Consider the following 114,282-nt stretch of genomic DNA (forward strand, 5'->3'; position numbering starts at 1 on the left):
GGTGGTGGTGCATGAGTGGTGGGGGCTGAACGACTACGCCAAGCGCCGCGCCCGCGACCTCGCGGCCCTCGGCTACAGCGCCCTGGCCATCGACATGTATGGCGAAGGCAGGAACACCACCCACCCGGCCGACGCCAAGAGTTTCATGCAGGCGGCGACGGCCGACGCCGATGCTGCCCGCAAGCGCTTCCTCGCCGGCCTCGACTTGCTCAAGCAGCAGCCGCGGACCGACAAGAAGAAGCTGGCGGCCATCGGCTACTGCTTCGGCGGCAAGGTGGTGCTGGACATGGCCCGCCAGGGCGTGCCCCTGGCCGGCGTGGTCAGCTTCCATGGCCCCCTCGCCACCACCACCCCGGCCACCCCCGGCTCGGTGAAGGCCAGGATCCTGGTCGAGCACGGCGCAGCGGACAGCATGGTCGACGCCAAGCAGGTCGATGACTTCAAGGCAGAAATGTACAAGGCCGACATCGACTACCGCTTTGTCAGCCTGCCCGGCGCCAAGCACGGCTTCAGCAATCCCGACGCCGACGCCTACCAGGCCCAGGGCCTTGATCTCGGCTACCAGAAGGCCGCCGACGAGCGCTCCTGGGACGACATGCAGGAGTTCTTCAAGGAGCTGTTCGGTCAGCGCTGAGCGGTGCGTTCGGCAGACAGGGCGCGCCATCCAGCCGCGGCTGGCACGCCAGGAATTCCAGCGCCGAGGCTTGCCACGAGTGGCGCTGCGCCTCGGCGGCGCACTGCTCCCGGTCCAGCGTCAGGGCTTGCAGACAGGCTTGGCGCAGGTCCTCATCCATCACTCCGCTGACCCCCTGGCGCAGCACGTCCAGCGGCCCGCAGACTGGAAACGCCGCCACCGGTGTGCCGCAGGCCAGCGCCTCGAGCATCACCAGACCGAGCGTGTCGGTGCGCGAAGGGAACACCAGCACGCTGGCGCGCCGATAGGCCTCGGCCAGCCCGGCGGCATCCAGGTAGCCGAAGAAGCGCACCTGCGGATAGCGCCGCTCCAGCTCCGCGCGCAACGGTCCGTCACCCACCACCTGCATCTCGCCCGGCAGATCGAGGTCGAGGAACGCCTCGAGGTTCTTCTCCGGCGCGATCCGCCCGGCATACAGAAACACCGGCGGCGCCGCCTCCCGGGCCTCGAGACGCGGCTGGAACTGCTGCAGATCCACGCCCTTGCGCCACAGTGCCAGACGGGGGAAGTCGCGCTGGGCGAACTCGTCGAGCAGCCGCCCGGTACTGACCAGCACCTGCTGGCTGGGCCGGTGGAAGGCGCGCAGCCAGGCGTAGCCCCAGGCCAGCGGAATCCACGGCCAGCGCTCGCTCACATACTCGGGAAAGCGCGTGTGGATCGCCGTGGAAAACGCCAGCCCCTCGCGCTTGAGCCAGCGCCGCGCGGCCCAGCCGAGCGGGCCCTCGGTGGCCAGGTGCACGGCATCCGGGGCGAGCGTGCGAATCTTCCCGGCCACGTTCCAGACATCCCAGGCCAGCGGGATCGCCGCATAGCCCGGACAGGGCAGTGCGCGGAAGTCCTGCGGCGACAGCACGCACACCTCGTGGCCGAGCGCCTGCAGCTCCGCGCTCAACGCCCGCAGGCTGGTGACCACGCCGTTGACCTGCGGCGCCCAGGCATCGCTGACGATCAGCAGTTTCATATCAGTGGCTCCGCCAGGGACTCGAGCGCGTCATCTTCCACCGACAGCCCCGCGTCGGCATCCGCGGCCAGGCGGTACAGCTCGATGTGGCCGTCGGCGTGCTCGATCAGCGCCGAGCAGGACTCCACCCAGTCGCCGCAGTTGAGGTACTCGATGGCGCCGACGGCGCGGATCTCGGCATGGTGGATGTGGCCGCAGACCACGCCGTGGAAGCCGCGCTTGGTGCACTCGCGGGCCAGCGCCTCCTCGAACTCGCTGATGTAGCTGACCGCGCCCTTGACCTTGTGCTTGAGCCAGGCCGACAGCGACCAGTAGCCGTAGCCCCAGCGCTGGCGCCAGTGGTTGAGCCAGCGATTGAGGGTCAGGGTGAACTCGTAGGCCGAGTCGCCGAGGAAGGCCAGCCACCTGTGGTAGCGGGTGATCACGTCGAACTGGTCGCCGTGCAGCACCAGCAGGCGGCGGCCGTCGGCGGTGAAATGCTCGGCCTCGTCGACCAGGCGGATGTTGCCCAGCACCAGATCGGCGTAGCGGCGCAGGCATTCGTCGTGGTTGCCGGTGACGTAGATCACCTCGGTGCCGCGCCGGCTCATGTTGATCAGCCGGCGGATCACGTTGGTGTGGCTCTGCGGCCAGTACACGCCGCTGCGCAGCTTCCAGCCGTCGATGATGTCGCCGACCAGGTACACCCGTTCGGGCCGATAGCGCTTGAGAAAGGCATCCAGGCGCTCGGCCTGGCAGTCGCGGGTCCCCAGGTGCACGTCGGAGATCCACAGGGTTCGCACGTACTGCTTGCGCTTGGGCATGAGCGGCTGGGCTATGGTCATCGACGGCCTCCGGCGGGTTTCCCCGATGGTGCGACGGCGCCGTGTAAGCGGGATGACAGCGCGGCGGCAGGCAGATGACAGGCGCCGCCGCCGTGTGCTGATCGTCCTGTCCGGACGGATCAGCACACGGCCGGGGCGTCGGGGCTGCCGAGCCTCAGCCCCGCTTGGCGGCGGCGGCGCTCCAGCCGCCACCGAGGGCCTTGTACAGCGCCACCTCGCTGCTCAGCTGGCGCAGGCGGTCGCTGTGCAGCTGCTGCTGGGCGGCGAACAGCTCGCGCTGGGCGTCGAGCACGGCCAGGTAGTTGTCCACCCCCTCGTCGTAGCGCTGGCGGGCCAACTGGTAGTACTCGCGGTTGTTGTCGACCAGATCGCGCTGCGCCTGCAGTTGCTCGCCGTAGGTGCCGCGCGCGGCCAGACCGTCGGCGACCTCGCGGAAGGCACCCTGGATGCTCCGCTCGTACTGCGCAACATTGATGTCCTTCTGCACCTTCGCGTAGTCGAGGTTGGCCTTGAGCCGGCCGGCGGTGAAAATCGGCACGTTGATCCGCGGCACGAAGCTCCAGATCCCCGAGCCGCCGTCGAACAGGCCGTCCAGCTCGCTGCTGGCGGTGCCCGCCGCGGCGGTCAGGCGAATGCTCGGGAAGAACGCCGCGCGTGCCGCGCCGATATCGGCGTTGGCGGCGCGCAGGCGATGCTCGGCGGCGCGGATGTCCGGGCGCTGCTGCAGCAGATCCGCCGGCAGGCCGGCGGGCAGCTCGGCCAGCAGCGCAGCGTCGAGCCCGCCGTCCTGCGGCAGGTCGCCCGGCACGGCGCTGCCGAGCAGCAGCTGCAGGGCGTTGACGTCCTGCGCCACCTGGCGGGTATACAGCGCCTGCTGCACCCGCGCCTGCTGCACCAGGCTGCGCGCCTGGCGCACGTCGAGCGCCGAGGCGGTACCGACCTCCTGGCTGGTTTCGATCAGGCGCAGGCTCTTGGTGTAGCTGTCCAGGGTCGAGCGAGTCAGCGCCAGCTGGGCCTGGTCGGTGCGCCAGGTCAGGTAGGCAGTGGCCACGTCGCCGACCAGGGCGATCTGCACGCTGCGCTGTGCCTCTGCGGTGGCCAGGTACTGCTCCAGGGCCGAACGTTCGAGGCTGCGCAGGCGGCCGAACAGATCCAGCTCGTAGGCGATTCCCAGCGACACGTCGTACTGGCTCTGGATGCCCGCCTCGCCGCTCGGCGACAGGTCGTCGGGCAGTCGCTGGCGGGTACCGCCGGCACCGGCGTCGACCGTGGGGAACAGCTCGGCGCGCTGGATGCGATGCAGGGCGCGATAGGCCTCGACGTTCAGCGCCGCCTGGCGCAGGTCGCGGTTGTTGTCCAGCGCCACGCCGATCAAGCGCTGCAGCGCCGGGTCGCGGAAGAACGCCTGCCAGCCCAGTGCGGCGGCGCCCACCTCGCCCGCCCCCGCCGGCGGGTAGGCCTTGCCCTGCGGCCAGTCGGCCTGGACCGGCGCGGCCGGGCGTTCATAATCGGGGATCAGGCTGCAGCCGCCGAGCGCCACCGCCACCGCCAGGGTCAGATACTTCAATTTCATGCCGACTCTCCTTCCGCCTGGGGCGCTTTCTTCTTGTTGCGCTCGAACAGCGCGACCACCACCACATAGAACAGCGGCACGAAGAACACCGCGAGTACAGTGGCGGTGATCATCCCGCCGACCACGCCGGTGGCGATCGAGTGCTGGCTGCCGGAGCCGGCGCCGGAGGCGATGGCCATCGGCAGCACGCCGAAGGTGAAGGCCAGCGAGGTCATGATGATCGGCCGCAGGCGCAGCTTGGCGGCCTCGACGGCGGCCCTGGCCAGCGGCATGCCTTCCTTCTCGTACAGCTCCTTGGCGAACTCGACGATCAGGATGGCGTTCTTCGCCGACAGGCCGACGGTGGTCATCAGGCCGATCTGGAAGTACACGTCGGCGGTGAGGTCGCGCCACAGGGTGGCGAGCACCGCACCGAGGATGCCCAGCGGCACCACCAGCATCACCGACGCCGGCACCGACCAGCTCTCGTAGAGGGCGGCCAGGCAGAGGAACACGATCAGCACGGTCAGCGCGTAGAGCATGGGCGCCTGGTCGCCGGTCTGGATCTCCTCGTAGGACAGGCCGGTATAGCTCAGGCCGATGCCCGGCGGCAGCTGCTGCATGATCTCGACGATGGCGAGCATGGCGTCGCCGGTGCTGTAGCCGGGTGCCGGCTCGCCGAGGATTTCCACCGAGGAGATGCCGCCATAGCGCTCCAGCTTGGGCGAACCGTGGACCCATTCGCCGGTGGCGAAGGCCGAGAACGGCACCATCTCGCCGAGGGCGTTGCGCACGTACCACTTGTCGAAGTCTTCCGGCGAGATGCGCGAATCGTCCTCGCCCTGCAGGTAGACGCGCTTGACCCGGCCGCGGTCGATGAAGTCGTTGACATACATCGAACCCCAGGCGGCCGACATGGTGTCGTTGATCGAGGCGATGCTGACCTGCAGGGCGCGGGCCTTCTCGTCGTCGATCTTGACCTGGAACTGAGGTTCGTCGTCCTTGCCGTTGGGGCGCACCGCGCGCAGCTTCGGATGCTGGTTGGCCAGTTGCAGGAACTGGTTGCGCGCCTCCATCAACGCCGCGTGCCCCTGGCCGGAGTTGTCCTGCAGGTACAGGTCGAAGCCCATGGCGTTACCCATCTCGAGGATCGCCGGCGGCACGAAGGCCATCACGGTGGCGTCCTTGATCTGCGCGAAGCGGGCGTTGGCGCGCTGGGCCAGGCTGAACACGTCCTGGCCTTCCTCGCTGCGAGCGCTCCAGTCCTTGAGCATGACCAGGCCCAGACCCGAGTTCTGCCCGCGGCCGGCGAAGTTGAAGCCGTTGACGGTCAGCGACGAGTTCACCAGCTCGCCCTCTTCTTCCAGCAGGTAATCCCGGACCTCCTTGAGCACCGCTTCGGTACGCTCGGCCGAAGAGTTCACCGGCATGCGCACTTCCACCATCATCAGGCCCTGGTCCTCGTTGGGCAGGAAGGCCTTGGGGATCTGGGTGAACAGGTAGCCGGTGCCGGCGGTGATCAGCACGAAGGCCAGCAGGTAGCGGCCGCGCTGCTTGAGCATGCCGCCGACGCCGCGCTCGAAGCGTGTCGCGCCGCGGTCGAAGCTGCGGTTGAACCAGCCGAAGAAGCCCTTCTTCTCATGGTGGGCATCGCCCTTGGGCGCCTTGAGGAGGGTGGCGCACAGCGCCGGGGTGAAGATCAGCGCGACCAGCACCGACAGCCCCATGCAGACCACGATGGTCACGGCGAACTGCTTGTAGATGATGCCGGCCGAGCCGCCGAAGAAGGCCATCGGCACGAACACCGCCGACAGCACCATGCCGATGCCGATCAGCGCCCCGGAGATCTGCCCCATGGACTTGCGCGTGGCCTCCAGCGGCGACAGACCTTCCTCGTGCATCAGGCGCTCGACGTTCTCCACCACCACGATGGCGTCGTCCACCAGCAGGCCGATGGCCAGCACCATGGCGTACATGGTCAGCACGTTGATGCTGATGCCGAACCAGGGCAGCACGGCGAAGGCGCCGAGCAGCACCACGGGCACCGCCAGGGTGGGAATCAGCGTGGCGCGTAAGCTCTGCAGGAACAGGAACATCACCAGGAAGACCAGCACCACGGCTTCCAGGATGGTGCTGATCACCGAGCTGATCGAGGCTTCCACCACCGGGGTGGTGTCATAGGGATAGAGCACCTCGATGCCTTCCGGCAGGTAGGCCTTCTGCTTCTCCATGACGGCTTTCACCGCCTCCACGGTTTCCAGCAGGTTGCCACCGCTGGCCAGACGCAGGGCGAGACCGGCCGAGGGCCGGCCGTTGTGCTTGCTGGAAATGGCGAAGTTGTCGGCGCCCAGCTCGACCCTGGCCACATCCTTGACGCGGACCTGCGCACCGTCGGCCTTGACCTTGACGAGGATTTCCTCGAATTCCGCCGCACTGGTCATGCGGGTCTTGCCGAGCACGGTGGCGTTGAGCTGCACGCCCGAACGGGTCGGCAGACCACCGAGCTGGCCGGAGGACACCTGCACGTTCTGCTGGCGGATGGCGTCGGCCACGTCGGCCGGGGTCAGCTGGTAGCTGTTGAGCTTGGCAGGATCGAGCCAGATGCGCATGGCGTTGGGCGAGCCGAACAGCAGGTAGTCGCCCACACCGTCGATGCGCGAGATCGGATCCTGCAACTGCGAGGAGATCAGGTTGCCGAGGTCGAAGTTGCTCAGCTTGCCGGTGGTGTCCACCAGGCCGATGATCAGGAAGAAGTTCTTCTGGTACTTGACCACGCGCAGGCCCTGGCGCTGCACTTCCTGGGGCAGCCGGGGCGTGGCCAGCTGCAGCTTGTTCTGCACCTGCACCTGGGCGATGTCCGGATTGGTGCCCTGCTCGAAGGTCACGATGATGCTCATGCTGCCGTCGGAACTGCTTTCGGCGGACATGTAGCGGAAACCGTCGAGGCCGCTGAGCTGCTGCTCGATGACCTGCACCACGGTGTCCTGCACCGTCTGCGCCGAGGCGCCCGGGTAGCTGACCTGGATCGCCACCGCCGGAGCGGCGATGTTGGGGTACTGGCTGATCGGCATTTTCAGCAGCGACAGCGTGCCGGCAAGCATGGCGACTATCGCCAGCACCCAGGCGAAGATCGGCCGGTCTATGAAGAAACGTGACATCGGGGGCGAGCTCCTCAGTTGGCCGCTTGGTCGGTCGGCTTGCCGAATTCGGCGGCCAGTTCGACGTTGCTGGCCGCGACCGGCTTGACCGTGATGCCGCTGCGCACCCGCTGGATGCCCTCGGTCACCACCCGCTCGCCGCTCTGGATGCCCTTGCCGATCAGCCAGGCGTTGCCCACGGTGCGCAGGGTTTCGACCTCGCGCAGTTCGACGCTGGCGTCGGCCTTGACCACCCAGACACCGGGCTGGCCGCGACTGTCGCGGACCACCGCCTGCTGCGGCACCAGCAGGGCATCCTGCTGGGTGCCTTCCTTGAGCAGCGCGTGGACGAACATGCCGGGCAGCAGCTTGCGCTCCGGATTGGGGAACTCGGCGCGCAGGGTCACCGAGCCGGTGGTCTCATCGACGCTGACCTCGGAGAACTTCAGGGTGCCGGGCAGCGGATAGGCGCTGCCGTCGTCCAGGGTCAGGCTGACCTCGGCCTGGTGCTCGCCGCTGCGCTGCAGCCGTCCGGACTCCAGCGCGCGGCGCAGGCCGAGCAGCTTGGTGATCGGCTGGTTGACGTCGACATAGATCGGATCGAGCTGGGTCACGGTGGCCAGCTCCTGGGCCTGGCTGTTGGTCACCAGCGCGCCCTCGGTGACCGCCGAGCGGCCGATGCGCCCGGAGATCGGCGCCAGCACCTTGGTGTACTGCACGTCGATGCGCGCCACCTGCACCTCGGCCTGCGCCTGCTTCCAGGCGGCCTGGGCGTCGTCGTACTGCTGCCGGCTGACCGCGTTGGTCTTGAGCAGGCGCTCGTAGCGACTGGCCAGGTTCTCGGCGGTGGTCAGGTTGGCTTCGGCGCGCGACAGGCGCGCCTCGTAGGTGCGCGGGTCGATCTGGTACAGCGGCTGGCCCTTCTTCACCTGGCTGCCCTCGGTGAACAGGCGCTGCTGCAGGATGCCGCTGACCTGTGGGCGCACCTCGGCGACCCGGTAGGCACTGGTGCGCCCCGGCAGGTCGGTGGTCAGGGTCAGTGGTCGAGCCTGCACGGTGAAGACACCGACTTCCGGCGCCGGCGGTGCGCTGGCCGCCTGTTCCTGTTCGCCGCAACCGACCAGCAGCACCAGAGCTGCCAGGGGGAATATCCGCATCGCACGCAAGGGCCGTTTGTGCTTCACCGGCTCGTCTCCTTTGAATCGCATGGAAGTTGAGGCTTTCGCCCGCATGTATCGTAATGCGATTCAGTGTACCATTATGTGGTTTTGACGAGACAAGCACGAATGTAACGAAATCCGTGCAGCGGCCGGGCGCAAGGAGGTGCTGGTCTGGGCCGCGGCTGGCCACTACAGTAGCCACCGGCCTGACATGGGGCGTGCGGCGGCCGACCGCCGATACGAAGAGAAGTCAATGAGTCAACACGAAGAAATCAGCGAAAGCGGCAAGCACTCGGGCATCCAGGTGATCGCCCGGGCCGCTGCCATCATGCGCGCCCTGGGCAGCAATCCGCAGGGGCTGAGCCTGGCGGCCATCGCCCAGCTCGTCGATCTGCCGCGCTCGACGGTGCAGCGCATCATCAACGCCCTCGAGGAGGAGTTTCTGGTCACCGCCCTCGGCCCCAGCGGCGGCTTCCGCCTGGGCCCGGCGCTCGGCCAGCTGATCAGCCAGACGCAGACCGACATCATTTCCCTGGTCAGGCCGCACCTCAGCGCACTCAGCGAGCAGCTTCAGGAGTCGGTGTGCCTGTCTTCGCTGGTCGGCGACAAGACCTATGTGGTCGATCGCATCGTCGCCGAGCGCGAGCTGCGCGTGGTGTTCCCCATCGGCATCAACGCCCCGGCCGCTGCCACGGCCAGTGGCAAGGCGCTGCTGGCCGAGTTGAGCGAGGACGCGATCAGCGCCTTGTTGCCCGATCCCTTGCCGGTGTTCACGCCCATGACCCTGGCTCGCGAGGCCTTGCTGGAGCAGCTGGCGGAGATCAAGGCCTGCGAGGTGGCGGTCGACCTCGGCGAGTACATCGAGGGCCTGTGCTCGTTTGCCGTGCTGCTGGACACCTATCTGGGCCATTACGCCATTGCCGTGGTGGCACCCAGTTCGCGGGCAATGCCCAGGCGCGAAGCGTTCCAGCAGGCGCTGCTGGCCTGCAAACAGAATATCGAGCGGGCGATCGGGCGCGCCCCGCGAAACTCCTGAGGACGCCCCCGTGGCCAGAAAGACCCCCGAAGAGGCCGCACGGACGCGCCAGCGCATTCTCGACGCGGCCGTCGAAGTGTTCGCCCGGGATGGCCTCGCCAACGCCACGCTCGCCCAGATCTCCGAGCAGGCCGGCGTCAGCCGCGGCGCCATCTACTGGCACTTCAAGGGCAAGCAGGATCTGCTGCAGAGCATTCTCGACGAGCAGGCGCACCCCCTCGAAGACGCCGTGCCAGCCGGCATCGGCTTCCAGGCCGGCTGGCAGCGCCTGCACGAGGACCTTGGCGAAAGCATCAGCGGCGATGCGCCGCGCAAGCTGTCCGAGATCATCCTGCACAAGAGCGAACGCACGGCGGCCAGCGAGCCTATCCCCCTGCGCCTGGAGCAGCTCCGGGAGGGTTTCATGCGCCGTCTGCAGCGCCTGCTGGCCGACGCCGTCGCCAGCGGCGAGCTGGCCGCCGAGCTGGATATTCCGGCCATCGGCGAGGTTTTCCAGGGCTGCATCGGCGGCCTGCTGTTCGAGTGCCTGCAGCACCCCGGCGCGGCTGCCCGCAAGATAGCCGCGACGCTGGACACCCTGCTGTACCTGCTGCAAAACCCGCCGGGTCACCTGCGGCTGGCCAGCCGCGGGCCATAGCGGCGTAACCGGCACGCTCAGGGCGTGCTGCGTTCGACCCGCAGTGGCCCCGCCGGCAGGCAGGGCGCACCATTCAGCTGCGGCTGGCGGGCGAGGAACTCCAGTGCCGAGGCTTGCCACGACTGGCGCCGCGCCTCGGCGGCGCAGGCGCGGCGATCCAGTCGCAAGGCCTGCAGGCAGGCGCGCTGCAGGTCTTCGTCCATGACGCCGCTGACGCCCTGGCGCAGCACGTCCTGCGGCCCGCTGACCGGGAAGGCCGCCACCGGGGTGCCGCAGGCCAGCGCCTCGAGCATCACCAGGCCGAGCGTGTCGGTGCGCGAGGGGAACACCAGCACGCTGGCCGCGCGATAGGCCGCCGCCAGCGTCTCGCCACGCAGATAGCCGAGGAAGCGCACCCGCGGATAACGCCGCTGCAACTCGGCGCGCAACGGGCCATCGCCGACCACCCGTTTCTCGCCCGGCAGCTCGAGATCGAGGAAGGCCTCCAGGGTCTTTTCCGGCGCCAGGCGGCCGACATACAGGAACACCGGCGCCCCCTCCCCCAGCGGCTCCAGCCGCGGTTGGAACTGGCGGACATCGACGCCCTTGCGCCACAGCGCCAGACGGGCGAAGCCCTGCCCGGCGAACTCGGTCTGCATGCGCACGGTGCTGACCAGCACGGCATCGCTCGGCCGGTGGAAGGCGCGCATCCAGGCATAGCCCAGGCTCAGCGGGATCACCGGCCAGCGGGCATGGACGAACTCGGGAAAGCGGGTGTGCATGGCGGTGGAGAACGCCAGGCCGCGACGCTGCAGCCAGTAGCGCGCGGCCCAGCCGAGCGGGCCTTCGGTGGCCAGGTGCACGGCATCCGGGGCGAATTCGCGGATCTTCTCGGCGACCCGCCAGAGATCCCAGGCCAGCGCGATCTCCGGGTAGCCCGGACAGGGCAGCGAACGGAAGTCCAGCGGCGACAGCACCCCCACCTCGCAACCCAGCGCCTCCAGTTCCGCCACCAGCGCGCGCAGGCAGGTGACCACGCCGCTGACCCGCGGCTCCCAGGTGTCGCTGACGATCAGCAGACGCATGGGCAAGCCTCGACAGCCCGCTCAGCGCCGGTACGAGGTGCGCATGGCGACGGGCAAGACTGGGCACAGTCCATCAGCTACCTCCGGCTGGCGCGGCTGGGTCATTGCTGGCGTCGGGAGCCGCTGCGACTGGCGCCTGGCCCCGTTAACGCAGCATAGCCACAGTCGGCAAGCCGCGCCGCTCGTCGGCGCAGTTCGTCATTCGCCGCGCGGGCGGTCGCTGTGGCCGAGGTCGCGCTGCGGATCGATCTGGTCGCGCACGCGCTGCTTGAGCACCTTGGCCTCGGGGAAGCCACCGTCAGCCTTGCGCTCCCAGATCTCCACGCCGTCGCAGGCGATGCGGAACACCCCGCCGGTGCCGGGCTCCAGGCTCACCCGAGCGAGGTCGTCGCTGAAGGTGGACAGCAGTTCCTGGGCCAGCCAGGCGGCGCGCAGCAGCCATTGGCACTGGGTGCAGTAGGTGATGACGATTTCGGGTTTGGGCGTGGACATGCCGACGACATCCTGAACATGGAAACGGGCGAGACAGCATCATAGCTGTCCCGCCCGCGGCGCAGGTCAGCGATTGCGCAGCAGCCAGGCCGGCCAGAGGGCCAGGGCGAACAGCACAGTCAGCAGCCAGAAGCTCTGCTGGAAAGCCATGGCATTGGCGGCCGCATCGGCACCTTCGGCCGCGTGACGCCACTCGAGGAAGAAGGTCAGCAGGTTGATGCCCAGCGCCCCGCCGAGCTGACGCATGAAGCTGATGGTGCCGGTGGCCGGCGCCAGCTCCTCGGGGGGCAGGTCCTGCACCGCGCCGGTACTCACCCCCGGCATGAGGCCGCCGATACCAAGGCGCCCCAGCGAAGCCCAGGCACAGACCGCCCAGAAGCCCGCGCCGCTGCCCATCAATGCCTGACCGGCGGTGGACAGGGTGAGCAGCCCCAGGCCGCCGACCAGCAGCCAGCGTGCCGCCAGCTTGTCGCTCAACCAGCCGCCGACGAACACGGCGACACCCAGCACCAGGCCAGTGGGCAGCAGCAACAGGCCGGCGTCGCTGGCGCTGTAGCCATCCACCGTCTGCACGTACAGCGGCACCAGGTAGGTGATACCGAACAGGCTGACCCCCAGCACCATCGACACCCAGCTGGTGTGGCGGAAGCTGGCGTTGCGCCACAGGCGCAGCGGCAGCAGCGGCGCCGAGTGGTGGGTGCAGCGCCAGAGGAAGGCGACCAGGCCGAGCAGGCCGACCGCTCCGCTCAACAGGGTGGCGCTGTCCAGCCAGCCAAAACGCTGCGCCTCGGCCAGGGCGGCGAGGATGCCGAACAGCGCCAGATTGAGCAGAACGAAGCCGGGCACGTCGAGCCGCGGCGGGGTCAGCGAACGCAGGGTGGGCAGCAGCAGCGCACCGCCAATCAGGCTGATGACGCAGACCGGCGCCGGCAGCCAGAACACCGCGTGCCAGCCGAAATGGTCGACCAGGAAGCCCGCCAGGGTCGGCCCCAGGGCCGGCGCCATCATCGCGCCCAGGCCGAACAGGCCCAGGGCCAGCCCCCGCCCCTCGCCCGGATAGGTGCGGAAGATCAGCACCATGGACAGCGGCTGGGCGATGCCGGCGCACAGCCCCTGGACGATGCGGATGGCGATCAGCGCCCAGATCGAGGTGACGAAGGGCGCCACCAGAGAGGTGACCAGGAACAGGCCGAAGCTGGTCAGCAGGGTCGCCCGCGAGCCGAAGCGCGCCTGCGCCCAGGACGACAGCAGCAGGCCGGAGGTCATCGCGGAGAGCACGCCGGTGACCAGCCACTGGGCCAGCGGCCGGCCGATGGCGAAGTCCCGCATGATCGCCGGCAGGGCCACGTTGATGCTGGTCGACGACAGCACCATGGTCATGGTGGAAATGATCAGCAGCGCCAGCAACCAGCGCGGGTAATGCCGGCCGAAGCGCGCCGCCAGGACGTCGAGGTCGTGGCCCATGTCAGCGCCGCTCCAGGTTGGCCTGCATCTGACCCAGCACGCGCTGGCACACCTCCAGCTCCTGCTGATCGATGCTGCCGAGGACCTCGCGGCGCAGCTCGCCGGCGATGGCCTCGATCTGCGCGATCAGCGCCCCGGTACCCGGCAGCAGCTCGATGCGCTTGGCGCGGCGGTCCTCGGCCACCGGGACCCGGCGCACCAGTTGCTGGGTCTCCAGGCCGTCGAGCAGGCGCGCCAGGGTCGGGCATTCGACACCGATCATCTGCGCCAGCTCGCTCTGCGTCGGCGGCTCGGGTTGGCGCGCCAGATGCAGCAACACCAGCCAGCGCGCCTGCGACAGGCCGAGATGACTGAGGCGGCGGTCCAGCTCGGCGCGCCAGGTGCGCGCGAGCAGGGCGATGTCGGCGCCGAAGCGATGATCGGAATGGGCCATGGTCGCGCTCCTGATACTCAATGGGCTAATTATTAGCCTGCTAAGCATCTATCGGCAACCCTTCCCTGCCGAGCACGACGGCGGGCGGGCGACAGCGCCCGCCAGTCAGGGGAATGGCGAACTCAGGCGCCCAGCTCGGACTCCAGCGCCGCGCGCACGCAGTGCAGCACGCCGAGCGCCACGCGACCGTCGAACGCCTCGGCAATCGCCGCCACCGGCGGCAGCTCGGCGTCGCCGTCGAGGAAGGCGTCGTGGATCTCGCCGAGCAGCTCCTCGGGCAGATCCAGCGCCTGCTCGAGGCTGATCTGCTGGCGGCCGATCGCCTCGGCCAGCAGGCTGTAGACGTTCTTCTCGCTGCAATCGAGCTGGCGGGCGATCTGCTGCGGGGTCATCCCGGAACGGGCAAGGCTGACCAGCTCGTGGCGCAGGTCGGCGACCACCACCGGCACGGCTGGCGCGGCCGGACTGTCGGTGAGCACGTCGAGGAAGGCCTGGCCGTAGCGCTCCAGCTTGCGTGCGCCGACGCCACTGACCCGGGCCATGTCGGACAGCGACTGCGGCTGGCTGCGCAGCATTTCCAGCAGGGTGGCGTCGGGGAAGATGACGTAGGGCGGCACGCTGTGCTCCTCGGCCAGCTTGCGGCGCAGGGTGCGCAGCGCCTCCCACAGCGGCCGCTCGTCACCGCGCACCAGCTGGCTGGCCTGGCTCGGCCCGCCGCTGCTGCGCTGGGCGCGCTGCGGCTTGAGATCGCGGCGCAGCTCGAGGCTGACCTCGCCGCGCAGCAGCGGCCGGCAGCTGTCGGTCAGACGCAGGCCGCCGAAGCCGTCGAGGTCGACGTCGGCTAGGCCGCGCGCCACCAGCTGGCGGAACAGGGTGCGCCAGTCGGCCTCGGCCAGCTCCTTGCCCTTGCCGAACACCGCCAGGTGCTGCTGGCCGAGCGCACGGATCTTGTCGGTGTCGCGGCCGAGCAGCAGGTCGACCAGGTGGCCGACGCCGTAGCGCTGGCCGCTGCGGTAGATCGCCGACAGCGCCAGGCGCGCCGGCTCGGTGGCGTCCCAGGTTTCCACGCCGTCGACGCAGTTGTCGCAGTGTCCACACGGTTGTGGCATGTCCTCGTCGAAGTAGGCCAGCAGCGCCTGGCGGCGGCAGCGCGACTCCTCGCACAGCGCGAGCATGGCGTCGAGCTTGTGGCGCTCGACGCGCTTGTGCTGCTCGTCGCCCTCGGAGTTCTGCAGCATCTGGCGCAGGAACAGCACGTCCTGCAGGCCGTAGGCCATCCACACTTCCGAGGGCAGGCCGTCGCGACCGGCGCGGCCGGTTTCCTGGTAGTAGGCTTCCAGCGACTTGGGCAGGTCGAGGTGGGCGACGAAGCGCACGTTGGGCTTGTCGATGCCCATGCCGAAGGCGATGGTCGCCACCATGATCAGCCCTTCTTCATTGATGAAGCGCTTCTGGTTGTGCGCGCGCAGCTCGTTGGACAGCCCGGCGTGGTACGGCAGCGCCGGGTAGCCCTGCGCGCTGAGGAAGGCGGCGACCTCCTCCACCTTCTTGCGCGACATGCAGTAGACGATGCCGGCATCGCCCTTGCGGCCTTCGAGGAAGGCCTGCAGCTGCTTGCGCGGCTGATCCTTGGGCACAATGCGGTAGAAGATGTTCGGCCGGTCGAAGCTGGAGAGGAAGCGCTCGGCGTTTTCCAGGTGCAGGCGCTGGACGATCTCCTCGCGGGTGCGCTTGTCCGCGGTGGCGGTCAGGGCAATGCGCGGAACCTGCGGGAACAGCTCGGCGAGCTGGCCGAGCTGCAGGTATTCGGGGCGGAAGTCGTGGCCCCACTGCGACACGCAGTGCGCCTCGTCGATGGCGAACAGGGCGATCGGCAGGCTCTGCAGGAAGGCCAGCATGCGCGGCTGCACCAGGCGCTCGGGAGCCAGGTAGAGCAGCTTGATCTCGCCGCGACGCAGGCGCTCGGCGATCTCGCGCTGCTCCTCGGCCGTCTGGGTCGAGTTCAGCGCCACCGCCGCCACGCCCAGCTCGTCGAGGGTGGCGACCTGGTCGTCCATCAGCGCGATCAGCGGCGACACCACCACCGCCACGCCATCGCGCAGCAGCGCCGGCACCTGGAAGCACAGCGACTTGCCGCCGCCGGTGGGCATCAGCACCAGGGCGTCGCCGCCCTCGCTCACGCGCTGGATGATCCGCGCCTGATTGCCGCGGAAAGCGTCGTAACCGAACACGTCTTTGAGTGTGCGCAGGGCGGAATCGAGCATGTGGCCTCCGAATGAAGCCGCGCATTATACGCCAGCGGCGCGCCGCAACCGTGCGCCACTCGCCTAGCGGCAGGTCGCCCGCTCGTCTACAATCCGGAACGCATACGTCCTGAGGTAGTATCCCGATGTCCTTCGCCGAGCAACTCTCCCGCCTGCAAGCCTTTCTCGATGCCGACGATCTGCATGAGGAAGCGCTGGACTACGTGGCTGCCCATGGCTACCTGACCGCCCTGTCCATCTGCCCCGAGCAGGTGCCCGAGCGCGAGTGGATCGACGCCCTGTTCGCCGAACCGCCGCATTATCGCAGCGACGACGAGAAGGCCGACATCGAGGACGCGCTGATCAAGCTCAAGGCCCATATCGGCCGCCAGCTGGCCAGCGACGAGGACATGGAGCTGCCCTGCGACCTCGACCTCGGCGACGAGCCGGACGAGTCCGACCTGCGCGGCTGGTGCATCGGCTTCATGGAAGGCGTGTTCCTGCGCGAAGGTGTGTGGTTCGAGGACGCCGAGGACGAAGTCAGCGAACTGCTGCTGCCGATCATGGTCGGCTCCGGCCTGTTCGACGAACAGCCCGAATTCGACGACATCGCCCGCGATCGCGACCTGGTGGACAGCATGATCGACCAGATTCCCGAACTGCTGACCGCGCTGTTCCTGCTCTGCCAGGCGCCGGAAGAGAAACCTGCGCTGCTCAAGCCGCGCCAGCACTGAGCCGCGCCGCATGGCGCCACGCGAATATCCCGAAACCCGTCATGCCTGGTTGCGCTGGTTGCTGCTGGGCATTGGCTGGATCAGCGTGGCGCTCGGCGTCATCGGCATCTTTCTCCCGGTCCTGCCGACCACTCCCTTCCTGCTGCTGGCCGCCGCCTGCTTCGTGCGCAGCTCGCGCCGCGTCTACGTCTGGCTGGTCACCCACCCACGCCTCGGCCCGTGGATCCGCGACTACCTCGACGGCCAGGGCATTCCGCTCAAGGCCAAGGTCTACGCCATCGGCCTGATGTGGGCGAGCATCCTGCTGTCCTGCTACCTCGTCCCGCTGCTGCCGGCGCGACTGTTCATGCTGACCAGTGCCGTACTGGTCAGCTTTTACATCCTGCGCCAGAAAACCTTGGGACGCCCCTGATCCCGGCAGTCGCAGGCCGCGACAATTACACCTATCCTGAAACCAGACATTGCAGGACATGGGCAGTCGATGGAGCCGCAAGGGATGAGCCCGAAAGTCTCGGGGGGCAAATGCGTCGTCGCGATCCTGTGTCTGCTGGCCGCCCTGTTGCTCGGCGTGCGCGCACAGGCGTGGTGGGACTTCGCTCTGATCATTCGCCTGGCCGAACAGCAGCATGGCGCCCTCGGCGCCGGCAAGACCCGCCTGGCGGAATGGTCTGACCTGATCAGCCAAAGCACCCGCCTGCAGGAGCTGGAGCAATTGCAGGCGGTCAACGGCTTCTTCAACCGCACCCTGCTGTTCATCGACGATGCACGCACCTGGCAGCAGACCGACTACTGGGCAACCCCGGTAGAGGCGCTGATCAAGGGTGCCGGCGACTGCGAGGACTATGCCATCGCCAAGTACCTGACCCTGCGCCGCCTCGGCATCCCCAGCGAGAAGCTGCGCATCACCTACGTCAAGGCACTGGAGCTGAACCAGGCGCACATGGTGCTGACCTGGTACGCCACGCCGAGCAGCGATCCGCTGGTGCTGGACAACCTGATTCCCGATATCCGCCCCGCCTCGCAACGCCGCGACCTGCTGCCGGTGTACGCCTTCAATGCCGAAGGCCTCTGGCTGCCCGGCCCCGGCGGCGGCAGACGCACGGGGGACAGTAAGAAACTGTCGCGTTGGCAGGATCTGCTGAACAAGATGCGCGCCGAAGGATTTGCCCTGAACGAAAGCTAGGAGGCTCCATGTCCCTGTTGAAGCAACTGTTCATCGCCATCTGCCTGTTCCTGCTGGTGGCCTTCACCGGCAGCTTCGTCACCAGCCTGGAAAGCTCGCGCGAGCAGATGATCAGCCAGTTGCGCTCGCATGCCCAGGATGCGGCAACCGCGCTGGGCCTGTCGCTGACTCCGCACGTCGACGACCCGGCGATGATGGAGTTGATGGTCAGCTCGATCTTCGACAGCGGCTACTTCTCCAGCATCCGCGTGCTGCGCATCAACGACGACCGCGTGCTGGTCGAACGGCAGATGACGCCCGGCACGGAGCAGGTGCCCGGCTGGTTCGCCCGCCTGGTCGACCTCAAGCCCGAGGGCGGCGAAGCCCTGATCATGCGCGGCTGGGAGCAGGCGGCCCGGATCGAGGTGGTCAGCCATCCGCAGTTCGCCCTCGCCCGCCTGTGGGACAGTGCCATGGGCAGCCTGTCCTGGCTGGTCCTCTGCGGCTTGCTCAGTGCCGCGCTCGGCGGCTGGCTGCTACGCGTCCAGCTGCGCCCGCTCGACAGCATGGTGCAGCAGGCCGAAGCCATCAGCCGGCGCGAGTTCCTCAGTCTGCCGCAGCTACCGCGCACACCCGAACTGCGGCGGGTGGTGATGGCGATGAACCAGATGGTCGACAAGCTGCGCAGCCTGTTCGTCGAGGAGGCAGCACGCAGCGAGCAACTGCGCCGCGAGGCCTATCAGGACGATCTCACCGGGTTGGCCAATCGCCGCCGGTTCGACATGCACCTGAATACCCACTTGCTGGCCAACGAACAGAATGCCGCGGGCTACCTGCTGGTCTTGCGCATCAATGACCTCACCGGCCTGAACCAGCGCCTCGGTGGCGCGCGCAGCGACAGCCTGATCCGCGACATCGGTGAACTGCTGCAGCGCCTGATCGAACAGCACGACCACCCCGACTGGCTGGCGGCGCGCAGCCGCGGCGGCGAGTTCGCCCTGCTTGCCCCGGGACTCAGCGCCAGCGAAGCCGACACGCTCGCCGCCGAACTCAGCGAGGCGGTGGAGAACCTGCGCAACACCGGAACCAGCGACTGCTCTCCGGTCGCCTGCATGGGGCTCTGCGTATTCCATCCCGGCGAAGCCGAAGCCCATGTGCTGGCTCGTGCCGACCAGGCGCTGGCCCAGGCCCAGCACCGCCCGGACAAACCCTGGGAGCGCCTGGACGACTACGAGCCGAGCGCCAGTCTCGACCTGCACCAGTGGCGCCTGTGGCTGGACGATGCCCTCGGCGCAGGCAAACTGCAGCTGTACTTCCAGCCGGTGGTACGTAGCAATGATCGCGCGGTGATCCTGCAGCACAAGGTCCTCGCCCGCCTGCTCGACCCGCAGGGCAAGGCCATTCCCGCCGGACTGTTCCTGCCCTGGATTGCCCGGCTCGGCTGGGCCGCCCGGCTCGACCAGCTCATGCTCGAACACGCCCTGGCGCACATCGAGCAGTACCGCCAGCCCCTGGCGCTGAGCCTGTCCAGTGCCACCCTGCACGATCAGGTCAGCCTCGCGCTGCTCCTGCACACCCTGCGCAAGCATCCCCAGCATGCCGGACTGCTCTGCCTGGAGCTGGACGAGCGCAGCCTGCCGCCCGCGGAGCAACTGCAATCGCTCTGCCAGTCCTTCCGCGAAACCGGCTACCGCCTCGGCCTGCAGCATTTCGGCGGCCACTTCAGCCTGATCGGCAACCTCACCCATCTCGGCCTGGCCTACCTGAAGATCGACGGCAGCTATATCCGCGGGCTGGACCAGGAGCGGGACAAGCGCGTATTCATCGACGCCATCCAGCGCACCACCCACAATATCGACCTGCCGCTGATCGCCGAAATGGTCGAGCGCGAGGGCGAGGCACAAGCCCTGCAGGAGCTCGGCATCCACGGGCTGATGGGCCGCCTGATCGGCGCCCCGACGCCGTGGCAACGTTGACCCCCCCGGAAACGACATCGCCCCGCAGCAAGGACTACGGGGCGATGACAGACAAGCGACTGGCGCAGGGCGAGCCGGGGGTGCGCGACGCAGAAAATCAGATCAGATGCTGCTCATCCTCGTCGCCCAGCAGATTGCTCAAGCCGCCGAGCCCGGCGCGCGCCTGGGCCCGATCCTGCAGCTTGCGCTGCGCCGCCTCGGGCAGATCGGTGTAGCGAATCACCCCCTGCTCGACCAGCACACCGACCAGATCCTCCAGAACGCGGATCAGCTCGAGGTCGGAATCCTTCAGCTTGTTCAGGCGGCTGCGGACTTCCTCGCGGTTGAGCCAGGCATGCAGCTCCTCGCTCTCCAGCTCCAGGGTTTCCGTCATGCCCTCGAAGGGCTGACGCTCCACGCGCAACAAATGACCATCGAGGGATCGCTGGACATAAACCATGGTCTTCACTCCATGAAAAAGCCCGCCACCAGTCATGGTGGCGGGCTGGTCATTTTACATCAGGTTAGACAGTGTCGACCTTGAGTGTACCGTCGCCGAGCATGCCGGCGATGACACCCGCAGCATCGGGGGAGTTATAAGCCACCGAAAGATCCACGCCCTCCAGAATGATACTTTGTGGCGGCACCGGCCCGGCGTTTGTTCCATTGGCGTCCACGGTGATCGTCGTGCTGGCCCCGAAGGTGAAGCTCAGATAGCTGCTCAGACTCTCGACGGTGCTGGTCTCGCCCTGGAGCAGCTGGGAAAGGTCCAACTTGTCTTCCCCCGGCGTGAAGTCGGTGATGCGGTCGATACCAGAATCACCAGCGTTCCAGACGAAGGTATCCGCCCCCTTGCCGCCGGACAGCAGATCGCTACCCTGCCCGCCGTTGAGGAGGTCAATGCCATCGCCTCCTGACAGCGCGTCATCCCCCAACAGGCCGCTGAGACTGTCGTTGCCGTCGTGACCAAAGATCCAGTCAGCCGCCGCCGTACCGGGCAGCGGATCATTGCCAGCACCGCCCTCGAGGGTGTTTTCCTGCGGGTAAAGCGTGGCGTTCACCGTGCTGAGCATGGCATCCCCATCACCATCGGTAGCCTGGATCTGGTAGGCCAGATCGATGGGCTGCGATGGCAAGACCTGGGAGTAGCTGAAGGTACCGAGAGCGAAGTCCGTGGAACCGCTCGCGCCCGTTACCTGCACGGCACTGAACTGGGTTGCCGAATTGATCTCGAAACTCCAGTCGTCATGCAGGCCATTGATGGTGATTGAATCAACGTTATCGATCAGGGTGACCGAGCCAGTCACGTCCACCCCTGAGGCGTTATAGACCTTGATATCGCTGGTCGACAGGTCGACGTGGGTGTCGTCTGGATCTGTCGCACCAAACACGTTGTCGTTATCGGCAACGATCGCCAGCAGGGTCAGATTCACCACGCCGTTGTTACCCTGAACCTGGGAGATACTCTGGCGGAAGCTGTGGATCAGGTTGTGGGTGCTGTAGCTGAACCCGGTCGTGCTGGCCGCATTGACGGCCAGGCCGTTGACGAAGTCGAAGCGAATGTTATCACCCGTATCGATCCACTGATCAGCAATGCCGATGTCTGTCGAGGTGCTGTTGACTGGACCCGTGGTGGAGGACATCAGCACATCCTGCAGCGTGACCGGGTCGACATTCAGCAGCGCCTTGAAGTTGTCATGGCCAGCACTGCCGGTTGCGGAAAGGCCGCTGATCACGGTCCGGGTGTCGTTGGAAAGCACACCCGAGGTCGTCAGCGTGTAGGTGTCGGTCGCGGGATCGAGAACCATGGTGAACCCGACCGTGCCACCGGCCGTTGTAGCCTCCAGCGTATGGCCATCGGCACTGTAGTGCAGGTACAGCTGCTCCCCCTTCCCGGTGACTGCATTGAACAAGGTGATCAGGTGGCCACTGCCGTCCCTCGCGGCATCTCCTTCCGCCTTGCCGAAGGTGGGCGTGAACACCACATTGCCCACCCCATCGGCGCCCGCTGCCTCGGCAAAGCGCAGATCCCCCGTAATGACTCGGGTAGCGGCAACCTGGTCGATCAGCATGCCGTGCTCGGGAAGGAAGGCCTGCGGCACGTCATCGAGGATGGTCACATCCAGGTTCTGGCTAGTCGTGCTGCCACTGTCGTCGATCAGCTGTACCGCGAAGCTTTCGCTCAGCGCGGTGTCGTTGGCCGGCTGAGTGTGCATCTCGTTGTCGAGCAGGGTGTAGCTGTAGAACACCGTGCCGCTGCCCGTCGCCGGATCGTAGCTCACGCTGGTGATCGTCAGCGTGTTGCCCAGCCCGCTGGTCAGGGTCGGCAGCGTCGCGGCCAGCACGCCACCGCTGATCAGCGCGCTACCGCCCACCGTCAGGCTCTGTACGCCGTCCGGAGCGCTGAAGGTGAAGCTGCCGGTCTGCGTCAGCAGCGCCGCATTCGCGGCATTGCCGTCACTGAGGTTGGCGTCGCTGACGGTGATCTCGCCACCCGTTGCGTTCAGGCCACTCAGCACGGCACCGTCATCGGCCCCTGCTACGCGCAGAATCAGGGTCGCGGTATCGGTATCGCCGTCGGCATCGCGGATGGTGTAGGTGAAGGTCTCGCTCACCACCTCGCCGGCATTGAGCGCCTGGGTCGCAGGGCGTGTGTTGTCGAGGACGAAACTGAAACTGCCGTCATCGCCCAGGACCACGGTGCCGTAGGTCGACAGGATATTTGCGGTGGAATCCTCCCAGGCGACGAAGAAGCGCCCATCCGCACCGATCTGGCCATTGGTGTGCACGTCATTGAGCAGCACGTTGCCCTCGATCAGGCTCAGGCCGTCCTCGACCAGGCTGGCCGGTTCGCCGCTCACCGCATTGGGCACGTCGTCGAGGATGGTGACATCCAAGCTCTGACTGGTCGTGCTGCCACTGTCATCGATCAGCTCCACCGCGAAGCTTTCGCTCAGCGCGGTGTCGTTGAGCGGCTGGGTGTGCATCTCGTTGTCGAGCAGGGTGTAGCTGTAGAACACCGTGCCGCTGCCCGTCGCCGGATCGTAGCTCACGCTGGTGATCGTCAGCGTGTTGCCCAGCCCGCTGGTCAGGGTCGGCAGCGTCCCGGCCAACACGCCACCGCTGATCAGCGCGCTACCGCCCACCGTCAGGCTCTGTACGCCGTCCGGGGCGCTGAAGGTGAAGCTGCCGGTCTGCGTCAGCAGCGCCGCATTCGCGGCACTGCCGTCGGCGAGGTTGGCGTCGCTGACGGTGATCTCGCCACCCGTGCCATCCAGGCCGCTCAGCACGACGCCGTCGTCCGTACCGACCACCCGGAGAGTCAACGTCGCAGTGTCCGTATCGCCATCGCCGTCGACGATGGTGTAGGTGAAGGTTTCGCTCACCACCTGCCCCGCATTGAGCGCCTGGGTGGCTGCCAGCGTGTTATCCAAGGTGAAGCGGAAGCTGCCGTCCGCACCCAACTCCACCGTGCCGTAGGTCGACAGTACGCTCGACGTGGGGCTCTCCCAGCCAACAAAGGTCTTACCGTCCGCCCCGATCTGGCCATTGGCGTGCACGTCGTTGAGCAGGACGTTGCCCTCGATCAGGCTCAAACCGTCCTCAACCAGGCTGGCCGGTTTGCCGCTCACCGCATTGGGCACGTCGTCGAGGATGGTGACGTCCAGACTCTGGCTGGTCGTGCTGCCACTGTCATCGATCAGCTCCACCGCGAAGCTTTCGCTCAGCGCGGTGTCGTTGGCCGGCTGGGTGTGCATTTCGTTGTCCAGCAGGGTGTAGCTGTAGGTGACCGTGCCCGTACCCGTCGCCGCGTCGTAGTTAACCCCAGTGATGGTCAGCGTGTTGCCCAGCGCACTGGTCAGCGTCGGCAGCGGCGCCACCAGCACGCCCCCGCTGATCAAGGCACTGCCGCCGACGCTCAGGCTCTGCACGCCATCCGGCGCCGAGAAGGTGAAGCTGTTCGTCTGCGTCAGCAACGCCGGATTCGCGGCACTGCCGTCACTGAGGTTCGCATCGTCGACGACGATCTCGCTGCCCGTGCCATCCAGACCACCCAGCATGACGCCGTCAGCCGCGCCGGTCACGCTGAGCGTCAGGATCGCAGTGTCCGTATCGCCGTCGGCATCGCGGATGGTGTAGGTGAAGGTCTCGCTCACCACCTCGCCGGCATTGAGCGCCTGGGTCGCAGGGCGCGTGTTGTCGAGGACGAAGCGGTAGCTGCCGTCATCGCCGAGGGCCACGGTGCCGTAAGTCGACAGGATATTTGCGGTGGAACTCTCCCAGGCGACGAAGATGCGTCCGTCCGCGCCGATCTGGCCATTGGCGTGCTCGTCGTTGGACAGCACGTTGCCCTCGACCAGGCTCAGACCGTCCTCGACCAGGCTGGCCGGGACATCGTTCTCCGCGTTGGGCAGGTCGTCGAGGATGTCGATGGTGATGGTCGCCGGTGCCGAAGGAGTCGTGCCGTCGGACACACTCAGGGTGAACGTGTCGGTTTCGATGCCGGCCAGGTCGGTGGTGGGCGAGGTCAGCTGATAGGTGTAGGTGGCTACGCCGGTAGCCGCGTCATAGGCCGTAATGGTCAGCGTACCGCTGGCTCCGGCAAAGCTGGAGCCAGCCAGGCTACCGATGGCTACCGTAATGCCGTTGATGGTCACGCTCTGCAGGTCGTCCAGCCCATCGGCATCCGACAGGGTGAAGGTGCCGCTGGCGAATTCGCTGGGCGACGCGGCATTCGAGCCGCTCGACAGGCCGGCTTCGTCGACCACATCGTTGGCCCCGCCGTTCCCCGGATCCACCGTCAGGCTCGGTACGTCGTTGCTGCCCGTGATGGTGATGGTGACTGTCGCAGAGCTTTCGTCACCGTCAGCGTCGCGCATGGTGTAGGAGAAGGTTTCGGTCAGGCTCGCACCCGTATCCAGGCCCTGCACGACCGGGCTGGCGGTATTCAGGGTATAGGTGTAGTCGCCGCCGGCACCCAGAACCAGTTGTCCGTAGCTGCCGATTGCGGTCCCGGGCGTGGTGACGACCACTCCGGCGTCGGCACCAGCGATATCGTTAACCAGTACATTGCCGCTAACGCTGGCGGTATCTTCGCTCAGGCTGCTGCCATCATTGACCGCCGTCGGCCCGTCATCGTTAATCGCGATGGTCAGCGCCTGCGGGCCCGCCGGATCGCCTTCGTTGTCCGTGGCCACCACGCTGAAGACGTCGAACAACTGATCATCGGTCCCGGTCAGATTGACACCCGCATGATCAAGGCTGTTGTCGGTCAGGGTGTAGGTCCAGCTGTACTTACCCTCGCCGATCTTGGTCACCTGCAGCACACCGTACTGGCCGTCGACTGCGCCGCCGTTGGTCACATCGACTCCGCCGATGATCACGCTGCTGATGGTCACGCTGCCCAGTGAGTCGCCCTTGGTATCCACAACAATGGAGCCAGAGGTCTGCTCGGCCGTGCTGGACGGATTGCTGCCCGGCAAGCCATCTCCGCTACCACCGGCATTCAACGCTGCCTCGTCGACCACCCCGGCACCGGGGCCATAGGTAATGGCCAGATCCGGAACAGAGTCGACCCCCACGCCAACGGTAAGCACCGCCTGCGAGGAATCACCGTCAGCATCAAGGATGGTGTAGGCGATCGTCGCCACCCCCTCGAAGCCCGGAGCGGGCGAGAAGGTCACCGCACCATCCGGCAGGAAGCTTACCGAGCCATTGCCCGAGGTCAGAGAGGCGCCGATGAGCGTCGCTGTGTCCGAGCCCTGGACATCATTGCCCAGCACATTGACCGTTACAGGCGTGTCCTCGGGAGTCAGCACACTGTCATTGACCGCCGTCGGCCCGTCATCGTTGATCGCAATGGTCAGTGCCTGCGGGCCCGCCGGATCGCCTTCGTTGTCCGTGGCCACTACGCTGAAGACATCGAACAGCTGATCATCGGTGCCGGTCAGATTGGCTCCATCATGATCGAGACTGTTGTCATTCAGGGTGTAGGTCCAGCTGTACTCACCCTCGGTGATCCTGGTGACCTCCAGTACGCCGTACTGGCCGGCGACCGTGCCACCGTTGGTCACATCGACACCACCGATGATCACGCTGCTGATGGTCACGCTGCCAAGCGAGTCGCCCTTGGTATCCACCACAATGGAACCTGAGGTCTGCTCTGCCGTGCTGGACGGATTGCTGCCTGGCAAGCCATCACCGCTGCCACCGGCATTCAACGCTGCCTCGTCGACCACCCCGGCACCGGGGCCATAGGTAATGGCCAGATCCGGAACAGAGTCGACCCCCACGCCAACGGTCAGCACCGCCTGCGCGGTATCGCCGTCCGCATCGCGCATCACGTAGCTGATGGACGCCAAGCCCTCGAAGCCGGGCGCCGGAGTGAAAGTCACCGAGCCATCCGGCAGGAAGCTGACTGTACCGCTGCCGCCCGTCAGGACGGCCGAAACCAGCGTGGCGCCGGAGTCGGCCCCCTGGACGTCGTTGCCCAGAACATTGATCGTTACCGGCGTATCTTCAGGTGTCAGCACACTGTCATTGATCGCCTGCGGACCATCGTCGCCAATATTGATCACCAGTGTTGCCGGTGGCGAAATGTCCCCATCCGCGTCGATCACGCGGACCGGAAAGTTTTGCACCACCTCATCAGTGGTAGTGGCGTTGGGGTCATCGTGATCGAGGGTATTGCCATTGAGGGTAAACACCCAGGTGCCATTGGGTCCGACTTGCAAGGTACCGTATTGCCCCTGGACCGTCCCGCCGGCCGTGACATCGACCCAGTTTCCATTCACATCCTGAACCTGGATGGCCTGGATGCCATCCGGCGAAGAGATCACCACGCGACCGAAGGTCGACTCGGCGGGACTTTCCGCTCGGCTGCCCCCCGGAAGTGCAGCCTCGTCCACGAAGCCGCGCTCGGTCAGAACCTGTCCCGTTTCGTCGGCGAAGTACTCGACTCGAATCGAGGGAATGGGATCCAGCTCCTCATCCGCCCCCTGCGGAAAGATCTCCGGGAACAGCGGCGCAAACTGCAGCGGTCCGGTCGGATAGCCGATGTTCGGGTCCACGCGATCGCCGGTTTCCCCCAGCAGCACGAAGGAAATACCGCCCCCCCCACTGCCGGCGGGGCCGCCAGCGCCAGGGCCGGCTGCCGTGGCGGGCAAGCTGAGGGTAGGGTCGACGCCGGAGGCGATGGCCTGCTGGACGTCCTCGACTTCGGCCAGCTCCTGGGCGCTGGGCACATGTTCGGGGGTGGCGGGTTGAATCGGCGCGCGGGCGTTTTCTCCTGCCAGCAGCTGGGTATCCAGCATCAGCGAACTGTCACGCCCCACGGTCAACTCGCCGCCGTTGACCAGGCGAATGGCTACAGCGCCTCCGGCACCGGTGAGAAGTTGCTCTCCGGCGAAAACCCGATCCCCCTCGCCCAGTTGGCGCTTGCTGCCGTCCGCGGCTACGGCAAAAACCTCTCCGACAACCGCCCTGACAAATCCGATCAACTTAGCCATGAATCCACCCTCCGATACAGTCGCAAGCGTCGACTGTCATGCGTCGCTGATTGCCCGGACAGGACCGGACAGCTGCTAACAGGGTGGTGACTGCAGAGGTGTGTATGAGTGCGCCCCGCCTACCGCAGAGCAAAATGACGAAAAACCGTCACTCCTGTGACCACTTAACTTCCCCTCCACAAAGCAGTTCCCCCCTGCTTTCGCTCTCCCTGCCGCCCGATCTTCTGAAGTCTGCAAAATCCGGCTGAAACGGATTTCCATTGGCTTTTCTCTCTAAACAATGTGGCGCGTTTTTAGCGACGAATAAGATCATTTCCACATAACCCTTATGAGAAATCGCTCTACGCAAAGCATGGAGGATGTTCTTACATACTTGTGAACGGAATAAAAAAATCGCCAGGCAGCAGCGGAAGTCATTTTATTGGCGACGACCATTAGCAAGTGGATACCAATGGTAAGGAGATACCCATGCGCCACTCATCAATGTGGGTTGGGCTGCTGTTGGCAGCAGGTTTCAATCAAGCCTCGGCCATGTCCCTCACGGAAGCGATTCAGAGCACCATCGATAACCACCCCGAGATCCATGCTGCCAGCAACAACCGGTTGTCGGCTGACGAAGAACTCAAGATCGCCCAGGGCGGCTACCTGCCGACGGTCGACATGCTGGCCAGCTACGGTCGGGAGCACACCGACAGTCCCAGCACCCGCATCATCGGCGATCACAACACGGAAACCCTGAACTCCCGCACCGCAGAGCTGCGTTTGCGGCAGATGGTGTTCGACGGCTTCTATACCCCCAATGAAGTGGCGCGCAACGAGGCGGTGGTCAACTCGCGCGCTTATCGAACGCTGGGTGCCACGGAAAGCCTGGCGCTGCGCACCATCGAGGTCTACCTGGACGTGCTCAAGCGGCGCGAGATGGTCGCCCTGGCCGAGAACAACCTGCAGGCGCACCAACGCATCCATGACCAGATCAGCATGCGCGCCGAGCGCGGGGTTGGCAGCAACGCCGACCGCGACCAGTCGCAGGCGCGCCTGGCCTTGGCTGAGAACAACCTCTACACCGAGCAGGTGAACCTGGCCGATGCCGAGGCGAACTTCTTCAGCGCCGTTGGCCGCATGCCCGACGAACTGGAAACCCCGGCCTCGATCCGCGGCCAAATGCCGGACAGCGTGGCCAGCGCCCGTGATCGGGTTATGGACAACAGCCCGCTGCTCAAGTCGGCCCAGTCCGACGTTCAGGCCGCCGAGAAACAGTACGAATCGGCCAAATCCAAGTTCTATCCACGCTTCGATGTCGAACTCTCGGGCAATGCCGACGACAACATCCAAGGGGATGAAGGTCATTACAACCGCTGGTATGCCGGCGTGGTGATGAATTACAACCTGTTCAACGGCATGCGCGACAAGGCTCTGCTGCAATCCGGCGCGCACAAGATCAACGAGTCGATGGACATCCGCAACAACGCCCTGCGGGTACTCAACGAGAACCTGATGCTGTCGTGGAACGCCATGGAAAACGCCCGCCTGCAAACCCCGAAGGCCCGCGATTACGCCAGCTACACGTCCAAGGTGCGCGAGGCCTACCAGCAGCAGTTCTCCCTGGGGCAGCGCACCCTGCTCGACCTGCTTGACAGCGAGAACGAACTGTTCAGCGCCAATCGCCGCTACACCGACGTGCGCTACACGGAAGAGTTCTCCATGTACCGGGTAGTGGCGTCCATGGGCGACCTGCTGCGCACCCACAATGTCGTGCCGCCGAGCGAGGCCCTGGCCCGCACCGAAGTGAAAAGCGAGGCGCGCCTGCCGAGCATGAAGTGACACGTTCCGCAGTCCGCGCCTGAAAATAATAAAAGCAGGGACTTGCTTGCAGGATGGGGGATCGCTTCATGACGACCATGGAACAGGTGGGCAAAGCCGATGACCCTCGGCACATGCACGATGACCCGCTGCTCGACGGGCTGCTGATCCTCAGCAGGCTACACGGCCGAACGGTCAGCCGGGCCAGCCTCAGCGCTGGCCTGCCGCTGCCCGGGCAGCGTCTTTCCCCCGACCTGCTGACGCGTGCCGCTGCGCGCGCCGGCCTGCAGGCACGCCTGCTGCGCCGGCCACTGGAGGCCATTTCCGCACTCAACCTTCCCGTGCTGCTGCTGTTCAAGGACGGCCACTGTGCCGTGCTGCGCCAGTGGAACGACAAGGGCCAGGCGCAGATCCTGCCCTGCGAAGCGGACGGTGGCGAGCAGTGGGTCGAGCGCGAGCAGTTGGCCGCCGAATACTCCGGGCAGGCACTGTTCGCTCGCCCCCGCCATGAGCTGGAAGAGCTGCGCACGCCGCTGGTACCCCGGGTCAAGTCGTGGTTTCGCGACACCCTCAAGCTGTCGCGCTGGCTGTATACCGACGCCATCCTCGCCAGCCTGCTGATCAACCTGCTCGGGCTGATGGCGCCCTTGTTCGTCATGCAGACCTACGACCGCGTGGTCCCCAACCAGGCACTCTCGACGCTCTGGGTGCTGACCATCGGCCTGCTGATCGGCACCCTGTTCGAGCTGCTGCTGCGCGTGCTGCGCTTTCGCCTGCTCGATGTGGCCGGCAAGAAGACCGACGTGGTGCTCTCGGCCACCCTGTTCGAGCGCATCACCGGGATGATGATGAAGGCCCGTCCGGCCAGCATCGGCGGCTTCGCCCAGAGCATTCACGACTTCCAGGGCCTGCGCGAATTTCTCACTGCCGTCACCCTGACCAGCCTGATCGACCTGCCCTTCGCCCTGCTGATGACCGCAGTGATCGGTCTGCTCGGTGGCTGGCTGGTGGTCATTCCGCTGCTCGCCTTCCCCATCACCGCGCTGTTCGCCTACGTCATCCAGCACCGCCTGCGCGACACCGTGCAGCGCAGCCTGGCCCTGGGGGCCGAACGCCAGGCGCTGCTGATCGAAACCCTCGGCGGCCTGGAAACCCTGAAAAGCTGCGGTGCCGAGAGCGAGCGTCAGCACCAGTGGGAAAATACCCACGGCGCCCTGAGCCGGCTCGAAAGCCATGCGCGCCTGCTGTCCGCCGTGGCGCTCAACGGCACCCTATTCCTGCAGCAGCTGGCCGGGGTGGCGATGATCGTCGCCGGTGTCTACACCATCATCGCCGGCAACCTCAGCGTCGGTGCGCTGGTCGCCTGCTACATGCTCAATGGCCGGATCATGGCGCCGCTCGGCCAGGTCGCCAGTCTGATCACCCGCCACCAGCAAGCCCAGCTGACCATGAAAAGCACCGATACGCTGATGAACCTGCCGCAGGAGCGCGACAGCCAGCAGCGACCGCTGGAGCACACCCGCCTCCACGGCGCCCTGGAACTGCGCCAGGTCGCCTTCAGCTATGCAGAGCAGAGTTCACCGGCGCTGCAGGGCATCAACCTGCGCATCGCCCCCGGCGAGAAGATCGCCATCATCGGCCGCAGCGGCTCGGGCAAGAGCACCCTGGCGCGCCTGCTGATGGGGTTCTATAGCCCGAGCGAAGGGCAGATCCTCTTCGACGGCATCGACCAGCGGCAAATCGACGTCGCCGACCTGCGCCACCAGATCGGCTACGTCGCCCACGACCTGCCCCTGCTTGCCGGCACCCTGCGCAGCAACATGACACTGGGCGCCCGCTACATCAGCGACGAGCGCCTGCTCGAAGTCGCCGAGCTGACCGGGGTCAGCGAGCTGGCCCGCCAGCACCCACAGGGCTTCGAACGGCCGGTCGGCGAGCGTGGCCAGCTGCTCTCCGGCGGACAGCGCCAGGCGGTGCTGCTGGCCCGCGCGCTGCTGCTCAATCCACCGCTGCTGCTGCTCGACGAGCCGACCAGCTCGATGGACAACAGCAGCGAGGAAGCGCTGCGCACGCGCCTGCACGACTGGAGCCGCAGCAAGACCCTGCTTCTGATCACCCACCGCATCTCCATGCTCAGCCTGGTGGATCGTCTGATCGTGCTCGACGGCGGCAAGATCGTTGCCGACGGGCCGAAGGAAACGGTCATCGAAGCCTTGCGCAACGGCCGTGTCGGCCCGGCATCGGTCTAGGGAGACGATCATGAGCACTCTGCAAACCCTGGGTGGTTACCTGAGCCCGCTGCGTCAGTCCCGCGATACCGAATTCATGCCGGAAGTCCAGGGCGCGCTGGCGGAGGATTCCACCGGCCTGACCCGTATGACGGTCTGGCTGACCGCCCTGTTCCTCCTGACCGCGCTGGTGTGGGCCCATTTCGCCGTGCTCGACGAGGTGACCACCGGCGAAGGCAAGGCGATTCCCTCGAGCAAGGTGCAGACCATCCAGAACCTGGAAGGCGGCATCGTCGCGGAGATATTCGTCCGCGAAGGCCAGGTGGTGGAAAAGGGCGACCCGCTGCTGCGTCTGGACGACACCCGCTTCGTCTCCAACATGAGCGAAAGCGAAGCCGACCGCCTCGCCCTGCTGGCCCGGGTCGAGCGCCTGAGCGCCGAAGGCGAAGGCCGCCCGCTGCAGCTGCCGGAGGAGATCGCCAAGGTCGCGCCGGGTCTGGCCGCCGATGAGCAGGCCCTGTACCGCTCGCGCCAGCAGGGGCTGAGCAGCGAGGTCAGCATCCTGCAGGAGCAACTGCGGCAGAAAACCCAGGAGCTGGCGGAGTTCCGCGCCAAGGCGCAGCAATACAGCGCCAGCCTCGGTCTGATCCAGAGCGAGCTGAACATGTCCGAGCCGCTGGTGGCCAGCGGCGCCATCTCCCAGGTCGAGCTGCTGCGCCTGCGCCGCAGTGCCGTGGAAACCCGCGGTTCGCTGAATGCCACCAACCTGGCCATTCCGCGTGCCGAATCGGCGGTCAAGGAGGTCGAGCGCAAGATCGAGGAAGCCCGCCTGACGTTCCGCACCAACGCCCTGAAGGAGCTCAACGAAGCCCGCACCGAGCTGAGCAAGATCACCGCGTCCAGTCGCGCCATCGAGGACCGGGTCAGCCGTACCGGCGTGGTTTCCCCGGTGCGCGGCATCGTCAAGCAGCTCAAGGTCAACACCATCGGCGGCGTGGTGCAGCCCGGCAGCGACCTGCTGGAAATCGTGCCGCTGGAAGACAGTCTGCTGATCGAGGCCCGTATCCGTCCGCAGGATGTCGCCTTCCTCCACCCCGGCCAGCAGGCGATGGTCAAGTTCACCGCCTACGACTACACCATCTACGGCGGCCTCAAGGCCAAACTGGAGATGATTGGCGCCGACACCATCACCGACGAAGAGGGCAAGAGTTTCTACCTGATCCAGCTGCGCACCGACAAAAGCCATCTGGGCAGCGTGGACAAGCCGCTGCTGATCATTCCCGGCATGGTCGCCAACGTCGACATCATCACCGGCCAGAAGAGCGTGCTCGACTACCTGCTCAAGCCAGTTCTCAAGGCGCGCTCGGAAGCACTGCGCGAGCGTTGACGCTCACTCGTCCGGCGCATCACCGCGCAGGTGATTGCGCCGGTAGACCTCCTCGCCCATCGCCGCAATCTGCGCCTCGATCAGTGCCTCGAACGGGCGCAGCAACTCATCGAAACGCCCGGTGCCTTCCAGCCCGTTCAGGCAATGCACGATAGCCTCGATGGTCGACAGCGCACCGGCCGCCGGGGCCTTGCGCAGGCGATAGCGACTGACCAGCCCGTCCTCCAGCGCCAGCCGCGGCAACTCTGCCAACCAGGGGTTGCAGTACAGCAGGCGCCGCGCCTTGCGCCAGGTGCCGTCCGGCACAATCAGCAGCCGCTCGACCGGCGCACCAGTGGCGGACGCCGCCAACTGCGCGACCGTCTGGGCACCTTCGCCGGGAAACAGCAGCCAAGCCGCTCCCCCTGTCGCTGCCAGTTCGCTCTCCAGCTCGGGGAAGTGCTCGCCAACCCGCAGCTCGGCATTGGCCAGCCCGAGCGCGGCCAGCCGCGCGGTGTTCAGCGCGTGGCGAGTCTCGTCCGGGTGCTGCAGGATCAGCACCCGGGTGTGGCTGGATAGATGGGGGATCAGCTGACACAGGCAGTGTGTCAGCGGACGCGCGCAGCGCGGGCATTGGGCTCGGGACATGACGCACATTTTCGCATGTGCGCCGGATCGCGCCCAGCCATGCGCTTAGCTCAGCAAGCGGCGCCACCAGCCATCGGCACTGACCAGGCTGATGCCGAAGAGCACCAACAGCCCCCCGCCGATGAACAAGGCGTCGATGCGCTCACCCAGAAACCACACGCCGAAGCAGACCCCGAACAGCGGGGTCATGAAGGAAAACACTCCCAGCCCCGAAGCCAGGTAGCGGCGCAGCAGCCAGAACCAGACCAGGTAACTGGCGAAGGCCACCAGCACACTCTGGAACAGCAGGTTGCCCCACACCAGCGGGGTAAGGCGGACCGCCTCCGTCTGCCCGCCCAGCCAGGCGACCGGCAGCAGCAGGAGGCAGCCACAAACCAGCTGAAACAGCAGGGTCTTGGCCGGCGGCGCCTCCGACAGTCGACTGCAGCGCACCGACACGGTCAGTGCCCCCCAGGACATGCCTGCCAGCAGGCCGTACAGATCGCCCAGCAGCATGCCGGGCGAGAGATGCTGCCCCAGCAACCCGCCGGCGAAGGCCAGGGTGATTCCGGCGAAGGCCAGCACGATACCCAGCCACTGCAGCCGCCGCAGGCGCTCGCTGGGCACACGCCAGTGCAACCCCAGTGCGGCGAAGATCGGTGCGGTGTAGAGCAGGACCACGATGTGCGCGGCACTGCTGTGGCGCAGCCCCTCGGCGACGAAGAAGAACTCCAGGGCGAACAGCGCGCCGACCAGCAGACCGGCGCGCAGGGTGCCATCACCTAGGGCGAGCGGCTGGCGGCGCCAGAGCATGAACAGCGCCACCAACACGGCGGCGATCCCCGAGCGCAGCCCAACCTGCAGCAGCGGCGCCATGTCCGGCGCAGCCAGCTTGATCCCGACCTGCTGCAGTCCCCAGATGCCGCACAGCAGCACCATCAATTGCAGGGCGAACGCATCCACGCCCTGGCGTGTGGCAGACATCGAAAACTCCTGAAAAAACGGCGGCCCGCTGGCTGGATGCCGCGGGCCGTAATTGGTCAGACGGGGTGCGCGCCACGCTCGGAACCGCGTCCCGGCCAAGGCGGCACCGCTGCGCGGGCGCGGACAGTAGCAGCCGCAGCGCAACGCCGGAAGAGGCTCAGTTGGCGGCCAGAAAACGCATGCCCTCCTCCAGCCCCGCCGGGGTCAGCGGGTACATGCGCCCCTGCACCAGCTCGCGGACCATGCCGGTGGAGGCCGTGTACTTCCAGGTATCCTGTGGATAGGGGTTGATCCAGATGAGCTTCTTGTAGGTGTCCATGAAGCGCTGCATCCACACGAAGCCCGGCTCGTCGTTCCAGTGCTCGACGCTGCCGCCGGCATGGCTGATCTCGTAGGGTCCCATTGCGGCGTCGCCGACGAACACGACCTTGTAGTCCGGCCCGTACTTGTGCAGCAGGTCGACGGTGGCCAGGCGCTCGCTCAGGCGCCGCTGGTTGTCCCGCCACACCCCCTCGTAGACGAAGTTGTGGAAGTAGAAGTACTCGAGGTGTTTGAACTCGGTGCGGCAGGCGGAGAACAGCTCCTCGCAAACCTTGACGTGGCTATCCATCGAGCCGCCGATGTCGAACAGCAGCAGGAGCTTCACGGCATTGCGCCGCTCGGGGCGCATGCGGATGTTGAGCAGGCCGGCATCGCGCGCGGTGTGCTCGATGGTGCCGTCGAGGTCGAACTCCTCGGCCGCCCCTTGGCGGGCGAACTTGCGCAGGCGGCGCAGGGCCAGCTGGAGGTTGCGCGAGCCCAGCTCCATCTGGTCGTCGAGGTTGCGATACTCGCGCTGCTCCCAGACCTTGGCCGCCCGGCCCTGGCGCTGGCCAGCATCGCCGATGCGGATGCCCTCGGGATGGTAGCCGCCAGAGCCGAACGGACTGCTGCCGCCGGTGCCGATCCACTTGTTGCCGCCGGCGTGGCGCTCCTTCTGCTCCGCCAGGCGCTGCTTGAACGCTTCGAGCAGCTGCTCCAGGCCGCCGAGGCTCTTCAGCTGCGCCTTGTCTTCCGCGCTGAGCGAGCGCTCGAACTCCTTGCGCAACCAGTCCTCGGGAATCAGCGCCTCGAGCGCCGCATCCAGACTCTGCAGGCCGTTGAAGTAGCTGGCGAAGGCGCGATCGAACTTGTCGAAATGCCGCTCGTCCTTCACCAGCACGGTGCGCGCCAGGTAATAGAAGCCGTCCATGTCGGCGAACACTACCTGGCGTTCGAGCGCCTCGAGCAGGTCGAGCAACTCGCGCAGCGACACCGGCACCCGGGCCGCGCGCAGTTCGTTGAACAGGTTGAGCAACATCGGCGGGCTCCGCTCAGTCTCAGGCCGGCTGAGGCTGTTTGTTGGCGGTCGGCGCGGCTGCCTGGCCAGACGACTCGGGGAGACTGCCGCTCCGAACAGCCAGGCTATCCTCGAGTGCGCCGTGATAATCGGCGAACTGCTCACGAATCTTCAGCATCTGCGGCAGCGCCCGCTTGAATGCGCCGATCAGGCCCGGATCGAAATGGATGCCGACCTGAGCCTCGATATGACCCAGTGCTTCCTCCAGCGGCCAGGCCTTCTTGTAGGGCCGAGTACTGGTGAGGGCATCGAACACGTCGGCCAGGGCGACGATGCGCGCCATCAGGGGAATCTCCTTACCCTTCAAACCGCGCGGGTAGCCGCTGCCATCCCACTTCTCGTGGTGGCACAGCGCGATGGTTCGCGCCGCCTGCAGCAGTTCATCACTGTGCTGGCCAATGATTTCCGCACCGATCTCCGGATGGCGCTTGATCTGTGCCCACTCGTCAGCGTCCAGCGCCCCCGGCTTGAGCAGGATGTGGTCGGGAATGCCGATCTTGCCGACATCGTGCATGGGCGCGGCGTTGTAGAGGATGTCCAGACTCTTCTCGCCGAGGCCGAACTCCTCGCCAATCAGGCGGCAGAAGTGGCTCATGCGGATGATGTGGTTGCCCGTCTCGTTGTCGCGGAACTCCGCCGCGCGCCCCAGGCGCCGGATGATCTGCTGACGGGTATTGAACAGCTCGGCGGTGCGCGCGCTGACCTGGCGCGCCAGCTCGCGGTTCTGGTCGTACAGCGCGAGGTGGGTGCGCACCCGGGCCAGCACGATGGCCGGGCTGATCGGTTTGGTGATGTAGTCCACCGCGCCGAGCTCCAGACCGCGGCGCTCATCATCCACTTCACTCATGGCGCTGACGAAGATCACCGGGATGTCGCGGGTGTCCGGGTTGCTCTTGAGCTGCTCGCACACCTGATAGCCATCCAGGCCAGGCATCATGATGTCGAGCAGGATCAGGTCCGGCGGAGTGGCGGAACAGGCGATCTTCAGCGCCTTCTCGCCGTTGAGGGCGACGCGGGTGCGGTAGTGAGGCGACAGCACCTCGTTGAGGATGTCGATATTGTCGGCAACGTCATCCACCAGCAGGATGGTGCTCTGGGTCGGTTCCTGGCTCATATCGCTTCCTTAAATATCCGTCCTGATGACAGAGACTACGCGTCTGCTTCGGCACCAGCCAGCGCCGGTTCGTTCTGCAGCAACGCCAGGGCCTCCTCGAACTCGTAGCGGCCGATCAGCCGCTGCAGCTGTACCGCCAGCTCCTGCAGCCCCAGGCTGGCCAAAGGCTCGAGCAGCCCGGCCAGACATGCGCCGGCTTCGCCGTCATCGTCACGCAGCAGTTCGGTCAGGCGCCGCAAGCCGTGGCCAAACGCGGCCTGATCGACGGCGCCGCCTGCCGCTACCCGCTCAGACTCCGTGCCGGTCGCCAGCGCAGCGGCGATGCGCCCAACCAGCACCTGCAGCTCCAGCTCCAGGCCGGGCAGAAGCAGCTCGACCTCCGCCTCGCACTGCTGGCGCAACTGCGCCTCCAGTGCGGCGGCACTCAGGGCAAGGGCCTGGGCACCGATATTGCCCGCCAGCCCCTTGAGGGTATGCGCGATGCGTACGGCCGTCTCCGCCTCTCCCGCCTGCCGGGCCTGACGGATCCGGGTCACGACATCGCCCTGGGACTCGCAGAAGCGCCCGAGCAGCTTGCGCAGCAGCGCCCGGTTGCCGTCCAGGCGCTGCAAGGCCACCTCCAGTTGCAGGCCGGCAATCGCCGGCAACTCGGCTCCGCCCTCGGCCAGCGCCGGCATGGCGTCCAAATGCGGATGAGCAACCTTGACCCAGCGATGCAGGGCGATGAACAGCTGGGTCACGTCGATGGGTTTGGCAATGTGGTCGTTCATGCCGGCGGCCAGGCATTTTTCCTTATCACCGGCCATGGCATTGGCGGTCATCGCCAGCACCGGCAGCTCGGCATAGGCTGCCTGCCGACGAATCTGCCGGGTCGCCTCGAAGCCATCCATCACCGGCATCTGGCAATCCATCAGCACGCCGTCGTAGGACTGCCGCTCGAGCATGGCCAGGGCTTCGGCCCCGTTGTTGGCGACCTCGACGCGAATGCCGGCACGCCCGAGGATTTCCGTGGCCATTTCCTGGTTGACCAGGTTGTCCTCCACCAGCAGCAGGAAGGCCCCGCGCAGCGCCTTCTGGGCCTCCAGATACTCGGCCTGCAACGCCCGCTTGCGCGGTGGCGTCACGACCGCCCGACCGAAGGTGGTGAGGATGCTGTCGAGCAGGGTCGAGGGGGTGATCGGCTTGACCAGTACCCCTTCGACCCGGGTATCGCCGAGCCGCTCGAGCAGCTCGTCGCGACTGTAGGCGGTGACCATGACGAACAGCGGAGTTTCGCCGATCCGCAGATCCCGGCGAATGGTGCGGATGGCCTGCACGCCATCCATGCCCGGCATCATCCAGTCCATGATCACCAGGCGGTACGGGCGCCCGGCGGCATGGGCCTGCTCCAGCTGGCGAATGGCATCGGCGGCGTCGCGGGCGGTACCCACCTCGAACTTCAGCGCACTGAGCATGCTGTGGAAGATTTCCCGAGCGCTGGCATTGTCGTCGACCACCAGGATCGGCATACCCAGCACATCGTCGCCATCGATCAGCAGTTCGCGCTGGGAGGTCTGCAGGTGGAACGGCACCCGAAAATGGAAGGTACTGCCGCGGCCGGGCGCGGACTCCACGCCGATCTCGCCGCCCATCAGATCGACCAGCCGCTTGCAGATGGTCAGCCCCAGCCCGGTACCACCGTACTTGCGCGAGGTCGAGGAATCGGCCTGGGTGAAGGCCTGGAACAGCTTGCTGCACTGTTCCTCACTGAGACCGATGCCGGTGTCGATGACCTCGAAGCGCAACCAGGTGCCCTGCTCGCTGTCCTCTTCCCGATGGATGGCGATGGTGATCTCGCCCTGCCCGGTGAACTTGATGGCATTGCTCAGCAGGTTGCTCAGCACCTGGCCGAGGCGCAAGGGGTCGCCGAGCAGACCGGTGGGCACATCGGTGTCGATGTCGAACAGCAGCTCGAGGCCCTTTTCCTGCGCCTTGACCATGGCCTGGTCGGCGAGGCTGCCAAGCACATCCTCGAGGAAGAACTCGACCTTCTCGAACTGCATCTTGCCGGCCTCGATCTTGGAGAAGTCGAGGATGTCGTTGATGATCCCCAGCAGGTTCTGCGCCGCCGCGTGGATCTTCTCCAGGTAGTTGCGCTGACGCGGCTCCGGATCGCTGTCCAGGGCCAGGTGCGCCATGCCCATGATCACGTTCATTGGCGTGCGGATCTCATGGCTCATGTTGGCCAGGAAGTCCGATTTGAGCCGGGTCGCCTCCTCCGCCAGCTCCTTGGCCGTGGCCTGAGCCTGTTCGGCGGCCTTCTGCGCCGAAATGTCGATCAGCGAGCCAACCAGCCCGGCTACCCGGCCATCGCTGCTGCCGTAGCTGGACAGGTTGTAGAGGGCCGAGTGCATCTGGCCATCGGCGAGAGGGATGCGCATTTCTGCCGAGTAGCGCCCGCCCTCGCGCAGGATGCGCTCGTTGGCCTGCTGGTAGCGGGGGCGATCCTCCTCCGGCAACTGGATGAACTGCGACACGGTCTTGCCGATCAGCTCCTCGCGGCTGACCTGGAAGGCATCCAGGAAGGCCTGATTGAAGCCCAGGTAGCGTCCCCTGGCATCCTTGAAGAACACCGGATACGGCTGGGTGTCGAGCAGCACGCGCTGCAATTCCAGCTGGTCGGCGATGGCCTGCTCGAACTGCTTGCGCTCACTGAGATCGCGCAGCGTCGCGCAGGCACACGGCGAGCGCCCGGCCAGCAGCGGCAGACGGGTCAGGCCCAGCTCGACCGGGAACTCCCGCCCTTGGCGGTCCACCCCACGGAAATCGCCACGCATGCTGCCCATCAGCCTGCTGCCGTCCCCGCCCATGAAGCGGGCGCGCATCTGGGCATGACCCGGGCGGATATCCGTCGGCACCAGATCGTCGACGCAAGTCCCGAGCAGCTCGCCCGGCGCATAGCCGAACAGCTCGTGAGCCTTGGGGTTGGCGATCAGGATCTGCCCATCGCTGTCGACGATCAGCATGCCGTCCGGGGAGAACTCGATGATCTGCCGATACCAGGCCTCGGCCTGGCTGCTCTGTTGGCGCTGCGCATCCAGCTCGCACAGGGTGTCCTGGTAGCTGCGCAGGGTGCGGCTGAGATCGCCGATTTCCGACTGCTCCCCGACATGCGGATAGCGGAGGTCGCGAGCACCGCCGAGCAGCTGCCGGGTGTTGCCGGTCAGCTCGATCAGTGGCTGCAGCACGCGGCGATGGTAGAAGCGGCGCAGCACCAGCACTACCAGCAGCAGGCTGGCCAGCATCAATACCTGGGCGGCAATCATGGCCCGATTGACCTGACGGTCGAGCGCCTCGATCCTGGCCTCGTACTCTTGGTGAACCCGTCCACTCAGTTGCTGCAGGGGTTCACGGATCGCCAGCCGGGCCGCCTCATACTGCGGACCGAATACCAGCTCGATAGCTCGCTGGCGGGCGCCACCATCCACCGCGTCAAAAGCCTCCAGCTCCAGCTCGACCAGGGCATCCGAGCGGCGCTTGGCCTCTACCATCTGCGCGTTGTCACTCGCGGGCAGCTTCAGGGCCAGGAACTGCTCGAGGGCCTTGTCCCGCGAGCGGATCTCATTCCGCTCGGTGAAGAAGGCCTGCCGGAAGCGCTCCTCGCCGGTTGCCACGTAGCCGAACACAGCGAGGGTCAGGGCCTGAGAACCCAGCTGCAACTCGCTGAGCGCGTCGCTGGCATGGTGCTGGGCACCCACGGTGTCCCGACGCTCGATGGCCAGCTGGGCGGTCAGCAGGACGCTGATGCAGGCCAGGCCAAGCAGCCCCATCACCAGGTAGGTGATCCGGTTGCTGAAATTGCCAAGTTTCATGGGTTAAGGCTCTCGATCCTGGAGCGGTGACTGGCCTCGTCGCCAGAGGGAGGACGGTCCTGAGGAGTTCAGCGTCCGACGCGCCGGTTCATGAACGCCAACCGCTCGAGCAGCTGCACGTCCTGCTCGTTCTTCACCAGCGCGCCGGCCAGCGGCGGAATCGCCTTGCTCGGGTCACGCTCGCGCAGCAGCGCCTCGCCGATCTGGTCGGCCATCAGCAGCTTGAGCCAGTCGACCAGCTCGGAGGTGGACGGCTTCTTCTTCAGCCCCGGCACCTTGCGGAGGTCGAAGAATATCTCCAGCGCCTCCTGCACCAGCTCCTGACGGATACTGGGGAAGTGCACATCGACGATCTGCTGCAGGGTGGCGCGGTCGGGGAAGGCGATGTAGTGGAAGAAGCAGCGGCGCAGGAAGGCGTCCGGCAGCTCCTTCTCGTTGTTGGAGGTGATCAGGATGATCGGCCGCTGCACGGCCTTGATGGTCTCGCCGGTCTCGTAGACGAAGAACTCCATGCGGTCGAGTTCCTGCAACAGGTCGTTGGGGAACTCGATGTCGGCTTTGTCGATCTCGTCGATCAACAGCACCACCCGCTCGCCGCTCTCGAAGGCCTCCCACAGCTTGCCCTTCCTGATGTAGTTGCGCACGTCGTGGACCTTGTCCACGCCCAGCTGCGAGTCGCGCAGGCGACTGACCGCATCGTACTCGTAGAGGCCTTGGTGCGCCTTGGTGGTGGACTTGATGTGCCAGGTGATCAGCCGGGTGCCCAGCGCCTCGGCCAGTTGCTCGGCGAGCAGGGTCTTGCCGGTACCCGGCTCGCCCTTGACCAGCAGCGGGCGCTGCAGGGTGATGGCGGCGTTGACCGCCAGCTTGAGGTCGTCGGTGGCGACGTAGGACGCGGTGCCTTCGAACTTCATCGGTATCAATCCTTGTGCGGACAGGCGTGGCCGGCCCTGCCGGCGGCGAATGCCCGACTATAGCGTGCCGGCCCGCGGGCTGGGAACGCCGGCTCTGGACGCCCCCACGCCGACGGCATAGGCTGATGCGGTTCATCTTTTCATCGGAGGAGAAGGCCCGACATGAGCCGCATCTACGCAGACAACGCCCAAGCCATCGGCAACACACCGCTGATCCGCATCAACCGCCTCGGCCCGCAGGGCGTGACCATTCTGGCCAAGAACGAGGGCCGCAACCCGGCCTACTCGGTCAAGTGCCGGATCGGCGCCAGCATGATCTGGGACGCCGAGCAGAGCGGCCGGCTCAAGCCGGGCATGACCATCGTCGAGCCGACCTCCGGCAACACCGGCATCGGCCTGGCCTTCGTCGCCGCGGCCAAGGGCTACAAGCTGGTGCTGACCATGCCCGCCTCCATGAGCCTGGAGCGGCGCAAGGTACTCAAGGGGCTCGGCGCCGAGCTGGTGCTGACCGAGCCGGCCAAGGGCATGAAGGGCGCCATCGACAAGGCCAGCGAACTGGCCGCCGCCCACCCGGGCGAGTACCTGCTGCTGCAGCAGTTCGAGAACCCGGCCAACCCGGCGATCCACGAACAGACCACCGGCCCGGAGATCTGGAACGACACCGACGGCGCCATCGACGTGCTGGTGGCCGGCGTCGGCACCGGCGGCACCATCACCGGCGTGTCGCGCTACATCAAGAACACCATGGGCAAGCCGATCCTCGCGGTGGCGGTGGAGCCGGCCGGCTCGCCGGTGATCAGCCAGACCCTGGCCGGCAGCGAGGTCAAGCCCAGCCCGCACAAGATCCAGGGCATCGGCGCCGGCTTCGTGCCGAAGAACCTCGACCTGTCGATCGTCGACCGCGTCGAGACGGTGAGCGACGACGAGGCCAAGGACATGGCCCTGCGCCTGATGCGTGAGGAAGGCATCCTCTGCGGCATCTCCTGCGGCGCCGCCATGGCCGCCGCGGTGCGCATCGCCAAGGAGCCGGCGATGCAGGGCAAGACTATCGTGGTGATCCTCCCCGACTCCGGCGAGCGCTACCTGTCCACCATGCTGTTCGACGGCCTGTTCGGCGAGCAGGAGCTGCAGCAGTAACCGACAAGGCGATCCGCGTCGAAGAGGTGTCGCGACATGCTCTCCGGCGCGGTCCGGTCAGGCCGGCAAAAACCGGCCAACCCGCGCCACTTCTGGGCTGGAAGGGATTTTTCACAGCTTGGCGAAAAAGTGTTTGCCATGCCGGACGGGAACGGGCAAAGTGAAGGTGTAGGTCAAGGCGGAATACGTAAGCTGTGAACGCACTGATTCAGTACGTCAGTTCGTCATTCTCGATATCTTGATTCCACACCGATGAACTCCGGTTCAGCTACAAATCAACACCTAGGAATTACACGAAATGGCAACTGGCACTGTTAAGTGGTTCAACGACACCAAAGGCTTCGGTTTCATCAAGCCGGACGACGGTGGTGACGACCTGTTCGCCCACTTCTCTGAAATTCGCGCTCAGGGCTTCAAGACCTTGGCCGAAAACCAGAAAGTGTCCTTCGAAGTGACCACTGGTCCGAAGGGCAAGCAAGCTTCCAACATCCAGATCATCGGCTAATCGCTGATCTGAGTGTGAAAAAACCCGGCTCTCGAGCCGGGTTTTTTTATGCCCGCGATTCAGCGCAAGCGCCTAGCGGCGGTTTTACCGTCCGCAAACCCCGCCTCAGCCTGCGACCTGCCCCTCGGCGACCATCTCGCCACGCCGCCACAGCATCCACTGCCCCGGCTGATACAGCGCCCAGGCCTCGTTGGCGGTCAGCGGCTCGGTAGCGACCACCGTCACCACGTCGTCCGGAGTGGTTTCCGCCTGGAAGTCCACCCGCAGATCGGCATCCTTGAGCTGCGCCGGCCCGAACGGCGCGCGCCGGGTAATGTGTGCCAGCTTGGTCGAGCAGAAGCTGAACAGCCAGTCGCCGTCGCTGAGCAGGGCATTGAACACGCCAAGGCGGCGATAGTCGGCGCAGGCCTGAACCAGGGTCGGCAGCAGCTCCTCGATCTCCACCGGTTCGGGAAAGACCAGGCGGATGCGATTGAGCAGATCGCAGAACGCCGCTTCGCTGTCGGTATCGCCCACCGGCCGGTAGAAGCCGGGCTGCGGCGCGAAACCCGCCAGCTGGCCGTTGTGCGCGAAGCACCAGTTGCGCCCCCACAGCTCGCGCACGAACGGATGGGTGTTGGCCAGACTCACCTTGCCGACGTTGGCCTGGCGGATATGGCCGATGACCACCTCGCTCTTGATCGGATAGCGCTGCACCAGCCGCGCCACCTCCGACTCGCTGCTCGCCTGCGGATCCTGGAACAGGCGCAGGCCACGGCCTTCGTAGAAGGCGATGCCCCAGCCGTCGCGATGCGGTCCGGTGCGACCGCCGCGCTGCATCAGCCCGGTGAAACTGAACACGATATCGGTCGGCACGTTGGCACTCATGCCCAGCAGTTCACACATGCGTTGACTCCCTGAGGACCGCGGGCTTACAGGCGCGGCTCGACGCGACCGTCGGCCAGATTGCGCTGCTCGAGCACTTCACGCATGGTCGGTTCGCGCGCCGCCTCGGCGGCCTGACGCTTCGCCCTGCTGCGGCGCAACAGCGGCCAGCGGATGACGACGAACAGCAGGTAGAGGGCAAAACCGATCATGCCGAACATCGCCAGGTCGCTGATCGCCCGCCACAGGTTGCTGCCGGTTTTCATCAGCAGATCCAGGGCAGTGATGGCGATCGCCGGGGCATAGAGGTCGCGCACCGGATCGACCAGCGTCGGGCTCAGCAGCAGCACGGCGATCAGTACCCGCAAGGGCTCGCGCAGCCCGCGCCACATCCAGCTAGTGATGCGAAAGCCGACCAGCAGGCAGCCGAGTGCGGCAACGGCGTAGACCGCCCAGGCGAGAAGGTAATCTTGTTCAGTCATCGGTGCGTGGCGGCAGCGGAATAAGGGCGCTTATGATAGCGGCTTTTCCCCGGAGCCGCGCGTCAGCTGCGGCTGGAGTCAGCCGATGTCCCTCACCCCGCCCCTCGCCCGCCGCCAGGCTGGCGCCGACCCCTACGCCTGGCTGGAGCAGCGCGACAGCGCCGAAGTGCTCGACTACCTGCAGGCCGAAAACGCCTGGCTGGACGAGCAGCTCAGCGGACAAGCTGCCCTGCGCGAGCAGCTGTTCGAGGAGATCCGCGCGCGCATCCGCGAGACCGATCTGTCGCTGCCCACGCCCTGGGGCCCGTGGCTGTACTACCAGCGCACCACGGCCGGCGAGGAGTATCCGCGCCACTACCGCTGCCCGCGCCCGGTCGACGGCTCGCTGGGCATCGTCGAAGCCGGCGAGCAGCTGCTGCTCGACCCCAACCTGCTGGCCGGCGAAGGTTATCTGGACCTCGGCGCCTTCAGCATCAGTCCCGACCACAGCCGCCTGGCCTACAGCCTGGATACCGAGGGCGACGAGATCTACCAGCTGTACGTCAAGGAGCTGGACACGGGCGAAGTCACCGCCCTGCCCTTCGCCGACTGCGACGGCAGCATGACCTGGGCCAACGACAGCCGCACGCTGTTCTTCGGCGAGCTGGACGACACCCACCGCCCGCACAAGCTGTATCGCCATCGTCTGGGCGAGGCGGATGCCGAGCTGGTGTTCGAGGAGCAGGACGGCCGCTTCTTCCTCGGCTGCCACCGCGCCAGCTCCGAACGCCAGCTGATCCTGCTGCTGGCCAGCAAGACCACCAGCGAGGCCTGGGTGCTCGACGCCGAGCAACCTCTGGGCGAGTTCCGCTGCCTGGCCCCGCGCGCGGAAGGCCACGAGTACTACCCCGACCACGGCCAGGTCGACGGCCAGTGGTGCTGGCTGATCCGCAGCAACCAGGCCGGCATCAACTTCGCCCTGTACCGTGCCGAGGAAGGCACACCGACCCGCGAACACTGGCAATCACTGGTGCCGCACCGCGAGACGCTGATGCTCGAGGACTTCAGCCTCAATGCCGGCGCCATCACCCTCGACCTGCGCGACAACGGCCTGCCGGTGATCGAGGTGCTGCCCCGCGGCGCGGCGCCCTACCGGGTGCAGCTGCCGGATGCCACCTACAGCCTGCACGTCTACGACGACCTGGAGTTCGACAGCCCGGCGATCCGCCTGCGCTACGAGGCGCTCAACCGCCCGGCGCAGATCCGCCAGCTGGAGCTGGCCAGCGGCGCGCAGACAGTGCTCAAGCAGACCCCGGTGGAAGGCCCGTTCGATGCCGACGCCTACGAGAGCCGGCGGATCTGGGCCAGCGCGGCGGACGGCACCCGGGTGCCGATCAGCCTGGTCGGCCGCCACGACAGTTTCGGCCGCCCCGCGCCCCTCTACCTATACGGCTACGGCGCCTACGGCGAAAGCCTCGACCCGTGGTTCTCCCACGCGCGGCTGAGCCTGCTGGAGCGCGGTTTCCTGTTCGCCATCGCCCATGTGCGCGGCGGCGGCGAGCTGGGCGAGGCCTGGTACCGCGCCGGCAAGCTGGAGCACAAGCAGAACACCTTCGGCGACTTCATCGCCTGCGCCGAGCAGCTGATCGAGGACGGCTACACCACCCCGGCGCAGCTGGCGATCAGCGGCGGCAGCGCCGGCGGCCTGCTGATCGGCGCGGTGCTCAACCAGCGCCCCGAGCTGTTCGCCGCAGCCATCGCCGAGGTGCCCTTCGTCGACATCCTCAACACCATGCAGAACCCCGAGCTGCCGCTGACGGTGACCGAGTACGACGAGTGGGGCGACCCGCACGAGCCGGCGGTGTACGAGCGGATCCGGGCCTATGCGCCCTACGAGAACGTCAGCGCCCAGGCCTACCCGGCGATCCTCGCTGTCGCCGGCTACAACGACAGCCGCGTGCAGTACTGGGAAGCGGCCAAATGGGTGGCCAAGCTGCGCGCCAGCAAGACCGACGCCAATCTGCTACTGCTCAAGACCGAGCTGGGCGCCGGTCACGGAGGGATGAGCGGGCGCTATCAGGCGCTCAAGGATGCGGCGCTGGAATACGCCTTCCTGCTCAAGGTGCTCGGCCTGGCCTGAAGCCTGGGCTAGCAACGACAAAGGGCGCCCGTCGGCGCCCTTTGTCGTTGCGGCCAACGCCGCTCAGTGCAGCAGGCGGGTATCCAGCACCTTGGACGGCCCGCCCAGCAGGTTCTCGCTGATCTCGACCAAATCGCGGGTGCTGGCCCGGTCCAGGCGCATCAGGCCACGGGCCACGTCGTCCAGCGAATGCTTGCCGGCACTGGCCTGGCGCAGCTCGCCATCCAGGTCCTGCAGCAGCAGCACCGCCCGCGCCGTCACCGGACCGCTGGCCTGCTCGCCGCGCAGGGTGGTGACCTTGCGGCTCCAGCGGGTCAGTTGCTTGCGCACCTTCTGGTAGCGATCCTCGCTCAGGCCGCCGGCGCGGCGCATCAGCTCGATGGCGTAGTACTCGGCGATGCCTTCGGTGATCCAGTCGCTGCGGTCGGTGTCGCTGATGCGGCTGAACACGTGGACCAGCTCGTGCACCAGCGAGCTGGTGCCGTTTTCGCTGACCAGCGGGCGGTCGCGGTGCATGTACAGCGAGTTGGGGCCGGACAGGCCGCCGCGCCACATCGGGTCGCCAGCGCCGACGACCAGCAGCTTGGCCGGCTCGCGGGGAAACACCGCCTGGGCATGCGGCCAGACGAAGGTCAGCAGGGTGAGGATGTCCATCCGCCGCACGCCCTCGCCCACCGGCGCGGCCACCGCTACGTCGGTCTTGCCGAGGATGGCGCGCCGGGTGCCGAGCTTGCCGGCGAGGATCCAGCCGGTCGGGCGGTCGAAGCGGCGCTCCGGATTGTCGATGCGGAAGCGGTTCTTGCCGATCCGCGGCCAGCCGGTTTCCACGCTCTGCCAGCCCTCGGGCAGCTCGAACTGCAGCCGCGAGACCAGCTCGACGTCGTTCTGCACATCGATCTTGGCCGCCGGTACCAGATCGTCGCCGCGCAGCAATGCCCAGCCCGGGGTCATGCGGGCATCGTAGCGACCATTGGCACGCGGGTGGCTGATCTTGACCCGATAGGTGAGCTGCGCCTTGCCCTGCTGCGGCCGCCAGACCCCGCGCTCAGGGCCGCTCTGCTCCCACTCGCCCTGGGCCTGGAAGTCACTGTAATAGCCCTTGTCGCCGAGACTGAAGTCCAGGTATCTCAGCACCTCACCGCGCTCCAGGGTGAGAGTGACCTCGGCCTGGTCGCTGTCCGGCAGGAAGCGCACCCGATAATCCACGTCGACCCGCTGCGCCGCTGCCAGCGGCGTGGCAAGTCCGAGCAGCAGCACCGCCCACGGAGTCTTGAAGCGTTGGAACATGACGGAATCTCCTTATGCTGGGCAGTTGGATAACCTGTGCGAAGACAGGTTCAGCCGGCACGAAAAATCAGGTGCTCTTCCCAGTCTTCCTCGGCCACCGAGCTTTCACTGAGCATGCGCCCGGCGTGGGAAATGCGCGCGTCGTGCACCGCCTGCGGATCGCCACAGACCAGGTGGTGCCAGGGCAGCAGGTCCTTGCCTTCGGCGACGAGACGATAGGCGCAGGTTGGCGGCAGCCAGCGGAATTCCGCGGCATCGGCAGCGGTGAGCTGGATGCAGTCGGGAACATGCTGCTTGCGCTCGGCGTAGTTGCTGCAGCGGCAGGTGTCCCGGTCGAGGAGCTTGCAGGCGATGCGCGTGTAGTAGACGCTACCGTCCTCCTCATCCTCGAGCTTCTGCAGGCAGCACAGGCCGCAGCCGTCGCACAGCGACTCCCATTCGTCGCGGTCGAGCTGGGCGAGGGTCTTGCGCTTCCAGAAAGGTTCGGTCTTGGCAGCCATGGCGGGGATCTCCGTGCGGGTGCGGCAGTCTAGCCGCCAGCCCCGAAGCAGCCAAGTGCAAGCCAGGGGCTGCTACGACCGGCGGCGTGGAGCCCGCCGCCGGACGCCGACGGTCATTTGCCCATGCCGGCGCGCTGGGTCTTGAGCTGCTTGAGCATCAGTTCGACGCGCTCAATCTGCCGGTCGAGCTGTTCGGCGGTCGGCGCAGCGCCCATCGCACCCGGGCCCATGCCATGACCCATGCCCCCATCCATCATCCCCGGCATCATGCCCATGCCGCCGTGCATGCCCATGGCCGGGCAGTCCTCGTGCATGCCCATGCCGCCCGCCATCATCGCCTGACGGTGCTCCAGCATCAGCTTCTGTCGCTCCTCGGGGGTCTTCGCCGCCTGAATGGCCTGGCATTGCTGCTGCATCAGCTGACAATGCTGCGAGCCGTCGGGGCGGCCCGCGCCGGACGACCATGGCGCTTGCGCGCAGGCGGCCAGACTCGCCAACAATCCCCCCAGTAACAGTCCGCGACCCAACTTGCCTGTATCCATCTTGCTTCCCCTTGCCTATGCCTCGATGCAATCACCATAGAACGCCGCGACCGCTCGCGCTTGACCTCGATCAAGCCGGCGACACCGGCCGCTGCCGGCAGGCCGGCGGACAGCCGTGTGGCTAACCGGCGCCGGACCTCAGACTGGATCGTTGCGGCGCAGCAATTCGTCCGGCAGGTGCTCGATGTAGTCGTCCTCCGGCGGCGGCATCTGCAGGTGGTAGCCCTGCTTCTCGATGTTTTCCAGCACCTGGACCGCATCCTCGCGGGCCAGCTTGCGCTCGGGGGTGAGCAGCATGTCGAACACGTGCTGCGGCGCGCCGAAGGCGCCGAGCAAGCCTTCCGGCACGCGCTTCAGCGCGTCGCGCTTGTCGACGTACAGGTACATCTCGCGCTTGCGCGGGCTTTTGTAAATGGAGCAGATACGTTTCATCTTCGACCTCAAGCCAGGGTATCGAGCAGGGCCTGGCCCATCAGCGCGCGACGCCAGCCGCGCAGGGAGTCCGGCAGGGTGTAGGGGCCGGCGGGATAGCCGGTTTTCAGCAAGGCCTCGAGCACCTTCTTGCGCAGCATCAACTCGGGCACGATCTGCAGGCGCTCGCCCTCGCGCTGGCCGACCGCCCGCAGCTTCTTCAACAGTGCCGAGGCTTCCAGCGGCAGCGGCTCGGGCAGCTGCGCCGGCCATTGCTCGGCCGGCAGGGCCGCCGCCTCGGCAATCAGGCGCAGCAGGGTTTCGCCATCCTGACGCACGGTCCGCGGGTGCATGTCCTCGATGCGCGCCAACGCCACCGCATCACGTGGCTGGGTGCGCGCCAGCGGCCACAGCGAACGCTCGCGCAGGATACGGTTGCGCGGCTGGTCGCGCCGGCGCGCCTGTTCCTCGCGCCAGATGCAGAGCGCACGCAGCACGGCGAGCTGCTGGCCATTCAGGCGCCAGGCCAGCTTGACCTCGCGCCAGGCCTCTTGCAGGTCGTTCACCTCGCGCTGGGCCGCCACCAATTCGGCGCCGTCGTCCAGCAGCCAGGCACGCTTGTCGGCGCTCAGGCGCGCCTCCAGTTCACGGTAGACCTCACACAGGTGCTCCACGTCCTCGGCGGCATAGCGCACCTGCATCTCGCTGAGCGGACGCTGCAACCAATCGGAACGGGTCTCGTCCTTCGGCAGGTCAAGGCCCAGCAGCTCCTTGACCAGTCGCGAGTAGCCCATGGAAAAACCGATGTTCAGGTAGCCGGCGGCAATCTGGGTATCGAACAGCGGCTGCGGCAGGCTGCCGGTCAGACGCTTGAACACCTCGAGATCCTCGCTGCAGGAATGCAGCACCTTGACCACTGCCGGATCCTCCAGCAGGGCAGCAAAGGGTGCCCAATCGCCGATCTGCAGCGGATCGATCAGCCACACCGCCTCGCCATCGCCCACCTGCAACAGCGCGGCGATCGGATAGAAGGTGTCGACCCGCATGAACTCGGTATCCAGGGCAACGAACGGCCGCGTGCGCCACGCACTGCAGCAGGCAGCGAGCGTGGCGTCGTCCAGGATCCAGCGGATATCGATAGCGGGCACGGGGCTCTCCTGCGGAAAAAGGGCAGTATACCGCGCAAGCCTGGCGAACAGCGGCGAATCGGGCCTGCACGGCGTCCCCGGCCGCGGTAATCTTTAGCCGTTTAGCGGCGCCCCCCAAGACCACCCATTTGCCGAGGTTCCCCGATGTCGCTCGCCCGCCTGATCAGCCCGCAAGACCTGGCCCGCCGTCTGGGGCAGCCCGGTCTGGTGATTCTCGACTGCCGCTTCGCCCTGGAAGACCCGGCGTATGGCCGGCGCGCCCACGCTGCCGAGCATCTGCCCGGCGCCTGCTTTGCCGATCTGGAGCAAGACCTGTCGGCACCGGTGATAGCCGGCAAGACCGGCCGCCACCCGCTGCCGGACCCGCAGCAGCTGTGCCGGCGCCTGCGCGACTGGGGAGTTAACCACGACAGCGAAATCGTGCTGTACGACGACGGCCCCGGCGCCTTTGCCGCCCGCGCCTGGTGGCTGCTGCTGTGGCTGGGCAAGCGCGCAGGTGTCTACCTGCTGGATGGGGGCTTGAGCGCCTGGCAGGCTGCCGGACTGCCGCTGGAACAACATCAGCCGCAACCCGTACCCGGCGACTTCGCTGGGAGTCCGGACGACGCCCTGGTGCTAGGCAGCGACGAATTGCTGCAGCGTCTGACCGACCCCGAGCTGATCCTGCTGGATGCGCGGGGATTACCGCGCTTTCGCGGCGAGGTGGAGCCGATCGACCCGGTGGCCGGGCATATTCCCGGCGCACAGTGCGCAGCCTTCATCGACAACCTGGGCAACGACGGCCGCTTCCTGCCCCCCGAAGTCCTGCGTCGGCGCTTTGCTGCACTGCTCGGCATGCGCCCGCCGGAACAGCTGGTTGCCTACTGCGGCTCGGGGGTGACCGCCTGCCACAACCTGTTCGCCCTGTGCCTGGCGGGCTACCCGCTGGCCAGGTTGTATGCCGGTTCCTGGAGCGAGTGGATTACCGATCCGGCCCGGCCGGTAGCGCGCGAAAGCTGAGCGCACGCAATCCTCTTGGGCGGCCAGCGTGGCGGCGGGAACAACGCCTGCAAAAAACGCAGACAAAAAAAAGGGCGGGTTACCCCGCCACTCTTTTTTCCCTAATCACCGTCCTGGTGAACCACTTCCAGTGATGTCCTGACCGGCATCCGTGCCGGCTGCGTCATTCCCTGTACGCAAGGTAGATATTAGCCGTGGCAGGGTTTCGCACAAGTACGCGGCCAGCCGTTTGCCACTCTGGAAAACGCCTCGCCAAAAAACTAATCCCTTTAAAAACAATCAGTTATAAAACCATAAAAAATGAAAGGATAAATTCCGGCACGCACTCCAGAGATCATCCTACAAGACGTGTAAGCAATAACTTACATGCCTTGTAGGCAATCCGCCGGAACTTTTTCAAAGCTGGCAGCCACGCTCTCCTTGATCCCTACACCCACAAGCACGAACCCCGGCCGAGGCCGGGGTTCGCATGCAGGGCTGGAGCAGGAGGTGCTTTATTGAAACAGCGACTCGCTGGACAGGCCGTTGGTTTCCAGAATCTCGCGCAGGCGCTTGAGCGCTTCGACCTGGATCTGCCGTACCCGCTCACGGGTCAAGCCAATCTCACGACCAACCTCCTCCAGCGTGCTGCTTTCGTGACCACGCAGGCCGAAGCGACGGATCACCACCTCACGCTGCTTATCGGTCAGCTCCGACAGCCACAGGTCGATGCTCTGCCCCAGATCCTCATCCTGCAGCAGCTCGCAGGGATCGGTCGGATGATCGTCGGTCAGGGTATCCAGCAAGGTCTTGTCGGAGTCCGGGCCGAGGGCGACGTCCACCGAGGTCACTCGCTCGTTCAGGCCCAGCATGCGCTTGACCTCGGCCACCGGCTTTTCCAGCAACGTGGCGATTTCATCGGCCGTAGGCTCATGATCGAGCTTCTGCGTCAGCTCCCGGGCGGCACGCAGATAGACGTTGAGTTCCTTGACCACATGAATCGGCAGACGGATGGTGCGCGTCTGGTTCATGATCGCCCGCTCGATGGTCTGGCGAATCCACCAGGTGGCGTAGGTGGAGAAACGGAAACCGCGCTCGGGATCGAACTTCTCCACCGCGCGGATCAGGCCGAGGTTGCCCTCCTCGATCAGGTCGAGCAGGGTCAGACCGCGATTGACGTAACGCCGCGCAATCTTCACCACCAAGCGCAAGTTGCTCTCGATCATGCGCTTGCGCCCAGCCGCTTCGCCGCGACGGGCCATGCGCGCGAAATGCACTTCCTCTTCCGGGCTGAGCAACGGCGAGAAACCGATTTCGTTGAGGTAGAGCTGGGTCGCATCAAGTGCGCGGGTGTAGTCGACAAACTTGTGCTGCCGCGCACTGCTGGAAGAGGTGGTGCTACCGACGGACTCGATCTCGTCGTCGACAGTCAAAGAGAGCATTTCCTGAGCGACGCCAAGCTCCATCAGGAGCACTTCATCGTCACGATCGAATTCCGGCGTTGTTTTTGTAGTTGCCATTTTTTCTCGGTCCCTTTCTGAGCTCGACGACAGGCTTTTGCAAGCAATCTATTGCTTGGTCAAAGCCCGCTTACTCACACTATCAGGACGAAATGACAGCTCAATCAACGACTCGGCAGATATTGCAACGGATCGACGGGTTTACCCTGACGGCGAATCTCGAAATGCAGTTTCACACGATCGGTACCTGTCGCCCCCATCTCCGCAATCCTATCTCCAGCCTTGACCTGCTGCCCCTCCCGAACCAATAACTTGCGATTATGTCCGTAAGCACTGACGTAGGTATCGTTGTGCTTGATGATGACAAGCTCACCATACCCACGAAGTCCACTGCCCGCATATACCACGCTTCCTCCGGAAGCTGCGAGAACAGGCTGGCCCAATTCACCGTCGATATCAACGCCTTTATTCAAACTGCTGTTCGAGGAAAACAAACTGATCAACTGGCCATTCGCCGGCCATATCCAGCCCGCGGAGGAGCGGGCAGCCTGCGCCTCACCGACATTGCCGGCCGAAGCGGCTGATACCGGCGCGACAGTCTGCGGCTGAGTCGCCACCGGGTTGCCGCCAGCCGCCGGCACCGCTGCTGGCGCCCGCGTGGTCGCCGCCATGGGGAGCACAGGCCCGCTGCCGCCAAAGCGGATCACCTGGCCGACGCGGATGGTGTAGGGCGCCGAAATATGGTTGCGCGTGGCCAGCGCCTTCCAGTCCCAGCCATAGCGGAAGGCGATGGAGTACAGGGTGTCGCCACGGCGCACCCGGTACTGGCCGTGGGTCACCGGCTGACGTGAGGAGCCGACGCCAGGCTGGCTGCCGATACTCTCGCTGGTACCGCTCGATGAGGCGCAACCGCCCAGCAGGCCCAGCGACAGGCTCAGGCACAGGCCGCCCAGCAGCCGCGGCATCCAATTCGACATGTGCCCCACCTGGCCCAGCTCCTTATTGCTCGCGCGGATTGTTTCGTTCATGGCCACAGCTTCAGAGGTCATGCGCAGACAGGCGCAGCTGGGGCGAGCGCAGCAGCTCGCCGTAGCTGCCGCTGATGGAGGTCATGGTGCCGCCGCCGGCGAAGCCCTTGGCAAACGGCAGGAAGGTATTTCGCATCGGTTTTTTCCGTAAAACAGCAGTACGACTCAGAATACCGAGCCACTCAACAGCGGGACAAACCGCACCGGATCCAGCACCTGGCGGGAGAAACGCTCGCCCTCGCGCACGATCAGCATCAGCTGCTGCTCTTCGCCGGTTCCTACCGGAATCACCAGCCGACCGCCGGGCGCCAGCTGATCCAGCAGAGCCTGCGGAACCTGGGCGGCGGCAGCGGTAACGATGATGCCGTTATACGGGGTCAATGCCGGCCAGCCTTCCCAGCCGTCACCCCAGCGAAAGACCACATTACGCAGGTTGAGTTCGAGCAGGCGCTCCTTGGCGCGATCCTGCAGCGACTGGATGCGTTCGACGGAAAACACCCGCTCGACCAGCTGGGCCAGCACGGCGGTCTGGTAACCGGAGCCGGTGCCGATCTCCATCACCTTGTCCAGCGGGCCACCAGCCAGCAGCAGCTCGGTCATGCGCGCGACCATGAACGGCTGGGAAATGGTCTGGTTGTGACCGATCGGCAGCGCGGTGTCTTCGTAGGCCCGGTGCGCCAGCGCCTCGTCGACGAACAGGTGGCGCGGCGTGCGACGGATCACCTCGAGGACCTCGACGTTGCTCAGCCCTTCGTCGTGAAGGCGCTGGATCAGTCGCTCGCGGGTGCGCTGCGAAGTCATGCCGATGCCGCGGCGCTGCAGATCGTCCCTTATCACAGCAGGTTCTCCAGAATGCTCAGACCACGGAAGGCTTCGTGAAAGGTGCGATCCAGCTGCAGCGGGGTGATCGACACGTAGCCCTGCATCACCGCGTGGAAATCGGTCCCCGGCCCGCCATCCTCGGCATCGCCGGCCACCGAGATCCAGTAGCCCTCCTTGCCACGCGGGTTGACCGACTTGACCGGTGCCGGCGCGCGGCCACGGTGGCCGAGGCGGGTCAGCTGCACGCCACGGATGCGCTCCAGCGGCAGGTTGGGAATGTTGACGTTGAGCACCGTGCGCGGCGGTAGGTCGAGCTGGTCATGCAGCGCCACCAGACGGCGAGCGATGTGCGCCGCCGCCGGCAGATTGTCGGGCTGGCGCGACAGCAGCGAGAAGGCAAATGCCGGCTTGTCGAGGAAGCGCCCCTCCAGGGCGGCCGCCACGGTGCCGGAATACAGCACGTCGTCCCCCAGGTTGGCCCCCAGGTTGATCCCCGACACCACCATGTCCGGGACGTGTTCGAGCAGGCCGTTGATACCCAGGTGCACGCAGTCGGTCGGTGTGCCGTTGATGCTGATGAAGCCATTGTCCAGCCGCTGCGGATGCAGGGGGCGGTCGAGTGTCAACGAACTGCTCGCCCCGCTGCGGTCAGCGTCGGGCGCGATCACCGCGCACTCGGCGTAATCCGCCAGCGCGTTGTGCAGCGCGACTATCCCGGGGGCATACACGCCGTCATCGTTGGCAATCAATATTCGCATGGGGTGTCCACAGATCCTGTTGGCAGCAACCGGACGAGTTCACGCACCAGCACGGTGGCGAAACAGCCGGCCGGCAGGACGAATTCCAGTTGCAGGATGTCAGTGGCGGGATAATGCCACGTCAGCCCGCCGATGGGGAGGCGCAGGACGCGTCGCGCCTGCTCCAGACCCGCCTCTGCCAGCCAGTTCACCAGCACGGCATCGTCCGCCTGTATCTGCTGCTCGAGCGCTCGCACGGCGCCACCGGTTTCCAGCTCGCCAGCACCGAACAGCGGCCCGGTGGGATGCAGGTCCAGCGCCGCCAGGCGCGGATCGCTGCATTCGGCCTCGCCGGCCGGGAAAAAGCTGCGGCTGTCGGTGAACGCCAGCAGGTCGCAGGGCAGGGCACGGTTCCAGCAGCCGTCGGCCACGCGCCGGGCCAGCACGCGGTTGAACAGGTAGCTGCGCGCCGCCGACAGCACCCGCGAGCGACGATTGCGCTGCTCCGGCAGGGTCTTGCGCTCCGCCCAGTGCCGCGCCTCGTGCAGGTTGCCGCCGTCGAAACCGAAGCGCTGCAGACCGAAGTAGTTGGGGATGCCGCTGCCGGCGATCTGCTGCAGGCGCTGCTCCAGCGCCTCGCGCTCGGCCTGCAGCGACGTCAGGCGGATGATGAAGCCGTTGGCCGCGTGGGCACCGCGCTGCAGCTTGCGCGAGTGGCGCGCGCGCTCGAGGATGCGCAGGTCGTCGCCTTCGGCGGCGGCCAGATCGGGATCGGCCTTGCCCGGCAGGTGCAGACTGAACCACTGACGGGTCAGCGCCTGGCGATCCTTGAGACCGGCGTAGCTGATCGCCTTGAGCGGCACCCCGGCGGCACGCGCGATGCGCCGCGCCGCATCCTCGGTGTTCAGCCCGCGCTTCTCCACCCACAGCCACAGGTGCTCGCCGGCACCGGACAGCGGGATGTCCAGCACCTCGTTGACCTGGAAGTCCTCGGCCGTGTGCTTGAGCACGGCCGTGCCGCACGGCTCGCCCCAGGCGGTGGGGCCGAGCAGGTCGAGTTCGCCGAGTACGCCACTCATCGCGCGAGCAACAGGGCGACCGCATGTACGGCGATACCCTCCTCGCGGCCGGTGAAGCCAAGCTTCTCGGTGGTGGTGGCCTTGACGTTGACCTGGTCCAGCTCGATGCCGAGGTCGGCGGCGATGGTGGCGCGCATCGCCTCGATGTGCGGGGCCATCTTCGGCGCCTGGGCGACGATGGTGGCGTCGACGTTGCCGACCCGCCAGCCCTTGGCCTGCACCAGCGCGAGCACATGGCGCAGCAGCACGCGGCTGTCGGCGCCCTTGAACTGCGGATCGGTATCCGGAAAGTGCCGGCCGATATCGCCCAGCGCCGCCGCGCCGAGCAGCGCGTCGCTGAGCGCATGCAGCAGCACGTCACCGTCGGAATGGGCGACCAGCCCGAATCTGTGGGGAATGCGCACGCCGCCGAGGGTGATGAACTCGCCCTCGCCGAAGCGGTGTACGTCGTAGCCGTGGCCGATACGCATAAAGAAGAACGCCCTGGAAAAGTCAGGGCGTGATTCTACAGGACTGGCCATCGTCTAGGAGAGCGGCTCAGCCGTGCAGCGCCGCCGCGTGATGGCGCAGGTGGTCGTCGATGAAGCTGGCGATGAAGTAGTAGCTGTGGTCGTAGCCCGGCTGCAGGCGCAGGGTCAGCGGATGGCCGACGGCGGCGGCCGCGGCACGCAACACCTCGGGCTTGAGCTGGGTGGCGAGGAAGCTGTCGGCATCGCCCTGATCGACCAGGATCGGCAGGCGCTCGGCAGCCTGCGCCAGCAGCGCGCAGGCATCCCACCGTCGCCAGTCGTCGCGATCGCTGCCGAGATAGCGGGAGAACGCCTTGTCGCCCCACGGGCAGTTGCTCGGGTTGCCGATCGGCGCGAAGGCCGACAGCGAGCGGTAGCGCCCCGGATTGCGCAGCGCACAGACCAGCGCGCCATGGCCGCCCATCGAGTGGCCGCTGATGCCGCGGCGGTCGCTGACCGGGAAACTCGCCTCGACCAGCGCCGGCAGCTCGTGCACCACGTAGTCGTGCATGCGGTAGTGCTGCGCCCACGGCTCCTGGGTGGCGTTGAGGTAGAAGCCGGCGCCGTGGCCGAAGTCCCAGGCGCCGTCCGGATCGCCCGGCACGTCGGCACCGCGCGGACTGGTGTCCGGCGCCACCAGCACCAGCCCCAGCTCGGCGGCCAGCCGCTGGGCGCCGGCCTTCTGCATGAAGTTCTCGTCGGTGCAGGTCAGGCCGGACAGCCAGTAGAGCACTGGCAGCTTCGCCCCTTCCTGCGCCTGTGGCGGCAGATAGACGGCGAACGCCATGTCGCAGTGCAACGTGGCGGAGTGGTGGCGGTAGCGGTGGTGCCAGCCGCCGAAACTCTTGTTGCTGGAAATGATTTCGAGGGTCATGAACCACTCCGTAGGGTGCGCCGTGCGCACCCATGGGTTTCAGTGCGCACGACGCACCCTACGAGAGACCCGCGAGGCCAGAGAACCTCGCGGCTCAGCCTCAGAAGTGGATGACGGTGCGGATGCTCTTGCCTTCGTGCATCAGCTCGAAGGCCTTGTTGATGTCCTCCAGGCCCATGGTGTGGGTGATGAAGGTGTCCAGCGGGATCTCGCCACTCTGCGCCTTCGCCACGTAGCTCGGCAGCTCGCTGCGGCCCTTGACCCCGCCGAAGGCGCTGCCGCGCCAGACGCGGCCGGTGACCAGCTGGAACGGCCGGGTGCTGATCTCGGCACCAGCCGGCGCCACGCCGATGATGGTCGACTCGCCCCAGCCCTTATGGCAGCACTCCAGCGCCGCGCGCATCAGCTGCACGTTGCCGATGCACTCGAAGGAATAGTCCACGCCGCCGTCGGTCATCTCGACGATCACGTCCTGGATCGGCTTGGCGTGGTCCTTGGGGTTGACGAAATCGGTGAGGCCCAGCTCGCGGGCCACGGCCTCCTTGGCCGGATTGATGTCGATACCAATGATGCGCGAGGCCTTGGCCATCTTGGCGCCGATGATCGCCGCCAGGCCGATGCCGCCGAGGCCGAAGATAGCTACGGTGGCGCCCTCTTCCACCTTGGCGGTGTTGAGCACCGCGCCGATGCCGGTGGTCACGCCGCAGCCGAGCAGGCAGACCTTCTCCAGCGGCGCCTCCTTGGGAATCTTGGCCAGCGACACTTCCGGCAGCACGGTGTACTCGGAGAAGGTCGAGCAGCCCATGTAGTGGTAGACCGGCTGACCGTTGTAGGAGAAGCGGCTGGTGCCGTCGGGCATCAGGCCCTTGCCCTGGGTGGCGCGCACCGCGCTGCACAGGTTGGTCTTGCCGGACTTGCAGAACTTGCACTCGCCGCACTCGGCGGTATACAGCGGGATCACATGGTCGCCGACCTGCAGCGACGTCACGCCCTCGCCCACCGCCTCGACGATGCCGCCCCCCTCGTGGCCGAGAATGCACGGGAACACGCCTTCGGAGTCCTGCCCCGACAGGGTGTAGGCATCGGTATGGCACACGCCGGTGGCGACGATGCGCACCAGCACCTCGCCCTTCTGCGGCGGCGCGACATCCACCTCGACGATCTGCAGCGGCTGGTTGGGAGCGAAGGCGACGGCGGCACGCGACTTGATCATGCGGAACTCCTGGCAACGATGAATCCGGCGCACCGCCACGGGGACTGCGCGCCATTGAGGAGAGGAAGTGTAGATCAGCACAAAACGACGAGTAATCGGCCTTCGGACAAAATATTATTGCCGTACAGGGATAATCCCCGCCGCCAACCGATCAGAAAGGAAAAGCCATGAACCGCTGGGAAGGGCTGGACGAATTCGTCGCCGTGGCCGAATGCGGCCAGTTCACCGCCGCCGCCGAGCGCCTCGGCGTCTCCTCCTCCCACGTCAGCCGCCAGGTCGCCCGCCTCGAGGAATGCCTGCAGGCCCGCCTGCTCTATCGCAGCACCCGCCGGGTCAGCCTGACCGAAGCCGGGCAAACCTTTCTGCAGCACTGCCGCAACCTGATCGACGCCCGCGACGAGGCCTGGCGCGCGGTCAGCGACCTGTCCGCCGAACCCAAGGGCCTGCTGCGCATGACCTGCGGAGTGGCCTACGGCGAGCGCTTCGTGGTGCCGCTGGTCAACCAGTTCATGGCACTGCACCCGCAACTGAGCATGGACATCCAGCTGACCAACCGCACTCTCGATCTGCTCCACGAAGGCCTCGACCTCGCCGTGCGCCTCGGCCGCCTGGGCGACGAGCGCCTGGTGGCGACCCGGCTGGCGCCAAGGGAGATGTACCTGTGCGCGGCCCCCAGCTACCTCGAACGCGCCGGCGCGCCGCGGCACCTGGCCGAGCTGGCGCGGCACAACTGCCTGATCGGCAGCAGCGACCTGTGGAGCTTCGCCGACGACGGCGGGGAAACCCAGCTGCGGGTGCAGGGCAACTGGCGCTGCAACAGCGGCGTGGCGGTACTCGATGCGGCCCTGCGCGGCTTCGGCCTGTGTCAGCTGCCCGATTATTACGTGCAGGAACACCTCAGGAGCGGCGCGCTGGTCGCCCTGCTGGACGACCGGCGCCCCCCGCACACCGCGGTGTGGGCGCTTTACCCGCCGCAGCGCAACCTGTCGCCCAAGGTGCGCCAGCTGGTGGACTTCCTCAAGCTGCGCCTGGGCGAGCTGCCGGAGTACCGCGACGCCGGCTGCTCCAGCTGAGGCAGACTACTGCGCCTGCTGCACCTGGCGCTCCAGCTCGCCGCGCAGCGCCGGATCGAGGCGCAGCTGGCGAGCCAGCTCGTCGAGGTAGGCGCGCTCCATGAAGTTCTGCTCGTCGACCAGCAGCAGGCTGGCCAGGAACATTTCCGCCGCCATCTCCGGGGTCTGCGCGGCGCGCGCCACCGCCGCCGGGTCGAGCGGCTGATGCAACTCGTGGTCGATCCAGCGCAGCAACTGCGGGTCCTGGCTGAGCTTGGCCACCTCGGCATCGATCAGCGCCCGTTCGCGCTCGTCGATATGGCCGTCGGCCTTGGCCGCGGCGATCACCGCCTGCAGGATCGCATGGCTGTGCTGCTCGGCCTGTTGCGGCGGCAGGCGGTCGACGGTCCGCGGCGGCGCGCTGGCGGACGGGGTCGCGGCACCCTGTTGCTGCTGCCAGTTGCTGTAGGCCTTCCAGGCCATCACCCCGAGCGCGGCCAGGCCGCCGTAGGTCAGCGCCTTGCCGCCGTACTTGCGCGCCTTCTTGCTGCCCAGCAGCAGGCCGATGGCACCGGCCGCCAGACCACCGCCCGCGGCGCCGGAGAACAGGCTGCCGAGCCCGCTATCCTGGCCGCCCGGACGCTCCTCGTGACGCGGTTTGGCTTGATTACCGGCGTTGCCGAGCAGGCCGGGGGCGGCCTTGAGCAACTGGTCGAGCAGACTGCGGGTATCCATGTTCACCCTCCTGTGACGATCGGCCGATTATGCCGCCGTCACCGCGGCAGGCGGTCGTGGAAACTGCAAGCGCATGTAACCGCCCGGCTCAATCCAGCTCCTCGCCCAGCTCGCGGATCGGCGTGTCGCGCTGGGCGGCGCGCACGTACTGGGGTGGCCAAGGCAGACGATGGCCGAGCGCCTCGGCAGCATGCAGCGGCCAGTAGGGGTCGCGCAGCAGCTCGCGGGCCAGCAGGATCAGGTCGGCCTGCTCGCAACGCAGCACATGCTCGGCCTGCGCCGGCTCGGTGATCAACCCCACCGCCCCGGTCGGAATGCCGGCCTCGCGGCGCACGCGCTCGGCGAAGCGTGCCTGGTAGCCCGGCCCGATCGGGATCTGCGCGTTGGCCGCCAGGCCGCCGGAGGACACGTCGATCAGGTCGACGCCACGCTCGCGCAGCTGCGCGCTCAGTTCGACGGTTTCCCGCTCGCTCCAGCCGCCGTCCACCCAATCGGTGGCGGACAGGCGCACGAACAGCGGCAGCTCGGCGGGCCACACTGTGCGCACCGCATCGACCACCTCCAGCAGCAGACGGCTGCGGTTGGCGAAGCTGCCGCCGTACTCGTCGTCGCGCTGGTTGCTCAGCGGCGAAAGGAACTGGTGCAGCAGGTAGCCGTGAGCGGCATGCACCTCGGCGACCCTGAAGCCGGCCTTGCGCGCGCGCTCGGCGGCGTGGGCGAAATCCTGCACCAGCGCGGCGATCTGCTCGCGGCTCATCGCCTGGGGGACATGGTGATGCTCGTCGAAGGCGATGGCCGAGGGCGCCAGCGGCGTCCAGCCACCCTGCTCCAGCGGCACCGAGCCCGCCTTGCCCTCCCACGGCCGCCAGGTGCCGGCCTTACGCCCGGCATGGGCCAGCTGGATGCCGGCGACCGAACCCTGGCTGTCGATGAAGCGGGTGATGCGCCGCAGCGGCTCGATCTGCGCATCGTCCCACAGCCCCAGGCAGTGCGGGCTGATCCGCCCTTCGGGAGTGACGCCGGTGGCCTCGAAGATGACCAGCCCGGCGCCACCGGTGGCGCGGCTGCCCAGATGGACCAGATGCCAATCGTTAGCCAGGCCGTCGCGGGCGCTGTACTGGCACATCGGCGACACCGCGATGCGGTTGGGCAGGGTCAGTTGCCGCAGGGGCAGCGGCTGGAACAGCTGGATCATGATCAGGCTCCGCAATTCATCCGTTATCTTGCGGATATTGCGCCAGTGGCGGGGAGAATCAAGAGGGCATGCCGGTCTCGGCGACTGGACGCGGCGCGTCCAAGGCCGAGCTCCCACGCCGGAGCGTGGGAGCCATCAGCACGCCGTCAGCGCGGCTCGAGATGCGCGACCAGCAGCTGCACGCTTTCCTGGCCGCGGTACTCGTTGACGTCCAGCTTGTAGGCCAACTCGGCCCAGCGCACGGTCGGGTTGGGCCAGACCTCGCGGTCGACGTTGAAGGCGATGGCATCCAGCTGGGCGCCGCCACACTCGCTCTTCAGCACCAGTTTGAGATGGCGCTCACCGACGATGCGCTGCTGGATGATCTCGAACACGCCGTGGAACAGCGGCTCGGGGAAGTGCTGGCCCCAGGGGCCGGCCTGGCGCAGCGACTGCGCCAGATCGAGGCGGAACTCGTCGGCGGCCAGTTGGCCGTCGGTGAGCAGGCGACCGGTGAGGTCGTCCTCCACCAGTTGGCGGCGCACCTCGGCATCGAAGGCCGCAGCGAAGGCGCCGAAGTGCTCCTGCGGCAAGGACAGGCCGGCGGCCATGGCGTGGCCGCCGAACTTGCTGATCAACCCGGGATGACGCGCGGCCACCGCATCCAGCGCGTCGCGGATATGGAAGCCCGGCACCGAGCGTGCCGAGCCCTTGAGCACGCCGTCGCCGGCATCGGCGAAGGCGATGGTCGGGCGGTGATAGCGCTCCTTGAGCCGCGAGGCAAGGATGCCGATCACCCCCTGGTGCCAGTCGGCGTCGAACAGGCACAGGCCGAACGGCAATTCGTCCACCTGCAGGTCCTTGAGTTGGGCCAGCGCCTCGCGCTGCATGCCCTGCTCGATGGCCTTGCGGTCGTGGTTGAGCTGGTCGAGCTGCTGGGCCATGTCGCGGGCCAGCGCCTCGTCCTCGCAGAGCAGGCACTCGATGCCCAGGCTCATGTCGTCCAGCCGCCCGGCGGCGTTGAGGCGCGGACCGAGGATAAAGCCCAAGTCCGTAGACGTTATGCGCCGGTGATCGCGCCCGGCCACCTCGAGCACCGCGCGCAACCCCGGACGGGCGCGGCCGGCCCGGATACGCGCCAGGCCCTGATGGACCAGGATGCGGTTGTTGGCGTCCAGCGGCACCACGTCGGCGACGCTGCCCAGCGCCACCAGGTCAAGCAGCTCGGCCAGGTTCGGCTCGGCCAGGCCACGGCGGGCGAACCAGTCCAGCTCGCGCAGCCGCGCGCGCAGCGCCAGCATCACGTAGAAGATCACCCCGACCCCGGCCAGCGCCTTGCTGGGGAACGGGCAGCCCGGCTGGTTGGGGTTGACGATGGCATCGGCCGCCGGCAGCTCGGGGCCGGGCAGGTGGTGGTCGGTGACCAGCACCTGCAGCCCCGCCGCCTTGGCCGCGGCCACGCCGTCGATGCTGGAGATGCCGTTGTCCACGGTGATCAGCAGCTGCGGACGCTTGTCCAGCGCCACCGCGACGATCTCCGGGGTCAGGCCGTAGCCGTACTCGAAGCGGTTGGGCACCAGGTAATCGACATGCGCCGCGCCCAGCATGCGCAGCGCCAGCACGCCGACCGAGCTGGCGGTGGCACCGTCTGCATCGAAGTCGCCGACGATAACGATGCGCTGGCGCTGCTCCAGCGCCGTCACCAGCAGCCCGACCGCCGCGTCGATGCCCTTGAGTTCGCGGTACGGGATCAGCCGCGCCAGCGCCTTGTCCAGCTCGGAGGCGGACTGCACGCCGCGAGCGGCGTACAGGCGGGTCAATAGCGGCGGCAGATCGCCCAGATCGGGCAGGCTTGCAGGCAACGGGCGGGGTTCGATACGCATGCGGCTCAGTCTTCACGCTTGTTGGGCGGGTACAACCCGGCGAAATTCCAGGGCCGCGGAACGGCCATCGTTCGCGAGGCGGTCAGCGCTCGCCGGCCAGCCATTCGAGCGGCACTTCGTGCTGGCCGCGTTCGTCGGTGACGAACAAGGAACCATCGCTGATCATCACGCTCCAGCTGATCGAGCGCGGCATGTCCTTGGCCAGGTTCTCCAGCGCGGCCTGGTCGACGGCCACCACGTTGATGTTCTTCAGGCTGCGCACGCCATCCAGCACCTTGGTCTGCCAGACTCGCAGGTTGCCGTAGGCGACCAGACTGAAACGCTCGCAGCGGCGCGAGCACCAGGTGATGCGCTCGGCATCCGGCTGGCCGACTTCGATCCAGTGCAGCACGCGGCCGTCCAGGCTCTTCTCCCACAGCGCCGGCTCGTCGACATCCGACAGGCCACGGCCGAACGACAGCTGCTCGTGGTACCACAGCACATAGGCAATCAGGCGCGCCGCCATGCGCTCTTCGGTTTCCGAAGGATGCTTGGCAACGGTGAAGCGCAGGGTCTCGTAGACGCTGCGGTCCAGATCGGTGAGGTTGATTTCGACTTTGTAGGGCGTGGACTGCAGGGCCATGGACGGGTTCTTGGCTGATCGGGAAAGGCCGTCAGTGTAACCCGAATCCCCCCTCAGGCCGGCATCGGCTGCTCGGCGTAATGTTCGACCCGGTTGCGGCCATTGGCCTTGGCCCGATACAGCGCCTGGTCGGCCAGCACCAGCAGCCGCGGCAGGTCGTAGCCGGCCTGGGCGACGCTGGCGACACCGATGCTGACACTGCAGTCCTGCGCCTGACCGGGCATCAGCGCATGGCATTCCCGGCGGATGCGCTCGGCCACCTGGGCCGCCTGCGCGGCGTCGGCATCCGGCAGCAGGCAGGCAAACTCCTCGCCGCCGATGCGCCCGCACACATCGGACTGGCGGATACTCTGCGCCAGCACGCGGGCGAAGCCGATCAGCGCCGCATCTCCCATGGCATGGCCATGGCGATCGTTCAGCCGCTTGAAATGATCGAGGTCGCACATCAGCAGGGCCACCGGACTCCCGGCGCGCCGGCAGTGCGCCAGCAGCACCTGCGCACCGTCCATGAAGGCGCGGCGATTGCCGATCCCGGTCAGCGGATCGCAGTTGGCCATGGCGCGCAAGCGCAGTTCGGCCCGCTCGCGCACCATGGCCAGGGTCACGAAGGCGATGCCGATACCGAATAGAAAGGCCTCCAACAAGCGCCACGTCACGAAGCTGTCGTCCACCCCGCTCCACACCCGCTCGATGGCCTGGCCGCTATCCACCAGCAGCAGGCTGGCGCAAAACAGCGCATGCAGCAAGGACAGCGCCACGGCCGGCATGATGGCCGCCTGCAGCCGCCTACGCGCGCGCCACAGCTCCCAGGCAGCCATGACACTGTAGAGGACAGAGAGCAGGGTGACGACCGTCACCCGCAACGGCAGCGAACTCATGAAGTGCGGCCACAGGCACAGCAGAACCCACAGCAGCGCACCACCGACGATACCCGGCCAGCAGGGCCGCCGACCGGCGAACACGCGCATGGCGGTCCAGCCCAGGCCCGCTGCCAGGCGCAGCAGCGCCTGGCCGAGCACGATAGGCAGGTTATCCACGCCACTGCCGCGCAGGCTCACCACCAGAGTGCCCAGCGACGCCAGCAGCAGCATGCCGGCCATCCAGCCCAGGGTCGCCTCGCCCTCGCTGCGCCGCGAAGCATGCAGCATCAGGCCACCGAGCAGGGCGAGCACGCAGATGTCGAGCAGCAGCAGGGTCGGCAGATGCAGGGTCATGACGGCTCGCGTGTTGGGTTGGTCCCCGGGACGGCCAGAAATAATGCCTGCCCGCGGAAAGCAGGTGAACCAGCTCACACTCTACGAGCGAAGCGCCCCGCGACGCCAGAGGCCCACGCCCATGTCATGATCGGCGCCCCCTTAATCTCCCCAGCCGGACCTACCCTCCATCGCATCACGGATGCTCGCGAGCGTGGCGCAGGCACAACTCACGCAGGTCGCGAGACAGGTCGTGCAGCGCTGGGGGATGCGTGAAGACCATGCCCTGCCCGTGGAGGCTCGCCAAACCGCGCAGAGAATCGGCACACACCTCGCCGCAGCGCACGCAATCGCCTAGGCTTGGCCATCCCCTTCGCCACGGAGCCACCATGTCCCTGCCCAGCAAACCCCTTGCCGGCCTCAAAGTCATCGAGCTCGGCACGCTGATTGCCGGCCCCTTCGCCTCGCGCATCTGCGCGGAGTTCGGCGCCGAGGTGATCAAGGTCGAGTCGCCCGATGGCGGCGACCCGCTGCGCAAGTGGCGCAAGCTGTACGAGGGCACCTCGCTGTGGTGGTTCGTGCAGGCGCGCAACAAGCAGTCGCTGACCCTCAACCTCAAGCACCCCGAGGCGCAGGCCATCCTCAAGCGGCTGGTGGCCGAGGCAGACATCGTCATCGAGAACTTCCGCCCCGGCGTGCTGGAGAAGCTCGGCCTCGGCTGGGAGGTGCTGCACGCCCTCAACCCGAAACTGGTGATGGTGCGCCTGTCCGGCTTCGGCCAGACCGGGCCGATGAAGGACCAGCCGGGCTTCGGCGCGGTGGGCGAGTCGATGGGCGGGCTGCGCTACATCACCGGCTTCGAGGACCGCCCGCCGGTGCGCACCGGCATCTCCATCGGTGATTCGATCGCCGCGCTGTGGGGGGTGATCGGCGCGCTGATGGCGCTGCGCCACCGCGAGATCAACGGCGGCCAGGGCCAGGTGGTGGACGTGGCGCTATACGAGGCGGTGTTCGCCATGCTGGAAAGCCTGGTGCCGGAGTTCGACGTCTACGGTTTCATCCGCGAGCGCACCGGCAACATCATGCCCGGCATCACCCCCTCCTCGACCCATACCAGCGCCGACGGCAAGCATGTGCAGATCGGTGCCAACGGCGATGCGATCTTCCGGCGCTTCATGCTGGCCATCGGCCGCGACGACCTGGCCAACGATCCGAGCCTGGCCAACAACGCCGGACGCGATGCACGGCGCGACGAGCTGTACGGGGTGATCGACCGCTGGGTGCAGTCGCTGCCGCTGGAGGAGGTGCTGGCCGTGCTCAGGCAGGCGGAGGTCCCCGCCAGCCGCATCTACAGCGCCGAGGACATGTTCAGCGACCCGCAGTTCCTCGCCCGCGACATGCTGCAGAGCGCACGACTGCCGGACGGCAAGGAATTCAGGATGCCGGGGATCGTGCCGAAACTCTCGGAGACGCCCGGCAGCACCGAATGGATCGGCCCGCAGCTGGGCGAACATACCGCCAGCATTCTCGAGCGCCTGGGTTACAACGTGCAGCGGATTGCCGAGCTGAAAGCGCAAGGCACCGTGTAGGTCTGTCGGTCAGGGGCGCGCCTGGCTATCGAGCTGCTCGCGCAGACCGTCAAGCTCCTTGCGGCAGCGGTTGAGTTCGCTGCGGTTGCGCGCCAGCGCGAACTTGAGACGGGCACGCAGGTAGAGGCTGAGCAGCACACCGGCGAGGCCGCCGGCGATGAACGCCAGGGCGACGAAGAGCGCGACCGGCCATTCGGGGCTTTGCAGCGTCATGAACTGCAAGCGGGCCTGGCCCTGGTTCTCGAGGATGAAGACCAGCGTGAGCACCGCGACCAGCAGGGCGGCGGCAATCACCAAGACACGTTTGATCCAGAGCATGGGCTTTCCTCGAACAGGGCCGACCGGTGCAGACGGCGTGAACGTCATTCCAATTCGTTGACGCGGTCGCGCAGCTCCTTGCCGGGCTTGAAGTGGGGAACGAACTTGCCATCCAGACGCACCGACTCGCCGGTCTTGGGATTGCGCCCGACGCGCGGCGCGCGGTAATGCAAGGAGAAGCTGCCGAAGCCGCGAATCTCGATGCGATCACCGGCAGCCAAGGCATGCGCCATCTGCTCAAGCATAGTCTTGATGGCCAACTCGACATCCCTGGACGACAGTTGACCCTGATGGGTAACGATGCGTTCGATCAACTCCGACTTGGTCATGGTTTTCCCTTGTGTTTCAAGCGGCTAGATCATCTTTGAATGTTTGTAGCATGCTCCAAGGGGTTTGACCAGCCCATTGCTATTGACAGCACGAAGCGATTGTGTGACCTGCCGCTTAGGCCTGCAGCTTCTTGTCGCCGCCAGCGGCGGCGATTACCGTGGCGGCCATTCTGAGATGGAGAGTTGTCATGCGTATTGCGTCTGTACTGGCCGCAGGACTGTTGCCCCTGCTGGGCGGCTGCCAGTGGCTGCCGTGGCCGGCGAAACCAGCGGAACCGGCGCCACTGCGCCTGCAGGGTGAGCTGACCCGCAGCGCTGGAGAGCTGGTGCTGCACCCGTGCCACCAGCAACGCAGCCTGTCCATCACCGCCGAAGACAGTCTGGGGCTGCCCTATGCCGTGGCCCGCCTGCAGCAGACTGGGCAACAGCCATTGTTCGCCGACCTCGCCGGTCGGCTGCAGGAAGACGCCAGCGGCGAGCCGTCGCGCCTGCGGGTCGAGCGCCTGTATCGCCTGCAACCGGGGGCACAACAGGGCTGCGACGACGCCCAGTTCAAGCGCCTGATCGTGCGCGCCAGTGGCAACGAGCCGGGCTGGATGGTCAGCGTGAGCGCCTTGGGCATGATGCTCGAGCGCCCCGGCGTCGAGCCCCTGGCCCTGCCCTATGTCGAGGAACGCCTGCCGGACGGCAGCCTGAGCTTCACCAGTGAGGCCGACGGCCGACGCGTGGAACTGTGGCTGACGCCGGGTCGCTGCGTCGACAGCATGAGCGGTGCGCTCGGTCATCTGCAGGCGCGCCTGCAACTCGACCGCCAGCCGCCGTTGATGGGCTGCGCAGCGCTGGGTGGCGCGCGCGACTGAGGGCGCCGGAGCTTATTCCCGGGCCGCTGCACAAGCAGCTATGCTCCTGAATGAGAAGAACAAAAGGGAGTCAAAGCCATGCTGCGTATCGCAATCAACGGTTATGGCCGCATCGGCCGCGCAGTGCTGCGGGCCATCTTCCAGCAGGGACTGGAGTCACGCATACGCGTCGAGGCCATCAATGATCTCGGCGACCACGCCACCCTCGCCCACCTCACCCGCTTCGACTCGACCTACGGCCGCTATCCCGGCAGCGTGACGCTGCACGGGGACTGCCTGCAGATCAGCGGCCAGTCGATCCGACTGTTGCAGGAAAAGGATCCCGGCCGCCTGCCATGGGCCGAACTGGGCGTCGATCTCGTGCTCGAGTGCAGCGGCAAGTTCAAGACCCGCGCGCTGGCCGAACAACACCTGCTCGCCGGCGCACCGAGGGTGCTGCTCAGTCATCCGCTGGACAGCGCCGACCTGACCGTGGTCTACGGCGTCAACCATGAGCTGCTCGGCGACCAGCAGATCGTCTCCAACGCCTCCTGCACCACCAACTGCCTGGCTCCGCTGGCGATGGTGCTGCACCACGCCGTGGGCATCCGCCAGGGGCTGATCAACACCGTGCACTCCTACACCAACGACCAGAACCTGCTCGACCAGGCGCATAGCGACCTGTACCGCGCACGGGCGGCGGCGCTGTCGATGGTGCCGACCAGCACCGGCGCAGCCAAGACCATCGGCCTGGTGCTGCCGGAGCTGGCCGGACGGCTGGATGGCCTGTCGGTGCGCGTACCGACACCGACGGTATCGCTGCTGGACCTGACCTTCATCGCCGAGCGCGCGACCAGCGTCGCCGCCCTGCGCGACGTCCTGCTGGCCGCCATACAGGAGCTGCCGGTCGGCGTCATGGACTGCAACGAACTGCCCTTGGTGTCCTGCGATTTCGCCGGCCACCCCGCCTCCTGCGTGGTCGACCTGAACCAGATCCGCGTACAAGGCGACCTGGTCAAGGTACTGGCCTGGTACGACAACGAGCGCGCCTTCGCCCTGCGCATGCTGGACGTAGCCCAGGCCTGGGCCGACTGAACAAGGCGACTGCGGCTCGGCGCAAGCAGGCGAGTGACGCGGTGCCGGAGCCGTCGGCGTGCGCTATGCCGGATATCGCCACGCGCGCAACAGACTCTCGCCCGCCGCTCCGGCACCCGCCAGAGCGGCGGGCGAGCATTAGGCGGTAGCGGCAAGCAACTGATTTACTTAGTGTGCCACGCGGCTGGTACCGTTGACGGTCATGACACGCACCCGGTCGCCAACCCGGAAGACCTCGCCCTCGGACACTTCCTGGACATAGGCGCGCATGGTGCCATCGTCCTCGCGCACGGTGATTTCCACACCCTGGGTACGGGTGAAGCCTTCCTCGGTTGCCGCGCCGAGCAGACCACCGGCCACCGCACCGATCACCGCGGCCACGGCACTGCCGCGACCGCTGCCGATCGTGCTGCCACCGATGCCGCCGGCTACCGCGCCAGCCCCGGCGCCGATCGGCGTCTTGGTGCCCTCGATACGTACCGGCCGCAACGCGGCGATAGTCCCCATGCGCACGGTTTGTACCGCCCGCGCCTCGTCGCGTGAATAGGTTTCGCCACTCAGATTGGAGGCACAACCACCCACTGCCAGGGCCGCCACGGCCAGACTGAGGAATACAGCTGATTTGCGCATGACACTTCTCCGTTTTGCTTGCCGCCTTACCCGCCCAGCGCCAGCGCTTTTCCAGCGCGCCATGATCGGCTAGGGTGGGCACGCCTTTCTGGGAGCCCAATATGGACTACTTCATCATCTTCATTACCACTGTAACCGGTTTGTACTTCCACTGGTGGCTGTACAAGCGGATCCAGCGCTGGACCGATCGCGACCTTGCCCTGTCCTTCGCCGGCGACGACCCGGCCAAACGCGCCTACATGCTCGAGCGCCTGCAACAGGCACAGACCGAAGGCGTCAAGCGCAAGGCCCTCGCCGCCTGGCTGGAGCGTGCTGCAACCCAATACCGGCCTGCAGCATCAGCCCCCCCTCAGCAGGCCTGATCAGGGCGCCAGGCGCTCACGCACCCACGCACCGGCTTCAAGACGATAGTTTAGACGGTCGTGCAGGCGGCTCGACCGTCCTTGCCAGAACTCCAGGCGCTCCGGCACCAGCCGGTAACCGCCCCAATGTTCCGGGCAGTGCGGCGCGGTTTCCATGAAGCGCCGCTCGGTCTCGGCCAGCAGCCGCTCCAGCTCACCGCGCCCGTCGATAACCTGGCTCTGCGGCGAGGCCCAGGCGCCCAGGCGGCTGCCCAGCGGGCGCACCTTGAAATAGGCGTCAGACTCAGCCGGCGTCACCTTCTCCACCCGGCCCTCGATGCGCACCTGACGCTCCAGAGTCGGCCAGAAGAAGGTCATGGCCGCGCGCGGATTGGCCAACAGCTGCTCGCCCTTGGCGCTGTCGTAGTTGGTGAAGAAGGTGAAGCCTCGCTCGTCCAGCGCCTTGAGCAGCAACACCCGGCAATGCGGCTGCCCCTGAGGATCGACCGTGGCCAGGGTCATGGCATTGGCCTCCACCGGCGCCTGTTCGGTCTTCACCGCCTCGGCAAACCAGTGGCGGAACAACGCGAACGGCTCCAGCGGCGCCAACTCCTCGGACAATCCGTCCCGGGTGTAATCGCGGCGCATGTCGGCAAGCGACTGGGTCATGGCAGAACTCCTTGGGCAATGAAGGTGTCAGCTTACCCCCGGCTCGGCCTTGCCGCACGTGATCGGCAGCAAGGCCATCGCCACTCAGCGGCTGTTCTGCGCCACCAGCGCCGACAGGGCGTCACGCTGGGTCAGGATGATCTCGATCCGGCGGTTCTGCTCACGGCCCTTGAGGTCGCCATTGCTGGCGCGCGGCTTGTCCCCACCCATTCCGCGCAGCATCAGCCGGTCGTTCTTCAGGCCGCTCATGCGGAAGATCGACGCTACCGCCTGCGCCCGCTCCAGGGTCAGCTTGCGGCTCTGCTCTGCATTACCGCTGCCATCGGCGTGCCCCAGCACCAGCACGGCGCTCTGTGCATCGCCCGCGACCAGCTTGGCCATCCGGCTCAGCGGCCCGAGCGTGATCGGCAGCAGCATGTGCGGGCGGTCGCGATTGAAGGAGGTATCCGCCGGAGCCACCAGCACCAGGAGGTCGCCGCGACGCTCGACCTCGAACTTGCTGCCTGCCACCGCGGCTTTCAGGCGCTTCTCGTTGTCGTCCAGCCAGGCCTTGCTGACCGGCTGGGGCTCGCTCTTCTTCGACTGGGGCTGGGCCTTGCTGTCGGCAGCCTTGTCCTTGCCGCCAAACGACCACCAGCTGCCGCCTGTTTTCTTGACCTCGGTCTGCGCGGCCTTCTTCCCGGCCTGGTCGTCCGCCGGCTGTGCCGCAGCCGGCTCTGCCTTCGGCTCGACCTTGGTCACTGCCGCCGGCTCCGGCTTCTGCGCGGGTTTCTTCTGCTCGACCTTGTTTGCGACCTGTTCGGACTTCTGCCCGGCCTTCTTTGGCTCAACCCGGGACGCTACCGGCGCCGGCTTCTGCCCGGCCTTCGCAGCTGTTTGCGGCGTTTTCTCGACCGGCTTCGCCGGAGCGGGCTCGGCCTTGTCCTCCACCCGCTTGGCAGCCTCTGCGGGCTTGCCTTGCTCTGCACGAGCCGTCGCCTCCTTCCCACCGAACGACCACCAGCCATCCTTGGCTGAAGCGTTACCGGAATCGGACTTGCCGGCACAACCGGCCAGAGCGACACACACGAACAGAGCTGCAGGTTTTACGAGAGACATGATCATTTCCAGTTGAACAAGACAGAACGTTGCCGGCCAAGGGCCCTTTGAGACAACCCCGCCAGCGGCTCCGGGTGATTGGCCCAAGCGCTCAGCGCACGTGCGCGACGCCCAAGCATCAGTAGTATAGGTGCCTGCCCCAAAACGGGCAGATAGTGCCGTATCGAACGGAGGGTCGCTACTGCTGGCCAGTGGCCGTATCAGTCGCCTGCCGGACTCGGCGAGAGGCCGAAAAACTCCGCCAGACGCTGGCCATCGAACGGCCAGCCCAGCTCGTCCGCGGTGTCGACCCGGCGCAGGACGGGGATGCGCAAACCATAGGCCTCGACCCACTCCTCGCGCTCGGCGATGTCGACCAGCTCGACCTGCAGTCCCAGTCCGACAAAAGGCATGAGCAGTTCCTCCGCCTGTTCGCACAGGTGACAACCGAGGGTTCCAAACAGCAGGCAATCGGGCAGCATGACTTCGCTCATGGTGAAGGGGCGAGACGGCAGTTTAACATGCGCGACAACCACCCGATGGCGCACACCAACCGAGTGGCCTGCGCGGCTGGCTGGTCAACTCAGGTTCGGACGCTCGCGGTCCCCGCAACACGTCATGGCAGGGCCATGGCAAGGCGTGGCAACGCAGTATCGGGGCCTCGGGCATTCGAACCGGACTAACCGAGCCAGCCAACCAGGCCACTATGCCGCTCTGGACGCTGGCGCCATGGATTGGGCACCCTGCGGGGGCTTTGTATCCCTTTCGTTTCTAGAGAGTTATCAGTGTTCGCCAATCTACTGATCATCCTGGCCGCCTCGCTGCTGGTCATTGCCCTGTTTCGCCGCCTGAAACTGCCGCCCCTGCTGGGTTACATGAGCGTTGGTCTGGCGCTCGGCCCCGGCAGCCTCGGCTGGCTCGAACAGCACGAGGACATGCCGCTGCTCGCCGAGTTCGGCGTGGTGTTCCTGCTATTCAGTCTCGGCCTGGAGTTTTCCCTGCCACGCATGCTCGCGCTGCGCCGGGTGGTGTTCGGGCTCGGCAGCCTGCAGGTCATCGCCTGCACCCTGCCGCTGGCCGGCCTGCTCCACCTCGCCGGCCTGACGCTGCCGGCCGCCCTGCTGCTGGGGGGCGGACTGGCGCTGTCTTCCACCGCCATCGTCACCAAGGAACTGGGCAGCCTCGGCGAAGTGTTCACCCCGCACGGGCAGAACGCCATCGGCGTGCTGCTATTCCAGGATCTGGTCGCCGTGCTGTTGCTGACCATGATCCCGGTGATCGCTGGCGGCGCCGAACAGACCTGGTACTGGGCGCTGCCGATCACCCTGGGCAAGGCCGCACTGCTGTTCACGGCCCTGCTGGTGGCCAGCCGCTGGCTGTTGCCACGGCTGTTTCACGAGGTAGCCCAGGCCAATGCCGCCGAACTGTTCGTGCTGCTGGCGCTGGTGATCGTGCTGCTCACCGCCTGGCTGACCCACCTGCTGGGTCTGTCCATGGCGCTGGGCGCCTTCCTCGCCGGCATGCTGCTGGGCGAGAGCCACTATCGGCACCAGATCGAAGCCGACATTCGTCCGTTCCGCGACATTCTCCTCGGCCTGTTCTTCGTCAGCGTCGGCATGCTCATCGACCTCAGCCTGTTTGCCTCCCAGGGCCTGCTGATCCTGGGCATGGCCCTGCTCTTGCTGCTGCTCAAGGGCAGCCTGGTGGCGCTGCTGGTGCGTCTGCGCGGCGACAGCAGTGAAAGTGCCTGGCGCAGCGGACTGGCGCTGGCCCAAGGCGGTGAGTTCTGCTTCGCCCTGGTCTCCCAGGCCCAGCAGGCCAAGCTCGTATCGATCGAGACTGGCGGCCTGATCCTGGCCGCCACCTTCTGCTCCATGGCCGTTACCCCGCTGCTGCTGCGCGGGGCACCGCAACTGGTCGCCCGTCTCGGCCAGCGCCCGCATGCCGAAGGTAGCGCCAGAGAGATTGCCGCTGCCTGCACCGAGCTTGACCAGCATGTACTGATCTGCGGCTTCGGCCGGGTCGGCCAGTCGATCGGACGCTTTCTGCGCAGCGAGGGCATCCCCTTCGTGGCGCTGGACAACGACCCGGTACGCGTGCAGGAGGCTGCCGCCGGCGAACACAGCGTGCACTTCGGCGACGCACGTCGTGGCGAACTGCTGACTGCGCTCGGGGTAACGCGCGCCCGGCTGCTGGTAATTGCAGCCGACAATCCCGAGCACGCCTTGGCAACGGTCAAGGAGGCCCGCAAATTCTCCGAAACCCTGCCGATCCTGGTGCGCACCCGCGACGACAGCCACCTTGCCAGCCTGCAAGCCGCCGGCGCCAGCGAAGTGGTACCGGAGCTGCTGGAGTCGAGCCTGATGCTCGCCTCCCATGCCCTGGTCATGCTTGGCCTGCCGGAACGGCGGGTGCAGGCCCGCATCGACGAGGTGCGCCGCAGCCGTTACCACATGCTGCATGGCTTCTATCACGGCGCCAGCGCCAACCTGATCGACCAGCAGGGGCGGCCGCGCATCCTGCTGCACGCGGTCAACCTGAGCGCCGACGCCTATGCCTGCGGTCGCACGCTGGCCGAACTGGACCTGCCGGCGATGGGCGTTGCGCTGCAGGCCGTACGCCGCGATGACGGGGAGCTACCACTGCCCGGCAACCCTGCCCTGTGCGAAGGCGATGCCCTGCTGCTGGCCGGCCCGCTGGACGCCATCGAAAGCGCCGAGGCCTGGCTGCTGGCGGGCATTCGATGAACAGGCGATATCGTTAAATGGTTAATGAAGACGAATTAACTTTTTAACAATCGAACAAACCTGCATCGCTCCATGACCATCTCGACAAAACAGGAAAAACATATACCAACGTATAAGAGCCGCCATCATAATGTCGTGTTTAATTCACATAGTTTTACAAACAGCAGGGTTAACCCTGTTGCACGACTAAAAAAAACAAGGAGCACCCCCAATGAGCTTGACTCCCCTCGCTCGCGCCGTTGCACTGGCGACCCTTGGCGCCGGCATGATCCTGCCGAGCCTGGCCCAGGCCGACTTCGTCAAAGACAGCAAGGCCAGCCTGGAGCTGCGCAACTTCTATTTCAACCGTGACATCCGTCAAGCCGGCGACCCGAAAGTTCCAACCACCGTGGGCAAGCCGACTGATCGCGTCTCCAAACAGGAAGAATGGGGCCAGGGCTTCATTGCTCGCTACGAATCCGGCTTTACCGAAGGCACCATCGGCTTCGGCGTCGACGCCATCGGCACCCTGGGCCTCCAACTCGACTCCGGTCGCGGCACCAGCGGCACCGGTACGCTCCTGCGCGACCGCGAAACGGGCGAGCCTCAGGACAGCTACGGCGATCTCGGCGCAACCGCCAAGTTCAAGGCCTCCAAGAGCGTGCTGAAAGTCGGCACCCTGATGCCGGCTCTGCCGACCATTTCCGGCGTGGACAACCGCCTGCTGCCGACCAGCTACCAGGGCGGCTACCTGAACTCCCAGGAAATCGCCGGCCTGAGCCTGGACCTCGGCATGGTGAATCGCATCAACTACCGCGATTCGCAGGATCATGAAACCATGACCCTGGCTGCCACCAGCAGCAAAAACGGCATCGGCGGCAAGCGAATCAATACCGCTGACAGCGACGAGTTCATCTTCGGCGGCGCCACCTACAAGTGGAACGACCAGCTGACTACTGCTTACCACTACGGCAAGCTGGACCAACTGTACAAGCAGCACATCGTCAACGTCGTGCACGTACTGTCGATCGCCGAAGGCCAGAGCCTGAAGTCCGACCTGCGCTACGCCCAAAGCAACGAGGATGGCAACAGCAATGTGGACAACAACGCCTTCGGCGCCATGTTCACCTACACCCTGAAGGCCCACAAACTGGGTCTGGGCTATCAGTCCCTGACTGGCGACACCGGTTACGCCTTCATCAACGGCAACAACCCGTTCCTGGTCAACTACGTGCAGATCGGCGACTTCGCCAACACCGACGAACAGTCCTGGCAGGTCCGCTACGACTACGACTTCACCAGCCTCGGTATCCCGGGCCTGACTTTCATGACCCGCTACATCTCCGGCGATAACTTCGATATCGACGCCAAGGGCACCGAAGGCAAGGAGTGGGAACGCAACACCGAGCTGAAGTACGTGTTCCAGCAAGGCACCCTGAAGAACCTGGGCCTGCACTGGCGCAACGCGCAGATGCGCAGCAACTACGCCAACGACCTCGACGAAAACCGTCTGATCGTCAGCTACACCCTGCCGCTGCTCTAAGCCGTCCGGCAACAACGAAGAAGCCCGCTCTCGAGCGGGCTTCTTCGTTTCCGGCCGACCGACTTACTCGTGGCTGGTCGCACCAATCTTGTGGATCGACAGGTCCGCGCCGTAGTACTCCTCCTCCGCACTCAGACGGATACCCAGCGTGCGCTTCAGCACACCGTAGACCAGCAGGCCGCCGGCCAGCGCCAGCACGACACCCAGCCCGGTGCCGAGCAACTGGCTGACCAGACTGACCCCGCCCACCCCGCCCAGCGCCTGCTGGCCGAAAATACCGCAGGCAATGCCGCCCCACAGGCCACACAGACCGTGCAACGGCCAGACGCCAAGCACGTCATCGATCTTCCAGCGGTTCTGCGTGGCGGTGAAAGCCCAGACGAACATCGCCCCCGCCACCGCACCGGTGAACAGCGCACCGACCGGGTGCATCAGGTCGGAGCCGGCACACACCGCCACCAGCCCGGCCAGCGGCCCGTTGTGCAGGAAGCCGGGGTCGTTGCGCCCGACCAGCAGCGCGGCGAGGGTGCCGCCGACCATGGCCAGCAGCGAATTGACCGCCACCAGGCCACTGACGCCCTGCAGCGTCTGCGCACTCATCACGTTGAAGCCGAACCAGCCGACGATCAGGATCCACGACCCCAGCGCCAGGAACGGGATGTTCGACGGCGCGAAAGCCACCAGCCGACCATCGCGATAGCGGCCATTGCGGGTACCGAGCATCAGCACCGCCCCCAGCGCCAGCCAGCCACCGAACGCGTGCACCACGACCGAGCCGGCGAAATCGTGGAAGGCGGCACCGAAGCGCTCCAGCAGCCAGGCCTGAAAGCCGAAATTGCTATTCCAGACCATGCCCTCGAAGAACGGATAGATGAAGGAAACGATCAACACGGTCGCACAGAGCTGCGGCCCGAACCTCGAACGCTCCGCGATCCCGCCGGAGATGATCGCCGGAATCGCCGCGGCAAAGGTCAGCAGGAAGAAGAACTTCACCAGCGCATAACCATTGTCGGCGGTCAGTCCGCTGGCCGGCCCGAAGAAGTTCACGCCATAGGCCACCCAGTAGCCGATGAAGAAGTAGGCCAGACTGGAGACCGCGAAGTCGGCAAGGATCTTCGACAGCGCGTTGACCTGGTTCTTCTGGCGGACGGTGCCGACCTCCAGAAAGGCAAACCCGGCATGCATGGCCAACACCATGACCGCGCCGAGCAGGATGAACAGAGTATTCGACCCGTGGATCAGGCTTTCCACGGCACTATGCAGGTTTTCCATCAGCGCAATGCGCTCCTCAGCTGGGGCAGGAAGGCACCAAGGCGGATCATTTTCTGCCATCCACGCACTACAGACGAGCGCGCGCACCATCCTGAAGCACTGATCACAATAGACCAGTCGGCCAGGAAACACCGGTCGGCAAGGCCAGCCTCGGTTGCTGGTTCTTGAAAATCAAGGGGTTGAGTACGTGTGGCAACATCCTGTTGGTCATCGCCCAGCCACTGCGCAAAGCTGGCACAGGCGCACACGCATTAAATTAATGCAAGCACTATGCCGGCACGCACCATGATCCGGCAGAAACGCCGCAATCACGCGCACAAGATCATGCAAAACAGCACATTCGCGTTCGACTTACGCGCCGGAAACCATTCCGGGCAGGGCTCATGCATCAATTGAGGCCAGCCGGCACTGAAATCGCGCGCACCGCCGAGCCTGTTACGGAAGCCTTGTGCCGCGACTGCCCCCTCCAGGCAATCTCGAGCACCGAAATAGCGCTTCGAGGCAACTGGGGCCGCCCTGGCCAGGGGCGCGGAAGGAAAACTGGCCACATTCTTGCTTACCTGCGCCGACCGCCCTTTCGGGCCGCACGCTGGAGCCCCTCGTGTTCGATGGCCAACCCTTCGCCGTCTTCCAACCCGTTGTCGATACCGCCACTGGCCTGATTGCCGGGATAGAGGCACTCGCCCGCCTGCGCGACGCCGATGGTCACCTGCACTCGGCCGGCCCGCTGTTCGCCAATCCGAAAACCAACCAGGCCGCCCTGCGCCGCCTCGACCGCACGGTGCGCGACCAGGCGCTGCAGTCCCTGCACCAGGCGCCGACCGACTGGTTCCTCAGCCTGAACATTTCGCCCCGCTGGATCAGCCGCCTGCGCCCCGGCCAACCGCTGCCGAGCCTGCGCCAGCTCGAGGAGCTTGACGTTGCCCCGACTCGCGTGGTGTTCGAGATCACCGAACTCGGCGCCCCCAGCCAGCGCCTGATCGATGCGGTCCGGCAGTACCGCGCCGCCGGCGCACGCATTGCCGTGGACGACTTCGGCGCCGGCTACTCGCAGCTCGACAGGGTTCTGGCCCTGCAGCCGGACATCCTCAAGCTGGACATGCGCCTGTTCCAGGCCGCGGCGCGCGGCGGGCCCAGCAGCGAGGTGGTCAAGGCGCTGGCGCAGATGGCGGAAAAGACCGGCTGCCAGATCATTGCCGAAGGCGTGGAGACCGAAGCCGAACTGGATTTCGCCCTCGAATGCGGCGCGCGCTATGTGCAAGGGTTTCTGTTCGCCGCCGGACAACCGGAGTTTTTCGCCAGCGACGCCTTCTCCAGGCGCTTCGCCACCCTGCGCGACCACTATGTGCAACGCAAACTGGCCGAGCGCGCGCGCCTGATCGAGCTGCGTCGCCAGCTCGGTGAACTGATGGGCCAGCTGCGCCCGTGGGCCGAAAGCCGCGCCGGGGCCGGCGCCATGCCGCTCATGACGGAGTATCCCTGGCTGCTGCGCATCTATCAGTGCGACCGCACCGGCAGCCAGGTCACCCCGAATATCGAACGCCAGGCTGGCGGCTGGCGCGAGGATCCCAGCTACCTGCGCCACAACTGGTCGTGGCGCCCCTACTTCCACCAGCTGCTGGCCGAAGGCCTGGATGAGTGGCGGCTGACCCTGTCACCCACCTATCGCGACGCCACGACCAACCAGTACTGCCTGACGGCCGGCCAATGCATCGACAGCGGCCGCCGTCTGCTGCTGCTCGATATCGACGCCGCCGCGCTGAGCGCCTGCCCGCGAGTTGCCGCGTCGCGCCCTGTTCCGGTCGGACTCACCGCCTCCTGAGCAGGCTGTACGGAGCTTGCACGCCGACCGCGCAGCCCGCAAGCTGGAAATCCCCGACCGCGGAGGATCCGCTTTGGACTGGAATACCCTGCTTACCCGTGAACGCTTCGGCAAACCCGTACAGAGCTCTGAAGAGCTCGGCCGCAGCGCCTTTCACAAGGACCACGACCGCATCATCTTCTCCGGCGCCTTCCGCCGCCTGGGGCGCAAGACCCAAGTGCACCCGGTATCCAGCAACGACCATATCCACACTCGCCTGACCCATAGCCTGGAAGTCGCCTGCGTCGGTCGCTCGCTGGGCATGCGCGTCGGCGAGATGCTGCGCGAGGCGCTGCCGCGCTGGTGCGACCCCGGCGATCTCGGCGTGATCGTGCAGTCCGCCTGCCTGGCCCATGACATCGGCAATCCGCCGTTCGGCCACTCCGGCGAGGACGCCATCCGCCACTGGTTCCAGCAGGCCGACGAACGCGGCTGGCTGGATGCCCTGAGCGAGGCCGAGCGCGCCGACTTCCTCGGTTTCGAGGGCAACGCCCAAGGCTTTCGCGTGCTGACCCAGCTGGAGTACCACCAGTTCGACGGAGGCACCCGGCTGACCTACGCCACCCTCGGCAGCTACCTGAAATATCCCTGGACCGCCCGCCACGCCGACGCCCAGGGTTACAAGAAGCACAAGTTCGGCTGCTATCAGAGCGAGCTGCCGCTGCTCGAACAGATCGCCCGCAAGCTGGGCCTGCCGAAGCTGGAAAACGAACGCTGGGCACGCCATCCGCTGGTGTATCTGATGGAGGCGGCCGACGATATCTGCTACGGCCTGATCGACCTCGAAGACGGCCTGGAGATGGACCTGCTGGACTACCCGGAAGTCGAGGCGCTGCTCCTCGACCTGGTCGGCGACGACCTGCCGGAGACCTACCGCCAGCTCGGCCCCCGCGACTCGCGCCGGCGCAAGCTGGCGATCCTGCGCGGCAAGGCCATCGAGCACCTGACCAACGCCGCCGCCCGCGCCTTCGTCGCCCAGCACGACGCCCTGCTCGCCGGCAGCCTGGAGGGCGATCTGGTCGAGCACATGCACGGCCCGGCCAAGCAGTGCGTGCTGCGCGCCAAGGCTCTGGCGCGGGAAAAGATCTTCCAGGACAAGCGCAAGACCCTGCACGAGATCGGCGCCTATACCACCCTGGAGATCCTCCTCAACGCCTTTTGCGGCGCCGTACTGGAGCAGCATGGCGGGCGCACGCCGTCGTTCAAGAACCGGCGCATCCTCGACCTGCTCGGCAACAACGCGCCCGATCCCCACTGGCCGCTGTACAAGGCGTACATGCGGGTGATCGACTTCATCGCCGGGATGACCGACAGCTACGCCACCGAGATGGCCCGCGAGATGACTGGCCGTTCCAGCCCGGTGTGATGTCCTGAAAATGCAAAAGCCCCGCGTCACTGACGTGGCGCGGGGCTTTTGCCTGGAGCAGACGATCAGATCAGGCGTTGATCGGCTTTTCCGGGTACCAGGCATCGGCCAGCTTGCCGAGGGTGTAGCTTTCCAGCTCGCTGCGGCCCTTGAGCCAGGCGTCGACCTTGGCGCGCTGCTCTTCGGTGACCGAGCCACGCTTGCCCAGGCAGACCATGCCGAACTCGTCGCAGCCGATGAAGATCATGTCGTTGTCGCTGATCGCTTCCTTGAGGAACTGCCCCAGGAAAGCATCGACGGCGACTTCGTCGAGGTCTTCGCGATAGTTGAGCAGCAGCTCGAAGCCGAGCTCCTGGAACTCGTCGACACAGAGCTTCTTGCGCAGACGGCGGGAGCGATTGGTAGCCATGGGGGCATCCTTGAAAAGGGGTGGAGGTGCGGCACTCTACCAGCTTCTGCCCGGCAGGCCCACGGCAGGCGAGCCGTCCGGCACGCCAAAGCCCCGTTATAGGGCGTTTCGGGCATAATAAGAAATATTATTCAAACCGCGAATGTGAGCCCTCTCGTGTTGTTCCGCGCGCCCAAGTCCTTGCTCGCCAAGGCATTGAAAATCGGCCGACCGCTGCGCCGGCTCGGCCTCGCCGGCCTGTGCCTGCCCATGCTCCTGCCGCTGCCCGCCGCTGCGGCAGCACTGCCGCCCCGGGTGGAGCAGGCGCTCAAGGCCAGCAAGATCAACAGCGATGCGTTGTCGCTGGCACTGATCCCGCTCGACGGCCCCGGCACCGCCAGCTACTTCAACGCCGACGCGCCGGTGAACCCGGCCTCGACCATGAAGCTGGTGACCACCTATGCCGCCCTCGAGCTGCTCGGCCCGACCTACCAGTGGAAGACCGGCTTCTACACCGACGGCCCGCTGCGCAACGGCGTGCTGCAGGGCAACCTCTACCTCAAGGGCGGCGGCGACCCGAAGCTGACCATGGAGCGCCTATGGCTGCTGCTGCGCGACCTGCGCAACGCCGGCGTGCAGCAGGTGCAGGGCGACCTGGTGCTGGAGCGCAACCACTTCCGTCCGGCACTGCACCCCTCGTTCAACGACGATGGCGGCGACTCCAGCAAGCCCTATCTGGTCGAGCCGGACCCGCTGATGGTCAACCTCAAGACCCTGCGCCTGATCGTCCGCGGCGAGGCGCGCGGCGCCGCCGTGCAGGTCGAGCCACCGATTCCGTACATCACCATCGACAACCGGGTGCGCGTGACCGCCTCCGCGGCCTGCCCGAGCTGGCCGCAGGTGAACTACAACGTCCAGCCGCAGCAGGGCAACGGCCTGACCCTGGTGGCCACCGGGCAGATCCCGGAGGGCTGCAGCGGCCAGCGCTACATGTCGCTGCTCGACCATCCGACCTTCAGTGCCGGCGCCGTACGCGCGCTGTGGGGCGAACTGGGCGGCAGCATCCAGGGGCAGGACCGCCTGGCCGCCACCCCGGGCAACGCGCGCCTGCTGGCTCAGGCCTGGTCGCCGGATGTGGTGGAGATCATTCGCGATATCAACAAGTACAGCAACAACACCATGGCCCGCCAGCTGTTCCTGTCGATCGGCGCGCGCCACCGCCTGCCCAGCGACCCGGACGATGCCGCGGCAGCCTACCGGGTGATCGACCAGTGGCTGACGCGCAAGGGCATCCGCGCGCCGCATCTGGTGCTGGAGAACGGCTCGGGACTGTCGCGCAACGAGCGCATCAGCGCGCGGGAAATGGCCGCCATGCTGCATGCGGCGTGGAACAGCCCGTATGCCGCCGAATACATCTCCTCGCTGCCGCTGGCGGCGATGGACGGCACCCTGCGCAAGCGCATGCGCAACACGCCGCTGGCCGGCAACGCCCACCTGAAGACCGGCACCCTGAACAACGTCCGCGCCCTGGCCGGCTTCAGCCGCGACGCCCAGGGCCATACCTGGGCGGTGGTGGCGATCCTCAACCACCCGCGGCCGTGGGGCGCCTCGGCGATCCTCGATCAGATCCTCCAGGAACTCTACCGGCAACCGGGCAATCTCAGCGCCAATGCTGGGCACTGAGCCGACACGAAAAAGCCGCCTGACCGGGTGACGGACAGGCGGCTTTTTTGTGTGCTGGAAACGTCGGAGGACTAGCCGCACAGCAGCCTAATCCACCAGCGGCACCGCCCAGGTGCCGCTGGGCGGCATGGGTGGATTACGCGCGGCCAAACCCCTCCTAGCGGGCGGTCATGCGCCAGGCGCGGTGGATCTTCGGGTTGCGGACGAAATCCGGATCGAGGGTCTGCGCGCTGATCTCCTCCACCGCGTAACGCTCCGCCAGTGACGGGTCGAGCTGGAACTTGCGGAAGTTATTGGAGAAGTACAGCACGCCGCCGCGGGCCAGGCGGGCCATGGCCAGATCCAGCAGGCGCACATGGTCGCGCTGGATGTCGAACACCCCCTCCATGCGCTTGGAGTTGGAGAAGGTCGGCGGATCGATGAAGATCAGCTCGTATTCGCCGCGATCGGCTTCCAGCCACTCCATCACGTCGCCCTGCTCGAGCTTGTGCTTGTCGGAGAAGCCGTTGAGCGCCAGGTTGCGCCGCGCCCAGTCCAGGTAGGTCTTCGACAGGTCGACGCTGGTGGTGCTGCGCGCACCGCCCTTGGCCGCATGCACGGTGGCCGTCGCCGTGTAGCAGTACAGGTTGAGGAAGCGCTTGCCGGCGGCTTCCTTCTGGATGCGCAGGCGCAGCGGCCGGTGGTCGAGGAACAGGCCGGTATCCAGATAGTCGGTCAGGTTGACCAGCAGCTTCACGCCACCCTCGCCGACCTCCATGAAGCGGCCCTGCTGGTCCTGGCGCTCGTACTGCTTCTTGCCGACCTGGCGCTCGCGGCGCTTGATCACCACCCGCGCAGGATCCATGTCCAGCGCCTGGGGAATCGCCGCCAGGGCATCGAGCAGGCGCGCCTGGGCCTTGTCCGGGTCGATAGAACGCGGCGGCGCGTATTCCTGCACGTGCACCCAGTCGGCGTACAGATCCACCGCCAGGGCGTATTCGGGCATGTCGGCATCGTACAGGCGGTAGCACTCGACGCCTTCGCGGCGCGCCCACTTGCCCAGGGTCTTGAGGTTCTTCTGCAGGCGGTTGGCGAACATCTGCCCGCCCTCGGACAGCCGCGCCGGCTCGCTGCGCACCGCCGGCGGGCGCTCGACCAGCTGGCCGCCGATCATCCGCGCCTGGCTCGGCGCCGGCTGCGCGGCCGACTCGTTGCGGCCAGTGACGAACTGATCGGGCAGCACCTTGAACAGCAGCAGCTTGCACGGCAGCGCGCCGTTCCAGAAGGCGTACTGCTTGTGGCTGCGGATGCCCATGCGCTTACCCAGTTCCGGAGCGCCGGTGAAGACCGCCGCCTCCCAGTTCAGGCAGGACTGGCGCAGGCGCTCGCCGAGGTTCTGGTAGAGGTACAGCAGGCTGGCTTCGTCACCGAGGCGCTCGCCATAGGGCGGGTTGCACACCACCAGGCCCGTCTGGTTCTGGTCCGGACGCGGCTCGAAGGTGGCCAGCTCGCCCTGGTAGATCTTCACCCATTCGCTCAGGCCGGCGCGCTCGACGTTGTTGCGCCCCGGCTGGATCAGCCGCGGATCGGCCTCGTAGCCGCGGATCCACAGCGGCGGACGGGCCAGGCCGGCAGCGGCACGCGCCTCGGCTTCGCCGTGCAGCTTGCTCCACAGCGCCGGCACGTGGCCGAGCCAGTTGGAGAAGCCCCACTTCTCGCGCTTAAGGTTGGGCGCGATATCGGCGGCCATCATCCCGGCCTCAACTAGGAAGGTGCCGACGCCGCACATCGGGTCGCTCAGCGCGCCGCCCTCGGCGGCGATGCGCGGCCAGCCGGCACGGATCAGGATGGCGGCGGCGAGGTTTTCCTTCAGTGGCGCGGCGCCCTGCTGCAGGCGGTAGCCGCGCTGGTGCAGGCTGAAGCCGGAGAGGTCCAGCGACAACACCAGCTCGCCTCGCTCGAGACGGGCATGGATGCGCAGGTCAGGCTCGTACTTGTCCACCGACGGGCGCTCGCCGGCGGCGGTGCGCAGACTGTCGACGATGGCGTCCTTGACCTTGAGCGCGCCGAAGTGGGTGTTGTCGATGCCCGCGCCGCGACCGGAGAACTCCACCGCCAGGCTGCCCGTGGCCAGCATGTGTTCGCTCCAGTCGACCGAGCGCACCGCCTCGTACAGCGCCTCGGCGTTATCCACCGGGAAGCGGCCGAGCACCAGCAACACGCGGTTGGCCAGCCGCGACCACAGACACAGACGATAGGCCGTTTCCATGCTCCCCTGCCCCTGCACGGCGGCCACCTGGGAGCGCCCTTCGACCAGGCCCAGGTCGGTGGCTTCCTCAAGCAGCAGGGTTTCCAGGCCCTTCGGGCTGGTCAGAACGAGCGGGTACAGATCGGACATGCAGTATTCCAAGGGCAAAGCCCGTAATTGGGGTGTGACGGCGGGTCGCAGCCAACCCTTCGTCGGGAGGGAGCCGCCGCAGCGACTACCATCATCAAGGTATCCAGTATCCATGCAAAGCCTGCCGGAACGCGAGCCGGTGCAAGGTCCGGGCGGACTCAGGCGGCTGCTTATAGTCCAGATAGCAATTCAGTTAAGCCTTTATTACAAAACGATCATTCACAGACCAGCGGCTATTGGTTAGAACTGAGCGCAGTCCGCAGCCGCAAGAGCTGCGGAAAATGCTCGCCACGCCGGCAGCGAGCAGTACATGGCAGAACCTCTGCCAGGCCTCGACGGGGGCCAACGGGACAGTACAGTCAACGAACGAGGGCAATACCCGATGAGAAGACTTAAGCGTGATCCGTTGGAACGAGCCTTTTTGCGCGGTTATCAGTATGGCGTCAGCGGGAAATCCCGCGATATGTGCCCCTTGAACCTTCCCTCCGCCCGCCAGGCTTGGCTCAATGGCTGGCGCGAGGGGCGTGTCGACAACTGGGAGGGCATGACCGGCACCGCCGGTATCCACCGACTGAGTGAAATCCACGCCGTAGGCTGATTCTTCGGCTTTCGCAACGACCTCACCCGTTATCCATTCCTCAACAGACCAGGGCTCCTTCGGGAGCCCTGACTGTTTCCGCCATCTGCCGGTCGGCGACTCAGGCCTTGCCGGCTGCAGCGATGGCATCCACCGCTGCGCGGATCAGCGCCGGGCCCTTGTAGATGAAGCCGGAGTAGATCTGCACCAGGCTCGCGCCGGCGGCGATCTTCTCCGCCGCATGGGCGCCCTCGGTGATGCCGCCCACGGCGATGATCGGCAGACGACCACCCAGCTCGCCGGCCAGCACGCGTACGGTATGGGTACTCTTGTCGCGCACCGGCGCACCGGACAGGCCGCCGGCCTCGTCGGCATGCGCCAATCCCTCCACACCCTCGCGGCTCAGGGTGGTATTGGTGGCGATCACCGCATCCATCCCGGTATCCAGCAGCGCGCGGGCCACCAGCACGGTTTCCTCGTCGCTCATGTCCGGGGCGATCTTGATCGCCAGCGGTACGCGGCGGCCATGGCGCTCGTTCAGGTCCTCCTGACGCAGGCGCAGGGCCTCGAGCAGCTGCTTGAGCGAGTCGCCGAACTGCAGGCTGCGCAGGCCGGGGGTGTTGGGCGAACTGACGTTGACCGTCACGTAGCTGGCATGCGGATAGACCTTGTCCAGGCAGATCAGGTAATCGTCCACCGCGCGCTCGACCGGGGTGTCGAAGTTCTTGCCGATGTTGATGCCGAGCACGCCGCGGTACTGCGCAGCCTTGACCCGCTCCAGCAGATGATCGACACCGTGGTTGTTGAAACCCATGCGGTTGATGATCGCCTCGGCCTGCGGCAGGCGAAACAGTCGCGGCTTGGGATTGCCCGGCTGCGGACGCGGGGTCACGGTGCCGATTTCGATGAAGCCGAAACCCAGCTGAGCGAAGCCGTCGATGGCGTCACCGTTCTTGTCCAGGCCGGCGGCCAGACCGACCGGGTTGGGAAACTCCAGTCCCATCACCGTCACCGGCAGGCTCGGCGTCTTGCACAGCAGACGATTGAGGCCGAGCCGGCCAGCCGCACCGATCAGGTCGATGGCCAGTTCGTGGGAGGTTTCCGGGGACAGCTTGAACATCAGCTCGCGAGCCAGAGCATACATGGGCAAAGGTCATCAGCAGGTAATCGGGCCCGGATTATAGCCCGCCTGCAGCACTGCGGCGAAGCCGCAGCGATCCTCGCGGCGGGTAACCGATCGTCGCGCGCCAACAAATGGCCAGCATTTTGTCGCACCAAGAAGTCGGTTAGCCTTATCCTTTAGGACGTTGGCATGCAGAGACTCCGCATGCCTGTATTTCATCAGTTTGCAGGAAGCACCCAGGCATGAGCATGCCACCTCCATCGCTGACCGGCCGTATCGCCGCCTTGGCCCAGCGCCTTGGTTTCGCCCGCCGTGGCAGCCAGCAGCTGCTGGAGCAGGCGTCCCGTTTGCGCCTGCCCTTCGCCCCACTGCCGCCGGTGCCGGACAGCATCTGCTGGCACGACGGTCCGCCGCTGCAGCATCTGGCCAGCCTGCCACGCGGCGCGCTGTCCGGTCCGGTGCAGGAGGACAAGGCCGCGGCCCATAGCGTCCTCAGCGCCTTGGTGCAACTGAGCGAGCGGGAGCTGAGCGAGTTCGACCTGCGCTGGATCGACGGCCACAGTGGCACGCCAACTCCCGGCAAGTTCTTCCGCACCTTCGAGGAATACGCCGCCGCCCCGGCCTGCCGGAGCATCCGCCTGATCAGCTACAAGGACTTCAGCCGCGCCCTGGCCCTGGCCTTGCCGCAGCAGAGCGGCGGCACCTCGCTGGTCCTGCGCCAGGCCAACTGGCGCGGCGAACGCTACTTCTGGTGTGGTGAACAGGCCTCCCAGGCCTTCTCCTGCGCCGTGGCCTATGCCCGCCGTCGCGGCCTGACCCAGCACTTCCCGGCCCAGCTCAGCGAGTACCGCCTGAGCCGCATCGGCCTCGACCAGCTGGACGCCGGCTATCACATGCTGGCCATGCCGGCGGATGCCTGGAGCGATGCGCGCTTCATGCGCCTGCTGCTCACCGGCATGCCCTATGCCCGCCTGCACCTGCTGCGCGACAGTGGCGGACCGGAATTCCTCCTGCTGCCGCGCAGCCAGAGCGAAGCCAATGCCCTCGGCGAAGGCCTGCGCCTGGCCGGCGCGGCCGACGTCAACGCCTGGCTGCGTGCCCTGTTGCCGGGCTGATCCCTCGCTCGCCGTTCAGGCCGGCAGGACCTGCCGCTCCTGCACCAGGCGGGCCGCTGCCTGCTCCGCCGGCAGCGGGCGGCCGCACAGATAGCCCTGCACCGCGTCGCAACCCTGCGCACGCAACAGTTGCAGCTGCTCCGCGTTCTCCACGCCTTCGGCGACCACCTGCAGATCCAGCCCCTGACCCATGGCGATGATGGTGGCGACGATCTTGTCGGCGCGCTCGTCCTGCCCCAGGCCGTCGATGAAGCTCTTGTCGATCTTCAACTTGTCGAGCGGGAAGCGACTGAGATAGGCCAGCGACGAATAGCCGGTGCCGAAATCGTCCACCGCCAGACGCACGCCCAGTGCCTTGAGTTCACTCAGCCGCGCCTGGGTGGTCAGGTCCTGCGCCATCAGCGCGCCCTCGGTGATTTCCAGCTCGAGCAGCGCCCCCGGCAGACCGCTGTGCGCCAGCGCCCGGCGGACCAGTTCAACCACATCCAGATGCTGGAACTGGTGCGGCGACAGGTTGACGCTCACCGGCACGTCGAGCAAGCCGGCCGCGTGCCAGCGCAGGGCCTGCCGGCAGGCCTCGTGCAGCACCCAGTCGCCGAGCGCCAGGATCAGCCCGGTTTCCTCGAGCAGGGGAATGAACACCCCCGGCGAGACCGGCTCGCCGCTCTCCGGCTGCCAGCGTACCAGCGCCTCGAAGCCGAGTATCCGTCCGCTGGCGACATCCACCTGCGGCTGGTAGTGCAGTACGAACTCCTGGGCGGTGATCGCTCGATGCAAGCGGCTTTCCAGAGCCTGGCGGTTCTCCGCGGCGCGGGTCAGCTCCTTGGTGTGGAAATGGTAGCTGTTGCGCCCGTTTTCCTTGGCCTGATACATGGCCACATCCGCACAGCGGATCAGCTCGGCCATTTCCTGGCCGTCGTCGGGAAACAGGCTGATGCCGATGCTGGCCCCCACGAACAGCTCATGGCCACTGCCGGCGCGGAACGGCTGCTGCAGCAGGTTGATCAGATCCTGCGCCAGCGCCGCTGCCTCTTCGGGATGGTGGATGGACTCCAGCACCAGCAGGAACTCGTCGCCGCCCAGGCGGGCGAACATGTCCTCGGCCCGAATGCGCTGGCGCAGGCGGCGGGCGATCAACACCAGCAGCTCGTCCCCGACCGAGTGGCCGAGACTGTCGTTGACCCGCTTGAAACCATCCAGATCGAGGAACAGCACCGCCACCTTGCAATGCAGGCGGCGAGCCCGCTCGATGGCGCCATTGAGGTGCGACTGCACCAGCAGACGATTGGGCAGACCGGTCAGCGGGTCATAGTGCGCCAGGCGCTCGAGCTGGGCCTCGGACTCCTTGAGCTGGGAAATGTCGCTGAACACCGCGACATAGTTGGTCAGCTTGCCCTTGTCGTCACGTACCGCACTGATGCTGTGCCACTGCGGGAACACCTCGCCGCTCTTGCGCCGGTTCCACACCTCGCCCTGCCAGTGCCCCTCGTCGAGCAGCGCCGCCCACATGTCGCGGTAGAACTCCTTGCTCTGTCGACCGGAGCTGACAATGCTGGGATTGCAGCCGAGCACCTCGTGCTCCTCGTAGCCGGTGATGTCGCAGAACGCGCGGTTGACCGCGATGATCCGCGGCGAGGTATCGGTGATCACCACCCCCTCACGGGCATTGGTGAACACTGCCGCGGCATGCCGCAGCTTCTCGTCCGTCGCCTTGCGCGCAGAGATGTCGATCAGTAGCCCCTCGAGATACTGCACCTCACCGGCCGTATCGCGGTGCACCCGCGAGTAGTCCTCGATCCAGATATAGCTGCCGACTCCGGTACGGATACGGTACTCGAGAACGAACTCCGGGCAGCGCTCGTGAATGCAGCGTTCTACCTCGCTCAGCACCAGCGCCAGATCGTCCGGATGGATCAGGGTGGTGAACCAACGCGCCCCATCAAGCAACTGCTCGGCACGGTAGCCCCAGCGCTCGACATTGTCCGACACGTACTGCACCGGCCAGCCGTTCTCGAGCTTGCGGCGCCACAGCACCATCGGACTGGCCACCACGGCATCCACCACCGCCTGAATCGTCTCGCGGTCACGGTAGCGCTGGCTGACATCCAGCAGCGTGCCGATGATCGCCGGCAGACCATCCAGCTCGATGCGCGTGCCGAAAGCCTCGGCCATGAACTCCCTGCCGTCACGGGTCAGGGCGCGGAACTCGAAGTGCACCGAAGTCCGTTCGCCACTCTCGCAACGGGCCAGCAGGTTGCCCACCTCGCCGCGATTCCCCTCGCCGACCAGATCCAGCAGCGCACGCGCCACCAGATCGTCCGCCTGGTAGCCGAACCATTCGGCCATGCGTGGATTGACGTACTCGAAGTGCCCGTCCCGCAACACGTAGACGCCCACCAGCGAGCGCTCGACCAGGCCGCGAAAACGCGCCTCCTTGGCCATCAGCTCGGCACCGGCGTCCAGCTCGGCCTGCATGTCGAAGCAGCTGCCGATGTAGCCGTGGAAACGGCCATCGTGCCCGATCAACGGCTCTCCGTGCAGCTGCATCCAGTGGAAGTGGCCTGTCCGCGAGCGCAGACGCAGGCGCGACGAGAAGCCCTTGCCAAAACCATCACCGCCGGCTCGCAGCAGGGGCTCGAGCAGATGGCGGTCGTCCTCATGGACCGCCTGCCACCAGCCCTCCAGCAGGCTTTCCGCCCGACTCATGCCGGTGAACTGCAGCCAGGCGGCGTTCACGTAGACACAGGTGCGCTCGGCATCAACCCGCCAGACCGGGCTGGGAATGCAGTTGAGCAGATATTCGTTGTAATCCCGCGCCGTCACCACCCGCTGCATCAGCGAGGCGAACTCGGCAGCCAACTGTCCCACCTCGTCGTTGCCCTGTGACGGCAGCGTACCCAGTCGCCCGCTGCTCATGCGCCGAACATCCTGCAGCAACTCCTCGATGCGATCGGTGAGCAGACGCTTGAGCAGCCAGGCCAATAGCAGGGCCAGCAGCAGCAACGGCAACAGCAGCGGCAGCAACTGCTTGCCGGTGCGCGACCAGGCATGGCCGCGCAGCGTATCGGTACGCATGGCCAGCACCACCATGTCCGGCACGCCCTGCCCCACCAGCCCGGGGCCTGTCCCCAGCGGGTAGCCGCCGAGGAGCAGGTCGCTCTCCTCCAGCCAGTGCAGGTGACGCTCCTCCAGGTCCGCCCGGTCGCCCAGCAGACGCTCGATGGCCGGGACACTCAGCGGCATACGCATGACACCCTGCGGCAGACTGAGGGCGCGCATCCGTCCGCTACTGTCCAGCACCGCGGCGTAGACCAGCGCCGGATGGTTGAGATGCTCGGCGAACAGATGGCCGAGCTGATCGATCGAACCGGAGCCATTCAGCTCCAGGCCGCCCGCCAGGAAATGGCCGATGAAATCGGTCGTGATTTCCAGCTCGCTCATCGCTTCCTGTTGCGAATGGCGATACACCGACACCAGCTGATACACGGACACCAACAGGCCGAAACCGAGAAAGGCGCTCAACAGCAGGCCGCGCAGGGTGAAAAACCGATTCATCCGCAATCACTCAAGAGACAGCAGTTTCGCCAGGGGCATCGAAGATAACTCGCTCTCGAGCCGGAGCCCGGAGCCCGGAGCAGTACTGCCAGCCAGGGAAGCCGGCGATTTGAAGAGCAGCATGGAGCGCCCCGCAGGGCGCCACGCCAACAGCATACTGTGCATGGGCCTGCAGCAGAAATGCAAAAGGGTTACGCCAGAAGACGTAACCCTTTGCTGTACATCAACAATATGGTGCGCGAGGGGGGATTCGAACCCCCGACCTACCGCTTAGGAGGCGGTCGCTCTATCCAGCTGAGCTACAGGCGCATTGGGCCGGCGATGTTAAACGAGGATCTGCGGCTTGTCATGCCCCCGCACGGCTTCTCCGCCGCGGGATGGCGGAACCCGAGCCTGGCAGCAGCCCCAGCCGGGCAGCCTACAGATGTAGAACCATTCGCAATTCCGCCGCCGACAACTGGCCATGATCCCCGGTAGCCCGCACACTGCCCCCAGCAGGTCATCGCCAGCAAGCCTCCGCACCGACGGAAACCCCGTACCGGGAGGACGCCGCTGAACGGATACGCCAAAGCGTGGTCATACCGTTGTCACGTCATCTATCGATCTGCATACCCTGATAAATCGGTCATCGAGAGCCCATGAAACAGAGCCCCGCCTCCCGCTCCAGCCGGACTGCCGACAAGTTCGTCGTGCGCCTGCCGGAAGGCATGCGTTCGCGCATCGCCGAAGTTGCCCGCCACTACCATCGCAGCATGAACTCCGAAATCATCGCGCGCTTGGAAAAGACCCTGCTCGCCGAGGGCAACCTGCCTGATGCTGCCGCCAATGCGCCGGTGCATGGCGAACTGCATCCTCACGAGCATCAGCTGCTGCGCCACTTTCGCCAGTTGCCCCAGCCGCAGCAGAGCGCACTGATCGCCCTGCTCGGCAGCAGCACCGGCACGCAGCAAAACTGAACAACGCCCCATAAAAAAGCCGCCCCGAAAGGCGGCTTTTTTGTTGATGAGCAACAACACACCGGCAGCTACAGCAGGAACAGCGTGGCCAAGCCGAGAAAGATGAAGAAGCCGCCACTGTCGGTGACCGCCGTGATCATCACACTGGCACCCATCGCCGGATCGCGCCCGAAGCGCGCCAGGGTCATCGGAATCAGCACGCCCATGAGCGCTGCCAGCAGCAGGTTGAGGGTCATCGCGCCCGTCATGACCGCACCCAGCGACCAACTGCCATACAGATACCAGGCCACGGAGCCGATCACCCCGCCCCACACCACGCCGTTGAGCAGACCAACGCCCAGCTCCTTGCGCAGCAGACGCATGGTATTGCCGGTACCCACCTGATCCAGCGCCATGGCGCGCACAATCATGGTGATGGTCTGATTGCCGGAGTTGCCGCCAATACCCGCGACGATGGGCATCAACGCCGCCAGTGCCACCAACTTCTCGATGGAGCCCTCGAACAGACCGATCACCCGCGAGGCGATGAAGGCGGTGATCAGATTGAGCGCCAGCCAGGCCCAGCGGTTGCGTACTGACTTCCACACCGAGGCGAAGATGTCTTCCTCCTCGCGCAGACCGGCCATGTTCAGCACTTCGCTTTCGCTTTCCTCGCGGATCAGGTCGACCATCTCGTCGATGGTCAGACGGCCGATCAGCTTGCCGCTCTTGTCCACCACCGGCGCGGAAATCAGGTCATAGCGCTCGAAGGCCTGGGCCGCCTCGTAGGCGTCCTCGTCCGGCTGGAAGCCAACCGGATCGGTGGCCATCACCTCGGCCACCTTCTTGTCCGGGTCGTTGACCAGCAGCCGCTTGATCGGCAGCACACCCTGCAGCATGCCGTCGTAATCGACCACGAACAGCTTGTCGGTATGCCCCGGCAACTCCTTGAGCCGACGCAGGTAGCGCAGCACCACCTCGAGGGTCACATCGTCGCGGATGGTGACCATCTCGAAGTCCATCAGCGCACCGACCTGGTCCTCCTCGTAGGACAGCGCCGAGCGCACTCGCTCGCGCTGCTGCGCGTCGAGGGTCTCCATCAGCTCGTGGACCACGTCGCGCGGCAGTTCCGGCGCCAGGTCGGCCAGTTCGTCGGCATCCAGGTCGCGGGTGGCGGCAAGAATCTCGTGATCGTCCATGTCGGCGATCAGGGTTTCGCGCACCGCATCGGATACTTCGAGGAGGATGTCGCCGTCGCGCTCGGCCTTGACCAGCTGCCAGACGGTCAGGCGATCATCCAGAGGCAGGGCTTCGAGGATATGGGCGATGTCGGCCGGGTGCAGGTCGTCGAGCTTACGCTGCAGTTCGGCCAGATTCTGGCGGTGCACCAGATTTTCCACCAGCTCGTGGTGGCCGCCTTCCTGGCGGTGGGCCAGTTGCTCGACCAGTCGCTGCCGGTGCAGCAGGTCGATCACCTGAGCCAGGCGATCCTGCAGGCTTTCCTGCGGCTTTTTCGCTTCAGCTTCGCTCATGATGGCGCACTCCCTGTCCCCCAGCGGCAGGACGGCGCACCGAGGGCGATCAATCTTTCAAGATGCTGACGAACAATCGAGGTTCGGTAGGTCTACTGGGTAAGTCCATGACTGGATGTCCACGCAACCCGCTGGGGGCAGATAAGCGCAATGGTAGCATTCGCTCACCCCGCCACAGGCAAAAATCTCGACCTGCAGCGGAGTCCGTCGCCTGCAGCCGCGAGCGTTACGAGCACTCGCGGCGCATCGCCGCCGATTCGAGGTCCGGCGGCGAATGGGCAAAAAAAAAGGCCTGCATGACTGCAGGCCTTTTTCGATATGGTGCACTCAGGAGGATTCGAACCTCCGACCGCCCGGTTCGTAGCCGGGTACTCTATCCAGCTGAGCTATGAGTGCATCCGTGATGTTTAGCCAGTTCACCTCTGGATTGACTCATCAGCCTTGGCTGACAACTCGAATATGGTGCACTCAGGAGGATTCGAACCTCCGACCGCCCGGTTCGTAGCCGGGTACTCTATCCAGCTGAGCTATGAGTGCACTTGACGGTGCGCATTATAGGCCCTGTCGCGAGACAGTCAAGATGTTTTTTCTTTCATTTTCAATCACTTACGTGATCGAACAACATCTCTACCTGACAATGCAAAATAATGGCGGAGAAGGGGGGATTCGAACCCCCGACACCCTTTTGAGGTGTACTCCCTTAGCAGGGGAGCGCCTTCGGCCACTCGGCCACCTCTCCGCAACACGGGGCGTACTATACCCAAGCAAACCCCGTTTGCAAAGCCCTGATTCGATAAAAATCGAAAAAGAATCAATGGTTTGGTTCTTCGTCCTTCTCCTTCTGGATGCGCTGATAGATTTCTTCGCGATGCACGGCGACTTCCTTCGGGGCATTGACACCAATGCGCACCTGATTGCCCTTCACGCCCAGCACGGTCACGGTTACATCGTCACCGACCATCAAGGTCTCTCCCACCCGGCGAGTCAGAATAAGCATTCCATTTCTCCTTACGTCTGTTTCAGGACAGCTGTCTGCAAGATAAAAAAACGGCCACACAGCCGCAGGCATCAAACCTGCTGGCTATCGCCCAAGTATTGACCACCCCCGGCAGAATAAAAGGCTGCCGGGCGGCCAAAAACGACAAAAGGCGCGGAAATCCGCGCCTTCTGCTCAGTGAACGTCACTCACCCTGTCGGGCCGGCGCGTCCAGATCGAAAGCGGTATGCAGGGCACGCACGGCCAGCTCGAGATACTTCTCCTCGACGACCACGCTGACCTTGATTTCCGAGGTGGAGATCATCTGGATGTTGATGTTCTCCTTGGCCAGGGCTTCGAACATGCGGCTGGCCACGCCGGCGTGGGAGCGCATGCCGACCCCGACGATGGACACCTTGGCGATTTCGGTGTCGCCGGACACTTCGCGCGCGCCCATCGAGGCGGCGGTCTGCTTCAGCACGCCCAGCGCCTTGTCGTAGTCGTTGCGATGCACCGTGAAGGTGAAGTCGGTGGTGTTATCGTGCGCCACGTTCTGCACGATCATGTCCACTTCGACGTTGGCGGCGCTGATCGGGCCGAGAATCTTGAACGCCACACCGGGGGTATCCGGGACGCCGCGGATGGTCAGCTTGGCTTCGTCGCGATTGAAGGCGATGCCGGAGATGATCGGCTGTTCCATGGATTCCTCTTCGTCGATGGTAATGAGGGTGCCCGGACCCTCCTGGAAGCTGTGCAGCACGCGCAGCGGAACGTTGTACTTGCCGGCGAACTCCACCGAACGGATCTGCAGCACCTTGGAGCCGAGGCTGGCCATTTCCAGCATCTCCTCGAAGGTGATCTTCTCCAGCCGGCGGGCACGCTGCACCACGCGCGGGTCGGTGGTGTAGACGCCGTCGACGTCGGTGTAGATCTGGCACTCGTCGGCCTTCAGCGCCGCGGCCAGGGCCACGCCAGTGGTGTCGGAGCCGCCACGGCCGAGGGTGGTGATGTTGCCCTGCTCGTCGACGCCCTGGAAGCCGGCGACCACCACCACGCGACCGGCCTTCAGCTCGGCACGCAGGCGCTGGTCGTCGATCTCGAGGATGCGCGCCTTAGTGTGGGCACTGTCGGTGAGAATGCGCACCTGGTTGCCGGTGAAGGACACCGCCGGCACGCCGCGCTGGATCAGCGCCATGGCCAGCAGGCCGATGGTGACCTGCTCGCCGGTGGAAATGATCGCATCCAGCTCGCGCGGATCCGGCTGCGGCATGATCTGCTTGGCCAGGTCGATCAGACGGTTGGTCTCGCCGCTCATGGCCGACACCACCACCACGATGTCGTCGCCCGCCTCGCGGAACTTCTTCACCTTCTCGGCCACCTGCGCGATGCGCTCGACGCTACCGACCGAGGTGCCGCCGAATTTCTGTACGATCAATGCCATTTCGCTGTCGCCTAACCGTAAAAAGTCGCCCATTAAACCTGTCAGGTCTGCACCTGCCAAGAACCCGCCGGGCGCGGGGCGGGCTCCATGGGAGAGGTCAGAACGCGGCGGCGACGAACGGCTCAACCAGCGCCAGCGCCTCGTCCAGTTTGCCGGCGTCCACGCCGCCACCCTGGGCCATGTCCGGGCGACCGCCGCCCTTGCCACCGACCAGCGCCGCCGCCTGCTTCATCAGCTCGCCGGCCTTGAGCTTGGCGGTCAGGTCCTGGGTCACCCCGGCCACCAGCACCACCTTGCCGTCGAACTCGCCGCCGAGCAGGACCACTGCGCGACCCAGCTTGTTCTTCAACTGGTCGACCAGCGCCAGCAGGGCCTTGCCATCCAGCCCGTCGAGACGCGCGGCCAGCACCTTGACCCCAGCCACCTCGATGGCCGCACCGGCCAGATCGTCACCGGCGGCACTGGCGGCCTTGGCCTTGAGCTGCTCCAGCTCCTTCTCCAGCTGGCGGTTGCGCTCGAGCAGGCCGCCCAGCTTGTCCAGCAGGTTGTCGCGGCTGCCCTTGACCAGCGCGGCGGCGTCCTTCAGCTGCTCCTCGGCAGCGTTGAGGTAGTCCAGCGCCTGCGCGCCGGTCACCGCCTCGATGCGGCGCACGCCGGCGGCCACGCCGCCTTCGCTGACGATCTTGAACAGGCCGATGTCGCCGGTGCGTTGCACATGGGTACCGCCGCACAGTTCGACGGAGAAGCCGCCGCCCATGCTCAGCACGCGCACGCTGTCGCCGTACTTCTCGCCGAACAGCGCCATGGCGCCCTTGGCCTTGGCGGTGTCGATGTCGGTTTCCTCGGTCTCGACCTCGCTGTTCCGGCGGATCTCGGCGTTGACCAGCTCTTCCAGCGCCTTGAGCTGCTCGTGCTTGATCGCCTCGAAGTGGCTGAAGTCGAAGCGCAGGCGCTGGCTGTCCACCAGCGAACCCTTCTGGCCGACGTGCTCGCCGAGGATCTGGCGCAGCGCGGCGTGCAGCAGGTGGGTGGCCGAGTGGTTGAGCGCGGTGGCGCCGCGCACCGTGGCGTCGACCACCGCCTCGACCTGGTCGCCGACGCTCAGGCTGCCGGCATCGAGGATGCCGTGGTGCAGGAAGGCGCCACCGGCCTTGCGGGTGTCGCGCACGTCGAAGCGCAGACCCTTGGCTTCCAGATAGCCGCAGTCGCCGGCCTGGCCGCCGGACTCGGCGTAGAACGGCGTCTGGTCGAGGACCACCACGCCCTCCTCGCCGGCGTTCAGGCTGTCGACGTTCATGCCTTCCTTGAACAGCGCCAGCACGCGGCCAGCGCCGCTGGTGCCTGCGTAGCCGGTGAAGCGGGTCTCGCCTTCCACCTTGATCAGGCTGTTGTAGTCGAGGTCGAAGGCGCTGGCGGAGCGCGCGCGCTCACGCTGGGCCTGCATCTCGCGCTCGAAGCCTTCCTCGTCGATGGACAGTTCGCGCTCGCGGGCGATGTCGGCGGTCAGGTCAACCGGGAAGCCGTAGGTGTCGTACAGCTTGAACACCACGTCGCCGGGGATGACGCTGCCCTGCAACTCGGCCAGGTCCTGCTCGAGGATCTTCAGGCCCTGCTCCAGGGTCTTGGCGAACTGCTCTTCCTCGGCCTTCAGTACCCGCTCGATGTGCGCCTGCTGCTGGCGCAGCTCCGGATAGGCCTCACCCATCTCGGCGGCCAGCGCGGCGACGATCTTGTGGAAGAAGCTGCCCTTGGCGCCCAGCTTGTTGCCGTGGCGGCAGGCGCGACGGACGATACGGCGCAGCACGTAGCCGCGGCCCTCGTTGGACGGGGTCACGCCGTCGGCGACCAGGAAGCCGCAGGAACGAATATGGTCGGCGACCACCTTGAGCGAGGCCTGGCCTTGGTTGGTGCAGCCGATGGCCGCGGCGGAGGCGTTGAGCAGGCTCTGGAACAGGTCGATCTCGTAGTTCGAGTTGACGTGCTGCAGCACCGCGCTGATGCGCTCCAGGCCCATGCCGGTGTCCACGCTCGGCGCCGGCAGCGGGTGCAGCACGCCGTCCGCGGTGCGGTTGAACTGCATGAACACGTTGTTCCAGATCTCGATGTAGCGGTCGCCGTCCTCTTCCGGCGAGCCGGGCGGGCCGCCCCAGATGTGCTCGCCGTGGTCGAAGAAGATCTCGGTGCACGGGCCGCACGGGCCGGTGTCGCCCATCGCCCAGAAGTTGTCGGAGGCGTAGGGGGCGCCCTTGTTGTCGCCGATGCGCACCATGCGCGCAGCCGGCACGCCGACCTGCTGGGTCCAGATGTCGTAGGCCTCGTCGTCGCTGGCGTAGACGGTGACCCACAGCTTGTCGGCCGGCAGGTTCAGCCACTGCGGCGAGGTGAGGAACTCCCAGGCGTAGGTGATGGCGTCGCGCTTGAAGTAGTCGCCGAAGCTGAAGTTGCCCAGCATCTCGAAGAAGGTGTGGTGGCGCGCGGTGTAGCCGACGTTTTCCAGGTCGTTGTGCTTGCCGCCGGCACGCACGCACTTCTGGCTGGTGGTGGCGCGGGTGTAGGCGCGCTTTTCCAGGCCGAGGAAGCAGTCCTTGAACTGGTTCATGCCGGCATTGGTGAACAGCAGGGTCGGATCATTCGCCGGGATCAGCGAACTGGAGGCGACGCGGGTGTGTCCCTTCTCTTCGAAGAAGCGGAGGAAGGCTTCACGGATTTCTGCGCTTTTCATGGATTTTTCTCGGAAAACTGAGCCGCAGCGGCAATTGCAAGAGTGCCGCGCGTGGCGCCGGCAAAGACGGGCATTATATAAACAACTGGCACCCGCTTGCATCGCCGGGTGCACTATTAGCGCTATAGAGACAGCGGATGACGGCACGACTCAGGCACAGACCTCGTCGACAGCGACCGGCACCACGATCAGCCCGGCGCACTGACCGCTGACCACCCTGGGATTGGGGAAGACGATGCGCGCGCCCTGCTCCTCCACCAGCCAGCGCCGACCGTCGGCATCCTCGGCCAGCAGACAGCCCGGCACCAGCTCGGTGAAGCTCGCCACCTCATCGCCCAGATGCAGGCGGAAGGCGTCGCTGTGCTTGATCACCTCGAGCGCGATGCGAAACAGCGGGAGGGCCGCCGGATCGCCGGCCATGGCCGGCTCGCGGCCCTCGATCAGCTCCCGCAGCCAGGCTTCCAACCGACCCAGCTCGGCCGCGCCGCCCTGCCCCAGCGGCTGCGCCGGGCCCAGCTCGAAGCTGAAGGCCTCGGCCGCGAAGCGCTCGCTGGTGAAGGCGCTGAAGGTCGCCGCAGATTCGTCCTGCAGCAGCAGGGCCTGCACACCGGCCGCCTGCAGGCCCGCCAGCTGGCCGCGCGAAGGACGCTGCGCGCTGCGCGGGCGCAGGGCGAAGCGCTCGATCCGCGAGGCGCGAAGGTCCGCATGCAGGTCGTAATGCACGCGCCGGCGCCCCGGCGGGCTGAAGAACAGTTCGACCTGCTGCTCCAGCTCCACGGCGCGCAGGGCATCCGCGCCGCTGACGGACGGCTCGCCGCCGCCGAACAACGCATTGAGGTCGTATTCGACATAGCGCTGACCGCGACGCAGTGCTGCCGGATTGCCCAGCACCACCAGCAGCCGCACGACCGGCTGCAGCCGGCAGGCGGCGATGTCGTGCAGCAGACGCTCGAGCAGTTCGACCGGTGCGGTCTCGTCGCCATGGATACCGGCCGACAGCAGCAGATCGAGGCCCGTGTCGCGCCCTGCCGGCGGGTCGATCAGCAGGACCCCTTCGGCCTTCCACTGCAGCCTGGCGCCGGAGGCACAGACCTGGATCTTCTCCGACGGCTCGCGCCCGGCCAGCGTCAGCTCAAGCAGTTTGCCCAGTGCAAGCATGGCAGGCCCTCCCTACGACCGGCGACCATGCATCCAGCATAGCCGCCAGGCAGTCGCAGCGAGGTCAGTGATGATCGCAGCCGCAGTCGGCGCCGTGCTCGTGGTCGTGCTCATGGGCCTCGGCGGCCTCCAGCTCGACCGACAGCGACAGCTGGTTGACCGCCTGCGGGCGCACCACCAGCAGCGGAATCTCGGTTTCGCCTTCCACAGATTCGGCATAGATGGTCACCCCGCCCATGCCGTCGGCCTCCAGCCACAGCTCGCGGCCTTCGAGGCGCACGCCGATGCGCGCGCTGTGGGTTTCCCGGCGCTCGCCGTGGGCATCTTCGAGGATCAGGGGCAGGCTTTCGCTCATGGCATTTCTCGCTCAGACAGACTGAAAAGGATAAAGGGAGCCCAGCTTAAGGCTTTGCGCCGCCGCGTGCAGTCCCTGAGCAGGCGCGGCACCCGGGGCCAGCGGATACTCAGCGCCAGCCGAGCTGGGCCGACAGCGGCACCGCGCGCACCTGGGCACCGGCAGACAGGCGCAGGCGCTTGGCGGTGGCGGCGTCCACCACCAGGGTGCCGGAGGCCGGCCGCGCCTTGCCGACGGTGATCCGGCAGTCCTCGCGCTTGCGGTTGTGGATGAGGAACTGCGGCGCCTCCTCGCCCGGCGTGCCGATCGCCAGCACCAGGGTCTGGCTGTCGCGCACCGCGCGGATACTGCGGGTCTCGCACTCCAGCGCCGGGCCGCCGTCGAAGATGTCGATGTAGCCCTGATAGGTGAAGCCCTCGGCGCGCAGCATGGTCAGTGCCGGCTCGGTGTCGCGGTGCACGCGACCGATCACCGCGCGCGCCTCCTCGGAGAGGAAGCAGGTGTACAGCGGGAACTTGGGCATCAGCTCGGCGATGAAGGCCTTGTTGCCGACCCCGGTGAGGTAGTCGGCCTGGGAGAACTCCATCTTGAAGAAGTGCCGACCGAGGCTTTCCCAGAACGGTGCGCGGGCGTTGTCATCGGAAATCCCGCGCATCTCGGCGATCACCTTGTCGCCGAACAGCTCGGGGAACTCGGCGATGAACAGGAAGCGCGCCTTGGACAGCAGGCGTCCGCTGAGACCACTGTGGCGGTAGTTGGCATCCAGGAACAGCGAGCAGACCTCGGTGTTGCCGGTCAGGTCGTTGGCCAGGAACAGCGTGGGGTTCTGCCGGTGGATGCCCAGCGCGCGCGAGGCGCTCACGGTCAGACCGACACGGAAGTTGTACCAGGGCTCGCGCAGACCCACCGCGCCGTTCATGGCGCTGATGCCGACCACCTCGCCGGCATCGGTCTCCAGCACGAACAGGTAGTCGGCGTCAGCCCGCTCGGCCTCGCCGTGAAAGGATTTTTCCGCCCAGGCGACGCGCTGAGCCAGGCGATCCTCGCTGGCCGGCAGCGAAGTCAGACCGGCGCCGGTGCTGCGCGCCATGGCGATCAGCGCGGGCAGGTCGGTGCTGCGAACGGGACGGACGATCATGGTGCCTCCTGTAGACGGACCCGCTGTGCCGGGGCCGGACCGCGCGGACCGGCGCGGCATCGGTGCCGAAGGCCGCAGCCTCCGCCATGGATCTGCTCAGCGGCAGGCGCGACTCACAACGCCACCACCCGCACGCTGCCGCCCTCGCCTACCCCCAGCGCCTCGGCCACTGCCGGCGTGAGGGTCAGCGGCTGGCCGCTTTCCCAGTCCAGCTCGACAATCAGCGCACGGAAATCCTGCAGCTGGTTGTTGGCCACCAGGTAGGCGCGCCCGGACTGCGCCGACGCACCAAGGCGCACCGGCACCAGACGGCTCTGGGCGATGGAGCGCAGACTCGCGGTGCGGGCATGCACGGTGGGTCCGCCGTCGAAGATGTCGACGTAGTGTTCGCTCTCGAAGCCTTCGCGCATCAGGATGTCGAAAGACACCTGCGAACGCGGGTGCACCTGCCCCATGGCCTCCTGGGCGCTATCGGGCAGCAAGGGCACGTAGATCGGGTAGCTCGGCATCAGCTCGGCGAGCATGGTGCGGCCCTTCAGGCCACACAGGCGCTCGGCCTCGGCGTAGCCGATGGCGAGGAAATTGCGGCCGATGGCGTCCCAGAACGGCGCATCGCCCCTGTCGTCGCTGTAGCCGACCACCTCGACCACCATCGACTCGGCGAAACGCTCCGGATGGCTGGCGACGAACAGCAGCCGGCCGCGCGAGTTGAGCTCTGCCCAAGGCGTGCTCTCCAGCTCCGGCTGCAGGTAGAGGCTGACCAGCAGGCTGTTGCCGGTCAGGTCGTGACACATCGACAACACATGGATCTTGTTGTGGATCTTCAGCTCGCGCGACGCGTGCACGAAGGTCTCGTTGCGGAAACTGTAGAACGGCTCGGAAAAGCCGGCGGTGGCGACGATACCCGAGCAGCCGACCAGCTTGCCGCTGGCCGTGTCCTCGAGGACGAAGAAGTAGCTCTCCTCGCCGTTGAAGCTCACCTCGGCGGCGAACGAAGCCTCCGAGGCGCGGATCTTCTCGGCCAGACGCTCGCGGTCGTCCGGCAGCGAGGTGACACCGACCGGACTGTCCGCCGCCAGCCGCTGGACTTCCGGCAGGTCGCCCATCCGGGCGGGGCGCATGATCAGCATCGGTGTCACTCCTCGTCGGACAGTGGTCGCCGGTCAGGCGGCAGTCAGGCTGGCCAGGGCGCGCTCGAGACGGGCCATGCCCTCGTCGATGTCCGCCTCGCTGATCACCAGGCTGGGGGCGAAGCGCACCACGTCCGGGCCGGCCTGCAGGATCATCAGATCCTGCAGCTGGGCCGCGGCCATCACCTCGCCGGCGCGGCCCTTCCAGGCCTCGGTCAGCACCGCGCCGAGCAGCAGGCCCATGCCGCGCACCTGACTGAACACGCCGTACTGCTCGCCGAGGCGCAGCAGCTCGCTGGTGAAGCGTTCGCTGCGTGCGGCGACACCCGACAGCACCTCGGGGGTATTGACGATGCTGATCACCGCCTCGCCAACTGCGCAAGCCAGCGGGTTGCCGCCGTAGGTGGTGCCGTGCACGCCGACACCGAAGTGCTGGGCCACCGCGTCGGTGGTCAGCATGGCGCTGATCGGAAAGCCGCCACCCAGACTCTTGGCGCTGGTGAGGATGTCCGGAGTCACGCCGTAGTGCATGTAGGCGAACAGCTGGCCGGTGCGGCCGACGCCGGTCTGCACCTCGTCGAAGATCAGCAGCGCGTTGTGCTGATCGCACAGCGCGCGCACGCCGTCCAGATAGGCCTGATCGGCCGGCAGCACGCCGCCCTCGCCTTGGATCGGCTCCAGCACCACCGCGCAGGTGTTGTCGGAGATCTGCGCCTTCAGCGCTTCCAGGTCGTTGTACGGCACATGGCTGATGCCTTCGATCTGCGGGCCGAAGCCGGAAGAATACTTGGGCTGGCCAGCGACGCTGACGGTGAACAGTGTACGACCGTGGAAGCTGTTCAGCGCGGAGATGATCTCGCACTTCTGCGGACCGGCGACTTCGTGGCCATAGCGGCGCGCCAGCTTGAACGCGGCCTCGTTGGCCTCGGCGCCGGAGTTGGCGAAGAACACGCGGTCGGCGAAGGTGTTCTCGGTCAGCAGCTTGGCCAGGCGCAGGGCCGGCTCGTTGGTGAAGACGTTGGACACGTGCCAGAGCTTCTGCGCCTGCTCGGTCAGCGCCTCGACCAGCGCCGGGTGGGCATGGCCGAGCACGTTGACGGCGATGCCGCCGGTGAAGTCCACCAGCTCGCGGCCGTTCTGATCCCAGACGCGGCTGCCCTCGCCACGCACCGGAATGAAGGCGGCGGGGGCGAAAACGGGAACCATCAGCTGGTCAAAATCGGCGCGTTGCACCGGCGCGTGCGGAACGGACATCGAACTCTCCTGCCTGGGAGGCTAAGCGGATTGAACAGAAAAGGATTGTAAAGACAAAGACCGGCGCGGCATTGCAGGCATGCGACATCTTCGTACAGTTGTCGCCGGAGCAATTGCGCAACCGGATGCGCCGGCACCCTGCCGGCGGCGGAAAAGGTGCAGTGTATAGCTCGGCCCGGCCGCTCGAAAGTCCGCCGTGGCGCCAGCGGACGAATCCACTCGCAACCGGCTCATGCCCGCGACTCAGCCGTGCTCGCCCAGCCCGCCACCGACCTCGCCCGTCGCCGCGGCCCGACTCAGGTTGCGGTCCTCGCGCGGGGTGACACCGAAGAAGTTGCGGTAGGCGCTGGAGAAATGCGGGCCGGAAGAAAAGCCGCAGGACAGGCCGATCTGGATGATCGAGGTGCTGGTCTGCTGCAACAGCTGGCGCGCGCGGTTCAGGCGCAGCTCCAGATAGAACTGGCTGGGCACGCGATTGAGGAACTGCTTGAAGATCCGCTCCAGCTGGCGGCGCGACACGCACACGTGTTGGGCGATCTCGTCGGTGGTCAGCGGCTCCTCGATGTTCGCCTCCATCAGCAGCACCGCCTGGGTCACCTTCGGGTGCGCCGCACCGAGGCGGTTGCGCAGCGGCACCCGCTGGCGCTCGCCGCCCTCGCGGATGCGCTCCAGCACCAGCTCCTCGGCAATCGCGCCGGCCAGTTCGGCGCCGTGGTCGCGGGCCAGCATGGCCAACAGCATGTCCAGCACGGCCAGGCCGCCACAGGCGGTCAGGCGCTCGCGATCCCACTCGAACAGGTGGTTGGTGGCGCTGACCTGGGGGAACCGCTCGCTGAAATCGTCCTGCCAGCGCCAGTGCAACGCCACCCGATGGCCATCGAGCAGGCCGAGCTGGGCCAGCGGATACAGGCCGGCGCCCACCGCGCCCAGCAACCCGCCGTGGCGCGCCACCTGACGCAAGTCAGCCGCCAGTTCGGGGACCAGCTCCGGCGGCTCCTCGGCGAGCAGGAACAGCCGTTCGCTACTGTCCAGCCGCTCCTGCCAGGGCTGGCCAGGCAGCGTCCAGCCGCCGCCCTCCACGGGCGCGGCCTGCAGGAAACTGACCGTGTAGAGCGCCTCCGGATGCAGACGCATCGCCAGCTGCAGGGCTTCGTCGATCAGGGTCAGGGTCAGCGGACGCACGTCCGGCCAGTAGAGAAATGCGAGATGTACGGGGGTCATGGACGGCAGTCTGGCCGGATTGCTTGCGCAAGGCTAGGCACGGAATGTGGAGGACGCGGCAATTTAACCGGAACTACGCCGCTGCGCACCAAAAAGGTGCGCCAATCCATTCAAAAGTCCACCTTGCCGCGCCCGCTCTTGATCACCGCACGCTTGCTCTTGCCCTCCAGACGGCGCTGCTTCGAGCCGAACGTCGGGCGGGTCGGCCGGCGCGCCTTCTCCACCTTGGCCACGCTGCAGATCAGCTCGATCAGGCGCTGCAGGGCGTCGGCCCGATTCTGCTCCTGGGTCCGGTACTGCTGGGCCTTGAGGATGATCACCCCGTCGCCGGTGATGCGGCTGTCACGCAGCGCCAGCAGGCGCTCCTTGTAGAAGGCCGGCAACGATGAGGCGTGGATGTCGAAGCGCAGGTGCACGGCACTGGAAACCTTGTTGACGTTCTGCCCGCCGGCGCCTTGGGCGCGGATGGCCGTCAGCTCGACCTCGCTGTCCGGCAGATGGACGCTGTGGGAAATTTCCAGCATGAGGATTGACCTGTCAGTGGCGACCCGCAGGATAACGCCGGGCCAGGCCGCTGTCCCGCCGCAAACAACAACGCCGCGCCCGCTGCGACACCCTTGCGGGCGCCCGGCGGAACGCGGCGTTGTCGGCGAAGCGCTCCCGCCAGTCATGCCGACGGCGGGGGCGCATCACGGTACAGACACTCGGCTCAGCTGTTCAGCTCGAGGACCTTGGCGGTGCGCGCACGAACGCGACGCAGCAACTCGGCATCCTTCTGCAGGGCCTGCTCGTCGGCCTCAAAGATCTGCCCCAGACGCTCCTGCCAGGCCGCGCTCTGGTACTGCTCGGGGAAGCAGCGCTCGATCACTTCCAGCATGACCGACACCGACACCGAGGCACCCGGGGAGGCGCCCAGCAGCGCGGCGAGGGAGCCATCGGCCGCGTTGACGATCTCGGTGCCGAACTGCAGGACCCCGCCCTTCTTGGCGTCCTTCTTGATGATCTGCACGCGCTGACCGGCGATCTCGAGACGCCAATCTTCCTTCTTCGCGGCCGGGAAGAACTTGCGCAGCTCCTCCAGACGCTGGTCCTCCGACTGCAGCACCTCCTTGATCAGGTACTTGGTCAGGTCCATGTTGTCGCGCGCCACGGCCAGCATCGGACCGATGTTGTTCGGGCGAATCGACAGCGGCAGGTCGAGGAAGGAGCCCTGCTTGAGGAACTTGGTCGAGAAACCGGCGAAGGGTCCGAACAGCAGCGACTTGCCGCCATCGACCACGCGGGTGTCCAGGTGCGGCACGGACATGGGCGGTGCACCGATCTCGGCCTGGCTGTAGACCTTGGCCTGGTGCTGCTTGACGATTTCCGGGTTGTCGCAACGCAGCCACTGGCCGCTGACCGGGAAGCCGCCGAAGCCCTTGCCCTCTTCGATGCCGGACTTCTGCAGCAGGGTCAGGGCCGCGCCGCCAGCGCCGAGGAACACGAAGCGGGCGGTCACTTCACGGCTGCCGCCACGCGCCACGTCGTCGACGGACAGGCGCCAGCGGCCGTCGGCCTCGCGACGCAAGTCGGTGATCTTCTGGTTGTAAGCAACCTTGCAGCCTTCGCTCTGCTCGAGATGCTGGAGCAGCTTCTTGGTCAGCGCACCGAAGTTGACGTCGGTACCGCCCATGGCACGCGTCGCCGCCAGCGGCTCGTTGGTGGTGCGGCCCTGCATCAGCAGCGGCGCCCACTGGCCGATGGTCTGACGATCCTCGGTGTACTCCAGGTCGTCGCTGAAGCAATGATGCGCTTTCATGGCGTCGAAGCGCTTGCGCAGGAAGGACACGCCCTTCTCGCCGCGCACGAAGCTCATGTGGGGAACGGGGCTGATGAAATCCTTGGGCGACTTGAAGTAGCCCTTCTCCACCAGGTAGGCCCACAGCTGACGGGACACCTCGAACATCGTGTTGATGCTCACCGCCTTGGCGATACCCACCGAACCATCCGCAGCTTCCGGCGTGTAGTTCAGTTCACAGAGTGCAGCGTGGCCGGTCCCCGCGTTGTTCCACGGGAAAGAACTCTCGGCAGCCCCGGATTCGAGTTGTTCCAGGACTTCGATCTTCAAGCTCGGGTCGAGCTCTTTCAGCAGTACCGCGAGGGTTGCGCTCATGACGCCTGCCCCGACGAATACCAGATCCGGCTGATCACTACCAGTTTGCATCATTCATGCTCCTGAGACACAGGTTTCGCATTTTACCTCGGATCGTCGACAGTCGCGTACTGTAGTCCGTCCGACAATGGTACTACACGCTCCCGGAATACCCCCCGGCAAGAGGGCAGGCGAAGGCGGCGCAATGCTAACGATGTGCGCCGCGTAGCGCCAGTACCGCCGGTTGCTGGCCCGAAAAAAGAGTCATGGGCCGGCAACTGCGCGGTAACCCGCGCCGCGCCGGGACAGTCAACGGCATCAGGTAGGGGGCAGCGGCCGGACACTACAGCCCCGCGGGTTCGCAGCTGCGCAGGCGGCGCCCGACCGCGATTGTCGACACTTCGCCGCTGCGGCCGTCAGAGCACCGAATCGAACAGTTCCAGCTGCGGCGGCCCCAGATAGATCTCGCGCGGGCTCTTGCCGGCGTTGGCGTGCGCCTTGCGGAACGATTCGGAGTGCGTCCAGTCCTCGAAGCTCTGCGCCGACTCCCACTCGGAGTAGGAGGAGAACAGCGTGTACTCCTCGGTCTGCGGCCCCTTGAGCAGGTGGAAGCGCAGGAAGCCCGGCACCTCGTCGAGGTAGCTTTCGCGCTGGCGCCAGTGGTCGATGAAGGTTTCTTCGTGGCCGCGGACAATCTTGAAGCGGTTCATGGCAAGGAACATGCTTTTGGCTCCGGGTGATAAAGCAGTGGCCATTCTAGCCTTCTGCCCCGGGCCGTGCGCATGGTTCCTCAATGCTGCAGGTTGCCGTACAGCCGGGCATACAGCCCGCCCTCGGCGATCAGTTCCTGGTGGCCGCCCTCTTCCGCCACGCGCCCGCCATCGAACACCAGCACGCGGTCGGCCTGCTTCACCGCGGACAGGCGATGGGCGATGATCAGCGTGGTGCGCCCGTGCAGGAAACGCCCCAGCGCCTGATGCAGGGCGTACTCGGTAGCCGCATCCAGCGCCGAGGTGGCTTCGTCAAGGATCACCACCTTGGGCTCGGCCATGATCATGCGAGCGATCGCCAGGCGCTGGCGCTGGCCGCCGGAGAGGCGCACGCCGGAGCGGCCGACCACGCTGTCCAGGCCCTGGGGCAGCGCCCGCACGGTGTCGGCCAGCTGGGCGATTTCCAGCGCGCGCCAGCAGGCCCCGTCGTCGCTCTCGCGACCCATGCTCAGGTTGGCGCGCACAGTGTCGTTGAACAGCGCCGGATGCTGCAGCACCACCGCCACCTGCTCGCGTACCCGCTCCAGGCCGATCTCCGCAAGGGTCGCGCCGCCAAAACGGATGGTGCCGGCCTGCGGCACGTAGAGGCCGAGCAGCAGCTGCACCAGGGTACTCTTGCCTCCCCCCGAGGCGCCGACGATCGCCACCTTCTCGCCGGGGTCAATGCGCAGGTCGAGGCCATCGAGCACCGGCTCGTCGCGGTAGGCGAAGCGCAGGCCCTGCACCTCGATGCCGACCGTGGTCTGCCCGGCGAAGGGGTCGGCGCCGCCGGGGTATTGCGGCTCGTCGGCCCGGGCGAGCAGCTCGTTGAGCCGGCTCAACGCGCCGCCGGCCGCGTAGTAGGCGTACTGCAGGCCGAGCAGCTGCTCGACCGGGCCGATCATGAACCACAGGTAGCTGAACACCGCCAGCATCTGGCCGATGCTCAGATCGGAGAACAGCACGGTGAGCATGGCCGCGGCGCGGAACACGTCGATGCCGAACTGGAACAGCAGGCCGCTGGCGCGGGTGGCGGCGTCGCTCTTCCACAGCGAGGCCACCGCGTAGTCGCGCACCTCGCGCGCCCGGTTGCCCAGGCGGCCGAGAAAGAAACCCTGGCGGTTGCCAGCGCGCAACTCCTGGATCGCCTCGAGGGTTTCGCCGAGCGCCTGGGTGAAGCGCGCGGTGCTGTCGTTTTCCAGCTTCTTCAGGTGCTTGACCCGCTTGCCCAGCTGCACCGTGGCGTAGATCACCAGCGGGTTGAACAACAGGATCAGCAGTGCCAGCTGCCAGTGCATCCAGATCAGGATCGCCGAGGTGCCGGCCAGGCTGAGCAGCGCCACCAGAAAGCGGCTGAGGGTGTCGCCAACGAACTTGTCGAGGGTATCGAGATCGGTGACCAGGTGGGCGGTCACCGTGCCGCTGCCGAGGCTTTCGTACTCAGCGAGGGAAATGTGCCGGAGCCGCTCGATCAGGCGCAGACGCAGCCGGTAGACCACATCCTTGGACAACCCGGCGAACAGCCTGGCCTGCAGCACGTTGAAGGCCAGGGCGGCGCCACGCAGCAGCAGAGTCGCCAGCAGCATCAGGCCGATATAGCCCGCCGCCTGCTGCCAGGCGGCGGGCAGCAGGCGGTTCATCACCTGCAGCGCGGCGTCGCCCTGACCCAGCAGCACCTCGTCGACCAGCAGCGGCAGCAGCAGCGGGATGGGTACGCTGCACAGGGTAGCCAGCACGGCCACCAGATTGGCGATCAGCAGTTCGCGACGATGCCCCAGCGCCAGGCGACGGATTTCCGCCCAGCTCAGCCGGTCGCGGCTGTCGTCGCCATCAGGCACAGGCGCGGCGCTCCAGCCAGCGGCCGAGCAGCGGCGCCAGCGTCTCCAGCGGCTGATAGCCGTTGGTCAGCAGTGCCAGCTGGCCGTTGCGCTCGGCCAGCAGGGTGGGAAAGCCGGCGATGCCGAGGTTTTGCGCCCAGGCGAAATCGGCCTGGGTGGCGGCGCGCTGGGCCGCACTGTCGAAGGCCGCGGCGAAGGCCTGGCGCGGCACGCCGAGCTGTTCGGCCAGCTCGACCAGGAGCGCCGGACGGGTGACATCGCGCCCTTCGACATAGAACGCCTGCTGGATCGCCTGCACCAGCGGCCAGACCTTGTCCGCGGCCAGGCTGCGCAGTGTCACCAGGGCGCGGCTGGCCGGCTCGGTGTCGTAGACGAAGCCTTCCGGCAGGGCGGCGTCGAAATCGAACGCTTGCCCGGTGCGTTCGGCCACCGCGCGCCAGTGCTTGAGGATGTAGTCGCGGGTGCCGTCGTCCAGCGCCTGCGCGGTGCCGGGACGCAGGCCGCCGGCAACCAAGTGCAGGCTCACGCCGGCCGACTGCGCCTGCGCCGCCAAGGCATCGAACACCGGGGCGAAGCCCCAGCACCAGGAACACATCGGATCCATCACATAGAGCAAGCGGTCGTTCATCCGGGCTCCTGTTGGCCGGGCAGCGGCCAGTAGGGTGCGCCTCGCGCACCGAAAAGGGGGGACGGGCCGGCGCGCGGCCCACCTGCGCGCGTCAGTCGGCCTGGCGCGGGTCGCGACCGATCGGGTGCGGCTGCTGGCGCGCGCGGGCCAGGTCGATCTGCTTCTGCCGCTCGCGGGCGCTGGCGCGGGTCCTCTCGCTCAGGCTGTCCCAGCAGTGCGGACAACTGATGCCCGGCACGTAGTGTTCGCTCTGGCGATCCGCCACCGACACCGGATTTCGGCAGGCATGGCACTGGTCGTAGTCACCCTCACTGAGATCGTGGCGCACGGTGACCCGGTTGTCGAACACGAAGCAGTCGCCGCGCCACAGGCTCTGCTGCTGCGGCACCTCCTCGAGGTACTTGAGAATGCCGCCCTTGAGGTGGAACACCTCGGCGAAGCCCTGGCCGAGCATGTAGCTGGAGGCCTTCTCGCAGCGGATGCCGCCGGTACAGAACATCGCCACCTTCTTGTGCTTCGCCGGGTCGAAGTGCTGCTGCACGTACTCCGGGAACTCGCGGAACGACTTGGTCTGCGGGTCGATGGCGCCCTCGAAGGTGCCGATGGCCACCTCGTAGTCGTTGCGCGTGTCGATCAGCAGCACTTCGGGGTCGGAGATCAGCGCATTCCAGTCCTGCGGCTCGACATAGGTGCCGACCGCCTGATTCGGGTCGACGCCGGGCACGCCGAGGGTGACGATCTCCTGCTTGAGCTTGACCTTGGTGCGGTAGAACGGCTGCTCGCTGCAGTACGATTCCTTGTGGTCGATGTCGACCAGGCGTGGATCGCTGTGCAGCCAGGCCAGCAGCGCGTCGATGGCGGCGCGGCTGCCGGACACGGTGCCGTTGATGCCCTCCGCTGCCAGCAGCAGGGTGCCCTTGACGCCGTTGTCCAGCATCGCCGCCAGCAGCGGCTCGCGCAGGGCGACGTAATCCTCGAGGGTGACGAACTTGTACAGCGCCGCCACCACGATGTTCTGACTCATGACGCTCTCCAGTGGTCGCTCGCGCAAGGAGCGGACCGGATCTTGAAGGTTCCAGAAACGACAACGCCGGCGGGAGCCGGCGCGGCGCGCATTCTAGCAAAGGCCCCGGCGCAAGCGCTGCGCCCGCCGCTCAGTGGGCGTGCCGGTCGTGCTTGCTGCCGCCCATGCAGGTCGGCGAAGCCGGCGCGGCGCCCTGTGCAGCCCACTCCTCGGGGGTGTAGGTATGCAGCGCCAGCGCATGGAAACTGCCCATCAGCGCGCCGAGGCTGGCATACACCTTCTGGTGGCGCTTGACCGCATTCAGCCCGGCAAACAGCGGGCTGACCACCACCGCCTTGAAATGGCTTTCCTGGCCACGGCTGTGCATGTGGCTCTCGTTGAGCACCTCGAGGTGCTGCGGCTCGAGGGCGGCCAGCGCCTGCTGGATCTGTTCCTGCATCGACATCGGTGTTCTCCGCAATGGTTCGGGCGGCGGCCCGGCAATGGAGCCATTCTGCGCACAACGTTACCGCCGCTCAAGCGCAGGACTGTCGCAGCGGCTGGACGGACGGCCGGGCGCGCCGCCGGCAGCGGCCTAGACTGGGGAAAACCCTGCGGAGACCGTCCGATGAGCCGTATCGAAACCGACAGCCTGGGTCCCATCGAGGTGGCGGCCGAGGCCTACTGGGGCGCCCAGACCCAGCGCTCGCTGATCAACTTCGCCATCGGCAGCGAGCGCATGCCGCTGGCGGTGATCCACGCCCTGGCGCTGATCAAGAAAGCCGCCGCGCGGGTCAATGCGCGCAGCGGCGATCTGCCGGCGGACATCGCCGCGCTGATCGAGCAGGCCGCCGACGAGGTGCTGGCCGGCCGGCACGACGACCAGTTCCCCCTGGTGGTGTGGCAGACCGGCAGCGGCACGCAGAGCAACATGAACGTCAACGAGGTGATCGCCGGACGCGCCAACGAGTTGGCCGGCCAGGGCCGCGGCGGCAAGCAGCCAGTGCACCCCAACGACCACGTCAACCGCGCACAGAGTTCCAACGACTGCTTCCCCACCGCCATGCATATCGCCGTGGTGCTGGCGGTGCACGAGCAGCTGCTGCCGGCGCTGCACGAGCTGCAGGGTGGTCTGCAGGAGCAGGCCACGCGGCATGCCGACCTGGTCAAGACCGGTCGTACCCACCTGATGGACGCCACGCCGATCACCTTCGGCCAGGAGCTGTCGGCCTTCGTCGCCCAGCTCGACCATGCCGACCGGGCCCTGCACGCCGCCTTGCCGGCGGTCTGCGAACTGGCCCAGGGCGGCACCGCCGTGGGCACCGGGCTGAATGCGCCGGAGGGCTTCGCCGCGGCCATGGCCCGCGAGCTGAGCGAACTGGCAGAGCAACTGTTCGTCAGCGCCCCCAACAAGTTCGCCGCCCTCGCCGGCCACGAGCCGCTGGTCGCCCTCTCCGGCGCGCTGAAGACCCTGGCGGTGGCGCTGATGAAGCTGGCCAACGACCTGCGCCTGCTCGGCTCCGGCCCGCGCGCCGGCTTCGCCGAGGTGCGCCTGCCGGCCAACGAGCCGGGCAGCTCGATCATGCCCGGCAAGGTCAACCCGACCCAGTGCGAGGCGCTGTCGATGCTCGCCTGCCAGGTGCTCGGCAACGACGCCACGGTGAGCTTCGCCGCCAGCCAGGGTCACCTGCAGCTCAACGTGTTCAAGCCGGTGATCGTGCACAACCTGCTGCAGTCGATCCGCCTGCTCGGCGACGGCTGCCGCAACTTCAACCAGCACTGCATCGCCGGCCTGGAGCCGGATGCCGCACGCATGGCCGAGCACCTGGAGCGCGGCCTGATGCTGGTCACCGCGCTCAACCCGCACATCGGCTACGACAAGGCGGCGCAGATCGCCAAGAAGGCCTACGCCGAGGGCACCAGCCT

The 114,282-nt window shown here is 66.5% G+C and carries 95 protein-coding genes and 4 tRNA genes (2 of these 99 cut by a window edge); 28 read left to right on the top strand and 71 right to left on the bottom strand.

Annotated elements, in window-relative coordinates:
• On the top strand, positions 1-634 hold the 3' portion of the coding sequence (locus KRX52_RS01060; RefSeq protein WP_217679292.1) for a dienelactone hydrolase family protein. Its footprint begins 155 nt before the window's first position; the window shows 634 of its 789 coding nt (coding positions 156-789); the start codon falls outside the window, past its left edge; its stop codon occupies positions 632-634.
• Here KRX52_RS01060 and KRX52_RS01065 read toward each other — a convergent pair.
• The 5 genes from KRX52_RS01065 to KRX52_RS01085 form a co-directional block, all read right to left on the bottom strand.
• Complete coding sequence (locus KRX52_RS01065; RefSeq protein ID WP_217679293.1) at positions 609-1,655, bottom strand: glycosyltransferase family 4 protein; 1,047 nt, start codon at positions 1,653-1,655, stop codon at positions 609-611. The two genes, KRX52_RS01060 and KRX52_RS01065, sit on opposite strands and share 26 nt — an antisense overlap.
• Positions 1,652-2,479 (bottom strand): UDP-2,3-diacylglucosamine diphosphatase, encoded by an 828-nt coding sequence (locus KRX52_RS01070; RefSeq protein WP_217679294.1) that lies wholly within the window; start codon positions 2,477-2,479, stop codon positions 1,652-1,654. Before KRX52_RS01070 ends, KRX52_RS01065 begins: the two co-directional genes overlap by 4 nt.
• Before the next feature lie 154 nt (positions 2,480-2,633).
• Positions 2,634-4,052, bottom strand: coding sequence for an AdeC/AdeK/OprM family multidrug efflux complex outer membrane factor (gene adeC / locus KRX52_RS01075; RefSeq protein WP_217679295.1), 1,419 nt, complete (start codon positions 4,050-4,052; stop codon positions 2,634-2,636).
• Entirely contained in the window at positions 4,049-7,189 is a 3,141-nt protein-coding gene (locus KRX52_RS01080) for an efflux RND transporter permease subunit (protein WP_217679296.1), read from the bottom strand. The genes adeC and KRX52_RS01080 overlap by 4 nt, the downstream gene beginning before the upstream one ends.
• A gap of 14 nt (positions 7,190-7,203) precedes the next feature.
• Entirely contained in the window at positions 7,204-8,325 is a 1,122-nt protein-coding gene (locus KRX52_RS01085) for an efflux RND transporter periplasmic adaptor subunit (protein ID WP_254797321.1), read from the bottom strand.
• A gap of 256 nt (positions 8,326-8,581) precedes the next feature.
• Between KRX52_RS01085 and KRX52_RS01090 the strand changes: the two genes are divergently transcribed.
• Both KRX52_RS01090 and KRX52_RS01095 read left to right on the top strand, forming a co-directional pair.
• Positions 8,582-9,364, top strand: a complete 783-nt coding sequence (locus KRX52_RS01090; protein ID WP_217679298.1) for an IclR family transcriptional regulator — start codon at positions 8,582-8,584, stop codon at positions 9,362-9,364.
• Between the two features lie 10 nt (positions 9,365-9,374).
• A complete protein-coding gene (locus KRX52_RS01095; protein WP_217679299.1) occupies positions 9,375-10,001 on the top strand; it encodes a TetR family transcriptional regulator in 627 nt (208 codons plus the stop codon).
• A 17-nt stretch (positions 10,002-10,018) separates the two neighbouring features.
• Here KRX52_RS01095 and KRX52_RS01100 read toward each other — a convergent pair whose 3' ends face one another.
• The 5 genes from KRX52_RS01100 to recQ form a co-directional block, all read right to left on the bottom strand.
• On the bottom strand, positions 10,019-11,065 hold the full coding sequence (locus tag KRX52_RS01100; RefSeq protein ID WP_217679300.1) for a glycosyltransferase family 4 protein: 1,047 nt from the start codon (positions 11,063-11,065) through the stop codon (positions 10,019-10,021).
• Positions 11,066-11,263: 198 nt separating this feature from the next.
• Positions 11,264-11,557, bottom strand: coding sequence for an Rdx family protein (locus tag KRX52_RS01105; protein ID WP_217679301.1), 294 nt, complete (start codon positions 11,555-11,557; stop codon positions 11,264-11,266).
• 66 nt (positions 11,558-11,623) lie between these two features.
• On the bottom strand, positions 11,624-13,021 hold the full coding sequence (locus tag KRX52_RS01110; RefSeq protein WP_217679302.1) for a DHA2 family efflux MFS transporter permease subunit: 1,398 nt from the start codon (positions 13,019-13,021) through the stop codon (positions 11,624-11,626).
• 1 nt (position 13,022) lies between these two features.
• Positions 13,023-13,454, bottom strand: coding sequence for a MarR family transcriptional regulator (locus KRX52_RS01115; RefSeq protein WP_217679303.1), 432 nt, complete (start codon positions 13,452-13,454; stop codon positions 13,023-13,025).
• Positions 13,455-13,576: 122 nt separating this feature from the next.
• Complete coding sequence (recQ, locus tag KRX52_RS01120; protein WP_217679304.1) at positions 13,577-15,718, bottom strand: DNA helicase RecQ; 2,142 nt, start codon at positions 15,716-15,718, stop codon at positions 13,577-13,579.
• 125 nt (positions 15,719-15,843) lie between these two features.
• On the opposite strand from recQ, the gene KRX52_RS01125 reads away from it, so the two are divergent.
• The 4 genes from KRX52_RS01125 to lapD all read left to right on the top strand — a co-directional run bounded on the left by KRX52_RS01125 (position 15,844) and on the right by lapD (position 19,569).
• Positions 15,844-16,431: a UPF0149 family protein gene (locus tag KRX52_RS01125; protein ID WP_217679305.1), complete on the top strand. Its 588-nt coding sequence runs from the start codon at positions 15,844-15,846 to the stop codon at positions 16,429-16,431.
• Between the two features lie 10 nt (positions 16,432-16,441).
• Positions 16,442-16,843: a YbaN family protein gene (locus KRX52_RS01130; protein ID WP_217679306.1), complete on the top strand. Its 402-nt coding sequence runs from the start codon at positions 16,442-16,444 to the stop codon at positions 16,841-16,843.
• 84 nt (positions 16,844-16,927) lie between these two features.
• Positions 16,928-17,614 (top strand): cysteine protease LapG, encoded by a 687-nt coding sequence (gene lapG, locus KRX52_RS01135; protein WP_217679307.1) that lies wholly within the window; start codon positions 16,928-16,930, stop codon positions 17,612-17,614.
• An 8-nt stretch (positions 17,615-17,622) separates the two neighbouring features.
• Entirely contained in the window at positions 17,623-19,569 is a 1,947-nt protein-coding gene (gene lapD / locus KRX52_RS01140; protein ID WP_217679308.1) for a cyclic di-GMP receptor LapD, read from the top strand.
• A 97-nt stretch (positions 19,570-19,666) separates the two neighbouring features.
• Here the strand turns inward: lapD and KRX52_RS01145 are convergent, their stop codons facing one another.
• Together KRX52_RS01145 and KRX52_RS01150 are read right to left on the bottom strand one after the other, a co-directional pair.
• Positions 19,667-20,008: a tryptophan synthase subunit beta gene (locus KRX52_RS01145; protein WP_217679309.1), complete on the bottom strand. Its 342-nt coding sequence runs from the start codon at positions 20,006-20,008 to the stop codon at positions 19,667-19,669.
• Positions 20,009-20,072: 64 nt separating this feature from the next.
• On the bottom strand, positions 20,073-27,056 hold the full coding sequence (locus tag KRX52_RS01150; protein WP_217679310.1) for a retention module-containing protein: 6,984 nt from the start codon (positions 27,054-27,056) through the stop codon (positions 20,073-20,075).
• A 468-nt stretch (positions 27,057-27,524) separates the two neighbouring features.
• Here KRX52_RS01150 and KRX52_RS01155 point away from each other — a divergent pair, with 468 nt between their 5' ends.
• The 3 genes from KRX52_RS01155 to KRX52_RS01165 all read left to right on the top strand — a co-directional run bounded on the left by KRX52_RS01155 (position 27,525) and on the right by KRX52_RS01165 (position 32,471).
• On the top strand, positions 27,525-28,877 hold the full coding sequence (locus KRX52_RS01155) for a TolC family outer membrane protein (RefSeq protein WP_217679311.1): 1,353 nt from the start codon (positions 27,525-27,527) through the stop codon (positions 28,875-28,877).
• A gap of 68 nt (positions 28,878-28,945) precedes the next feature.
• Entirely contained in the window at positions 28,946-31,105 is a 2,160-nt protein-coding gene (locus tag KRX52_RS01160; protein ID WP_217679312.1) for a type I secretion system permease/ATPase, read from the top strand.
• Positions 31,106-31,115: 10 nt separating this feature from the next.
• Positions 31,116-32,471, top strand: a complete 1,356-nt coding sequence (locus KRX52_RS01165) for an HlyD family type I secretion periplasmic adaptor subunit (protein WP_217679313.1) — start codon at positions 31,116-31,118, stop codon at positions 32,469-32,471.
• Between the two features lie 3 nt (positions 32,472-32,474).
• On the opposite strand, the gene KRX52_RS01170 is transcribed toward KRX52_RS01165, so the two are convergent.
• The 6 genes from KRX52_RS01170 to KRX52_RS01195 all read right to left on the bottom strand — a co-directional run bounded on the left by KRX52_RS01170 (position 32,475) and on the right by KRX52_RS01195 (position 41,318).
• The gene (locus KRX52_RS01170) at positions 32,475-33,098 is read right to left on the bottom strand and encodes a tRNA-uridine aminocarboxypropyltransferase (RefSeq protein WP_217679314.1); all 624 of its coding nucleotides are present in this window, start codon (positions 33,096-33,098) and stop codon (positions 32,475-32,477) included.
• A 45-nt stretch (positions 33,099-33,143) separates the two neighbouring features.
• Positions 33,144-34,061: a DMT family transporter gene (locus tag KRX52_RS01175; protein WP_217679315.1), complete on the bottom strand. Its 918-nt coding sequence runs from the start codon at positions 34,059-34,061 to the stop codon at positions 33,144-33,146.
• 157 nt (positions 34,062-34,218) lie between these two features.
• Positions 34,219-35,400, bottom strand: a complete 1,182-nt coding sequence (locus tag KRX52_RS01180; protein ID WP_217679316.1) for a vWA domain-containing protein — start codon at positions 35,398-35,400, stop codon at positions 34,219-34,221.
• A 19-nt stretch (positions 35,401-35,419) separates the two neighbouring features.
• Entirely contained in the window at positions 35,420-36,553 is a 1,134-nt protein-coding gene (locus KRX52_RS01185) for an HD-GYP domain-containing protein (RefSeq protein WP_217679317.1), read from the bottom strand.
• Between the two features lie 35 nt (positions 36,554-36,588).
• Positions 36,589-40,404 (bottom strand): response regulator, encoded by a 3,816-nt coding sequence (locus tag KRX52_RS01190; RefSeq protein ID WP_254797303.1) that lies wholly within the window; start codon positions 40,402-40,404, stop codon positions 36,589-36,591.
• Positions 40,405-40,472: 68 nt separating this feature from the next.
• On the bottom strand, positions 40,473-41,318 hold the full coding sequence (locus KRX52_RS01195; protein WP_217679318.1) for an AAA family ATPase: 846 nt from the start codon (positions 41,316-41,318) through the stop codon (positions 40,473-40,475).
• Positions 41,319-41,480: 162 nt separating this feature from the next.
• Here KRX52_RS01195 and cysK point away from each other — a divergent pair, with 162 nt between their 5' ends.
• A complete protein-coding gene (cysK, locus tag KRX52_RS01200) occupies positions 41,481-42,455 on the top strand; it encodes a cysteine synthase A (protein ID WP_217679319.1) in 975 nt (324 codons plus the stop codon).
• A 298-nt stretch (positions 42,456-42,753) separates the two neighbouring features.
• Entirely contained in the window at positions 42,754-42,960 is a 207-nt protein-coding gene (locus KRX52_RS01205) for a cold-shock protein (RefSeq protein ID WP_090214396.1), read from the top strand.
• A 105-nt stretch (positions 42,961-43,065) separates the two neighbouring features.
• Here the strand turns inward: KRX52_RS01205 and KRX52_RS01210 are convergent, their stop codons facing one another.
• Entirely contained in the window at positions 43,066-43,845 is a 780-nt protein-coding gene (locus KRX52_RS01210; protein WP_217679320.1) for a class II glutamine amidotransferase, read from the bottom strand.
• Between the two features lie 26 nt (positions 43,846-43,871).
• Positions 43,872-44,306 carry an MFS transporter gene (locus KRX52_RS01215; protein ID WP_217679321.1) on the bottom strand — a complete coding sequence of 145 codons (435 nt, stop codon included), beginning with the start codon at positions 44,304-44,306 and terminating at the stop codon, positions 43,872-43,874.
• An 85-nt stretch (positions 44,307-44,391) separates the two neighbouring features.
• Between KRX52_RS01215 and KRX52_RS01220 the strand changes: the two genes are divergently transcribed.
• On the top strand, positions 44,392-46,425 hold the full coding sequence (locus tag KRX52_RS01220; protein WP_217679322.1) for a S9 family peptidase: 2,034 nt from the start codon (positions 44,392-44,394) through the stop codon (positions 46,423-46,425).
• Positions 46,426-46,488: 63 nt separating this feature from the next.
• On the opposite strand, the gene KRX52_RS01225 is transcribed toward KRX52_RS01220, so the two are convergent.
• The 5 genes from KRX52_RS01225 to rnd form a co-directional block, all read right to left on the bottom strand.
• Positions 46,489-47,712, bottom strand: coding sequence for a hypothetical protein (locus KRX52_RS01225; RefSeq protein ID WP_217679323.1), 1,224 nt, complete (start codon positions 47,710-47,712; stop codon positions 46,489-46,491).
• Positions 47,713-47,762: 50 nt separating this feature from the next.
• The gene (locus tag KRX52_RS01230; RefSeq protein WP_217679324.1) at positions 47,763-48,212 is read right to left on the bottom strand and encodes a YcgN family cysteine cluster protein; all 450 of its coding nucleotides are present in this window, start codon (positions 48,210-48,212) and stop codon (positions 47,763-47,765) included.
• 113 nt (positions 48,213-48,325) lie between these two features.
• Positions 48,326-48,628: a hypothetical protein gene (locus KRX52_RS01235; protein WP_254797304.1), complete on the bottom strand. Its 303-nt coding sequence runs from the start codon at positions 48,626-48,628 to the stop codon at positions 48,326-48,328.
• A 264-nt stretch (positions 48,629-48,892) separates the two neighbouring features.
• Positions 48,893-49,186 carry a YcgL domain-containing protein gene (locus KRX52_RS01240; RefSeq protein ID WP_217679326.1) on the bottom strand — a complete coding sequence of 98 codons (294 nt, stop codon included), beginning with the start codon at positions 49,184-49,186 and terminating at the stop codon, positions 48,893-48,895.
• 8 nt (positions 49,187-49,194) lie between these two features.
• The gene (rnd, locus tag KRX52_RS01245; RefSeq protein ID WP_217679327.1) at positions 49,195-50,313 is read right to left on the bottom strand and encodes a ribonuclease D; all 1,119 of its coding nucleotides are present in this window, start codon (positions 50,311-50,313) and stop codon (positions 49,195-49,197) included.
• A gap of 144 nt (positions 50,314-50,457) precedes the next feature.
• On the opposite strand from rnd, the gene KRX52_RS01250 reads away from it, so the two are divergent.
• Positions 50,458-51,312, top strand: a complete 855-nt coding sequence (locus tag KRX52_RS01250) for a sulfurtransferase (protein WP_217679328.1) — start codon at positions 50,458-50,460, stop codon at positions 51,310-51,312.
• A 494-nt stretch (positions 51,313-51,806) separates the two neighbouring features.
• On the opposite strand, the gene rpoS is transcribed toward KRX52_RS01250, so the two are convergent.
• The 9 genes from rpoS to KRX52_RS01290 form a co-directional block, all read right to left on the bottom strand.
• On the bottom strand, positions 51,807-52,811 hold the full coding sequence (gene rpoS, locus KRX52_RS01255; protein ID WP_217679329.1) for an RNA polymerase sigma factor RpoS: 1,005 nt from the start codon (positions 52,809-52,811) through the stop codon (positions 51,807-51,809).
• A gap of 104 nt (positions 52,812-52,915) precedes the next feature.
• On the bottom strand, positions 52,916-53,728 hold the full coding sequence (locus KRX52_RS01260; protein ID WP_254797323.1) for a peptidoglycan DD-metalloendopeptidase family protein: 813 nt from the start codon (positions 53,726-53,728) through the stop codon (positions 52,916-52,918).
• Between the two features lie 61 nt (positions 53,729-53,789).
• Entirely contained in the window at positions 53,790-53,915 is a 126-nt protein-coding gene (locus tag KRX52_RS20890; protein WP_302850305.1) for a hypothetical protein, read from the bottom strand.
• 29 nt (positions 53,916-53,944) lie between these two features.
• A complete protein-coding gene (locus KRX52_RS01265) occupies positions 53,945-54,580 on the bottom strand; it encodes a protein-L-isoaspartate(D-aspartate) O-methyltransferase (RefSeq protein ID WP_217679495.1) in 636 nt (211 codons plus the stop codon).
• Positions 54,581-54,612: 32 nt separating this feature from the next.
• Complete coding sequence (gene surE, locus KRX52_RS01270; protein ID WP_217679331.1) at positions 54,613-55,359, bottom strand: 5'/3'-nucleotidase SurE; 747 nt, start codon at positions 55,357-55,359, stop codon at positions 54,613-54,615.
• Entirely contained in the window at positions 55,347-56,417 is a 1,071-nt protein-coding gene (truD, locus tag KRX52_RS01275; protein ID WP_217679332.1) for a tRNA pseudouridine(13) synthase TruD, read from the bottom strand. The genes surE and truD overlap by 13 nt, the downstream gene beginning before the upstream one ends.
• A complete protein-coding gene (ispF, locus tag KRX52_RS01280) occupies positions 56,414-56,887 on the bottom strand; it encodes a 2-C-methyl-D-erythritol 2,4-cyclodiphosphate synthase (RefSeq protein ID WP_217679333.1) in 474 nt (157 codons plus the stop codon). The genes truD and ispF overlap by 4 nt, the downstream gene beginning before the upstream one ends.
• Positions 56,888-56,954: 67 nt before the next feature.
• Positions 56,955-57,800 carry an S-formylglutathione hydrolase gene (gene fghA, locus KRX52_RS01285; RefSeq protein WP_217679334.1) on the bottom strand — a complete coding sequence of 282 codons (846 nt, stop codon included), beginning with the start codon at positions 57,798-57,800 and terminating at the stop codon, positions 56,955-56,957.
• Between the two features lie 100 nt (positions 57,801-57,900).
• Positions 57,901-59,013 (bottom strand): S-(hydroxymethyl)glutathione dehydrogenase/class III alcohol dehydrogenase, encoded by a 1,113-nt coding sequence (locus tag KRX52_RS01290; RefSeq protein ID WP_217679335.1) that lies wholly within the window; start codon positions 59,011-59,013, stop codon positions 57,901-57,903.
• 167 nt (positions 59,014-59,180) lie between these two features.
• Between KRX52_RS01290 and KRX52_RS01295 the strand changes: the two genes are divergently transcribed.
• On the top strand, positions 59,181-60,086 hold the full coding sequence (locus tag KRX52_RS01295; RefSeq protein ID WP_217679336.1) for a LysR family transcriptional regulator: 906 nt from the start codon (positions 59,181-59,183) through the stop codon (positions 60,084-60,086).
• A 6-nt stretch (positions 60,087-60,092) separates the two neighbouring features.
• On the opposite strand, the gene KRX52_RS01300 is transcribed toward KRX52_RS01295, so the two are convergent.
• From KRX52_RS01300 to KRX52_RS01320, 5 genes are all read right to left on the bottom strand, one after another.
• Positions 60,093-60,800 carry a tellurite resistance TerB family protein gene (locus KRX52_RS01300; protein WP_217679337.1) on the bottom strand — a complete coding sequence of 236 codons (708 nt, stop codon included), beginning with the start codon at positions 60,798-60,800 and terminating at the stop codon, positions 60,093-60,095.
• Positions 60,801-60,888: 88 nt separating this feature from the next.
• Positions 60,889-61,995, bottom strand: coding sequence for an NADH:flavin oxidoreductase/NADH oxidase (locus tag KRX52_RS01305; protein WP_217679338.1), 1,107 nt, complete (start codon positions 61,993-61,995; stop codon positions 60,889-60,891).
• Between the two features lie 146 nt (positions 61,996-62,141).
• Complete coding sequence (gene recJ / locus KRX52_RS01310; protein WP_217679339.1) at positions 62,142-63,857, bottom strand: single-stranded-DNA-specific exonuclease RecJ; 1,716 nt, start codon at positions 63,855-63,857, stop codon at positions 62,142-62,144.
• An 82-nt stretch (positions 63,858-63,939) separates the two neighbouring features.
• The gene (locus KRX52_RS01315; protein ID WP_217679340.1) at positions 63,940-64,479 is read right to left on the bottom strand and encodes a YaeQ family protein; all 540 of its coding nucleotides are present in this window, start codon (positions 64,477-64,479) and stop codon (positions 63,940-63,942) included.
• A gap of 53 nt (positions 64,480-64,532) precedes the next feature.
• Entirely contained in the window at positions 64,533-65,693 is a 1,161-nt protein-coding gene (locus KRX52_RS01320; protein WP_217679341.1) for a GGDEF domain-containing protein, read from the bottom strand.
• 368 nt (positions 65,694-66,061) lie between these two features.
• On the opposite strand from KRX52_RS01320, the gene KRX52_RS01325 reads away from it, so the two are divergent.
• On the top strand, positions 66,062-67,261 hold the full coding sequence (locus KRX52_RS01325) for a CaiB/BaiF CoA transferase family protein (RefSeq protein WP_217679342.1): 1,200 nt from the start codon (positions 66,062-66,064) through the stop codon (positions 67,259-67,261).
• A 9-nt stretch (positions 67,262-67,270) separates the two neighbouring features.
• Here KRX52_RS01325 and KRX52_RS01330 read toward each other — a convergent pair whose 3' ends face one another.
• Positions 67,271-67,579 (bottom strand): lipopolysaccharide assembly protein LapA domain-containing protein, encoded by a 309-nt coding sequence (locus tag KRX52_RS01330; protein WP_217679343.1) that lies wholly within the window; start codon positions 67,577-67,579, stop codon positions 67,271-67,273.
• Between the two features lie 44 nt (positions 67,580-67,623).
• Positions 67,624-67,908 (bottom strand): integration host factor subunit beta, encoded by a 285-nt coding sequence (ihfB, locus tag KRX52_RS01335; protein ID WP_217679344.1) that lies wholly within the window; start codon positions 67,906-67,908, stop codon positions 67,624-67,626.
• Positions 67,909-68,096: 188 nt separating this feature from the next.
• Between ihfB and KRX52_RS01340 the strand changes: the two genes are divergently transcribed.
• Positions 68,097-68,768 (top strand): COG3650 family protein, encoded by a 672-nt coding sequence (locus KRX52_RS01340; RefSeq protein WP_217679345.1) that lies wholly within the window; start codon positions 68,097-68,099, stop codon positions 68,766-68,768.
• 78 nt (positions 68,769-68,846) lie between these two features.
• Entirely contained in the window at positions 68,847-69,842 is a 996-nt protein-coding gene (locus KRX52_RS01345) for a type I glyceraldehyde-3-phosphate dehydrogenase (RefSeq protein WP_217679346.1), read from the top strand.
• Between the two features lie 168 nt (positions 69,843-70,010).
• On the opposite strand, the gene KRX52_RS01350 is transcribed toward KRX52_RS01345, so the two are convergent.
• Entirely contained in the window at positions 70,011-70,472 is a 462-nt protein-coding gene (locus KRX52_RS01350; RefSeq protein WP_217679347.1) for an outer membrane lipoprotein, read from the bottom strand.
• A 101-nt stretch (positions 70,473-70,573) separates the two neighbouring features.
• Here KRX52_RS01350 and KRX52_RS01355 point away from each other — a divergent pair, with 101 nt between their 5' ends.
• A complete protein-coding gene (locus KRX52_RS01355) occupies positions 70,574-70,834 on the top strand; it encodes a hypothetical protein (RefSeq protein WP_217679348.1) in 261 nt (86 codons plus the stop codon).
• On the opposite strand, the gene pdxH is transcribed toward KRX52_RS01355, so the two are convergent.
• The 3 genes from pdxH to KRX52_RS01370 form a co-directional block, all read right to left on the bottom strand.
• Positions 70,835-71,482: a pyridoxamine 5'-phosphate oxidase gene (gene pdxH, locus KRX52_RS01360; RefSeq protein ID WP_217679349.1), complete on the bottom strand. Its 648-nt coding sequence runs from the start codon at positions 71,480-71,482 to the stop codon at positions 70,835-70,837. It abuts the gene before it with no gap.
• An 84-nt stretch (positions 71,483-71,566) separates the two neighbouring features.
• On the bottom strand, positions 71,567-72,580 hold the full coding sequence (locus KRX52_RS01365) for an OmpA family protein (protein ID WP_217679350.1): 1,014 nt from the start codon (positions 72,578-72,580) through the stop codon (positions 71,567-71,569).
• Positions 72,581-72,780: 200 nt separating this feature from the next.
• Entirely contained in the window at positions 72,781-73,041 is a 261-nt protein-coding gene (locus KRX52_RS01370) for a glutaredoxin family protein (protein ID WP_217679351.1), read from the bottom strand.
• 303 nt (positions 73,042-73,344) lie between these two features.
• On the opposite strand from KRX52_RS01370, the gene KRX52_RS01375 reads away from it, so the two are divergent.
• Positions 73,345-75,306: a cation:proton antiporter domain-containing protein gene (locus KRX52_RS01375; RefSeq protein WP_217679352.1), complete on the top strand. Its 1,962-nt coding sequence runs from the start codon at positions 73,345-73,347 to the stop codon at positions 75,304-75,306.
• Between the two features lie 211 nt (positions 75,307-75,517).
• Complete coding sequence (locus tag KRX52_RS01380; protein WP_217679353.1) at positions 75,518-76,828, top strand: OprD family porin; 1,311 nt, start codon at positions 75,518-75,520, stop codon at positions 76,826-76,828.
• Between the two features lie 63 nt (positions 76,829-76,891).
• On the opposite strand, the gene KRX52_RS01385 is transcribed toward KRX52_RS01380, so the two are convergent.
• Positions 76,892-78,100 carry an ammonium transporter gene (locus KRX52_RS01385; protein WP_217679354.1) on the bottom strand — a complete coding sequence of 403 codons (1,209 nt, stop codon included), beginning with the start codon at positions 78,098-78,100 and terminating at the stop codon, positions 76,892-76,894.
• A 601-nt stretch (positions 78,101-78,701) separates the two neighbouring features.
• On the opposite strand from KRX52_RS01385, the gene KRX52_RS01390 reads away from it, so the two are divergent.
• Together KRX52_RS01390 and KRX52_RS01395 are read left to right on the top strand one after the other, a co-directional pair.
• On the top strand, positions 78,702-79,922 hold the full coding sequence (locus KRX52_RS01390; protein ID WP_217679355.1) for an EAL domain-containing protein: 1,221 nt from the start codon (positions 78,702-78,704) through the stop codon (positions 79,920-79,922).
• Between the two features lie 73 nt (positions 79,923-79,995).
• Entirely contained in the window at positions 79,996-81,327 is a 1,332-nt protein-coding gene (locus tag KRX52_RS01395; RefSeq protein ID WP_217679356.1) for a deoxyguanosinetriphosphate triphosphohydrolase, read from the top strand.
• 70 nt (positions 81,328-81,397) lie between these two features.
• On the opposite strand, the gene KRX52_RS01400 is transcribed toward KRX52_RS01395, so the two are convergent.
• The gene (locus KRX52_RS01400; RefSeq protein WP_217679357.1) at positions 81,398-81,736 is read right to left on the bottom strand and encodes a YggL 50S ribosome-binding family protein; all 339 of its coding nucleotides are present in this window, start codon (positions 81,734-81,736) and stop codon (positions 81,398-81,400) included.
• A gap of 201 nt (positions 81,737-81,937) precedes the next feature.
• On the opposite strand from KRX52_RS01400, the gene dacB reads away from it, so the two are divergent.
• Complete coding sequence (gene dacB / locus KRX52_RS01405; RefSeq protein ID WP_217679496.1) at positions 81,938-83,398, top strand: D-alanyl-D-alanine carboxypeptidase/D-alanyl-D-alanine endopeptidase; 1,461 nt, start codon at positions 81,938-81,940, stop codon at positions 83,396-83,398.
• Between the two features lie 157 nt (positions 83,399-83,555).
• Here the strand turns inward: dacB and rlmKL are convergent, their stop codons facing one another.
• Positions 83,556-85,889: a bifunctional 23S rRNA (guanine(2069)-N(7))-methyltransferase RlmK/23S rRNA (guanine(2445)-N(2))-methyltransferase RlmL gene (rlmKL, locus tag KRX52_RS01410; RefSeq protein ID WP_437439678.1), complete on the bottom strand. Its 2,334-nt coding sequence runs from the start codon at positions 85,887-85,889 to the stop codon at positions 83,556-83,558.
• 268 nt (positions 85,890-86,157) lie between these two features.
• On the opposite strand from rlmKL, the gene rmf reads away from it, so the two are divergent.
• Positions 86,158-86,373, top strand: coding sequence for a ribosome modulation factor (gene rmf / locus KRX52_RS01415; RefSeq protein ID WP_217679359.1), 216 nt, complete (start codon positions 86,158-86,160; stop codon positions 86,371-86,373).
• A gap of 100 nt (positions 86,374-86,473) precedes the next feature.
• On the opposite strand, the gene KRX52_RS01420 is transcribed toward rmf, so the two are convergent.
• Positions 86,474-87,496 (bottom strand): quinone-dependent dihydroorotate dehydrogenase, encoded by a 1,023-nt coding sequence (locus KRX52_RS01420; protein ID WP_217679360.1) that lies wholly within the window; start codon positions 87,494-87,496, stop codon positions 86,474-86,476.
• 221 nt (positions 87,497-87,717) lie between these two features.
• On the opposite strand from KRX52_RS01420, the gene KRX52_RS01425 reads away from it, so the two are divergent.
• Positions 87,718-88,590: a DUF6685 family protein gene (locus KRX52_RS01425; protein WP_217679361.1), complete on the top strand. Its 873-nt coding sequence runs from the start codon at positions 87,718-87,720 to the stop codon at positions 88,588-88,590.
• 15 nt (positions 88,591-88,605) lie between these two features.
• Here KRX52_RS01425 and KRX52_RS01430 read toward each other — a convergent pair whose 3' ends face one another.
• Complete coding sequence (locus KRX52_RS01430) at positions 88,606-92,145, bottom strand: EAL domain-containing protein (protein ID WP_217679362.1); 3,540 nt, start codon at positions 92,143-92,145, stop codon at positions 88,606-88,608.
• 232 nt (positions 92,146-92,377) lie between these two features.
• A tRNA-Arg gene (locus KRX52_RS01435) sits at positions 92,378-92,454 on the bottom strand.
• A gap of 329 nt (positions 92,455-92,783) precedes the next feature.
• Between KRX52_RS01435 and KRX52_RS01440 the strand changes: the two genes are divergently transcribed.
• The gene (locus tag KRX52_RS01440) at positions 92,784-93,101 is read left to right on the top strand and encodes an Arc family DNA-binding protein (protein WP_217679363.1); all 318 of its coding nucleotides are present in this window, start codon (positions 92,784-92,786) and stop codon (positions 93,099-93,101) included.
• 68 nt (positions 93,102-93,169) lie between these two features.
• On the opposite strand, the gene mgtE is transcribed toward KRX52_RS01440, so the two are convergent.
• The 20 genes from mgtE to KRX52_RS01540 all read right to left on the bottom strand — a co-directional run bounded on the left by mgtE (position 93,170) and on the right by KRX52_RS01540 (position 112,822).
• Positions 93,170-94,612: a magnesium transporter gene (mgtE, locus tag KRX52_RS01445; RefSeq protein ID WP_217679364.1), complete on the bottom strand. Its 1,443-nt coding sequence runs from the start codon at positions 94,610-94,612 to the stop codon at positions 93,170-93,172.
• A gap of 319 nt (positions 94,613-94,931) precedes the next feature.
• A tRNA-Arg gene (locus KRX52_RS01450) sits at positions 94,932-95,008 on the bottom strand.
• Between the two features lie 64 nt (positions 95,009-95,072).
• A tRNA-Arg gene (locus KRX52_RS01455) sits at positions 95,073-95,149 on the bottom strand.
• A 111-nt stretch (positions 95,150-95,260) separates the two neighbouring features.
• A tRNA-Ser gene (locus tag KRX52_RS01460) sits at positions 95,261-95,351 on the bottom strand.
• Between the two features lie 72 nt (positions 95,352-95,423).
• Positions 95,424-95,609 (bottom strand): carbon storage regulator CsrA, encoded by a 186-nt coding sequence (csrA, locus tag KRX52_RS01465; protein ID WP_217679365.1) that lies wholly within the window; start codon positions 95,607-95,609, stop codon positions 95,424-95,426.
• Between the two features lie 184 nt (positions 95,610-95,793).
• A complete protein-coding gene (locus KRX52_RS01470; RefSeq protein WP_217679366.1) occupies positions 95,794-97,029 on the bottom strand; it encodes an aspartate kinase in 1,236 nt (411 codons plus the stop codon).
• Positions 97,030-97,126: 97 nt separating this feature from the next.
• Entirely contained in the window at positions 97,127-99,751 is a 2,625-nt protein-coding gene (gene alaS, locus KRX52_RS01475; protein WP_217679367.1) for an alanine--tRNA ligase, read from the bottom strand.
• 150 nt (positions 99,752-99,901) lie between these two features.
• Positions 99,902-100,909, bottom strand: a complete 1,008-nt coding sequence (gene astE, locus KRX52_RS01480) for a succinylglutamate desuccinylase (protein WP_217679368.1) — start codon at positions 100,907-100,909, stop codon at positions 99,902-99,904.
• A 64-nt stretch (positions 100,910-100,973) separates the two neighbouring features.
• Positions 100,974-101,264 (bottom strand): GTPase, encoded by a 291-nt coding sequence (locus KRX52_RS01485; RefSeq protein WP_217679369.1) that lies wholly within the window; start codon positions 101,262-101,264, stop codon positions 100,974-100,976.
• Positions 101,265-101,373: 109 nt separating this feature from the next.
• Positions 101,374-102,402, bottom strand: a complete 1,029-nt coding sequence (astA, locus tag KRX52_RS01490) for an arginine N-succinyltransferase (RefSeq protein WP_217679370.1) — start codon at positions 102,400-102,402, stop codon at positions 101,374-101,376.
• A gap of 113 nt (positions 102,403-102,515) precedes the next feature.
• Positions 102,516-103,532 (bottom strand): arginine/ornithine succinyltransferase subunit alpha, encoded by a 1,017-nt coding sequence (aruF, locus tag KRX52_RS01495; RefSeq protein WP_217679371.1) that lies wholly within the window; start codon positions 103,530-103,532, stop codon positions 102,516-102,518.
• Positions 103,533-103,565: 33 nt separating this feature from the next.
• Entirely contained in the window at positions 103,566-104,786 is a 1,221-nt protein-coding gene (locus KRX52_RS01500) for an aspartate aminotransferase family protein (protein WP_217679372.1), read from the bottom strand.
• Between the two features lie 243 nt (positions 104,787-105,029).
• Positions 105,030-106,007, bottom strand: a complete 978-nt coding sequence (locus tag KRX52_RS01505; RefSeq protein WP_217679373.1) for a GlxA family transcriptional regulator — start codon at positions 106,005-106,007, stop codon at positions 105,030-105,032.
• 110 nt (positions 106,008-106,117) lie between these two features.
• Positions 106,118-106,531: an alternative ribosome rescue aminoacyl-tRNA hydrolase ArfB gene (gene arfB, locus KRX52_RS01510; RefSeq protein WP_217679374.1), complete on the bottom strand. Its 414-nt coding sequence runs from the start codon at positions 106,529-106,531 to the stop codon at positions 106,118-106,120.
• Positions 106,532-106,716: 185 nt separating this feature from the next.
• Complete coding sequence (gene mqo / locus KRX52_RS01515; RefSeq protein WP_217679375.1) at positions 106,717-108,213, bottom strand: malate dehydrogenase (quinone); 1,497 nt, start codon at positions 108,211-108,213, stop codon at positions 106,717-106,719.
• 341 nt (positions 108,214-108,554) lie between these two features.
• Complete coding sequence (hmuQ, locus tag KRX52_RS01520) at positions 108,555-108,860, bottom strand: heme-degrading protein HmuQ (RefSeq protein WP_217679376.1); 306 nt, start codon at positions 108,858-108,860, stop codon at positions 108,555-108,557.
• Positions 108,861-108,928: 68 nt separating this feature from the next.
• Entirely contained in the window at positions 108,929-110,725 is a 1,797-nt protein-coding gene (locus KRX52_RS01525) for an ABC transporter ATP-binding protein (protein WP_217679377.1), read from the bottom strand.
• Entirely contained in the window at positions 110,718-111,353 is a 636-nt protein-coding gene (locus KRX52_RS01530) for a DsbA family protein (RefSeq protein WP_217679378.1), read from the bottom strand. Before KRX52_RS01530 ends, KRX52_RS01525 begins: the two co-directional genes overlap by 8 nt.
• 91 nt (positions 111,354-111,444) lie before the next feature.
• Entirely contained in the window at positions 111,445-112,377 is a 933-nt protein-coding gene (gene trhO, locus KRX52_RS01535; protein ID WP_217679379.1) for an oxygen-dependent tRNA uridine(34) hydroxylase TrhO, read from the bottom strand.
• Positions 112,378-112,507: 130 nt separating this feature from the next.
• Positions 112,508-112,822, bottom strand: a complete 315-nt coding sequence (locus tag KRX52_RS01540) for a BolA family protein (RefSeq protein ID WP_217679380.1) — start codon at positions 112,820-112,822, stop codon at positions 112,508-112,510.
• A 162-nt stretch (positions 112,823-112,984) separates the two neighbouring features.
• On the opposite strand from KRX52_RS01540, the gene KRX52_RS01545 reads away from it, so the two are divergent.
• Positions 112,985-114,282 carry the 5' portion of a class II fumarate hydratase gene (locus KRX52_RS01545; RefSeq protein ID WP_217679381.1) on the top strand. 97 nt of this gene lie beyond the right edge of the window, so the window shows 1,298 of its 1,395 coding nt (coding positions 1-1,298); the start codon lies at positions 112,985-112,987; the stop codon falls past the right edge of the window.

The organism is Geopseudomonas aromaticivorans (assembly GCF_019097855.1).
In the GTDB taxonomy this organism is placed as follows: Bacteria; Pseudomonadota; Gammaproteobacteria; order Pseudomonadales; family Pseudomonadaceae; genus Geopseudomonas; species Geopseudomonas aromaticivorans.

Bases quoted from the DNA above. Each gene is read 5' to 3' on its own strand.
- KRX52_RS01300 (WP_217679337.1), bottom strand. From the start codon at position 60,800: ATGGATACCCGCAGTCTGCTCGACCAGTTGCTCAAGGCCGCCCCCGGC.
- KRX52_RS01315 (WP_217679340.1), bottom strand. From the start codon at position 64,479: ATGGCCCTGCAGTCCACGCCCTACAAAGTCGAAATCAACCTCACCGAT.
- KRX52_RS01350 (WP_217679347.1), bottom strand. From the start codon at position 70,472: ATGCGCAAATCAGCTGTATTCCTCAGTCTGGCCGTGGCGGCCCTGGCA.
- KRX52_RS01305 (WP_217679338.1), bottom strand. From the start codon at position 61,995: ATGATCCAGCTGTTCCAGCCGCTGCCCCTGCGGCAACTGACCCTGCCC.
- KRX52_RS01160 (WP_217679312.1), top strand. From the start codon at position 28,946: ATGACGACCATGGAACAGGTGGGCAAAGCCGATGACCCTCGGCACATG.
- KRX52_RS01190 (WP_254797303.1), bottom strand. From the start codon at position 40,404: ATGAAACTTGGCAATTTCAGCAACCGGATCACCTACCTGGTGATGGGG.
- KRX52_RS01225 (WP_217679323.1), bottom strand. From the start codon at position 47,712: ATGTTCCAACGCTTCAAGACTCCGTGGGCGGTGCTGCTGCTCGGACTT.
- KRX52_RS01230 (WP_217679324.1), bottom strand. From the start codon at position 48,212: ATGGCTGCCAAGACCGAACCTTTCTGGAAGCGCAAGACCCTCGCCCAG.
- trhO (WP_217679379.1), bottom strand. From the start codon at position 112,377: ATGAGTCAGAACATCGTGGTGGCGGCGCTGTACAAGTTCGTCACCCTC.
- KRX52_RS01150 (WP_217679310.1), bottom strand. From the start codon at position 27,056: ATGGCTAAGTTGATCGGATTTGTCAGGGCGGTTGTCGGAGAGGTTTTT.
- lapG (WP_217679307.1), top strand. From the start codon at position 16,928: ATGAGCCCGAAAGTCTCGGGGGGCAAATGCGTCGTCGCGATCCTGTGT.
- fghA (WP_217679334.1), bottom strand. From the start codon at position 57,800: ATGACCCTCGAAATCATTTCCAGCAACAAGAGTTTCGGCGGCTGGCAC.
- aruF (WP_217679371.1), bottom strand. From the start codon at position 103,532: ATGCTGATCATGCGCCCCGCCCGGATGGGCGACCTGCCGGAAGTCCAG.
- pdxH (WP_217679349.1), bottom strand. From the start codon at position 71,482: ATGACCCAGTCGCTTGCCGACATGCGCCGCGATTACACCCGGGACGGA.
- ihfB (WP_217679344.1), bottom strand. From the start codon at position 67,908: ATGACCAAGTCGGAGTTGATCGAACGCATCGTTACCCATCAGGGTCAA.
- KRX52_RS01370 (WP_217679351.1), bottom strand. From the start codon at position 73,041: ATGCTGCCCGATTGCCTGCTGTTTGGAACCCTCGGTTGTCACCTGTGC.
- KRX52_RS01420 (WP_217679360.1), bottom strand. From the start codon at position 87,496: ATGTATGCTCTGGCTCGCGAGCTGATGTTCAAGCTGTCCCCGGAAACC.
- KRX52_RS01400 (WP_217679357.1), bottom strand. From the start codon at position 81,736: ATGGCTACCAATCGCTCCCGCCGTCTGCGCAAGAAGCTCTGTGTCGAC.
- KRX52_RS01090 (WP_217679298.1), top strand. From the start codon at position 8,582: ATGAGTCAACACGAAGAAATCAGCGAAAGCGGCAAGCACTCGGGCATC.
- adeC (WP_217679295.1), bottom strand. From the start codon at position 4,052: ATGAAATTGAAGTATCTGACCCTGGCGGTGGCGGTGGCGCTCGGCGGC.
- mqo (WP_217679375.1), bottom strand. From the start codon at position 108,213: ATGATGCAAACTGGTAGTGATCAGCCGGATCTGGTATTCGTCGGGGCA.
- truD (WP_217679332.1), bottom strand. From the start codon at position 56,417: ATGAGTGGCGTACTCGGCGAACTCGACCTGCTCGGCCCCACCGCCTGG.
- KRX52_RS01180 (WP_217679316.1), bottom strand. From the start codon at position 35,400: ATGTTGCTCAACCTGTTCAACGAACTGCGCGCGGCCCGGGTGCCGGTG.
- ispF (WP_217679333.1), bottom strand. From the start codon at position 56,887: ATGCGTATCGGCCACGGCTACGACGTACACCGCTTCGGCGAGGGCGAG.
- KRX52_RS01220 (WP_217679322.1), top strand. From the start codon at position 44,392: ATGTCCCTCACCCCGCCCCTCGCCCGCCGCCAGGCTGGCGCCGACCCC.
- KRX52_RS01425 (WP_217679361.1), top strand. From the start codon at position 87,718: ATGAGCATGCCACCTCCATCGCTGACCGGCCGTATCGCCGCCTTGGCC.
- KRX52_RS01105 (WP_217679301.1), bottom strand. From the start codon at position 11,557: ATGTCCACGCCCAAACCCGAAATCGTCATCACCTACTGCACCCAGTGC.
- KRX52_RS01430 (WP_217679362.1), bottom strand. From the start codon at position 92,145: ATGAATCGGTTTTTCACCCTGCGCGGCCTGCTGTTGAGCGCCTTTCTC.
- KRX52_RS01065 (WP_217679293.1), bottom strand. From the start codon at position 1,655: ATGAAACTGCTGATCGTCAGCGATGCCTGGGCGCCGCAGGTCAACGGC.
- KRX52_RS01070 (WP_217679294.1), bottom strand. From the start codon at position 2,479: ATGACCATAGCCCAGCCGCTCATGCCCAAGCGCAAGCAGTACGTGCGA.
- KRX52_RS01210 (WP_217679320.1), bottom strand. From the start codon at position 43,845: ATGTGTGAACTGCTGGGCATGAGTGCCAACGTGCCGACCGATATCGTG.
- KRX52_RS01085 (WP_254797321.1), bottom strand. From the start codon at position 8,325: ATGCGGATATTCCCCCTGGCAGCTCTGGTGCTGCTGGTCGGTTGCGGC.
- astA (WP_217679370.1), bottom strand. From the start codon at position 102,402: ATGATCGTCCGTCCCGTTCGCAGCACCGACCTGCCCGCGCTGATCGCC.
- KRX52_RS01185 (WP_217679317.1), bottom strand. From the start codon at position 36,553: ATGAGCCAGGAACCGACCCAGAGCACCATCCTGCTGGTGGATGACGTT.
- KRX52_RS01330 (WP_217679343.1), bottom strand. From the start codon at position 67,579: ATGCTCTGGATCAAACGTGTCTTGGTGATTGCCGCCGCCCTGCTGGTC.
- hmuQ (WP_217679376.1), bottom strand. From the start codon at position 108,860: ATGTTCCTTGCCATGAACCGCTTCAAGATTGTCCGCGGCCACGAAGAA.
- KRX52_RS01110 (WP_217679302.1), bottom strand. From the start codon at position 13,021: ATGGGCCACGACCTCGACGTCCTGGCGGCGCGCTTCGGCCGGCATTAC.
- KRX52_RS01170 (WP_217679314.1), bottom strand. From the start codon at position 33,098: ATGTCCCGAGCCCAATGCCCGCGCTGCGCGCGTCCGCTGACACACTGC.
- rmf (WP_217679359.1), top strand. From the start codon at position 86,158: ATGAGAAGACTTAAGCGTGATCCGTTGGAACGAGCCTTTTTGCGCGGT.
- KRX52_RS01295 (WP_217679336.1), top strand. From the start codon at position 59,181: ATGAACCGCTGGGAAGGGCTGGACGAATTCGTCGCCGTGGCCGAATGC.
- KRX52_RS01505 (WP_217679373.1), bottom strand. From the start codon at position 106,007: ATGACCCCCGTACATCTCGCATTTCTCTACTGGCCGGACGTGCGTCCG.
- KRX52_RS01115 (WP_217679303.1), bottom strand. From the start codon at position 13,454: ATGGCCCATTCCGATCATCGCTTCGGCGCCGACATCGCCCTGCTCGCG.
- KRX52_RS01365 (WP_217679350.1), bottom strand. From the start codon at position 72,580: ATGTCTCTCGTAAAACCTGCAGCTCTGTTCGTGTGTGTCGCTCTGGCC.
- KRX52_RS01380 (WP_217679353.1), top strand. From the start codon at position 75,518: ATGAGCTTGACTCCCCTCGCTCGCGCCGTTGCACTGGCGACCCTTGGC.
- KRX52_RS01080 (WP_217679296.1), bottom strand. From the start codon at position 7,189: ATGTCACGTTTCTTCATAGACCGGCCGATCTTCGCCTGGGTGCTGGCG.
- csrA (WP_217679365.1), bottom strand. From the start codon at position 95,609: ATGCTTATTCTGACTCGCCGGGTGGGAGAGACCTTGATGGTCGGTGAC.
- KRX52_RS01215 (WP_217679321.1), bottom strand. From the start codon at position 44,306: ATGACTGAACAAGATTACCTTCTCGCCTGGGCGGTCTACGCCGTTGCC.
- KRX52_RS01235 (WP_254797304.1), bottom strand. From the start codon at position 48,628: ATGCAGCAGCAATGCCAGGCCATTCAGGCGGCGAAGACCCCCGAGGAG.
- KRX52_RS01470 (WP_217679366.1), bottom strand. From the start codon at position 97,029: ATGGCATTGATCGTACAGAAATTCGGCGGCACCTCGGTCGGTAGCGTC.
- KRX52_RS01290 (WP_217679335.1), bottom strand. From the start codon at position 59,013: ATGATCAAGTCGCGTGCCGCCGTCGCCTTCGCTCCCAACCAGCCGCTG.
- mgtE (WP_217679364.1), bottom strand. From the start codon at position 94,612: ATGAGCGAAGCTGAAGCGAAAAAGCCGCAGGAAAGCCTGCAGGATCGC.
- recJ (WP_217679339.1), bottom strand. From the start codon at position 63,857: ATGCGTATCGAACCCCGCCCGTTGCCTGCAAGCCTGCCCGATCTGGGC.
- rpoS (WP_217679329.1), bottom strand. From the start codon at position 52,811: ATGGCAACTACAAAAACAACGCCGGAATTCGATCGTGACGATGAAGTG.
- KRX52_RS01485 (WP_217679369.1), bottom strand. From the start codon at position 101,264: ATGAGCGAAAGCCTGCCCCTGATCCTCGAAGATGCCCACGGCGAGCGC.
- KRX52_RS01125 (WP_217679305.1), top strand. From the start codon at position 15,844: ATGTCCTTCGCCGAGCAACTCTCCCGCCTGCAAGCCTTTCTCGATGCC.
- KRX52_RS01320 (WP_217679341.1), bottom strand. From the start codon at position 65,693: ATGACCCTGCATCTGCCGACCCTGCTGCTGCTCGACATCTGCGTGCTC.
- KRX52_RS01500 (WP_217679372.1), bottom strand. From the start codon at position 104,786: ATGTCCGTTCCGCACGCGCCGGTGCAACGCGCCGATTTTGACCAGCTG.
- KRX52_RS01540 (WP_217679380.1), bottom strand. From the start codon at position 112,822: ATGTCGATGCAGGAACAGATCCAGCAGGCGCTGGCCGCCCTCGAGCCG.
- KRX52_RS01260 (WP_254797323.1), bottom strand. From the start codon at position 53,728: ATGTCGAATTGGATGCCGCGGCTGCTGGGCGGCCTGTGCCTGAGCCTG.
- KRX52_RS01155 (WP_217679311.1), top strand. From the start codon at position 27,525: ATGCGCCACTCATCAATGTGGGTTGGGCTGCTGTTGGCAGCAGGTTTC.
- KRX52_RS01175 (WP_217679315.1), bottom strand. From the start codon at position 34,061: ATGTCTGCCACACGCCAGGGCGTGGATGCGTTCGCCCTGCAATTGATG.
- rlmKL (WP_437439678.1), bottom strand. From the start codon at position 85,889: ATGGATACTGGATACCTTGATGATGGTAGTCGCTGCGGCGGCTCCCTC.
- surE (WP_217679331.1), bottom strand. From the start codon at position 55,359: ATGCGAATATTGATTGCCAACGATGACGGCGTGTATGCCCCCGGGATA.
- KRX52_RS01165 (WP_217679313.1), top strand. From the start codon at position 31,116: ATGAGCACTCTGCAAACCCTGGGTGGTTACCTGAGCCCGCTGCGTCAG.
- KRX52_RS01440 (WP_217679363.1), top strand. From the start codon at position 92,784: ATGAAACAGAGCCCCGCCTCCCGCTCCAGCCGGACTGCCGACAAGTTC.
- KRX52_RS01195 (WP_217679318.1), bottom strand. From the start codon at position 41,318: ATGAAGTTCGAAGGCACCGCGTCCTACGTCGCCACCGACGACCTCAAG.
- KRX52_RS01340 (WP_217679345.1), top strand. From the start codon at position 68,097: ATGCGTATTGCGTCTGTACTGGCCGCAGGACTGTTGCCCCTGCTGGGC.
- KRX52_RS20890 (WP_302850305.1), bottom strand. From the start codon at position 53,915: ATGCGAAATACCTTCCTGCCGTTTGCCAAGGGCTTCGCCGGCGGCGGC.
- KRX52_RS01325 (WP_217679342.1), top strand. From the start codon at position 66,062: ATGTCCCTGCCCAGCAAACCCCTTGCCGGCCTCAAAGTCATCGAGCTC.
- lapD (WP_217679308.1), top strand. From the start codon at position 17,623: ATGTCCCTGTTGAAGCAACTGTTCATCGCCATCTGCCTGTTCCTGCTG.
- alaS (WP_217679367.1), bottom strand. From the start codon at position 99,751: ATGAAAAGCGCAGAAATCCGTGAAGCCTTCCTCCGCTTCTTCGAAGAG.
- KRX52_RS01355 (WP_217679348.1), top strand. From the start codon at position 70,574: ATGGACTACTTCATCATCTTCATTACCACTGTAACCGGTTTGTACTTC.
- KRX52_RS01530 (WP_217679378.1), bottom strand. From the start codon at position 111,353: ATGAACGACCGCTTGCTCTATGTGATGGATCCGATGTGTTCCTGGTGC.
- KRX52_RS01145 (WP_217679309.1), bottom strand. From the start codon at position 20,008: ATGGTTTATGTCCAGCGATCCCTCGATGGTCATTTGTTGCGCGTGGAG.
- recQ (WP_217679304.1), bottom strand. From the start codon at position 15,718: ATGCTCGATTCCGCCCTGCGCACACTCAAAGACGTGTTCGGTTACGAC.
- KRX52_RS01265 (WP_217679495.1), bottom strand. From the start codon at position 54,580: ATGACTTCGCAGCGCACCCGCGAGCGACTGATCCAGCGCCTTCACGAC.
- cysK (WP_217679319.1), top strand. From the start codon at position 41,481: ATGAGCCGCATCTACGCAGACAACGCCCAAGCCATCGGCAACACACCG.
- KRX52_RS01205 (WP_090214396.1), top strand. From the start codon at position 42,754: ATGGCAACTGGCACTGTTAAGTGGTTCAACGACACCAAAGGCTTCGGT.
- KRX52_RS01385 (WP_217679354.1), bottom strand. From the start codon at position 78,100: ATGGAAAACCTGCATAGTGCCGTGGAAAGCCTGATCCACGGGTCGAAT.
- KRX52_RS01100 (WP_217679300.1), bottom strand. From the start codon at position 11,065: ATGCGTCTGCTGATCGTCAGCGACACCTGGGAGCCGCGGGTCAGCGGC.
- KRX52_RS01345 (WP_217679346.1), top strand. From the start codon at position 68,847: ATGCTGCGTATCGCAATCAACGGTTATGGCCGCATCGGCCGCGCAGTG.
- astE (WP_217679368.1), bottom strand. From the start codon at position 100,909: ATGCTTGCACTGGGCAAACTGCTTGAGCTGACGCTGGCCGGGCGCGAG.
- KRX52_RS01130 (WP_217679306.1), top strand. From the start codon at position 16,442: ATGGCGCCACGCGAATATCCCGAAACCCGTCATGCCTGGTTGCGCTGG.
- KRX52_RS01250 (WP_217679328.1), top strand. From the start codon at position 50,458: ATGTCGCTCGCCCGCCTGATCAGCCCGCAAGACCTGGCCCGCCGTCTG.
- arfB (WP_217679374.1), bottom strand. From the start codon at position 106,531: ATGCTGGAAATTTCCCACAGCGTCCATCTGCCGGACAGCGAGGTCGAG.
- KRX52_RS01240 (WP_217679326.1), bottom strand. From the start codon at position 49,186: ATGAAACGTATCTGCTCCATTTACAAAAGCCCGCGCAAGCGCGAGATG.